Origin of the sequence: Algoriphagus pacificus, from assembly GCF_017254845.1 — a bacterium.
Lineage (GTDB): Bacteria > Bacteroidota > Bacteroidia > Cytophagales > Cyclobacteriaceae > Algoriphagus > Algoriphagus pacificus.
The window spans coordinates 743102-858444 of the sequence record NZ_JAFKCU010000001.1; the positions used below are offsets into that span (position 1 = coordinate 743102).

Here is a 115343-nt window from a genome sequence, read left to right on the forward strand (position 1 = left end):
GGCTTTGATTGTCTTGATGGCTCAAATGGGAAGCTTTGTGCCGGCTTCATTCGCAAGAGTTGGTATTATTGATAAGGTATTTACCCGAGTTGGAGCTTCTGATAACCTTTCAAAAGGGGAATCCACTTTCATGGTTGAAATGACTGAGACGGCAAGTATATTAAATAATCTCTCGGATCGAAGTCTCGTTTTGATGGATGAAATTGGTAGAGGGACTTCTACTTATGATGGGATTTCTATTGCATGGTCCATTGTGGAATATTTACATAATCATGCTCAGTATAAAGCCAAAACATTGTTTGCCACCCATTATCATGAATTGAATCAATTGACTGAGGATTTTCCTAAAATCAAAAATTTCAACGTCTCAGTAAAAGAAGTTGGGAATAAAGTGATTTTTATGAGGAAATTAAAAGCTGGAGGAAGTGAGCATAGTTTTGGGATCCATGTGGCTCAAATGGCCGGTATGCCAAACCCGGTTGTTTTGAGGGCTGCTGAAATCATGGGGCATCTTGAAAAGGACAAGGCCCTGAAAGAAAAGAAGGAAAATTTAAAATCTATTCCTAAAAACAATTATCAACTAAGTTTATTTGAACTGGATCCTAAGTTTCAAGAAGCCAAGGAATTGATTAATCAAATAGATATCAATGCAATTTCTCCAATTGAAGCATTACTCAAGCTTCATGAGATAAAGAAAAAATTAGAAGACTAGTTGAAAAGTTATTTTGTATATTGGAATTACTTTTTGAATGTAAAAAAACAGGATTTTATGAATAAGGTGCTCTTGAAGGACCTGAAAAAACAGGATAAGTATTCAAAATTTTTTCATGCTTGGAAGGATCAGGAATTTAAAGATCATCCTGATGAAAAAAAGATGTTATCAGACCTGGAAGTCTTAAGCCAAAATATTGGAATGAGAGAAGGTTTGATCATTGCATGTTTTGATTATAGAAACCTCAGTTTGGGCTTTTTTACCGGAAATGTTGAGGAAATCTCTGGATATCCTGAATCTATTTTCAGGTCAAAAGGGATGGAAGCCTCCTTTACAATGATTCATCCAGATGACAGAGAGGAGCTTTTTAAGTTTCAGAAAATCGTCTTTGAAACATTTCATCAACTCTCTCTTTCTGAAAAACATAGGTTTGAGTTTTCTTACACTACTCGTTGGGTACATTACAAAACGCAGGAAGTTTTTTGGATGATGGGGAGAGTAAAACCGTATCTGATTGACTCTGCTGGTAATTTTGCGATGGATTTACACATCATCGTCAAACTACAAACTCCACCAAAGACGAAGGGTTATGATTGGAATTATTCCTATGTAAAAGATGATGGAACAAGAATCTTTGTAAGCAAAAACTCTCCGGAAAACCGAACAATTTCCCTTACCAAAAAGGAGAAGGAAATTGTCAAATTGATTTTGGAAGGTCTCGAATCCAAGGAAATCAGTGCCAAACTGAATATATCTTTCAATACTGTTTCGACCCATAGAAAGAACATTCTAAGGAAACTTGGAGCTAGAAATGTAGGGGAAATGATTAAAATTCTTGCTTCCTACGACTTTGATACGAGTCTGTAAATCAGCAGAATCTAAATTTTAGAAAAGAAAAAGGTAAAAATTCAGAGAATATTCCTTGTAAATTTATTTTCCGATCTTACCTTTGCATCCACAAATCACTCAGAGAAAGTTTGAGTCGATAAAAAAAGCGAGAGTAGCTCAGTTGGTAGAGCACGACCTTGCCAAGGTCGGGGTCGCGAGTTCGAATCTCGTCTCTCGCTCAAAAAGCCCTTGATTCAAGGGCTTTCTTGTTTAAAGAAATAGTAGCTCCGAATTATTGGAGTGAAGCCGGGATGGTGGAATAGGTAGACACGCAAGACTTAAAATCTTGTGACCTCACGGTCGTGCGGGTTCGATTCCCGCTCCTGGTACAGAAGCCTCGTAGCAATACGGGGCTTTTTGTTTTTTACAGGTTTTGAATTTTTAGTCCTTTGATTTTACCCATATTAATATCACAGTTTTCGTAATTTGACCGAATGGAAGACTTTGAAATACTTTCGATGGACTGGTCTACAATCCAGCATTGGTTAATTATTGGCGGTTTGGCTCTGGGCACTTTTCTGATTTTTCTCTATCTGGCAAGAAAATCAAGGACACTTTTGAGCAGAAGGTTGATCAAGCGAATGGATGATGATTTGCTCGCTAACTTCCTTGCTGGGGTGTTTGGGTCAATCGTAATTCTGATAGGATTGTTAGTTGTCTTTAGAATTATTGGTTTGACAGGGGTGATTTCCGGAATGCTGGCAGGGGCTGGAATCTCCGCCTTTATAATTGGTTTTGCTTTGAAAGACATCGGAGAAAACTTTCTCGCAGGAATCATTTTGGCTTTCAAAAGACCTTTCCGCGTGGGTGATATTGTAGATATCAACGGAATGAGAGGTCAGGTTCTGACTTTGAATCTTCGGGATACTCAAATAAAAACAGGTGATGGAAAAGATGTTTTTATTCCAAATGGAATGATTTTGAAAAACCCATTGATCAATTATACCATTGATGGCTTTTTAAGATATGATTTTATCATAGGGCTAGACTATGGTTCTGATTACGATAGCGCCGTTGATTTGATAAAATCGTCTATCATCCGTGTTGAGGGGGTGTTGTCTGGAATTAAGGAGCCCGAAGTTTGGGTGGTGGATTTGGCAGAAAGCACTTTGAACATCCAAGTTACTTTTTGGGTGGATACATTTGAAAGATCCATTTCTGATGCCGTTGTCAAAAGTAAAGCAATTTTAGAAGTGCTGACGGCATTAGAAAAGGCCGGCTTTATTATGCCGGCCCGAATTGTTGAGCTCAAAAACCATCAAGGCAAAGCCCTGAAAACTAGTTGAGTTTATTTTTTTAGAATCCCTGCTAGATCAGCTGGAGAATAATTCACGGATTTTAGGGTTTTATGATCCCCTTCTCTGAAAACCAAGTATAGATCACCTTCCTTTTCATAAAAGCTAGGCGTTCCTTTTGATTCGTAATGAGCCACCGTTGCTTTTGCTTCTTCTTCTGTAAGACAAGCCTTGCTCATATTCGAGCGTTGTACTTCGTCAAAAAGCTCTTTGAATTTTTCACCTAATCCAAATTCAAGAATAGCTCCTGACAATACGTATTGTAAATCGCAAAGTGCATCAGCTATCTCAACAAGGTCTTTATTTTCAATTGCTTCTTCCAACTCTTTTAATTCTTCTGCTAGCAAAGAAACACGAAGGTTGCAGCGGGTTTCCGAAGGAATCGCGGGCTCTGCAATTACAGGGTGCTTAAATGTCTCGTGAAATAGGGCTACTGAGGTAAGTGACTTAGGATCTTGCATGGTGTATTTAAATGATTCCTCGAAATAAATGAAAAATGGCCGAAATTCTCGGACTTTTTGCAAATGGATCCTATAGAAATGATCTTATCATTTTCTGTAAACCAAACTTTTTAAAAACTGAAGCATCAAATTCTGTCTTTATTTGATTTGAGAATCAGACAATAAGTCTGAATTTCTGACAAGTTGTTTAAGTTTGCAGGTCCTATGTCAGTTGGTTGAGTTTTTGAACTTCAAAATGCTAATCGGAAAACCCATGGAAATTACCTTTTATAAATATCAAGGGACAGGAAATGATTTCGTCATGATCGACGATCGGCAGCAATTATTTGATGTAACCGATCTTGGTCTAGTCTCTAAGCTTTGTGACCGAAAGTTCGGTATCGGAGCGGATGGTTTGATCCTGATTCGGAATCATGCTGATTATGATTTTGAAATGATCTATTTCAATGCAGATGGTTCGCAAAGTATGTGTGGAAATGGAGCTAGATGTGCTGTTGCATTTTCTGCATTTTTGGGAATTGTGGAAGAGAAGACTGATTTTCTGGCAATTGACGGAGCACATCAGGCAACCCTGAAAGACGGTCTTGTTCAGCTATTGATGGGAGAAGTGGCCGGAATAGAAGAGAAAGCTGAAGACTTCTTTGTAAATACTGGTTCTCCTCATCATATCCGATTAGTAGATCGAGTAAAGGATTATCCTGTTTTTGCAGAAGGAAAAAGTATCCGCTACGATGATATGTATGCTCCAAGTGGAACAAATGTAAATTTTGTAGAGGCAATTTCTCCTGATGAAATATTTGTCAGAACCTACGAAAGAGGAGTAGAGGATGAAACTCTTTCCTGTGGAACAGGGGTAACTGCAGCAGCTTTGGTTTATGGAAAAGATCAACCAGCTACAGAAATAAAAATCAATACCCTAGGAGGCAAATTATCCGTAAAATTTACTTCCAAGCCTTCCGGTGGCTTTAGCGACATTTGGTTGATCGGCCCGGCAGAGCAGGTTTATAGTGGAAAAATTAAAGTTTAGAAAATAAATAGCATCCTCTGGTTCATATCGAGGATCATTATCAATTGTAATAAAAAGGGTTTAATTTTAGAACCCGTTTTGAGAATCACATTCATTCGACATGTTAGAATTAATTGCCAAAGGACTCGCGAAAGTATTCGGTACTAAGTCCGATAGAGATATAAAAGAATTGTCACCTAAAGTAGAAGAGATCAATAAGATCTTTGCAAGCTTTGCTTCGCTCAGTGATGATGAATTAAGAGGTAAAACCGAAGAAATCAAGGGTAAAATCAATGATAGATTAAAAACTATCGATGATAATATCGGTGAGATTCGAGTAAAAATCAATGAGCTTCCGGCTAATGCAATTCATCAGAAGGATCAACTTTTCAATGAAATTGACAAGTTGGAGAAGCAGCGTGATGAATCTTTGGAGGAAGTTTTGGCAGAAGTCCTTCCAACAGCTTTCGCAGTAGTAAAAGAAACTGCAAGAAGATTTAAGGAAAACAAGCAGCTGAAAGTCACTGCTACACTTTTTGACAGAGAGCTTTCAGCTAAGAAGCAAAACGTACAAATCGACGGAGATCATGCAATCTGGCACAATAGCTGGCTTGCAGCAGGAACTGAAGTAGTTTGGGACATGGTCCACTACGATGTTCAGTTGATCGGTGGTATGGTTTTACATAATGGTAAAATCGCTGAGATGGCCACAGGTGAAGGTAAAACCTTGGTTTCTACTTTGCCAGCCTATCTAAATGCCCTTGCCGGCAGAGGAGTACACATTGTTACGGTCAATGATTACTTGGCAAAACGTGACTCCGAATGGAATGCGCCACTTTTTGAATTCCATGGATTGACAGTCGATTGTATCGATAAATATCAGCCGAATTCTGCAGGAAGAAAGAAAGCTTACGCAAGCGATATCGTCTACGGAACCAATAACGAATTTGGTTTTGATTATCTCCGTGACAACATGGCTCGCGATGGTGGGGATTTGGTGCAAGGGAAGCATCACTTTGCCATGGTCGATGAGGTCGATTCTGTATTGATTGATGATGCTCGTACGCCATTGATTATTTCTGGACCTGTACCAAAAGGAGATGTTCACGAGTTTGATGATATGAAACCTCGTGTTTCTACATTGGTGGATGAGCAGCGTAAGTTGGTTCAAGGATTTTTGACAACTGCTAAAAAACTTATAGCAGACGGAAATGAAAAAGATGGTGGTTTGGCACTTTTCAGAGCATTCCGAGGAATGCCTAAATACAAGCCTTTGATCAAGTACCTTTCTGAGCCAGGAATCAGAGTAATTCTTCAAAAGACTGAAAATTATTATCTACAGGACAACAAGCGAAATATGCCTGAGGCGGATGAACCGCTTTTGTTTACAATTGATGAGAAAACAAACGTTGTCGATTTGACGGATCGTGGCATCGAAACCATGACCACTAAAAACGAGAACACTGAGTTTTTCATTCTTCCTGATATCGGAGTTGTCATCGCAGATCTTGAAAAAGATGAATCACTTGACGACAAAGAAAAATTGATCCGCAAGGAAGAAGTTATCAAGGATTATGGCGTAAAAGCACAACGAATTCATACAGTAAACCAGCTTTTGAAAGCGTATTGTATGTTTGAGCGAGATACGGAGTACATCATTGTCGATGGAAAAGTAAAAATCGTGGATGAGCAGACAGGCCGTGTGATGGAAGGCAGAAGATATTCTGATGGATTGCACCAGGCTATCGAAGCAAAAGAAAATGTTAAAGTGGAGGATGCAACGCAGACTTACGCTACTATCACGCTGCAGAATTATTTCAGAATGTATCATAAGCTTGCCGGTATGACTGGTACAGCTGAGACAGAGGCTGGAGAATTCTGGGAAATTTACAAGCTGGATGTGGTAGTGATCCCTACCAACAGAGTCATTCAGAGATCTGATAAAGAAGATAAAGTTTATAAAACAGTTCGTGAGAAATTCAACGCGGTAGTTGATGAAATCAATGAATTGGTAGCAGCAGGCAGACCTGTTCTAGTGGGTACCACTTCAGTGGAAATCTCTGAAGTACTCAGCAGGATGTTGACTTTGAAGAAAATTCCTCATCAGGTACTTAATGCGAAGCAACACGCCAAAGAGGCTGATGTCGTTGCCCTAGCCGGTCAGGCAGGAACAGTGACAATCGCTACCAACATGGCGGGTCGTGGTACAGATATTAAACTTTCTCCTGAATCTAAAAAAGCTGGAGGTTTGGCGATTATCGGTACAGAAAGACACGAATCAAGACGTGTGGATAGACAGTTGAGAGGTCGTGCAGGTCGTCAAGGTGACGTGGGTTCTTCTCAGTTCTTTGTTTCTCTGGAAGATAGCTTAATGCGTCTTTTCGGTTCAGAAAGGATTGCCAAGCTAATGGACAGAATGGGTCTGGAAGAAGGAGAGGTAATTCAGCATAGCATGATTACCAAGTCTATTGAAAGAGCTCAGAAAAAAGTAGAGGAAAACAACTTTGGTACGAGAAAGAGATTGTTGGAGTATGATGATGTGATGAACTCCCAGCGTGAGGTTGTTTACAAGAGAAGAAGAAATGCGCTGAAAGGTGATCGTTTGGAGCTGGATATTCTTAACATCATGTATGATGTATGCGAAAGCAATATCGAAATGGGTAAATCTACCGGTGAGGCAGAAGATCTTCGAATGAATGTCTTCACTTCTTTGGGAATCGATTACCAAATTTCTGACAATGATCTTAAATCAAAAGATGCAGGAACTCTTACGCAGGAATTGTATGAAGTAGCTTTTGAAAACTACCGTAAGAAAAACGAAATGATCATGAGCACTGCTCTTCCGATCTTCAAAAAGGTGCAGGAAGAAAGAGGTGCAACTGTGAAAGATATCATGGTTCCGATTTCTGATGGAATCAAACAAATCGGCGTTGTAGTGAATCTGGAAGGAATGATCAATTCAGAAGGAAGAGAGTTGATCCGTGCGATAGAGAAAAACGTGACTTTGGCCATCATTGATCAGAACTGGAAAGAGCATCTTCGTGACATGGATGATTTGAAACAGTCTGTTCAGAATGCTGTTTATGAACAAAAAGATCCATTATTGATCTACAAGTTTGAGGCGTTTGAAATGTTCAAACGATTCATTGGCAAATTGAATGAGGATATGATTTCTTTCATTTCTAGAGCCGATTTACCAAAGCAAGATCCTAGTCAAGTTCATGCTGCACAACCTGCAAGAGTAGCTGAACCGCAAGGCCAAGCAACCAAAGCAGAAGTTTCAAGCACCTTAAATCCTGGGGCTAACCGTGCTGCTGCAGCTGCTGCAAGCGCAGGAAGACCAGCGCCACAAGTTGTTGCTCCGAGAAAATCTGAGAAAGTTTACGGAAGAAATGACAAAGTAACGGTACAATACACAAACGGAACTACAAAATCAGACGTTAAGTACAAGAGTGTGGAGCAGGATATTCAGGAAGGTAAATGTGTAGTTATCGACTAAATTGAAATCAATGAAAGGAGTTTGGATAGTAGGAATTGTTTTATTGGCAGCTATGGGATGTAAATCCAGCAAGTCCACCAGTGGTGGGTCTACTGCTTATGCCAATTATCAGGAAGATCTGACAGGTACTCTTCCAATTTATCCTGATTACGAAGCTGAAATGGCCAAGGTATCCAATGTTAGCCAAGAGATTTCTACCCAAACTGTCGACGCTGCTCTGCATCAAAGTATCCAAAGAATGTATGATAAAAACCTAACCGAACCTTATTACAATGGGTATTCGGTTTTGGTTTACTCTGGTATTGATAGAAATAAGGCCTTCGAAACACGGGATGAATTGACAGAAAATTTTCCGGAGATCAAGGCAGAAATGCAGTACCAAGAACCCCGCTATCTAGTCAAGGTGGGAAAATTTAATTTTAAAATAGAGGCGCAAAAGAGCTTTTCACTGATCAAATCTCAATTTCCAACTGCTAGAATTATTCAGGATAGATTTCAGCGAAAAGAATACGAAGCCCCAGAAATAACAAATTCGAATGCTGAAGGACAAAATTAAATCGCTGGCAAAAGCCTACAAAGAAGAGGTCATTGCCAACCGAAGACATTTACATGCCAATCCTGAGCTTTCCTACCAAGAATTTAAAACAGCTGCTTTTGTTGAAGAGCAGCTAAAATCTATTGGGATTACCAAAATCGAAAAAAAGGCAACCACCGGTTGGTCTGCTTTGATTGAAGGTAAAAATCCGCACAAAAAAGTAGTCGCGCTTCGGGCAGACATGGATGCTCTACCGATCCACGAAGCCAATGAAGTTTCCTATAAATCCAAAAACGAAGGAGTCATGCATGCTTGCGGGCATGATGCTCATACAGCTTCGCTTTTGGGTGCGGCAAAAATCCTTCATGGAGTAAAAGACGACTTTGAAGGCACTATTAAGTTGATTTTCCAACCAGGAGAAGAGCTTGTACCAGGTGGTGCTTCTTTGATGATCAAAGACAAAGTTCTTGAGAACCCAAGACCTTCCGGAATTATCGGTCAACATGTGATGCCATTTATTGAAGCGGGCAAAGTAGGTTTCCGTAAAGGAATTTACATGGCTAGTGCAGATGAACTTTACATCACCGTGAAAGGAAAAGGTGGCCATGGTGCTATGCCGGAAACCTTGATCGATCCGGTATTGATTGCTTCTCATATGATTATTGCTTTACAACAGGTAGTAAGTAGAGCGGCAAGTCCAAAAATTCCTTCTGTTTTGTCTTTTGGTAGAGTAGAAGCATTGGGAGCAACGAATGTTATTCCAAATGAAGTTCACATTCAAGGTACTTTCCGCACACTTAACGAAGAGTGGAGAGCCAAAGCCCATAAAAAAATGCTTCAAATTGCCCATGGAATTGTAGAAGGAATGGGTGGAGAGCTGGACTTTGAAATCAGAAAAGGTTATCCATTTTTGAAAAATGATCCCGAATTGACAGACAGATCCCAAAAAGCAGCCATCGATTACTTGGGTGCTGAAAATGTGCTGGATTTGGATATCTGGATGGCAGCAGAAGATTTTGCATATTATTCTCAGGAAATAAACGGTTGTTTCTACAGATTGGGAACCCGCAATGAATCTAGAGGAATTACTTCTGGAGTTCATACACCGACTTTTGATATTGAGGAAGATGCTTTGGAAATCGGAGCTGGTTTAATGGCTTGGCTTGCTGTTTCAGAATTAGAAAACTCTTAACATTTCCTTCACTTAGTTGATGGGATTTTCCCCTAGTTTTAAGTCATTATTGCTGCTATGAAAATCAACAAATCCCTTCTCTTGACATGCGTCATGTCACTCATGATTTCTCAGGCATTTGCTTGGGGACAGATCGGACATTATCTGATAGGTTACATGGCCTCCATGCAAATGAAGAATTCCACTCGGAAAAAAGTGGAGAAAGTTCTTTATCCCATGTCTATCGGAAGATCTGGAATCTGGATGGATGAAGTTAAGTCTGATAGAGCCTATGACTATGTTAATTCCTGGCATTATCTGACTAGTAAAAACGGAGAATATAATCCGGAAATTCAGGAAAAAGGCGGTAATGCTTACGAGGCGATCAACCAAATCAAAGCAGAATTAAAGGCTGGAAATCTTAGTCCAAAAGAGGAGGCTGAGAAACTGAAAATGCTGATCCATATTGTAGAAGATATTCACCAACCACTTCACGTAGGCACAGGCGAAGATCGTGGAGGAAATGATGTCAAACTTGAATTCTTTTATCAAGCATCCAACCTTCATTCGGTTTGGGATTCAGGAATGATTGATCGCTGGGATATGAGCTATACCGAAATCGGAAATGAATTATCCAGAAGAATCACTTCTGAAATGGAAGCCAATTATCGTAATTCCACCTTGGACGATTGGCTGAAAGAAGCCGTTGCTGCTCGTCCGATGGTTTACAAATTGCCGGAAAACAAGAAATTGTCCTATAACTATGGATTTGATAACAGAGCACTGGTTGAGGAACGGCTAATCGCCGCGAGTATCCGATTAGCCCAGATTTTGGAAGATATTTATTGATTTTATTCAAACTTTTTATTGAAATGGCTTTGGCACATTAGTGTACCAAAGCCATTTTTTTATATTAGTCAAAAATCAATTTTCTATTTTACGATGACTTCAAGAGTACTTTTGGCTTTTGTACTTTTCTTAGTTTCAAACGTAGTCTTTTCTCAAGACCTTCGAAAGCGAATGGGAAGATCTGTTTATACTCCTGACTCTGCTGAAATCATTTTTGAAATTGAAAAACAGAATCTGAAAACGGCTACTGACAGCGGAGTCTATTTTTATTTTGTAGCTGAGAAATATAATGTTGATCGAGAAAATGAAATAGCCACAGAATATTTTAAAAAGACCCTGGATTTGGTGGATCCCAAATCCGAAAATCAGGACTTGATTTCCCTTGCCTGTATTCGATTAAATAGACTTAGCTCTGTTTCCGGTCAATTTGAAAAAGCTTTGATGTATTCCCAGAGGGGACTTCAAAATGCAACCGCTGCTTTGGATAGCAATTACATGGGTTATGCCTTATTGGATATTTCTGTAGTCTATCATGACATGGAGGAGTATGAACGTGGCGTAGAATATGGAAAGAAAGCATTTGAGTTGTTGTCTTCTTATTCAAAAGCACGCCCTCCATTTATTGCATTCGCCCTGAATGCCATCGGGATCAATTTCGATGATTGGAATAAACCAGATAGTGCTCTTTTTTATCATTACAAGGTTTTGGAAAACATTGAAAATCTGGACAGTACCAGAATCAGTTTCACTTTCAATAACATCGCAAATACCCTTCTGAAACAAGGGAATTACAAAGAAGCAGAGCCTTGGCTAAGAACGGCTGTTAAAGTAAACAGTAGAACATATGATGATTATAGTCTTGCCGCTAATTACACTAATCTCGCTACTATAGCCTATAAGCGAAAAGATTTTGCTGAAGCAGAAGTAATGATGGATTCGGCCTATAAATATGTCGAACACAGTGAATCAACTGAAAAAAAGAGAGATTATCTCTACGAACAATTTGCTTTTAATAAAGCGAAAGGGGATCTAAATCGAGCAATCGATTACTTGGAGCAATACGTGGCTGTAAAAGATTCAATTTTCAAGGATGAACGAGTAAAAGCGCTTGGTGAAATGGAGGCCAAATACCAAGTGGAAACCAAAGAAAGAGAATTGGCAGAATCCAGAGCTTCTCTGGCAGAAAATGAATTGACCATTGAAAGCCGGAATAACCAATTACTCCTTTTATTGATCCTGATTTTGATTTCTTTAGGAGTAGGTTTTTTCATTTATTATCGACTGAAAATACGGAACAGACATTTGCAGCAAGAAGCAAAGTTGCAGGCGATTTATTCAGAGCAGGAAACCCAAAAAAGGCTACATGAGCAGAGAGACAGGATTTCCTCAGACCTCCATGACAATATCGGTGCGCAGCTAACCTTCATCGTCAGTTCCCTGAACAATCTGAAATACGGAAATCTTCCACAAGAGAAAATGGCTGCCAAAATTGATCAGATTTCTGGTTTTACGGTAGAAACTGTCAGTGAATTAAGGGACACCATCTGGGCTATGAACAAAGATCATATCAGTGTGGAGGATCTTGAATCGAGACTTTTAAACTTGGTGGCAAAAGCCAAAGAGTCTTGTCCTGACATCAATTTTAATTTGGAGGTATCTCCTGATGTAGATCGAAAAATACTTTTGAATTCGCTCGAAGGGGTGAATTACTATCGTGTGGTCCAAGAAGCCATTAATAATGCGCTAAAGCATTCACAGGCAAAAGAGATCAGCATTTTATTTTCGCAGGTAAATGGAAAAATCAAAATCTGTGTGAAAGATGATGGAGTGGGAATTAAAAATCAAAATGCTTTTGGCAATGGCTTAGGAAACATGAAAAACCGGGCAGAAAGAATCGGGAGGGAACTTAGCATTGATTCGCCTTTAGGTACTGGTACCGAAGTATGTATTTTCTAGAAAATTGAAATAGGTTATGATAAAGATTGCAATTGCTGAGGACAATAATTTTTTGATGAAAACGATTCTGGATAAGCTTTCATTTTTTGAAGAGCTGGAGGTGAAAATTACAGCTTTCAACGGCGTGGAGCTTCTGGAAAAGCTGGAAAAGGACTCCAATATTCACATGATTCTTATGGATATAGAAATGCCAAAAATGAATGGCATTGAAACGGTTCAAAAGGTGTCTCAAAAATACCCTCAGATTAAAGTTATCATGCTGACAGTTTTTGATGACGATGAGAGTATTTTTAAAGCAGTCCAATCTGGAGCAAATGGGTATTTTTTGAAGGAAGTGGACCCAAATACGCTTTATCAGGGAATATTGGACACGCTTGACGGAGGCGCAGCGATGACACCCTCAGTGGCATTGAAGGCATTAAAATTACTTCGCAACCCACCCAAATTTGAAGAACCGGTCGAGGAAATTTCTCTGACTAATCGGGAAATTGAAATTTTAGAACAGATTTCTAAAGGACTCAACTACAATCAGATCGGCGATAATCTTTTCATTTCCCCGAAAACTGTCCGAAAGCATATTGAGAACATTTATCAAAAATTGCAGGTACACAGCAAGCTTGAGGCAGTCCAAAAAGCAATAAAAAATAGAATTATAGAAGGCTGATCTTATTTCCTTTTTTCAAACTCTGCTTTGCCACCATCCAAGAATTCAATAAAATTTTGGATATCTGTATCGTAAGCATGCGGATTTGCCAAAAGCTCCTCCTTGTGGTCTAAAATGACATAATACGGTTGGGCATTGTTTTGGAATTTGGTGATCTGAAAATCCGCATTCTGCTTGCCCAATGTCTTTTTCACTTTACCATCATAGGATGAAGTGTACCATTCACTTTCAGGGAGTTCTAGACGCTCATCAATGTAAAGTGCGGCCATGACAAAATCATTTTTCAATCTGCTTAGAACAGCCGGATCAACCCAGACATTTTCTTCCATCTTTCGGCAATTCACACATCCATGACCTGTGAAATCTATTAAAAGAGGTTTTCCCTCTTTTTTGGCTGCTGCCAAAGCCTGTTCATAATCGAAGTAGCCATGAATACCCAAAGGAATATCCAGAATATCATCGTATTTCACGTTTTCTTGGGCACTTTCTTCCTCTGATAAGCTGCTACCAGAAATACTGAAATTCTGTGTGGTCATCGGCGGCAAATACCCGCTGAGCAATTTAAGTGGAGCTCCAAATAAACCAGGGATCATATAGACCACAAACATAAAAGTGAGCAAAGCCAATAAAAGCCGTGGAACTCCAATAGAATCCATCGGTGAATCATGAGGGAGTCGGATTTTACCAAGAAGATAAAGCCCCATTGCTGCAAAAATCACAATCCAAATGACTAGGAAAATATCCCTGTCTAGAATTCCCCAATGGTAAACCAAGTCTGCCATGGAAAGGAATTTAAATGCCAATGCAAGCTCTAGAAAGCCTAAAACGACCTTTACAGAATTCAACCAGCCCCCGGATTTTGGGAGAGACTTCATCCATTCTGGAAAAATGGCAAATAGTGTAAATGGGATTGCAAAGGCTAGAGAAAAAGCAAACATGCCCAAAATTGGCTTGAGTAATTCGCCTCCAGCTGAAGAAATCAAAATAGAACCTACAATTGGTCCGGTGCAAGAGAATGATACCAACACTAAGGTAAAAGCCATAAAGAATACTCCTGCCAGGCCTCCTTTTTCAGCTTTAGCGTCCACTTTATTTACCAAGCTTGATGGAAGGTTTATTTCAAATAACCCTAAGAAAGCCAAGGCAAAGAAGATGAAAACCCCAAAGAAAAAGAGATTGGGTAACCAATGCGTAGCTAGCCAATTTGCAAATTCTGGTCCTTGAATAGCAGCCACGGCCGTTCCTGCAATCGTATAAATTCCAATTATAGAAATCCCATAAACAAAAGCCTGTTGGATTCCTTTTGCTCGTGACTTAGCCCTTCCAGTAAAGAAAGTAACAGTCATTGGGATCATTGGGAAAACACAAGGCGTCAAAAGAGCTGCTAATCCAGCCAGAAACGCCAAAAGCATAAACCCAATTAAAGATTCTGAATCCGCCGCTGTAGTGGTAGTAAATTCTTTGGGAGATTCTACTTGGGAGCCAAACTCTTCTGCAGGGCTTTCAGTCATTGTAAAAGGGCTGTCTGCTGAATCTGTTTCGCTTTGATCCGTTGAAGAAAGACTTGTCTCTCCAGTAACGGTATTAAATGCTAACTCAAATTCCTCCTCGTAATTAATGCATTGACCAGTCACATCAGTACACATTTGATAGATCAATTGACCTATAATAGTGCCTGACTCTGCATTCAAAATGACAGCTTGTTCGAACCTCCCTTTACCCATGAAGTAGGTGACGTCTCCTTTCCAGGTCTCATCATATTTTTTCTTGGGATCGATGGCTTTCAAAGTTCCTTCTGGAGAATAATCCGTTGATTCTTCCAGATTTAATTCCGTCAAGTTTGGTCCTAAATCAGGATCAAAATCATTGGAATAAATATACCAGCCAATGGGAATTTCGGCTTCAAAGACGAGGACGGCTTCTTTTCCAAGTTCCGGGTTTTCCGGAGTTATCGAAATCTTCCATTTTGGTGGAGAAATGATTTGAGCTTCCGTTCTATTGGAAAAAACGAGAAGAATCAAAATCGAAAGGAAAACTTGAAGAAACCGGGTGATTTTCATGAATGCTTGACTAATTGTAACTCAAAGGAATGTTTGGATGAATAAGTTCCTGAATTACTGAGCGCTTAGTGTTCTGAAATGTTTGAAGAAAGCTGCAATAGTTTCGATACCGATGAAATAGTTAGCCACTCCGTAGTGTTCATTAGGAGAATGGAGCGCATCGGTGTCCAATCCAAAACCAAATAAGATTGGATCTGTTCCCAATTCTTTTTGAAATAAAGCTACAATCGGGATCGAACCTCCTTCACGCGTTGGAATAGGTCTCTTTCCAAAGGTTTCTTCCATCGCTTTTTCTGCTGCTTGATATCCTAAGGAAGAATCTGAAACTACTGCCGCAGCACCACCATGATGGGTTTTCACTTTGACTGTAACAGAATCTGGAGCAATAGATTTGAAATGATTTTCAAACAATTTGGAGATTTCATGCCATTCCTGATCAGGGACTAGACGCATAGAGATTTTTGCAGAAGCTTTGGAGGGCAAAACAGTTTTGGCACCCTCACCAATATATCCTCCCCAAATGCCATTCACATCCAAAGTTGGTCGGATTCCAACTCTTTCGATCGTCGTATAGCCCTTTTCTCCATGGACATCGGCAATGTTTAACTTTTCCTTGTATTCATTTAGATCAAAAGGAGCTTCATTTAATCTGCCTCTCTGTTCGGCGCTTAACTCGGCCACTTTATCATAAAACCCAGGAATAGTGATGTGCTCGTTTTCGTCCTTTAGGGAAGCAATCATTTTGCAAAGCACATTGATAGGATTGGCAACAGCTCCTCCATATGTACCAGAATGTAAATCTCTATTGGCACCAGTCACTTCTACTTCCATGTATGACATACCCCTCAAACCAACGGTTATTGAAGGATCCTGCATGCTTATCATGTGGGTATCAGAAATCAAGATGACATCTGCAGCTAGCTTTTCTTTATTTTCAATAACGAATTTGTCCAGATTATCAGAGCCAACTTCTTCCTCACCTTCGATCATGAATTTAACATTGCAGGCCAGTTCCCCTGAAGCCATCATCGCCTCAAAAGCCTTTACATGCATGTAAAACTGGCCTTTGTCATCGGCAGAACCTCTAGCGAAAATTGCGCCTCCCGGATGTTCTTTGGTCTTCTTAATAACTGGCTCAAATGGAGGGGAATCCCAAAGCTCAAAAGGATCAGCTGGCTGAACATCATAATGCCCATAAACCAAAACTGTAGGCAAAGACGGATCAATTATTTTTTCACCATAAACAATCGGGTAACCTGCAGTTTGGCAAATTTCAGCTACATCAGCTCCTGCTTTAACAAGGCTTTCTTTGACAAAATCCGCCGCTCTGAAAACGTCATCCTTAAATTTAGGATCCGCGCTGACGGATGGGATTTTGAGCAAATCAATTAATTCATTTAAAAATCTGTCCTTGTTTGTAGTGATAAAATCTGAAACTGCCATAGAAGTTTATAATTGGGTTATACAAGGCCCAAAATTATCCTTTTAAAGAGGAATTGCCTACTTTAAACCCGACTTTTCTTCCTAATTAAACACCTTAAAATTCTATGAAAGCCATTCTTTGTGAGCAATTTGGACTTCCAGAATCATTGGTTTATCTGGATGTTGATGCCCCGCTTCCAAAAGATAATCAAGTTCTGATTGCGGTGGAAGCATGCGGAGTGAATTTCCCAGACTTACTTATCCTTCAGAATAAATATCAATTAAAACCTGAATTGCCATTTTCCCCAGGAGGAGAAGTCGTGGGCAAAGTGCTTCAGGTTGGGAAATCAGTTGAGAAATTTACTGTTGGAGATCGGGTTTTGGCATTATGTAGTTGGGGAGGATTAGCTGAACTGGTCGCTGTAGATGAGGATCGCGTTTTTAAACTGAAAGTTGGAATTGACCCTGTGAATGCCGCATCGATTTTATACAATTATGGCACTTCATTTCACGCCTTGAAAGACCGAGCAAAATTGAAAGGGGGTGAAACGTTACTGGTTCTGGGTGCAGCAGGTGGTGTAGGTTTAGCAGCAGTAGAATTGGGAAAGATCATGGGTGCTAAAGTAATTGCAGCCGCCTCTTCTGAAGAAAAATTAGAACTTTGCTTGGAGCGTGGGGCGGATGAAATCATTGATTACCAGCAAGAAGATTTAAAACAACGAGTAAAAGATCTTACTTCTAACAAGGGAGTGGATGTAATCTTTGACCCAGTGGGAGGATCGTTTACTGAGCAGGTATTTCGAGGTATATCTTGGGGAGGCAGGCATCTCATTGTAGGATTTGCCAATGGAGAAATCCCAAAAATGCCGATGAATTTACCTCTTCTTAAAGGCGCATCGATTGTAGGGGTTTTTTGGGGACAATTTTCAAGAGTCCAAGTGGATCAAAACCTATCAAATCTGGAACAACTTCAAGATTGGATGTTGGAGGGAAAAATAAAAGGACCCCTTGTTCAGAAATATCCCTTATCCGACTCAGTAGCTGCATTGCATGCTTTAAAGGATCGAACTAAATCTAATAAAGGGGTGGTCGTTTTATAAAGAAAGAGCTTAATACCGCTGTTTTATCTGGTTTCATATGATTTGTGGTGGTTTCAAGACACTTTCTTGTCCAGAACAAAGGTAGCTTAAAAGCTTAAATCTTGTAGGCAGCCGTTCATCGCCAAAAAGTATATACAGTGTTGTGCTTAGTGTTTTTTTATCATTTCTTCCATTTTATCTTGAAAATAAAACTCTTCAGTTTCATTAAAAATGGTGTCAATTACATTTTGAAAGTCTGGTTTAAAGGAAATTAAATAATATCCATTCAGTCTTTTATTGTCGAGAGTTGAGTCGGCTATAAAGAGAAAACTTCTCCCAGATAAAGAATCAACAAAAAAGTGTTTTGCCCAATCCTTATTGTGAAATGTGTGATAACCTAAAATTGAGTCATTCTTCTTGAACTTAACTTCATAAAATTCGCCTGCAAAGTCTGAATTATATGTCTCGTCATATTCAAGTTTAATCTTTTCCGTAATCTGTATTTCACCTGACGAATTAATTGGCCCAAATGCTAACCTTAAAGTAATAGGAATTAGCACGATTATAAATCCAAAAATTCCAAGAACTATTAGAAGGAGTTTTTTTAGCCTCTTATTTATCATTTTACATTAAGCAGACCTATTTAACTGCCTTTATATTCACTTCAATATTATTTCTTGTCGCCTTAGAGATCAGACAGATTTCATGGGCAGCATCTGCTAGTTTTTGAGCAGCTACTAGCGATTCTGCTTGAGGGATTTTCACAAAAATATCCACTGCAATACCATAGTCCTCAGGACCAAAGCTTCCCAAATGAACCTTGGCAGTTATTTCAGAATCCCGTAAACTTACTTTACCAGCTACTGATGCTAAGGCACCTCCAAAACAGGTTGAATAGGCTGCTGCAAGTAATTGCTCTGGATTTGTTTTACCTCCTTTTCCCCCTATTTCTTTGGGCATGGCTACATCAAAATCCAACAAGCCATCATCACTTTTGACATGACCTTTTCGGCCTCCGGTATTTATTGCTACAGCAGTGTAGTCTACATTTAATTTTTTCATCCCTGCTTAGAGTTTTTTAATGATTGTATGCTTTCTAACAAGTTTTGTAATGAATTGTTTAGATCCGCGAGGTTTAAATGATCCAATTCATTCAGTTGATTTTCTAACGGAATTAAGGCCTGGGTGATTTTTGTCTGTAAGGATTTCCCTGGGTAAGTCAGTTCTACATGGACTGTCCTCTCGTCCGCTTCCCCACGCTGTCGCTTGACGTAATTCATTCCTTCAAGTTTCTTGATCAAAGGAGTTAAGGTGCCGGAATCTAAATGCATTTTTTCTCCAATCTGTTTTACCAAAATACCGTCTTCCTTCCAAAGAATACTTAACACCAGATATTGTGGATAGGTGAGGCCGAATTCATTCAAATAGTTTTGAATGAACTGAATAAAAAGCCGTGAATTGGTATAAAGGGAAAGAGATAGGTCTTGATATAGCATGATTTTAAGTTTTATACAATTTAAAATGATAAAACTTAAAAAGGAACTAAAATTAGAAGTATCTACCAATCATAGGATGATCTACAATCTCTTTTTTCAATGCTAATGCATCAATAGTACCCGGAACAAAATAGGCAACATTGCCTCCTGGTTCTATCAATAAAGTAATGGGCAAGCTCCCATCCCATTCTTTACCTACCACTTTGATTACTTCGTATTTATCATCCGTATCCATGATGTAATTTGGGAGTGCGGATGCTTTTCCTTTCAGATATTTTAAAGCTTTGGCCTCCTGTTCAATATTATCCATACTGACCGAAACAAATTGAAAATCCCGCTCCCCATACATTCTTTGCATGGTGACAAATTCAGGATATTCAATGATACAAGGCCCACACCAGGTTGCCCAAAAATTTACCAGCAATAGCTCGTCAGTTTCATTTTTTAATAATTCAGCAAGTCCTGATGGGCTTAGCTTTTCCAAAGTAACTTCCTTTTCCTGCCAAGCTTTGTTGGTTTTGATGGTGTATTCGTTTTTCCAAGCCCATTTCATCGAGCAGCCAAAAGAAGGTGTTATTGCTTCATCAACTGGCAATGCTTTTCCCTCTAAAGTCATATCAATAGCTTTTCTTAAATCCTCAGCATTGGCTGTTCCAGGTTTCTCAGAAGAATCAATTCTTCCGGAATAAGTTAGTTTTCTTTCTTTGTCAAAAACAAAAACATGGGGTGTTGCTACCGGACCATATGCTAAAGAAAATTCGTGTCTGTCTCCATCATAGAGGTAGGGAAAATTATAGGATTTGTCTTTAGCTCTGATTTTCATTTCCTCGTAGGTATCGCTCAAATCAGTATAGCCCAACTCTTCTGGTAAAATTCCTATGGGGCTATTGCTTGAAATGGCCACGAAAGCCACATTCTTGTTTTTATAATCCTTAACAGTTTGAATAAATCGATCCTCATAGGCCTGAGCTGTAGGGCAATGATTACAGGTAAAATTCACTACCAAAACATCCGCGTCCTCATAATCTGAAAGCTTGTGGAACTCTCCATCAATTCCCGGCAGGTTAAAATCCGGTGCAGCATCACCAATTGCAAGCTTTGCTATTGGCTGCTCCGGAACTAATTCTGGATTAGCCACAAAGCTTGCATTGGACATCTCTGAAGTTTCAGCGAGTACAGTTTCCTCCTTTGGTTTAGGATCACAGCTTGCAATCAAAAACACGATCAAAAGCAGAAGCTCTGCCACTAGGATAATTTTCAATTTGGATTTCATAGTGCTGGGTTTAGAAAAGAGGAAACTGCGGAGCTTTTTAGGTCAATTTATATCCGTTTTGATAGACATAGTGCAAATGGGTATTTGCTTCAAAATCATCCTGGAACTCCTGTTTGATTGGATCCCATTTTAGTGGACGACCTAGTTTATGCGCAATGTTTCCGATGGTACATGCCGTACAGGAGCTATGCCCAACTTCCACAGGAACCACTGGATCTTTTCGCATCAATACTGAATCGATAAAGTCTACATGATGGGCTCCAAATCCTGTTTCTTCGTTTGAAAATTTTCTCTCACAAGCTGAAACATTGGTATCATATTGACCTCTTGATACTTTTATCCAGCCTTTTTCTCCAATAAATTTCACCCCTTGTCTTCCTTCATCAAAAGGAGTTATGTGCATTTTAATTCCATTGCCATAATAGTAGGTAAGAGGGCTGGAATCAGTTCCGGGCACTACTTCAACCGGACCATTTCGGTCCATTCCGATTCCCCACTGAGCAATGTCAATCATATGTGCGCCCCAATCTGTCATTAATCCACCACCTGTTTCCTCATACCATCTCCAAGCTCCCCAGACTTTTTCATTTTGCTCAGGATTGAGACTGATTGGAGGATTGAGTTCTTCATTGTAATGAATATCAGGAAGTGGACCCACCCAAGTTTCCCAGTCCAGTCCTGCAGGAATTTCTTGCTTTGGCAAATCATAAGGTTTTGGATGTGGAGGGGTTCCTACATTGACCAAAACTTCTGAGATCTTTCCGAGATTTCCTTTTTGAACCATTCTGACAGCATGTTGGAAATTGGCTCCGGATCGCTGCATGCTTCCAACGGCAAGTACAGTCCCATTTGAGCGGACTGCTTTAACCAGCTCTTGACCTTCTTTGATTGTGAATGTCAGTGGTTTTTCAAGATAGATGTCTTTTCCAGAATGACAGGCATCAATAGCCATCATGGCATGCCAGTGATCGGGAGAAGCTATGACCACCGCATCTACTTCGGGATTCTCCAGAAGTTTTTTATAATCTGAATAAACCGTTAAAGGCGGAGCTGTTCTTTTTTGGTCCGTATAGTTTTTGGCAACTCGCTGTTTGAATCGCTCCAACTTGATCTCGTACACATCAGCTCCCGCAATGACATCAACAGCTGGATTTCTCATCATATTATTCAGCAAACCCATGGCTTGCCTACCCACCCCTATAAATCCAAGTCTTACTTTTCCAGCTTCTGGAGAGAGTGCATTAGAAGAGTTTGCAAATGAAAAGGCGGGAATACTGCTAAGGCCGACGGTCGTTAAAAGGGAAGTGCCGAGGAACTTCCTTCTTGAAAAAGATGATTTACTCATTAGGATGATTTTTGGGTTATTGTTTCGGATTTGATATTTATCGGAAATAAATTACTGTTTTTCTGGGGTATAGCGAAATTTTCCAAAGTGAAATTGATCAATGGTTTCTACTGGATTTTGGGAAAGAGAAACTATTTTTTGAAATAGTTACTTTTAAAAGATCAATACGACTCTTATGACCATCCAACAATTAGAATATTTGATCGCTGTGGATAAGCATAGACATTTTGGAAATGCTGCCGAAAGTTGCTTTGTCACTCAACCCACTTTAAGTGCTCAGTTGAGTAAACTGGAGCGGGATCTTGGGGTCATCTTATTTGATAGAAGCAAAATGCCCGTCATTCCTACAGAGATTGGTGTTCAGATTATTGCCCAGGCAAAGAAAGTCGTTTCAGAAAGTAAAGGAATATTAGAGTTGGTGGCACATCTCAAAGGTGACATTTCGGGAGTGATCAAACTCGGCATTATTCCCACTTTGGCACCTTACTTATTGCATCTTTTTATCCGGAGTTTTTTGGAGAAATATCCAAAGGTTAAAATGGAAGTGCAGGAGATGGTGACCGAGGAAATCGTCAAAAAGCTAAAAAATGACGAGTTGGATCTTGGGGTCATTGTCACACCTGTGGAAGAAAATGGGATCGTGGAAAAGCCCATGTTTTATGAAAAATTCTATGCTTACCTGTCCAAAGATCACCCGCTCTTATTGGAAAAAGAATTCAAACCAGAAATGGTCAAAAAGGAAGACCTTTGGATCCTTCAGCAAGGCCATTGTTTCCGAGACCAAGTGATTAACCTCTGTGATCAAAACCTGAGTGGACCGAGTAATTTTCATTATGAAAGCGGATCCCTGGAAGGCTTAAAAAATATGGTCAATCGCTACAAAGGAGTAACCCTACTTCCCGAACTAGCCACATTTGATCTTTCGGATGAGGAAAAAAGCAGGCTAAGACCTTTTGCAGGAGTCGCTCCTACCCGTGAAGTAAGCATTATTTTGAACAGGAGCTATTTAAAACAAAAATTGGTGGAGCTTCTATACAATGAAATCACCGAAGCTATTCCTAAAGAGATGACTTCCAAAGCTCATGGAAAAATCGTCAGGTTTAAATAATCAGGGCTTTTTGGTCAGAATGTAATGGTCGGCAAGCTCTCCTGTTATCATTTCGCCGTTTTTATCCAATTGCCAAACTCTATTTTCTCCGACCTTAAATTGCTTTGGAGCAAACTTTACTCCCTCTAAAATCACTTTTGATCCGGTTTCATCCCATCGGAAATTACCGTTGAAGGTTTCTTCCAAGGCATCATTTCTACCCAAGTAATTGGTGATTATGGTGAAAGTACGGTCAATATTAAGCGTGAGAGTTGTTTCAATTCCCTCACAATCTGCACAGGGGACTATTCCAGAATAGGTGCCGTTCCAATCCAAAGACATCATTGAATTGTCGCCCATAGGAATGGCGCTCTTATTTTCAGATACAGTTTGTTCTATTTTTTCAGATTCCTGACTTACTGTTTCCTCTTTTTGTTGAGTACAAGCAAGAGTCAGAATTAAGAGAGGAAGTAAAAATAGATTTTGAGACTTCATTATAATCAGGTTTTCCACAAAGTTAGGCTTAGCACTAACACAGCAAAAATTAAGCGAAGCAAATAAAAAAGGAGAGCCAAATCAGGCTCTCCTTTTAAAATAGGATTGGGAACTTTATAAGGAAGTAGGTTTTCCGGAAGACCCATATCCTACAATGACCACATTTGTGATTTCATTTTTTTTCAAAAATTCGCTTTGATTAGCGTCTAATTTTGATAGCCAATTTTCACCAATCATCGAATAATACTCACTTCTCTTTTTGTAAAGTTTAGAAGAATAAGGGTTTTCTTCAATTGCTTTATTTAGGGCTTTTAAAGGATCAACAACTTCTTCCTTCTTGTATTTTGTCATAGGGTTGCTGATAAATTCAGTTCCTTTTTGCAAAATAAATTCAAAAGTCATCAAGTAATCTTCACCTGTTTTTTTGCCATCTAGGTAAGAGGGATCCCAGGATTCTTTAACCTTTTCATAGGTTCGTAATACTTCTTCCGCTAGTAGAGTTTCTCCAGAATAGACCTTTGGATCTCCTACAGGATATCCAGCATCGTCTATGGCTACAGAAAGAGTTACTATTCCCGTTTGATCATTCTGTCTCGCCTCAGTTGAATATTTGAGGTTTTTGGAAAATAATTTGTTCATCTCGCTTGGGCCTGGTGAGTTTTGTGCAAAAACTCCGAATCCAGCAAAAAATAGGAGTAGGAATAAAGAGGTTATTTTTCTCATCTTTTTTTGGTTTAGTGTAGACCCTTCTAAAATATTGATTTTGAGATAAATAAAAAAGTAAAATTTAGTTAAATTAAAATAATTTCTTCATTTAAACACCCCAAAATGCCATAAAACCCCAGCTGGATCATGGAGGAAAAATTCCCTTCCCCAATCTTCGTTTTTGATTTCGCTGAGCTTTACTCCTTTGAATTTATCCGGAAGCCCTAAAACTTTCATGGCTTCCCAGTAGGAATCCAAATTTTCGACTTCCAAGAAAAGCATGCTGTTTTCGCACCATACTTTGGAATAATAATCCTGAAGGTAGAAACAGATATTTTCTTTTACCGTGACTAGAGAAAATCCTTTACTGAGTGGCTTCACCACAAAGCCTAGGGTCTCATAGAATTTAGTACTTTCATGAAAGTTTTTGGATCCGATAAAGGTCCGGATTGATTTTGCAGGATGTATCATACGCCGAATTGAGTTAAGTGATGATCCAAATGTTTATAAAACTGATTATTCCATTCTTGGATGGTCATTGGACCAAAAGAAATGGATTCCTTTCCATCAAAATAGGCAGGCCCTAGTTCACAGGTTTTCTTGACATAGTTTATGAGAATGCTTTTTTCTTTTTCAAAATCCCGCTGGTCAGCGATGATAAAAGCTGGGGCAGTTCTTGAATTTTTTGGATAGGGCTTTTCATTGACAACGCCCTTTTTCACGAAAGATTTTAACAAAAATCTGAGAATTGGATTTGGCTTAGGGTATTTGTCAGTAAGTGCCATCTCATAGGCTACTGTACAATGAGCAAGCATTTGATCCACCCTCATTTTCCCCCAGTTTGGTTTTGTTTCTGGTGTCAGTTTGTTGATTCTATCAATTAGCTCATCTGTAACCTTCGGATCAAAAATATTTTTCATAAGGAAATAGTTTCTTGTTGTTCAAATTAGAGAGTTTTCAGTAGATCAAATAGTTAAGAATAAAATATTTTGATTATAAATAGGTTTATAATGTAAACCTATTTATGTTTGCCTCGTTAGAATTGAAAAAACGCATATCAAATGGAAAAAGAATTAAGTAGTAAGGAGTCTCTTGCTATCATCACAGAGATGATAGGAAAAGCAAAGCGGGAAGCGGCCGGTGACGGTAGCTTTCAGATTTTATTGTGGGGTTGGACTATTTCACTTTGTAATCTTGGGCATTTTGCTCTGGAGAAAATGGATTATTCCCAACCTTATCTAGTATGGTTATTGGTAATTCCAGCAACTATCACAAGCATTATTTATGGTGTGAAAAAAGGGCAAAAAGCCAGGGTAAAGACACATCTGGATATTGTTTTGAATCAACTATGGATTGCTGTGTTTGTGGGAATTGTGATTGTATTGGCATTTATGAATATTCTCAAATTCAATCAAAGTCCGGTAATTTTGATTTTGGCTGCTTTGGGAATGTTTGTTACCGGAACTTTGATTCGAGTCAATCAGGTTAAAATCGGTGGAGTAATTTTGGCCATAGGTGCAATCATAGCTTTTACATTACCGGTCATTGATCAGTATTTAGTTTCAGGAATTGCTATTGTTTTGGGATATCTTGTGCCCGGTTATTATTTGAAAAAAAGTTATCGTGAGCGAGTTTAAACCACTGGATCCACTGCTTCATTCCCAACTTAGGTTGGCAGTCATGTCTCTTTTATTGAGTGTGGAGGAGGCGGAGTTTACTTTCCTGAAAGAAAAAACTGAGTCTACAGCCGGTAATCTGAGTGTACAGTTGGACAAGTTGGAAAAGTCGGGCTATATCCAAATCGAAAAATCCTTTAAAGGCAAACGACCTTTGACTACCTGTAAAATTTTGCCTGCTGGCGTGAAAGCTTTTGAAGAATATGTCGAAAATCTAAAGAACTACATTAACTAAAAAAAATTTCTCTATTTAGTTTATAATATAAACCAGTTTACATATGAAAAATCTATTAAAATCGGTCTTCCTTATCTGGATTCTTACAAGTTTCCAGCAATCTGCTTTCGGTCAAAATGTTGAGACAGACCCGCAATCCAAATCGGCTATAAAAGAGCTAGGCTTTATGGTGGGAAATTGGGAAGGAAAGGGTTGGATGATCGGAGCTGACCGAAACAGGCATGAATTCAATCAAACCGAGCAAATTCAATTTAAAATTGACTCAACAGCACTATTGATTGAGGGGCAGGGAATAGCCAATAATATCGTGGTTCATAATGCTCTGGCAATTGTAACTTTTGCCGGTGAAGAAAACCACTACGATTTCAACTCTTTCCTGCAAAACGGGAGAAAAGGAGCTTTCAAAGGAGAAATAAAAGACCAGGTATTTTACTGGTATCCCTCAGAATCAATGAGATACATAATCCAAATCAACGAAACAGGACAATGGTATGAAATCGGTGAAATCAATACTGGAGACAGTTGGTTCAAGTTTTTTGAAATGACACTTGATAAAAAATAGAAAAGAAAGAATGAATCTTTTCAAATTACTTAAACAGGGAAATTCCCTGTTTTTTTGTTTCCTGATTCATCTTAAATTGTAAACTAAATATCGTTTTTAGCTATGAAAAAACTTTCCATTTTTAGTTTTTTGCTCGTTTTTCTTTTGACTTTTTCTTCTGCTTTTTGTCAAGAATTGGAAGAACCTGAAACGGAAGAAACAGAAGGAAAAAACAGTTTAGCATTTGTTTTAGGACATGCCAGAATAGGACAAGGCAGAAATGAGGCCGGAGAAAAACAGTTTACCACGGTTCCATCATTTGCATTGGATTATAATTATTGGTTCAGTGAAAAATTTGCATTGGGATTACATACTGACTTTTTGAACGAGAACTTTTTTATAGAAAGCGAATCTGAAGGAACATTGATAGAAAGAGAAAGGCCGATTGCCCCAGCTCTGACCGGAACAGTTAAGCCAGGTGAACACTGGTCTTTTGGTTTGGGATTCGGAGGAGAATTTGCAAAAGGCGCTGAGTCTTATTTTGTGACAAGATTTGCGATAGAATACGGCGTAGAAATCAGAGATGGATGGGAGGTCTTGGGTTCCCTCACACAGGATTTTCGGGCAAATGCTTACAATGTGACTTCATTGGGAATTGGAATTGAAAAGAGATTTTAAAGGGTTTACCTTTTTCATTTCCTAAGCCTTATTACTTTAGACTATGATTTATGAGATAATCGGTTGGATAGGAGCTTTTTTGTTCATTCTTTCTTATTTCTTGTTGGCCAAGGGAATTTGGAAACAAGAACAAGCCAGGTATCATTTTTTTAATCTGGGAGGAGCAATTTGTTTGGTGATCAATGCGATTCATTTTTCCGACCCAGCCAATATGGTGGTGAATGGAGTTTGGGGGGCGATAGCAATTATGGCATTATATAAGTATTGGAAATTTTACTTTCGTAATAAGTCATAAACCTGATTCTTAAAAACCTCAAGTTTCTGCTGGTAAGTTTCCTCGTCGTCGATCATGGACAGATAGTAATAAGCTCCTTCGATTACTACAAAAATTTGTTCTGCCAGCAAGCTCGTATCCTTGCCGTTTAGTTTTCCATCCCGATCTAGAATCCCTTTTAAGTATTCCCGCAATTTTTCATGCAGCTTTCGGTATTCATTTCTGATTACTTTATTTCTGAATATCAAACTATAGCAACTGTAAAACACCCCATCATCAAAGAGAAGATTCCAATCCCTCGAAAATAAGCGATCAATAAACGTCTTCGGATCGGTGTAGTTTTTTTCTTCCAATTCTTGAATGATTGGCTCATAAATCATCAGGTATTGCTGAAGAATATAAGAAATCAGATTAGAGATAAGTATCTCTTTTGTAGGAAAATAATGCATGATCAAACTAGGCGGCATACCAAGGTGCTTTCCGATTTTTGCGATGGAAGTATTTTCCAGCCCATGCTCTTTAGAGAGCTCGTAAAATCCTTGGATGATCTCTTTTTTTCTATCTGTGGAGATCCGGTGATTCATGTTATTTTAATGTTATTCTTCAGTAAAATCGAGTTTGAAAGTAATCAAATTCTTTTGAATTCAAAAAATCAATAGATAATATTGAACGCCTATTCAAATGAAATTGAAACTAAGACAATTCTAAATTTCAATTTTTGTTTGGTTTAGGATTGTGTCAAATGACTAAATTACAAGTAAATCTGTGATGAAGAGAAGGATGTTTCTAACAAGTGCAGCCCTTTTATCTGCTGGTGTGACAATTCCCGGGACAGCTAAAACCCGCCCCGAAGAACCAAAAGACAAACCGGAATTGGTAATAGCACATATTACTGATATCCATATCCGTCCAGAAGAAGAGATACCTCAAAGAGCCATAGCCTGGCTTAATGAAGTAAAAAAACAGGAGCCGGACTTCTACTTAAATGGCGGAGACAGTATTCATGATGCTTCCTATGATGATGTTCCAAAAGATCGGGTTTTGGAGCAATGGGAGGCTTGGGATTTAATAAAAGAACAACTTGAGGATAAGAAAATATACAGTTGCATCGGTAATCATGATCCTTGGTGGGATGTAAAAGACAAAACAGATCCCATGTATGGAAAACCTTATGTTGTCAAAAGGCTTTCTATTCCTGCAAACTATTACAGTTTTGATGAAAAAAACTGGCATTTTATCATTTTGGATGGCAATCACGAGGGGATTAGCCTAGGTGAGGAGCAAATGAACTGGTTGAAAAATGATTTGGAGAACCTACCTCCAAATACCCCAACACTGATTATGTCTCATTTTCCGATTACATCGATTACGAATGCCTTGGTTGGGGGACAGCACAGTGACCATAAGGAATTGAAAAAGTTGTTTTATCAACATAAGGATAAAGTCAGGGTATGTCTGAGTGGACATCAGCATCTTTTGGACAGAACCTGGTACAATGGGGTAGATTATTTTTGCAATGGATCACTCAGTGGATTTTGGTGGGGAGAGGGTGACTCAGAATCCGCTGGAAAACAGTATTATCTAGAGACACCTCCGGGGTATGCAATCCTGAAATTATACAAAGATGGAAGGGTGGAGAATGAATATTTTCCCTTAGCCTAAAAATATTTTTGCTATTAAATCCGTCTCGAAGCTACTCCAAAAGGGGTAGCTTTTTACTTTTTAGGTAGTTCTTCAAACAGTCGAATTCTGCAAAAATTTTCAAGAAACAAGCTTCTTTTAACAAAATTTTATAAGAAAAATCCAATAAATAAATCTGTGTTATTACATCATTTCTATAGTGTGAAATTTTGTATTCCAGTATTAAATTTTCATTACCATCCGTATAAATGAATTTTAATTGTTTTGATTAATTAAAAACAGTATTTAATATTGAATGAATATTCAATAAATATTTTGCTTTAGCGAGACCCTTTCAGTCCGTTTTGGTAAAGGATTAATTGAATGGCTAAAAATTAAATCAAAGCTATATGGAACAATTTTTACACAGAATCATGGAAAGGATTTCCTCTATGAGGAATCTTGGTGTTCTGGTTTTAGTAATCCTTTCAGTCTCATTTGAGACGCTTGCTCAAACCCAGATCAGAGGTAAAGTAACGGACAAGGAGGGGCTTGGTATTCCTGGTGTTTCTATTTTAGAAAAAGGAACCCAAAATGGCACCATCACAGATTTGGATGGTTCTTATGCGATCATTGCTTCCAATGAAGATGCTGTATTGGTGTATTCGTTTATTGGATACAAAACGATCGAACAAACTGTAAAGGGAAAATCAGTCATCGATTTGACTTTTGAGGAGGAAGACACCTTACTGGAGCAAGTGGTTGTGGTGGGCTATGGAACCCAGAAAAAAGTCAATGTGACTGGAGCTGTGGATCAGTTGGCTGGAGAAGAAATTGCGGATAGACCTATAGCGAATGTTATGCAAGGTCTTCAAGGAATGAGCCCGGGATTGAACATTACCTATCAAGGAGGAAAACCTGGATCTGTTCCTGATATCAATATCAGAGGTTTCACTTCCATCAATGGTGGCGGACCATTGATCATCATTGATGGAATCGCTGGAAATAACAGTGATTTGTTGAGATTGAATCCTTCAGATATCGAATCTTATTCTGTTTTGAGAGATGCTGCTTCTGCTGCTATTTATGGTGCCAGAGCTGCTTTTGGGGTGATTTTGATTACCACCAAAAAGGGAGCAGAGGGAAATCAAAGGATTTCTTATAACAATTACTTTGCATGGGGAAGACCCTCAGTTCTCCCTAAACCAGTGACTGACCCTTACATCCATTCCAGAGTTTTGGAGATTTCTACCAACAATACACCTTGGGATTATGTCAATTACTCTGATGCACATTATCAATGGGCCAAAGAAAGATCAAATGACCCAAGTATTGAAGACACTAGATTGGACCCAAATAATCCGAATCGTTGGGCTTACATGGGTAATTATGATTGGTACGATTACTTTTTCAATAAATCCAGTTTTTCAACAAACCACAGATTATCTATCAGTGGGAATAGCGGTGGCAAAATGCCGATGGGATACTATGTGTCCGGCGACTATACTAATGAAAACGGCTTAAATAAGCTTGCTGACGATTATTGGAACCGATATTCCTTAAGAACTCGTGTGACTGCCAAGCCTTTGAAATGGTTGAATATTGATAACAACTTGAATATTTACCAGACTAGAAGAGAAGACCCAACAAACGATATTACAAGTGTTTATAACCTAAGACCAATTGACGTTGCAGTCAATCCTGATGGAACTTGGGCAAATACTGAAACAGGTAGATTGGCTGCTCGATTGGTAGATGGTGGAGAAAATCAGGAGAACATGTTTGGTTTCCAGAATATCTTAGGAGCATCTGCCAGTTTATTAAATGGTGATTTGACTTTCAATGCTACGGCTAGTTTCAAAAGAGAGCAATGGAAATACCACTGGGATAGAAAAAAATATAATATCGGTTTTGGTCCGGAAGATATCAGAACTGAAGGTGGTGATGGTTCGGTAATAGAAAGAAATGGCTCTCTGAATACTACTATTCTTGATTTCTATGGCAAGTATTCCAAAACTTTTGGCAAGCATAATTTCAATATCCTAGCAGGATATAATCAGGAGGATTACGATTATTCGACCATTCAGGCAGAAAGAAGAGTCTTGATTTCTTCTTCGCTTCCATACATTGGTTTGACTACCGGAGATTCTTTTATCACGCCTTCCTACAGTGCATATGCCTTGAGAAGTTTGTTTGGAAGAATCAACTACACCTTCAATGAAAAATACATTCTTGAAGTAAATGGGCGATATGATGGATCTTCAAGATTCCCGAAAGATAATCGTTGGGGCTTTTTCCCATCGGTGTCTGCTTCTTGGTTGATGATGGATGAAGGATTCTTCCAGCCTTTGACGAGTGCGATTTCCACTTTTAAAGTTAGGGCATCCTATGGAAGTTTAGGAAATCAGAACGTTTCCAACTTCGGTTACATCCAGTCTTTGCCAACAAATCTTTCCAGCTATTTAATCGGTGGTAGCAAGAAAACCATCATCAGTTCAGCGCCTTCTCTTGCAGTGGATCCAAACTTCTACACTTGGGAAGAGGTAATTTCAACCAATATAGGATTGGATTTCGGGTTTTTGGGAGACAGAATCAGCGGAACTTTCGATTATTTCATTAGAGATACCAAGGGAATGTTGACAGATCCTGTCGAGCTTCCCGGCGTATTGGGTACTGCACCTCCAAAGCAAAATGCTGCTGATTTAAGAACTAAAGGATTTGACTTTTCTATCGGCTATCGTGATCAAGTAGGTAGTACTTCAAACCCAGTACAATTCGGTGTGAAAATGATTGTTTCCGATTCTAGATCCACGATCACCAAGTTTCAAAATGAGCAAAACTTGTTCTCCAACTGGAGAGTAGGACAAGAAATAGGTGAAATGTGGGGTCTGCAGAGCGATGGATTTTTTGCCAACGAAGATGAAATTACCAAGTTGGATCAGTCAAGCATTGTTCCTTGGGGAGCATTGGATATTGTTCCAGGTTGGCCAAAATATGTGGACTTGAATAATGACGGTAAAATCGAAATAGGTCAGACTCAAGACGATCCGAAGGATTTAAAACTTATTGGTAATACAACAGCCAGATACAGATATGGGGCAAACATTGACCTGAGCTGGAGCGGATTTGACTTATCTATCTTCATGCAAGGAGTTGCCAAGAAAGATTATTACCCAAGCTATTATTTATTCTGGGGTCCATATCAACAACCATATGGAAACGTCTACCCATGGAATCTGGACTTTTATAGAGGACAGGCGGATGGAGCAGATTTAATGGCTCAACATTCTCAAGCCTACATCGATGCAGGTTTGGCAGACCAAAATCTGGATTCAAAATATCCTGTATTGCAATCTTGGTTAGCTGATGCCAATTATGGTTCTGGCTTGGATATTCCTCAAACCAAGTATTTACTAAGTGGAGCATACCTACGACTGAAAAACGTCACGCTGGGTTATAGCTTTCCACAGGTGTTGACCGAAAAACTAAAAGTAACCAAAGTCAGAGTGTATGTCACAGGTGAAAACTTGTATGAGTTTTCCGCTATCAAAAGGTATGTGGATCCAGAGGCAATCAATTCTGGAAGTGCTTGGGCTTATCCTTTCCAGAGAAAATTTGCATTCGGAGTTAACATAGACCTGTAATTAAGAAAAGAAACGATCATGAAAAAATATATCTTATATATCAGCGCTGCTTTCGTTTTAGCTTCCTGCAACGATGATTTTCTGGATAAATATCCACAAACTTCGGTAGCTCCAGAGGAGTTTTTCAAAACCGAGGAAGACTTGGAATTGTATGTCAATGGCCTATTAACCATGGCCGGACCAGGTAACTACCTTGCTGACCAAAGCAGTGATAACCTTGCAACTACCGGGGCTATTGAAATCAAAAATATAATGACAGGTACTCCAAGTTCCCAGACTGTAACGGGTGGCTGGAGTTGGGGAACTCTAAGAAACATTAATTATTTCCTAGACAACTATACAAAAGCAACTGGTTCTGATGAAGGAATTGCACATTATGTTGGGCTGGCTAGGTATTACAGAGCGATGTTTTACTTTGACAAAGTCAAAAGATATTCTGATGTGCCTTGGTATGAAAAGACTCTTAATCCAGGTGATGAAGATTTGTACAAAGCCAGAGATCCAAGAGAAATGGTCATGTCAAAAGTGATGGAAGATCTTGAATTTGCCATGGAAAATGTCAGAACATCCGTCCCAACAGGCACTCCAAATGTCTGGGCTGTGAAAGCTTTTGCAGCAAGAGTTGCCTTGTATGAAGGAACTTACAGAAAATACCATTCCGAGTTAGGACTAGAAAGTAGTGCGAATCAATTTCTGGAACAGGCAAAAAGTATCGCCCTTGAAATCATGAATTCCGGATTGTATTCAATCTATAATTCTGGGAATCCAGAAAAGGATTATGCATCACTTTTTGGTGCCCAAAATTTGTTGGGAAATCCAGAAGTTATCCTTGCAAATATTTATGATTCTAGCAAGGATAGAGGTTCAAATAACAATACTGGCATTTTTGGAGACTACGAGCAATCGCCCTCAAAAGACCTGGTTTTAAGTTATTTGATGCGTGATGGCTCGCGTTTTACTGAATTAGAAGGTTATGATAAAATGGGTTTTATAGATGAATTCCAAAACAGAGACCCAAGACTAAGCCAAACTGTGGTTTATCCGGGTTGGGTGAGACAGCCAGACACTAATCCTTACATTCAGACATTGAGCAAGAACTTTACAGGCTATCATCAATTAAAAGGTTATGTCAATAGCACCAATAATGTGGAGGTTTCCAGTGATGATTTCCCGGTTTATAGATTTGCAGAAGTTTTGTTGACTTATGCGGAAGCCAAAGCGGAATTGAATGAAATTACCCAAGGAGATCTGGATATGTCTGTGAACCTACTCAGAGAAAGAGCTGGAATGCCGATTTTGGAACTTGCCGCTGCGAATGGAAATCCAGATCCATTTTTAGCTTCAAAATACCCAATGATTTCTGGAGCCAACCAAGGCGTGCTTTTGGAGATTCGAAGAGAAAGAAGAGTAGAAATGGCATTAGAGGGGTATCGTTACGATGACTTAATGCGATGGAATGCAGGAAAATTATTAGAGATTATCCCACAGGGTATGTATTTTTCAGGTCTTGGGAAATATGATATGACAGGCGATGGTATCGAGGATATTATTCTTGTAAATAAGGATAGCTCTATTCCTGTTGGAGACGAGAAAGAGAAAAACAGCCTTGGTGTAGCTTTGATTTACTACAAAGCTGGAACCATCGACGAAAATGTGGATGTCTTTTTATCCAATGGTGAAAACGGTGGCAATATGGTGACTGAGACCAAAGCAAGAAACTTTGTCGAGCCAAAATACTATTACAGACCTGTTCCTATCCAGCAGGTAACCCTCAATCCAAACCTGAAACAAATATTCGGTTGGGAATAAAAAAATAAATCTTGAATTTCAGAGCCCGGCTAAAATCGGGCTCTCTTGTTTATTCTTAGCAAATGAAAAAATTTCTTCTAGCAGCAAGTATTCTACTTGTCGCACTCCAATCTTGTACTTCTGAAAAACAGCAAGAGAAGGAGCTAAAGTCAAAAAAAGTACTTTTTGTAATTGTAGATGGGATACCCTACGATGTGATTGATTCCGTAGAAACTCCAAATCTGGACAAAATCATTTCCGAAGGTGGAATCATGAAGGCAACGATGGGAGGAGAAAAGGATGGATATAGTCAAACTCCTACCATTTCCGCAGTTGGATATAATTCCGTTCTCACAGGAGTCTGGGCAAATAAGCACAATGTATGGGGGAACGGAATCAAAGATCCGAATTACAATTATTCAACAGTTTTTCGATTATTTAAAGACCAATTTCCGGATGGTAAGACAGCTATTTTTTCAACTTGGTTGGACAATCGAACCAAACTTGTTGGGGATGGGCTTCCACAGACAGGCAACCTGAAAATCGATACACATTTTGATGGCTTGGAACTGGATACGGTGAACTATCCTCATGATGATGAGAGAACCTATATTCATTTGATTGATGAGGAAGTGTCTAAAACAGCGGCAAAAACAATTTCTGAAAACGCTCCTGATTTGTCCTGGATGTACCTGGAGTTTACAGATGACATGTCACACAGATATGGTAATAGTCCGCAATTCGTAGATGCTGTGAAAAAGGCGGATATTCAGATTGGAAGAGTTTGGGATGCAATAAAAGAAAGAGAAGCCAATTTTCAGGAAGACTGGCTGCTTGTAATAACCACTGACCACGGTAGAGAGGATGATGGCCATGGACATGGTGGTCAAAGCGACCGCGAACGTAGTATTTGGATTGCGACAAATGCAAAAAACAAAAACTCCCATTTTCAGGAATTAGGTCAGACAGTAGATATCCTTCCATCTATTGCCAATTTTATGGGCTTGGATATTTCAAGAGATCAGGCTATGGAATTGGATGGAACTCCTTTCATTGGAGATGTTTCTGCCAGTAATTTCAAAGCAACATTGGAGGACAACACCTTAAGTTTAAGCTGGAATTCATTGTCGAACGGAGAAAAGGGGAAAGTTTGGTTCAGTTATACGAATGACTTCAAAACCGGGGGAAAAGATCAATACGAAGAATTGGGCGAAGTAGAGCTAGACAGAGGATCAGCGACGTTTGATTTGGCATCTCAAGATTCCAGTTTCTTGAAAGTTATTTTAGAAACACCATCAGGATTTTTGAATTACTGGATTCTTGCAAAAGAATAATTAAAAAGGGGCTCAGATTAAATTCTGAGCCCCTTTTTTTAGTCTAGGATCACTTTCTCTCTTTTCGGGTATTTCACTTCATACTGTAATTTCAATTCTTTTTGGGAGCCCGCTGGCACATCAATGATCCAACTTACTTTTCCTGTTTGAGGATCGATTTTTCCACCAGACAGTTCCAAAGCTTCCACAGTGATTTCAGAGTTGACGGAAACAGGAATCTGATCTTCCACTTGGATGGCTACAGCCTGTGATTTGTTATTGCGAACAGTGATTTTATACTCTCTGGTTTCTGTGATATTGGAGCCAATGCTCCTTTTCTTTGAGAATTCCTCATTCTTTTCTCGTTGCACCACGATGCTTCTGTCTCTGCCCATTGAGATTTGTAAAGTGTCCTGAAGGCTGGAAGCATTTAAAACTGATCTACCTACAAAGCCATCCTCAAAATACAAATTGCTCTCCCCTTCCAGTAAACTGTATTGGTTCCAGTCATTGATTTCAGCTACTAAAAATACATCGTTGTCAATTTTAGGAATCGCAGAATAGAGGTAATTGGCAGGGATATCGTATGCTTTTAAATCAACCATAGTTTTTTCACCATTAGATTTAATGGTATAGGGCTCGGCTACTTCTATTTCCACAGTGGTCTGATTCTCTTGAACAATTGTTTGAATGGATGGAGCCATTGCGATTTCATCTACAGTTTCATTTAAGGTAGAACTGCCACGTATCCTTATTGAATTATTTAATGCTCTTTTATTGGAACTACTATACCCAGTAACAGTTACTTCATTTAGCATTTGGGAGTTTGGAAATAAAGTCACGTTGATAGAAGAAGATGTAATGGGTACTTCTCTAGATGAATATCCAATAAATGAAAAGACCAAAGACGAAGCCGACTGAGGTAAGCTTAATGAATAAAAACCCTCCACATCGGTAGCGGTTCCGATTGTTGTGCCTTTTACCAAGACAGTTGTACCAGGTAGAGGCTCTCCATCTTCTCCAAATACTCTTCCAGAAACGCTGGTAAAAGTCGTTCGCTTTTGAGAATAAGTAGTGAGTCTGGCAAAATTCAATTCCCATTTGTCCAAAGTAGGCACTTGTCCACTTTCATTGGGATTTCCATTTGAAAAACGAAGTTTGACATTATTCCAATCAACACCTGTATTTTGGTTGACTTCGGCTTTGTAGTTTAGTTGAAGTGGAGAATTGATATCACTCACTCTCACATCGTATTTAGGATACCAGCCGGCATTTGCGACCAAGTAGTTCAATTCAAAACTTGCCGGACCTGCCACATCTGCTTTCACTCGGATTCTAATTTCAGAAGTGGATTTATTTCCAGATTCCTGAAGAATACGGATCTGATTGATCAGTTTATTCTTTTCAAGATTCCCTTCATTTAGCTTGGTCTGAAGTTTTTTTAACTCAGATTTGATTTTGGTGAGTTCGCTTTCGTAAAAATCCATCGCCTGCTTCAGCTGGGTCATGTTCAACCCATTCTGACTTCCCCCGATGGATTTATTTGCCGAAAGTAAGTTTTCCTGTTGCGCGAGCACATCTAGACGAATAGTTGTCTCCTCCTGATTTTGATCGATTTTCTTGATTTGATCTTCCAAGGACTTTATTTCCTCGTTGACTTTTTGACCAGATAAGTAATCTATCCGCTTATTGACAGCTTGGATCACAAAATTGCCTTTCCCTTTGACTTGGATGCTTTTTTCATCGACATAGGGTGACAGCCCTTTGATGACAATAAAGGATTCTCCGGCTGGAATCTGTCCGGCAGAAGTTTCAAAAATTTGGGCTCCCTTTAGGAAAACTGTGACTTCTTCAATTTTCGAAGTGAACTTTGTTTCCTTGAGTTCCTGAGCCGAAATCTTGAAAATAAACAGAATCAATAACGATGAAAGTAGAAACATTTGCTTCATAAATCCGGAGGTTAGATTAAAAGAATATTTTAGTAATCAACGGAAAAATCTAGGATTTGGCAACAATTAAAACAAAAAACCCTCTCCAAAAATTAATTCGAAGAGGGTTTAGTAAAGGAAAGTTTTCCTATTCGGTTTCCTTCTTAATCTCGTTTTTGTTCTTCACGTATTTCTCCAACCAAGTATCCATTTCCCAAAGGGTGTGCAAAATAGATTCCTCAGCGGCATATCCATGACTTTCGTTTGGTAGGAAAACCAATCTCGCAGTAGCTCCATGACCTTTCAGTGCATTATAATAACGCTCAGATTGGATTGGGAATGTTCCGGAGTTATTATCTGCCTGTCCATGGATCAGCAAAATCGGAGTCTCTACTTTATGTGCAAAAGAGAATGGAGACATGTTGAAATATACGTCTGGAGCTTCCCAATAAGTTCTTTGCTCATATTGGAAACCGAAAGGAGTTAGCGTTCTATTGTAAGCACCACTTCTTGCAATTCCTGCTGCAAACAAGTTGGTATGCGAAAGTAAATTAGCAGTCATAAAAGCTCCATAAGAGTGACCCCCAACGGCAATTCGATCTCGATCCCCGATTCCCAATTCCACAATATGATCGATGGCTGCTTCGGCATTGGCAACCAATTGCTCAATGAAATAATCGTTTGGCTCTTTGTCACCTTCGCCGACAATTGGCATTTCCGTTTGGTCCATGATCGCATATCCGCGGGTTACCCAATAGATCGGAGAACCCCAGCTCAATCTTGTAAAGGCATATTTTGAACCTCTTACCTGAGCAGCAACTTCCTTAGACTTGTATTCTCTTGGATAGGCCCACATCAAAACCGGAAGAGGACCATCTTTAGCAGCATCATATCCAGCCGGAGTATAGATCACAGCTGAAAGATTCAATCCGTCATTTCTTTTATAGGTCACCAATTGTTTTTGGATTCCTTTAATTGACTCATAAGGATGCGCAAAATTGGTTACTTGTAGAGGAGCAATTCTCTTTTTGGTATTTACTAACCAATAATTTGGTTGGATATCGGTACTTTCTTTCAAAGTGATGAATTCTGTACCGTTTTCATCTAGAACTTTTACAACCCGCTCGTAGTAAGGAGCCTGTGATCTCCAAAGGATTTCCTGCTCCTTTGTTTTGGTATTGAAAGTTGAAAGGAAAGGCATATTACCTTCTGGAGAACCGCCTTGACTGGTCATAAATACCAAATCACCTTTTCTCATCAATACATTTCTTCCAAATTCATTTTCTGTGTAAAGTGGATCTCCTGGATCATTGTATAAATCATCCGATGATCTTTCGATGATTACTTTTTTTGGTTGAGAAGGATCAGATGGATTGATCACAGATCGTACTTCTTTTCTGGATTGAGACCAGCGTTCATTTAGGATAGCGAACGAATCATCTGACCAGGCAATTCCTCCATATCTATAAGGAGTGGAGGTTAACTTTTTCTTTTGTGCTGTAAAAGGAGCATCTAGCGTAAATACTACATCCCTTTCTTTGATTTCTACTCGGGCATCTCCGCCATCCTGCGCCTCTACCCAATACAAAGTTGCTGGTTTATCTGCTCTCCAGCTGATACTTCTGGGACCAGTTACAGTAGCATCAAACCCGGTAGGACGATTTTCATCCAATGGAATTTCTGCCAAAGTCTTTACTTTTTTGCCATCCTTAGACCAGATTTCCACATCATAAGGAAATCTAGAAGCTGGAACTAAATAAGAAAATGGTTTTTTGATCAAATCTACCATGATATATGAACCATCGGGAGAAAGATCCATTCCTTTAATCATTCCACTTGGACCGATTGGTTTCTTGCTTCCGTCCAAGTTTATGAGCATAAGCTGAGAATCCATGAAGTAAGCAAAAAGTGCCTCATCATAAGGATCTGCCAATAAATCCTGATATGTTCTGCTAGGAGCTGCATCTCCGGAAGTTTCCTGAATAATCGGACCTGCTGGAGCACTTGGCCTTTGAGGGATGCTACCTCTAGAAGGATTTGCAGCTTTTACCAATAATTGATTTTCGGGAGTCCAAAGAATGGAATTTCCATAGACATCGTTGATGATGGCATCTGTCAGTTTTTTAGCTTCGAGTGTAGTCAAATCTACTACCCAAAGGCTGATACCATTTGCTTCTGTCTGTGTAAATGAAAGGTATTTTTCATCATGGGACATAGAAAAATCCCCCATGTTTGGTTTTGACGGCAAACCGGTGATTTGCTTTTCCTCTCCGCTTTGGGTCATTTTCACTTTGATGTTTTCCACACCTCGACCGCGACTTGGGCCAGATGTAGCAGGATTAATCCGCAAACCTGCAATTCTTAATTCAGGTTGGGATAGATCCTCTATGCTTGGATTATCTGCTCTTTCCAAAAGCAACATCCAGTCGCCATTTTTACTGAAGTTTACCGAAGGAGTACTTGGTGCATTTACCAAATCCAAAATGGACTTAGCTGGCTTTTGATAGCCTGTTTGTGCCTGAGAGTCAATGACTCCTAAGCAAACTAGCAGGGCTAGAATCAAATGGGGTGTAAATTTTTTGATCATGACGGTAGGGTTTAATTTTCTGTAAACAAATTAACCCCTTTCTCTCAATTTTGGCTTTAAAAATGAGATCAATGGTATGTAACTGGGTTTAATAGCTGATTTTGGAAGGATTAAATTGAATTAAGGTCTTATCTAGAGCAGAAATATAGAGAAATGGAATAACCTACTATTTCATTAATTAAAAAACCCTAGCCAATATTTTTTGAATTATAAACTGGATTAACTTCTTGTTAAATTTCTATACTTTTTGATCATTAGATATCCCAATTCATCAAAGTAGAATTATTATAAGAATAGATTGTCAAAATTTATTTTAATTTTAAAAAAGAGTTTAAGAAAAAATTAGTCTTAAAATCCACTTAACTAATTTAATAAATGAAGAAGTTAGAATCTATTTTTAAATGGACCCTGTGTCTTTTCTTGCTGAGTGCTGGTGCGTCTTGGGCTCAAGAAAAGCCCAATATTTTAGTCATCATGGGAGATGATATTGGATATTGGAATTTGAGCTATAATAACAGAGGTATGATGGGATATAAAACTCCCAACATTGACCGTATAGCTGCCGAAGGAGCTATTTTTACGGATTATTATGCAGAACAATCTTGTACCGCCGGAAGGGCAGCCTTTATTACAGGACAAATGCCTGTCAGAACTGGCCTGACGAAAGTAGGTATTCCAGGAGCTGCAGTAGGAATCCAAAAAGAAGATCCAACACTTGCGGAGCTTTTGAAACCAATGGGATATGCCACAGGACAATTTGGTAAAAACCATTTGGGAGACAAGGATGAGTTTTTGCCAACCAACCATGGTTTTGATGAGTTCTTTGGAAACCTATATCATCTAAATGCTGAAGAAACTCCAGAGAATCCTTATTATCCAAAAAATCCGGCTTTTAAAGAAAAGTATGGGCCAAGGGGAGTAATTAGAAGTACGGCCGATGGAAAAATTGAAGATACGGGACCATTGACTAAAAAACGTATGGAAACGATCGATCAAGAAGTTTTGAATGCTACGGAAGACTTTATTGAAAGACAAGTGAAAGATGATAAACCATTCTTTGTTTGGTTTAATACCACCAGAATGCACTATGTGACACACGTTCCAGAAAGTTATTCAGGAAGAACCGGACTTGGAGAATATGCAGATGGTATGGTCCAACACGATGATCAAATTGGCCAATTATTGAATAAACTGGAAGCTTTGGGGGTTGATGACAATACTATTATCCTTTACACAACTGATAATGGACCGCATTTTAATATGTGGCCTGATGGCGGAATCACTCCATTTAGAGGGGAAAAAAATACCAACTGGGAAGGTGGATATCGCGTGCCTATGATTATCAAATGGCCAGGTAAAATTAAGCCAGGTACAGTAATTAATGAGGTGGTAGCAGGTAATGACTGGCTTCCAACTTTGATGGCAGCAGTTGGTGAACCAAACATCAAAGAGAAATTATTAAATGGACATAAAGTCGGAGACATGACTTATAAAGTTCATTTAGATGGATATAATATTCTCCCTTTTCTTACTGGTGAAAAAACTGTGACGAAGGATCAATATGGAGCTACTAATTTTCCAAGAAGAGAATTCTATTATTGGAATGATGATGGTCAATTGGTTGCCATGAGGTATGATCGTTGGAAATTGGTATTCATGGAACAGCAGGCAGATAAATTCGGTGTTTGGATGTATCCATTTGTTCAATTGAGGATCCCATTAATATTTGATCTTAAAATGGATCCATTTGAGCGAGCACAACACAATTCCAATAGCTACTATGAATGGATGGAAGGGATAATTCAGTTTGCTGGAGGTGCATCTCAAGGTATTGCCGGAGAGATGGTAAAGACTTTTGTAGAGTTTCCTCCAAGGCAAAAACCTGATTCCTTTAATCTAGATGCAGTTTTACAATCCTTGACTGCTGGGCAGGAAGGAAATTAATAATTCTTGAAATTTTGAAGATGGGGACCTTTTGTCCCCATCTTTATTTTTAAGGTTCTACAACAATACTTCAATCAAAATGTATTTTTTGATCTGATAAAACAGAAAACTTATTCTGATTTTAATTTCTTATTGATTTCAATTTCCTTGGAATAATCTATCTTTAATAGGAATAAAACATCATAAAATGAAAAAGATTTTTACTTTAAGCAGCCTGTTGTTTTTTGCTTTTATCATTAATTCAAAGGCACAAGATGATGCTGCCGAGCTAGCAAAGAAACTGGCCAATCCTATCGCATCTTTGATTTCTGTGCCTTTCCAGAACAACACGGATTACGGTATCGGGGAATTCAATGGATCTAGAAACACCATGAATATTCAGCCAGTAGTACCTGTTTCAATTTCAAAGGATTGGAATATGATTACTAGGATTGTTTTGCCAGTAATAACACAGTATAATATTACAGCTCCTGGTGAGAAGCAAGCTGGTTTGGGAGACGCAGTCATGTCAGCATTTTTTTCGCCCGCTAATTCCGAGAAATTAACCTGGGGTGTCGGTCCGGCTTTGCTGTTACCGGTGGGTACCAATGATTTTTTAACAACCAAGAAATTTGGAATGGGTCCTACAGCCGTAGCTCTGAAGCAGATGAATGGATGGACTGTTGGAGGTTTGGTCAATCAGATCTGGTCTGTGGCTGGTGCAGAAGAGAGAGCGGATGTCAGTCAGTTATTTGTTCAACCTTTCGTCACATACAACTGGAAATCCGGAGCAGGTTTAGGAGCTAATATGGAATGGACTCAAAATTGGAAAGCTTCCACCACGACCATTTGGTTGAATCCTACACTATCTGCGGTGACAAGCATCGGTAACCAAAAAACTCAATTTGCGATAGGTCCAAGATTGAATTTAGCTGCTCCCACAGGAGGGAAAGGAGACTGGGGCTGGAGAGCAGTCGTAGTATTCTTATTTCCAAAGTAATACACTAACCCTTTTCAAAAATTTCTTTTATTTACTCACATTAAGTATTCCCCCCTAAAAAGAAAATTATCATAGCGCAGAAATGAAGCTAGATCTTAATTTTTACAATTTTGTATATGTCTTTTCCTGCTCTTTAGGATATCTTTTGGGCTTGGTTTTACTCACTTACGGGATCAAAAACAAAACGACCAATATTTTAATGGGTTTGAGTTTTTTGTTTTTGTCCCATGGGATTCTTTTAGCAGGCCTTATCGATACTGGCTTGATTGTTCATTTTCCCATCATTTACAGAACAGGTAATTTAGCAGGTTTGATTTATGCTTTTTTACCCTTTTTATATATCCAATATACCTTATTTGAAACACGGTTTAAGTATTGGCACTTGATTCATTTGCTACCTGCTCTACTCTACACAGTGGATTATTGGCCGGTCTTAATGATGAATTCAGCGGAAAAATTGGATTTGATACTTACAGAAGTAAATGATCCCTATTTAGTAGTGAGTTTCACTCAAAGCAGGTTTTTTCCAGCTGGATTTTATACTCCTTTCCGAACTATTCTAGTCAATTTTTATTGGGTTTTGGGTTTGATCTTGGTTTGGAAATTCAAAAAATCAAATCCCAGTTTGGGCAATAAAAAAGAGGTTTATCATTGGATACAGACTTATTTATTTTTCCAATTAACCATGTTTTTGCCTTTTTATCTCACTTTAGAGAGTTTAGATAGAGACGTGTTGTTTAAAGCTGTACATTTTGGTGCAGCCCTTCAGGATTTATCTACTGGATTGTTTTTGCTTTACTTCCCAAATATTTTGTATGGATATGATTTTTCTGGTAAAAAATTGACTTCAGGAAAACCAGAATTAGAAGAATCTAAAGCTCAACCAAAGGTTTCAATTATTGATGAAGAAAAAGCTATAGAGCTGGATCAAGTATTGCAGCAAAAGCTTAAGGAACAAGTTTTTTTGAAAAAGGGATACTCTATATATGACCTCGCGAAGGATTCAGGTATCCCACATTATCTTTTAAGTCAATACATCAATCAAAATCTTGGTGTTTCATTTCCTGATTTTATTAATAAGGAAAGGATTCTTTACTGCTGTCAATTATTGGATTCAGATCAGGCAGAAAGCTATACATTGGAAGCAATTGGGGAACTATCTGGATTCAGTAATCGAAACTCTTTTTCTGCAGCATTCAAAAAAGTAATGGGGAAATCTCCCTCCAAGTATCTAAAAGATAAATCTGAATAGAAATAGGAATTCTCCTATTGATTTTTTGCACAGATTCATTAGAAATTAGCAAAGGGATTGGATCATAGGCTCTAATGTGAGTAAATTTTTATTTCTTGTTAACGATTTGTTCACATTCAAATAAGAATATCTATTGATTATTTTGTAAATTTTAAATATTGAAGTTTTTAAAATTTGCAAATTCTATTGCCATCTTTTTTACTATCACTTAATCTCAATTAAGATTTTGTCTATGAAAAATTTATCCAGACCAATTTTTTTCTTAGCTCTTCCTTTTGTCTTACTGACTTTTTGTACTCCTAAAGAAGAGACAGCTGATGTCCTATCTGAAAAATCAATCCAACCTGAACTCCTCTCCTGGAATGAAGGTAAGTCAAAGTCTGCCATCATGGATTTTGTAGAGAAAGCGGTGGACGCTAATAGTCCCGATTTTGTGCCTGTGGCTGATAGAATTGCTGTTTTTGATAACGATGGTACTTTGTGGAGCGAGCAACCCATGTATTTTCAGTTGGCCTTTGCTTTGGATGAAATAAAGCGGATGGCGCCTGAGCATCCTGAGTGGAAAACCACTCCTCCTTTCAGCGACCTTTTAAATGGTGATGTTCAAAAGTTCATGTCAGAAGAGAAAAATCTGTTTATGCTTATGGCGAATACCCATGCCAATATGGGAACTGATGAATTTGACATGCGAGTAAAAGAATGGATGAAAACGGCAGTTCATCCAAAGACTGGAAAACATTACAACGAGATGATCTTCCAGCCTATGCTGGAACTTTTGGAATATCTCCGAGCTCATGAATTCAAAACATTCATTGTTTCAGGGGGTGGGATAGATTTTATGAGAGCTTGGACAGAAGAAGCTTATGGAATTCCACCCTACCAAGTAGTGGGTTCCCTCTTTGGCTTGGCATATATTGACTCCACTGCTACTCCAGAATTGATAAAAATTCCTGAACTCTTCTTCAATGATGATAAAGGCGGAAAACCTGTAGGCATTCATAGAAACATAGGCAAAAGACCAGTTTTCGCAGGCGGAAACAGTGATGGAGATTACCAGATGCTTCAATATACTTCTACAGGATCAGGGCCGAGATTTGGTATGTATGTCCATCATACAGATTCTGTGAGAGAATATGCTTATGACAGAAATTCATCAATAGGAAGATTAAATAAAGGACTGGATGATGCTTCAAAATACGGCTGGCTCATTGTGGATATGGCCAAAGACTGGAAAGTGATTTATCCTTTTGACAAACAATAATTACACTAAAACAAATCAATTAACATTTTTAAAAATGAAAAAATTACTACTCACTTTAACCCTTGTAATAGGCTTGGGATTAATAGGATTCAGCCAAAACAAGAAGCCCAACATTTTAGTGATTTGGGGAGATGACATAGGTTATTGGAATGTGGGAGCCTATACACACGGAATGATGGGTCGAACCCCAAACATAGATGGCATCGCCCGTGACGGGATGTTGTTTACCGATCACTATGGACAACCTAGCTGTACAGCTGGTAGAGCTGCTTTTATTATGGGACAGCTGCCTGTGAGAACCGGTATGACTACGATTGGTATTCCTGGTTCTACGCAAGGTATCCAGGCAGTAGATCCTACTTTGGCACAAGTGCTAAAGACGCAAGGATATGCAACAGCACAATTTGGAAAAAATCACTTGGGAGATAGAAATGAGTTCTTACCAACTATGCACGGGTTTGATGAATGGTTTGGAAACCTTTATCACCTAAATGCAGAGGAAGAACCAGAAGAATTGGATTATCCAGGTCAGAAAAACCCTGCTTATAAGGAAAAATTTGGTCCAAGAGGAGTTTTGCATGCTTATGCGACGGACACAGATGATCCTACCGTGGATCCAAAATTTGGTAAAGTAGGGAAGCAGCGAATTATCGATACAGGACCATTGACAAGAAAGAGAATGGAAACCATCGATTCGGAGGTAACAGATGAGACTTTGAAATACTTGGATAAAGTAGGCAAAGAGGATAAGCCATTTTTTGTCTGGTACAACACAACTGCTACTCATATTTGGTCTCATAGCACAAATAAATACATTCAAGCTGCTGTAGATGAAGGACGTGCTGAAGAGGATGTGGTTAGAGCTAAGATGATAGAGCATGATGAATTGATTGGCAAGATTCTTCAGAAGATCAAAGACATGGGTGAAGAAGACAATACAATTGTAATCTACAGCACAGATAATGGAAATGAATTGATGTACTGGCCTGATGGTGGTTATGCTCCATTTAGAGGCGAAAAAGGAACTACTTGGGAAGGCGGTCTAAGAGTACCTATGCTTGTAAAATGGCCAGGTAAAATTCCTGCAGGTACCTATTCCAATGGAATCCAAAGTCATGAAGATTTATATGTGACACTGGCAGCTGCTGCAGGCCTTCCAAATTTGAAAGAGGAGTTACTTTCAGGAAAGAAAATGGGTGACAGAACCTTCAAAACACATTTGGATGGATATAATAACTTGGATCTTTGGACTGGAAAAACAGATAAATCTGCCCGAAGAGAAATGTTTTATTACGATGAATCAGATTTGATGGCTATTAGAGTAGATGCCTGGAAAATGCATATTGGAGTTAAACATGGTGGAAGTTGGTTTGATGAGAAATCCTATCCAAGTGTACCATATATCGTCAATCTCTTAATGGATCCTATGGAGAAAATGACTCCAGATTCTGAAGAGTGGGGATATGCAGGTAGAAAATTCGTAGCTCAGAAGCTTTGGGCTCCTACGGCAGCAGTTCCTTTCCTTCAGGCTCATTTGAAATCATTGGTTGATTATCCACCAAGTCAAGGTGGAGAATCACTGAACATGAAAGCAACAATTGAAAAAGCGATGAAAATGATGGAACAACCTACTGGAGGTAGTAATTAAAAGCTAAATACTTAAAGTTTAAAAAGGGTAAGACTCAACTTTCGAGTCTTACCTTTTTTTATTCCTTGAAGATTAAAGGTCATCGCCACTGTTCACCATATCAAAGGTCTCCCTTAGTTTAGCTTTGAAATTCCACTTGAGTGCTACTGTCGGTCCATAATAGACATCAAATTGATTCCCATTTGTCCTTAATTGGATTTGTGCGATAATTCCCGTGAGTACCGTCAGGTTTTCAGTGAGACTTGCTGAATAGTAAACCGATTGTCTCAAGATATCAAATCTGCTTTTTGCGTAATCTTTCGAAGGAAATTTAAACATGATCTCCGCGTAATATGAGATGTTTTGGGATTTGAAAATAGGATCCTCCTTTTGAGGTAAATAATGGTTCACTCCAAACCTTCCCCTTAATCTTGGGATTGTTCTTGGTATTCCATTTTTATCATCAAAAAACTTTGTTTCAAAACGCACTTGTTCCTACAAACTACCTCTGGGCATCATTTGCATGTAGGTTCCCATCAGAATTAGTCTTCTTTCCAAAATCTCTGGATTGCCGGCCTCCTCAATCTCATATTTCTTATTTCTGGCATAACCCACATAGAATTTCATATGCTTGAAACCTGAATAAATAAGCCATGGTCTGACTACAAATCGTTGAACATAGGCATAGGGATTTGAATTGGTGTAAGCACCCTGTGTGACAAGTTGAACATCTACTTGGCCAGATATTTTCCATTTTTCCAAGAGGGGAAATGCGACGTCAACTTCACCAATGGAGGCAGGGATAAAGCCAATTTGCTTAGTTGTTTCGGATTGGGCCCAAAGTGCTTGATGTAAAAATATTGATGAGACTATTAAAATTAGCGTTGTGATCTTCTTTGGGAAAAGAGATTCTTTTTCGGGATTCAACATAAAGCATGCAGATGAAAGCTAGTTCTTCGATGTGTGTGAAACTAGGCAGGTTAAAACGATGTAAAGAAGATGCTATTTCAAAGTAAAATTCCACCCAATTTCGGAAATACTATCCAGAAAAATTGATAAAAATTATCGAGTTCGATTCGGATTTTTTGTTGGGATTGTGCTGGATAAAATATGACCTATCTTTTTATAAGACTGTAAATTTTTTGGAACTCATAATTCCTCAAAAGTTTTGATTTTCATCATTTTAAGAGTGAATTAATATTCTCTAAATCTTGAATTTACCTGATACTAAAGCTATTTTTAGTGAGTGGTGTTTTTTATTTAAATACTTTATTCAAAGAGTTTTCAAAATAAGAAAATATGAAAAATGGATTTTTTGATTTGCCAGTAAGGATGAACCAACGCTCACAAAGACTGATTTTATTTCTTGTTTTGATTTGCTCATCTTCAAGCCTTTTTGGTCAGGGAGCACAGAAAATATTCAATCCAGTACATGATGCCTATTTCGATAGCATCAAACAAATGGATTACCCTTACATCTTCCCAATTTTAGGTAAGGGGGCTGCAAAAAGAGGCTATGATCTTCCATACGCCTATGGCGTCAGCGGGATTTATTTTACCCAAAGACAGGAAATATTAATCACCCGTACCTTAATTGGGTTCAATGGAAGTGAAAAAGTAGATGTAAGCAGTTTGATTAAGTTCGGACCTACCATTGCCACAACCAATGCCTATACTGTTCGACCTGATATTTGGGTTTTGCCTTTTTTAAATCTCTATGGGATTTTCGGTGGAGGCACTACTCAGACGGATGTGACTTTGCTTTCACCTGTGGGGTTTGAGACAAACCAACAGTTCTCGGTAAATAGTTTTGGATTAGGAGCTACCCTTACCGGCGCATTTGGACCCATTTGGGTAGCTTGGGACAACAATTACAATTTTGCGGATGTGGAGGTAGTGGTAGAACCGGTTCCGGCTTTCAACAGTAGTTTGAGGATTGGTCATGCGATTTATGATGCTGCACATCCCCAAAGATCCCTCTCTGTTTGGACAGGAGTATTCTACCAAATTATCCAAAATGATACCCAGGGATCGATTTCAGTTGCAAGTATTTTCCCTGGATTTGGAGAAGGAAATGTTATCCAGATTCTTAACGATTGGGCGGACGGACTTCCACCCGCTCAAAAATTGATAGCCAAACAAATAATTCAAAAATTGGAAGACGCTTCTTCAGGCATAGAAACTTCAGATAGTTACATAGATTACCTGTTAGATAAAGAGGTTGCAGCTCCTTTCAATATTATCTTGGGAGCTCAATATCAATTCAATAAAAATTGGATGCTCCGATCTGAAGTGGGTGTATTTGGGAAGAGAAGCCAGTTTTTACTAAATCTTAATTGGAGATTCCCAGGATTCAAAAAATTGAAATGATGCCAAATAAAAAATATTTCTACCTTTTCTTGTTCTTCTTTTTCGTGAATCAATGCCTTCAAGCGCAAGTGATCATGAGCCTTTTATTTGGTGATAAGCTGAATAATGAATCCAATTTATTTGGGCTTCATCTCGATTACAGTTCCAATTCATTTTCCAATTTTAAACCTTCAAATGCTTTAAACTCCTTCAATCTGGGTTTGAATTTCACACACCGATTCGAAGGGAAAATAGAAATGAATGTTGGAATGTTAGCGAAATACCGCAGAGGAGCTACAGGTTTGCCTGCTTATGAATTGGAGGAAAGCTCATTGAATTCCATATATGCTGATACAGAAGTAGAAAGGAGAATCAACTATTTAAGTATGCCTGTTACGTTTAGATATCGAACTGAAAAAGGCTTATTTGCAGAATTGGGACCTCAGGTTTCCTACCATCTCAAAGCTATTGACCGTTTTGAAGCTGATACTTCCGATGGTCTTTTAGAATTGGATGTAGATGTTAGAGACCAAATAAGAAAAGTGGATTTGAGTGCTGTTTTTGGTATTGGATCATACTTCGGAAAGGATAAAGTGAATGCCATAGGCATCCGACATCATGCTGGACTTACTGATATCTTAAAAGAAGTATCAGGAAAGCAACATTACAGTCAGTGGGCACTTTATGCCAATCTACCCATTGGAAGAGGAAAGGCCGGGCTGAAATAAATTTGAATTAAAATGTTACAAAGTGCAACTTTAGAGCGTATTGAAATAAATTTCTCTGTTTAATTCATTTGAAATCAGAATTTTATGAAAGCCATAAACACCATACTTTTAGCTCTTTTGATCCTTAGTCTAGGTTCTTGTAAAGAAGATAAAGACATGCTTCCCCTCACTCCCCTTGAAGGGACTTGGCAATATGCTTTCTATAATAAAGACCAGCAGTTCTATTTTATATACCAATATGAATTTAATCCAGATGGAACTATGGAAAAAAGCATTTTGGTCAGGGAAAGCGAAACTCCGAAAGTTCTGGGATATTATAGTTATGCAACTGGTACTTATGAATTGCGTGGTGAATCCTATTCAGAAGTTTTGCAAAAGCAATATGGATTGGCTTTGGATGCCTATCTTTTTTATGTGCCGAAGGATAAACTAATAGAGATTCCTGGTAACCCTTCTTCAAGTCAAAAGGGCTCACTCATTTTTTCAGACAATAGCAGATCCTTTGAGCTCGGATTTCCTTGCAATGATACTCCGGGTGCTAGCAGCAGTTGTCTAGGCGCACTAACCTATAAAAGAGTGGATTGATCAATTACCCATAAGGATGTTTTTTCATCCAATTGTCAACAGAGAATTTACCTGAACCCCAGATAAAGAAGACGAGAAGCAGAATTAACACTGCCAAAGAAATTCCGAATTCCAGGTTATTTGAAACTGATAGAAAACCTTGGCTACTATTTACAAACAAAACTGCACCTAGTAATATTGGAATTTGGAAAGCGATCGCGATTCGGGTGACAAGTCCCATGGCGATCAATATTCCACCCACCAAATGCGCAAAAGCAACAAAATGGGCCAATCCTAAATTGACAAATTGTAAGTCTGCAGATTTCATGATTGCCAATAACGCATCCGTATCAGAGATGAAGAGAATCCCTTTATACAGGATAAATAAGCCTAAAATCACTCGGATGAAATCAATCCATTGTGGATGATGGGCATCTGCCCAGTGTTCAATTTTTGATATCGTATTCATGGCATTTTGGGTTTTGGTTCTACCCCTTATACGATGAAATTTAATTAATGGTCTGAAATTCAATGTTTTGTGATTAGTCAGAATTTTATCATCCTACTCTTCCTTTCCTACACATTTCATGTCACTCCAAGAATTTTGCCTTGCAGCATTTGTTAAATGAAGTATCTTTCCTTCTTAAATACTGATTTATGCGTACAGTTTTCGGAATTATACTCGCTGTTTTTTTATTAGTCCACAGCCAATTAAGCTTCGCCCAAAAAGCTCCAAAAGGATATAAACTTATTTGGGAAGAAACCTTCAACGGAGAAGGTCCAGTGGACTCTAATTTTTGGAATTTTGAATCCGGTTTTGTGCGTAACCAAGAACAGCAATGGTATCAAGCAGAAAATGCGATTCAGATGGATGGCGTTTTACAGATTTTAGGCAAGAGGGAAAAAGTGAAAAATCCAAGATTTGAGGCAGGAAGTGAAAACTGGAAAAAGTCTCGAGAATTTGCTGAGTATACTTCCTCAAGTATTAATACCCGAGGAAAGTTTGAATTTCAATATGGCATCTTGGAGGTCAAAGCAAAGATTGATACTTCCGCAGGGATGTGGCCAGCCATTTGGACCTTGGGGATTACTAAACCATGGCCTGCCAATGGAGAAATTGATGTCATGGAGTTTTATCAGGTAAAAGGAGAAAAAACTATTTTGGCAAATGCTGCTTGGGCTGATGAAACTAAAAGGGCAAACTGGGATGAAGCCAAAATTCCTTTTTCAGAATTCTTAAAAAAGGATCCTACATGGTCTGAGAAGTTTCATATCTGGAAGATGGAATGGACAGAAGACTACATCAAACTTTTCCTTGATGGTGAACTCTTAAATGAAATAGAGTTGAGTAAAACGCTGAACCCAGATGGATTTAACCCCTTTCATCAACCACATTACATCTTATTGAATTTGGCATTGGGCTCTAATGGTGGGGATCCATCACAGACGGAATTCCCGAAAGCATACTTGGTAGACTATGTGAGAGTATATCAGCAGAAATAGTTTAATCGAAGGTTTTTGAGCTATCAGAAACGAGATAGTTTAATTCCTTCAATTCTTTTTCGGTCAGATCTCTCCATTTCCCGACAGGGATATCCAGATGAACATTCATAATTCGGATCCGCTTCAATTGCTTTACCTCATACCCTAAATATTCACACATCCTTCGGATTTGTCTGTTGAGTCCTTGGGTCAATATAATCCGAAACTTGAATCTTGATATTTTCTCAACTTTGCAGGGGTCTGTCACTGTTCCCAAAATTGGTATTCCAGCTTCCATTCGTTCTACAAATCGGTCATGAATGGGTTTGTCAACCGTGACTATGTATTCCTTTTCATGATTGTTTTTAGAGCGTAGGATTTTATTGACGATATCTCCTTCACTTGTCAAAAAAATAAGTCCCTCACTGTCTTTATCCAGTCTTCCGATTGGAAAAATCCGTTGAGGATGGCCAATAAAATCTATCATATTGTCTTTTTCGCCTTTTGTGTCGGTTGTAGAAACAATTCCTACGGGCTTGTTGAAAGCGATATAAACATGCTTTTGAAGTGGTTTTCCAATTGGTTTACCGTCTACCCTGACGATGTCATTTGGCATGACCTTGGTTCCAACCTCGGGGATTTTTCCATTAAGAGTGATTCTTCCTGCTTCCAGTAGTTTATCTCCTTCTCTCCGTGAGCAAAAGCCTACTTCACTTAGGTATTTGTTGATCCGGATGCCCTGATTCTCTTCCATGCTTCAAAATTCCTTGATTCTTTGGAAATAAAAAAGCCCCGAAACGTCAAATGCTTCGGGGCTCATTATTTATTACTGAGGATTATTTTCCTTTTTCACCGATTGAAATCATCGCACATCTGAAACCAATTGAGTTGGTAGCAGAATCCTGATGCATAAATCTTCTTGTGCCTGGAGCTAGCCAATAAGCGACATCTTTCCAAGATCCACCTTTGTATACTCTAAACTCATCACTAAGCATAGAAGTCTCGTAGTTTTCGATCTCATCATAAACACCATCTTTTCTCAATGGGTTAAGATCATCAAAATCCTGATAAGAAAGTGGACGATACACATCATAAACCCACTCGTTCATGTTACCTGCCATGTGATAAAGCCCAAAATCGTTTGGAGCCATATCGTAAACATTGGTAGGAAGGATTTCACCGTCATTTCTCTGGTTACCTGCAATACCTGCGTAGTCACCACGACCTCTTTTAAAGTTGGCCAAGAAATCACCTTGCTTTCCTTTTCTCTTCACGTTGTATGGGTTTCTCACACCACGACCATCCCAAGGGTAGATTCTACCATATTCTTGGTTTTCGTCAAGATACTGAGTTCCGATCATTGCTTTAGCTGCATATTCCCACTCACCTTCGTTAGGCAAACGGAAATCCGCCATAGCAACACCTCTTTCAATTAATTGGTTTTTAGTGAACGTAGAGTCAATTTCTCTCTCTTTTCTTATCAATTCCTGAACGTATTCAGTTCTCCACTTACCGTAAACACTTGCTTGTGTCCAAGAAACACCAGCAACTGGGTAGAAGTTAAATCCTGGGAATCTGAAATAGTAAGATTGGTACAAGTCATTGAAGGACATTGCGCCTGACCACACATTTTCAGAAGGCTCCAATTTTAACAAAGAATCTGCACTTACATTTTTCTTCATATCGAAAAGGAATTCACGATAATCATTGTTCGTGATTTCTGTTTCATCCATATAGAAATTAGAAATAGTAACGGTTCTTTCCTGATTATCTCTGAAAGCCATTACATCTTCTTCCTGTGAACCCAGAACTGCTCTACCACCTTGGATAAATTTCAAGTTTGGACCAGGAATTTGCTCAGCGTTTTTGGCTACAAAAAAGTTTGTGGAGTCGTTTTCGTCAAAACTAAACTCTGCACCAGTAGTCGCGCTTTTTTTGCCTGGGTTATTGGCAGTTCTTCTTCCATAACCCGGAGTTTTGTTACAAGAGGTAAGAATAGAACCTGCAACTATAGCTAAAGCTGCTGTCCACATTCCCCAAGATTTGTTACTCAGACGCATATATTTTTGATTTTAAGGCCTTGATCAATTCGTAAATATAGAAGCATTACAAGCTACTTCCAATCGTTTTAAGAGTCAGCAAGTTTAAGAAAAGCTCTCAAACATGCAAATTCCCAATTATTCTGCAAAATTGGTATCGAAAACTGCAATATTTATGCCAGTTAAATATTAATTTTTTTATGCACTAGCCATCTCTTTCAGAGCCGCTTGTGCTTTATTGATGCTTGAGATTTCTGTTACTGTAAGAATCAAACGATTTTTATGTTCTTTTATTTTACTACGCTTGGCATGAACTTGGGCAAATTTCATGATTTTGCCGAAGATCGGAGAAGAATAAAAATCATCTCTCGAAGAAGGAAGAAGATAACATTTCATCTGGTTTCCTTTCAGACTTAGTTTCTCAATACCAAGCAGTTCTGCCATCCATCTCAACCTGACAGTTTCCATTAAGTCTTCTACCGATGCTGGCAAAGGACCAAAACGGTCGATCAGCATTTTTGAAAACTTCTCGAACTCTTCCTCATTTTTGATGGCATCCAGTTTGGAATAGAGGCCAAGTCTTTCAGAAATATTGCTTACATATTCTTCGGGAATCAGTAGTTCCAAATCAGTCTCAATGGTACAATCCTGAACTAAAACTTTTACTTTTTCTTTGAGATCCACTTCGAAAAGCGCCGCAAACTCATTCTCCTTCAGTTCCTGAACGGCTTCATCCAATATTTTATGGTACATCTCAAAGCCCAAATCAGTAATAAATCCACTTTGCTCGGCTCCCAGAAGGTTTCCTGCACCACGAATGTCCAAGTCTTTCATCGCCACTTTAAACCCATCACCTAGATCCGAAAATTCCTCCAGCGTTTGCAGTCTCTTTCTAGCTTCTGGTGTCAATCCAGACATAGGCTGAGTAAGAAGGTAGCAAAAAGCCTTTTTGTTACTTCTACCCACTCGACCACGCATCTGATGCAAATCACTCAAACCAAACATATGAGCCCGGTTGATGATGATGGTATTTGCATTCGGTATATCCAGACCAGACTCAATAATGTTGGTGGAAACCAAAACGTCATATTCATGGTGGATAAAGTCAACCATGATTTTTTCCAGCTTTTTGCCATCCATTTGGCCATGAGCTCCCACCACTCTTGCGTCAGGAACTAGCTTCATGATCAAATTAGCGATGCTGTCTATTTCACCAACTCTATTGTGAACAAAGAAAACCTGTCCTCCTCTTCTCAACTCATAGGCCACTGCATCTCGGATCGTTTCCTCTTGAAAAGTTGCCACTTCTGTGGTTACAGGCTGTCTGTTTGGCGGAGGAGTCGCAATGACCGAGAGATCTCTCGCTCCCATTAAAGAGAAATGTAAGGTTCTAGGAATTGGGGTGGCAGTCAAGGTCAATACATCCACATTCACACGTAGATTTTTCAATTGATCTTTGACTTTTACTCCAAACTTCTGCTCCTCATCGATGATCAACAGGCCAAGATCTTTGAAAACGATGTCCTTGTTGACGATTTTATGTGTACCAACCAAAATGTCGATTTCTCCAGTTTTCACCTGGGAGACAATTTCTTTGATTTCCTTGGCAGTCCTGAATCGGTTGATGTATTCTACTTTTACAGGAAGGTTTTCTAATCTTTCTGAGAAAGTCTGGTAATGCTGCATTGCCAAAATGGTGGTAGGCACCAGAACAGCCACCTGCTTTCGGTCATTTACAGCCTTGAAAGCCGCTCTGATTGCGACTTCAGTTTTTCCAAAACCAACATCCCCACAAACCAAGCGATCCATTGGATAGGATTTTTCCATATCGGTTTTGACATCGGCAGTTGCCATCGCCTGGTCCGGAGTATCTTCATAGATAAAGGAGGATTCCAATTCTACCTGCAATACCGAATCTTTGTTGAAAGCAAAGCCAGGGGCAGAGCGACGCTTTGCATAGAGGGCAATCAGGTCCTTAGCAATGTCCTTAACCTGTCTTTTGACCTTGTTTTTTTTGTTGTCCCACTCCGGAGATCCAAGCTTCGACATGGAAGGCATGGTTCCTTCCTGGCCGGAATATTTAGAGATTTTATGGAGGGAGTGAATATTCACATACAACAAATCGTCGTCTCGAAAAACTAAGCGAACAGCCTCCTGAAGCTTGCCATTGACATCGACTTTTTCAAGTCCGGCAAATCTTCCTACACCATAATCCACATGGACAATGTAATCACCGGGATGTAAGGCCTTGAGCTCCTTGATCGTCAGAGCCTTTGATTTACTGGCTTTATTTTTTGTTTTGTACCGATGGAATCGTTCAAAAAGTTGATGGTCTGTGTAGCAAACCAATTTTAGCAGACGATCTTCAAAGCCTTCTCGAAGCCCCAAAAGCATGCTCTGAACCTGAAGAGTCGGGTCTAACTCTCGGAAAATTCCTAAAAGCCTTTCGATTTGCTTTTCGTTTTCCGCTGTCAGAATATTGGTAAAGCCCTTTTTTTCATTCTCGGCAAAATTGGTCACCAACAAATCAAAATTCTTATTGAAGGAAGGTTGAGGCTGGCTTTCCCATTTGATTTCCTTCCCACCCTTGAGGTAATATTGTTTTCCAAATTCAATTTGGGAATGTTCACTCGCCAGCGTTTTGAAATCTTTTCCTTTGTCAAAAAGATCCGCTGGTTTCAGCATCAGCTTATCTGTCTGGGTTTGTTTCGCAATCACATCAAAAGCCATTTCAGCTTTGTGGAAGCATTCGTCCATAACATCAGCTGTCAACTGATAGTCTTTATGCCAGATTTTACAGTTTTCCGGGAGGAAGCTCAAAAATGACTGCCTTACTTCTTGAAGTAGTTTGGTCTGGACATTTGGAATCAATGAAATTTGCTCAACTGAGGCGATGGAAAGTTGACTTTCTGGATCAAAAGTCCGGATACTTTCGATTTCTTTCCCGAAAAGTTCCAGTCGATAGGGGTTTTCATTAGAAAAAGAAAACACATCCAATATCCCACCTCGGATGGCAAATTGACCGGGCTCGTATACAAAATCTGTTTTTTCGAAGTCATAGCTTGTCAAAACCTCTGCAACAAACTCCATATCTACAGACTCCCCAACTTTCGCAGTAAAAGTGTTTTCTTTTAGCGAACGCTTGTTAATCACGCGTTCATAAAGGGCTTCTGGGTAGGTAATTATAATTCTGGAACTGCCTTTGCCCTCCAAGACTCCATTCAATATTTCAGATCGGAGCAGGACATTGGCATTATCCACCTCCTCGTATTGATAAGCTCGCTTAAAACTTGAAGGGAAAATCATGTGCTCCTCCGTGTTCAAGAGGTTTTGAAGATCGGAATTCAAGTAGGCTGCTTCCTCTTTATCCTGCCCAATGATCAGGTGAAACCCACCAAATTGTTGGAAATAGCTTGCAAAGAGCACCATATCCAAACTGCCGGACACACCTTTGAGTTGCAAGGTGAATTTATCCTGCTGATTTAATTGGTGTGCGAGAGTCTGAAAAATCGGGTCGGACTGATAGATTGATAGAAATGCCTTACGATCCAAAATATTTCGTTTTGTAGGGTAAAATTTAGGAGCCCAAATTTAGGGCATTCTCTGGTCATTCACGCTAAATTGAATTGATTAAGAGAATTCTGAACCTATGGACTCTTAAAATGTTTAGCAAACATGGGGAATATAAAAGATTCGCAGACCTGGTTCCAAAAGCTGGAAAATCTGCATCCTTACGAGACTTTACTATACTTGGGCATGTTTGGGAGTGGCTTGCTCTTCCTCTTTTTGGTGGTGGCTTTTCTGTTTTCAGGCTTGAACCAACTGGAAGGTTTCAACCACAAAGTTCCCCTTGCATTTTTGGCCTCGACTTTTCTCATTATTCTCAGTGGATACACGGCGACTAAAATGCGTCTGCATTTTCAGGAAGAAAATATTTCGAAACTATTGAATGCGCTTCGCAATACCCTTTTTCTAGGTCTGGCTTTTACTGGTTTGCAACTGGTTGGCTGGCTGGAACTGACAAATATGGGTATCAATTTTACAGGGATTCCTAGCGGAAGTTTTCTTTATGTACTATCCGGAATCCATATTTTCCACTTAATCGGAGCGATGATATTTGCGGTGATTTTATGGTTTCAGCTGAAGAAAGTCCAGCAAGATCAAATCAAGAACCTGATATTAGTAACCAATCCTTTTGAAAAAATGCGAATTCGGCTTTTTACAGTTTATTGGCATTTTATGGATGCTGTTTGGTTGATTCTGTTTTTCCTATTTGTCTTAAGTTTTTAAAATCCACAAATGAAACTCACCATAAAAACACAGGTTGAACAGGATTACCTTACCGTCAAAAACGGTTTTGATGCCTCTCTTTTCAAGAAATTAAGCCCACCTTTTCCACCCGTGAAATTGCTTCGCTTTGATGGGTCAAAGAAAGGAGATTTGGTCTCTTTGGAATTGAATTTTCTGGCTTTCAAGCAAACCTGGACCAGCGAAATCACAGAAGATCAAACTAATGAAAAGGAATTTTACTTCGTGGATGAAGGGGTCAAACTCCCGTTTTTTCTAAAAAGCTGGAGGCATAAGCACCGCATTATTCAATCAGGAGATCAGAGTATTATCCGAGATGAAATTCAATATCAAGCACCTTTTGGCTTACTGACTTTGCTGTTATATCCTGCATTGCTACTTCAGTTTGCTTACAGAATTCCGGTTTATAAAAAGATATTTAAGAGAAAAGCTTAGATAAAGGCTGTTTTATTCTCACAATTCTCGATCAAGCAATCACCATAAAGCACCAAAGAATGGCTTTGAATTGCTGATTGGAATTCTTTTCCCATTGCTTCCTTGATCTGGTTGATTTTCGGGTCGGAAAATTCACGGATTTTTCGACACTGATTGCAAACATGGTGATCGTGATGCTTGTAGGTCAAAGCCTGTTCGTATAGTGCTACTTTATCCTTAAACTGGTGCTTCACCGCCAAACCACTTTCTACAAGCAGGTCTAAAGTATTGTAAATAGTGGCTCTGCTGATTGTATAGCCCTTATTTCTCATGCTTAAAAAAAGTCCCTCCACATCCATGTGCTCATCTTCGGGTAGCGAATAAAGCTCATCGATCACTGAGAATCTTTCAGGAGTCTTTCTGCTTCCTTGCTTAGTCAGGAAGTTTTCAAAAATCTTTTTTGCCTTTTCTATAAGCGCCTTGTCAGCCATAGTTCCAAATGCTAATAAATAAAGATGGAATATTCAGGTATTTTTGACAAGCCATGCCAACCAAATTGTCCTTATTTGGTTTTATTCTAAATTCAACCAAGGCTTCTGTACTGCGTACACTTATATGTTTGGAATGGTTTCTAAATACTGCTGTGCTTTTTTTTTAAAAAAGGTTTATCTTTTATCAGTCACCCCGACTTATTGGTCAAAATGAAAATGAAGATAGTATCACTACTATTTTTTTGTCTTATTCTTTTTGGATCTGTAGAAGCACAGATTCCGGGATACTTTATGAAAGAAGAGCAGCGAAAAGTCGACATTCCTTTTTATGCCTCAAATAATCTGATTATCGTTCCAGTTTCCATCAATGGAGCCTATCCTATCAATTTTCTCATTGATACCGGAGTAAGGGCAAACATTCTTTTCAGTAAAAAACTGGGGGATGCCATGGAGTTGAATTATACCCGTGAACTGAATCTAGTCGGAGCGGATGGAGCCGCTAGTTTGGTTGCCTTTGTGTCTCCAACGAATACTCTTGATTTAGGAGAAGTCGAAGGTAGATTGCAGAATTTGTTGGTGCTGGAAGAAGATTTTTTCGAATTGGAAGCAGTAATTGGAGTCCCTGTGTATGGCATAATTGGCTATGAGTTTTTTAAGTACAATCCGATCAAAATTGATTACGATAAAGGCATGATCAGCTTTTATAAAACGGATGCTTTTAAGTGGCGACCTCCTTTTTACAAGGAAATCCCTCTCACCATTGAAGACAATAAGCCTTATATCGATGCAAAGGTCAAACAAATCGGTGGAAGTACTTTGGCTACCAAACTATTGGTGGATACAGGTGCTAATCATGGGCTTTTACTCAACAAAGAGACAAGTCCAGACATTGTTTTGCCTGAGTTATTTATTGAAACAGAGCTTGGGCAGAGTTTGGGAGGGGCTTTATATGGATTTATTGGAAGAGTATCCTTGTTGAATATTTCCGGATACCGCATGGAAAACGTCATTACTTCCTACCCTGAGGAGACACCTTTTAGTTTTGTCATCAAAGAATCTGGGAGACAAGGAAGTTTGGGATCAGAAGTGTTGGGGAGGATGAAAGTCATTTTTGATTACCCAAGAGAAAGAATGCTGATTCATAGGGGAGAAAAATATTTTGCGCCATTCGAATATGACATGAGCGGGATGGTCGTGAAAAAAGTACCCAATGATGAAAATAGACTTTTTGTAGGCCAGGTGAGGGTAAATTCACCTGCTGAGGATGTTGGGATTCAGGCTTTCGATGAAATTCTCTCCATCAATAAAATTCCGGTTTTCATTTGGGAATTATCTGATGTGATCAAATTATTCCGCTCAGAAGAAGGCAAGGAGATCGAATTGGAGATCCGAAGGTATGAGGGCCTGGATCTGGACAAGTTTGAAGATATGACTTTTAGGATCACCTTGAGGAAACAGATTTAATCCTGATTTTCGGCCTTATCGAATAAAAAAGGATAATTTTGAGCTAAGAAGAGTGAAAGATTTACAACCTCTTTCTGTGATTTCCGTGATTATTTCAGTTTTCTAAACCAAAAAACAGACTATGAAAAAGCTATTGATTCCTATTTTAATTTTAGCAGTGGTGGGGATTTTTGTGTACACCAAGGCAGTAGGAACTTATAACCAATTTGTTCAGACAGAAGAACAAATCAATGGGCAATGGGCGGAAGTTCAGACCCAATACCAGCGAAGAGCAGACTTAATTCCAAACTTGGTAAATACCGTCAAAGGATATGCAGAATTTGAGCAAGAAACGCTGACTGGCGTAGTAGAAGCCAGAGCCAAGGCAACTTCTGTCAATGTGGATGCTGGTAATCTGACACCAGAAAAACTCGCAGAATTCCAGCAGGCACAAGATCAACTATCAGGTGCTTTAAGCAGATTATTGGTTACAGTAGAGCGCTACCCTGACCTAAAAGCAAACCAGAATTTCTTGGAACTTCAAGCTCAATTAGAAGGTACCGAGAACAGAATTGCTGTGGCTAGAAGGAACTTTAACGAGTCAGTTCAGGCTTATAATGCAAACCTCAGAACATTCCCGAACAATATCTTCGCGGGATGGTATGGCTTCGAAGCCAAAGGCTATTTCGAAGCATCTGCTGGAGCTGAAAATGCTCCGACAGTACAGTTTTAATCAATAACTCATGGCTGAAAAATTATTTTCTTCTGCAGATCGGGAGGCTATTATTAATGCCATCAAATCTGCAGAAGTAGCTACGTCCGGTGAAATACAGGTTCATATCGAAAGCAAATGCAAAGGAGATGTGCTTGAAAGAGCGGTGGTGGTTTTTGAGAAATTGAAAATGCATCAGACCAAAGACAGAAACGGCGTGCTGTTTTACTTGGCAGTGGCAGATAAAAAGTTTGCGATTTTGGGAGATTCAGGAATCAATCAAGTGGTACCTGAAAACTTTTGGGAAAGCATTAAAGAACACATGGCCGGGAAATTCAAAGCTGGTCAATTTACGCAAGGCCTGATAGAAGGAATTCAACAAGCCGGGGATCAACTCGGAAAGCATTTTCCATATCAAGGTGACGACGATATAAACGAACTTCCTGATGAGATTTCTTTTGGATCCTAAGATCCGAACACTCCTACTGATTTTAATTTTTGTTACTGGAGGCTTAGCAGCTCAGGATTTTCCTCCTGTGCCTAATCCTCCCAGATTGGTAAATGATTTTACCAATACCCTTTCCAACTCGGAGGTACAGCAATTAGAAAATAAGCTGGTGGCTTATAATGACAGTACTTCTACCCAGATTTCCATCGTGATGATCCGATCTGTTGGTCAGTATGATATTTCAGATTATGCTTTTCGATTGGGAGATGCCTGGGGAATCGGTGGATCCAAAAATGACAATGGTATCCTGATTCTTGCTGCGATGAATGATAGAAAAGTATTCATTGCGACAGGGTATGGACTAGAAGGAGCTGTTCCTGATGCTTTGGCAAAAAGGATCGTTGAGCAACTGATCATTCCCAATTTCAAAATGGAGGAATATTATCAGGGATTGGACAAAGCAACTGATATGATTATCAAATTGGCTTCTGGGGAGTATAAAGCCGAAGATGTGGAGTCTACTGGTAAAGGTGGAGGTGCATTCTTCCTCTTATTGGCTTTCATATTTTTCTTTGTGATTCTTCCTTTGATCAGAAATAAGAATGACAACAATAACCACATGGGTGGTAGAGGAGGCGGTGTGGATCTATGGACCACAATTATGCTCGCTAACATGCTAGGCGGTGGTGGCCGTAGAGGCGGTGGTTTCGGCGGCGGCGGCGGCTTCGGTGGTGGCGGCGGCGGATTTGGCGGCTTCGGCGGCGGATCTTTCGGCGGCGGTGGAGCCGGTGGGAGTTGGTAAGATTTAAAATCAAAAGTATGAAATCAGAAAGCTGAATTAATTTTGGCCTGGAATCAAATTGGTTTCAGGCTTTTTTTATGTCTTGCAGGAAGGATTGCTTAGATTTCTTTTTTCTTGGTTAAATCTAAAGGAGAGAATTCTCAATAAATGAAAATAAATACGTAGAAAAATACGTAATAATACTTAATTTACTTACCTTAGTACTCTGTTCAACATTAATTATGGTTTCAGTATTTCAAGCGCTTTCCATTATCGATCAAAACACAGATGCTTTGGCTTCTATACTTTTACCTCTTTCTGAGGTAAATGGATGTGTTTTAGCAGAGGATGTCAAAGCTCCTATCAACCTTCCTCCATTTCGCCAATCGGCGATGGATGGTTATGCTTTCCAACATGGAGCGCAGGGAGAATTGAAGCTGATTGGTGAAAGCAAAGCGGGAGATTTCAAGGAATTTGAGGTGTCCATTTCTGATTGCCTTAGAATTTTCACTGGTGCTAGAGTTCCAGATCAGGTGGATACAGTCGTGATGCAAGAGCATGTGGAGAAAACTGCCGACGGTATTCGAATTCTAAAAATGCCTGAGAAAGGAACCAATGTGAGACCAATTGGAGAACAGATAAAACAAAATGAGATTGTCCTTAAAAAAGGAACCAAAATCAATGCGGCGATTGTCGGATTTTTGGCTGGTTTAGGGATCTCCAAGGTTTTAGTCATTCGAAAACCCAAAGTAGCACTGATCGTCACGGGAAATGAACTTCAGGAGCCAGGAACGCAACTGAAGCCCGGGTCAGTGTATGAAAGTAACCGAGTAATGCTGGAAACAGCAATTGCTTTAGAAAAAGTGGAATTGATTCATTCTGATCATGTTTTGGACGACAAAGAGTCCACTTACAACGCTATTCAGAAAGCCCTGGAAGCTGATTTGGTTTTAATCTCAGGGGGCATTTCAGTGGGTGATTATGATTTCGTCAAGGGGGCTTTGGAAAAAAACGGAGTGGAGGAAAAATTCTATAAAGTAAATCAGAAGCCAGGGAAACCGCTTTGGTATGGGAAAAAAGGTGAAAAGCAGGTATTTGCTTTACCTGGGAATCCAGCCTCTTCTCTTACTTGTTTCTTGATTTATGTGACTGCGGCTATTCGCAAAATGAATGGAACTGCCCCAATAGACATCAATTTGAAAAAAGGTAGAATGAAGGGAAGGTATACCAATGTTTTTAATAAAGCCTTATTTCTTCAGGTAAGAGAACATGCGGGTGAATTGGAAGTCTATCCAAAGCAAGCTTCGAGCATGTTGGTTTCTTTTACACAAAGCAATGCGTTTTTATTCGTACCCGATGATGTCAAAGAAATCTGCGATGGGGATGAAGTCATGTACATTCCATTTAAACTTTAATTGATCTGATGCTTCGAATCAAGGAAGATATAGCGGTTTATATACTCTGTGGCGGGAAAAGCTCCAGAATGAAAACAGAGAAAGGTCTGGTGGAATTTCATGGGAGGCCTTTTTTACAGTGGATTTTAGATGCGGTTACTCCTCTGACAAGTAAGATCACTTTGGTCACGAAGAACCCAGCTTACGCTAGCTACGGATTGCCTATGATTCCAGATTTGGTGGAGGATCAGGGTCCTGTCGGTGGAATATTTACTGCTTTGGCTGATTCTAGCTCCAAATACAACTTGATTTTAAGCTGTGATATTCCCAAGATCTCGACAGAAGTGTTGGACTCTTTGATTCAATCTGCAATAGATTCTGACAAAGATGTTTGCATCCTCTCTGATGGAAAGCATGATTATCCTTTGATTGGATGCTATCAAAAATACTTGCTACCCGCGTTCCAACAAGCTATTGAACAAAATCATTTGAAGCTATGCTCTTTAGTGGATAGCCTTAGGAATAATAAATTGGTCATTTCCCAAAAAGATCAAGCTGCTTTAAGAAATATCAATACCCCAGCAGAATTACTTAGCCTCACCTAACAAACCTAGCCATGAATACAATCACAGGAAAATCCCCGCGCCTGACCTTGGTTGGGGCCGGACCCGGAGATCCAGAACTTCTGACACTTAAAGCTATCAAAGCCCTGCAAGATGCCGATGTGGTACTATACGATGCTTTGGCAAATGAAGAAATTCTTGATTATGCCAATAAAGCACTGAAAGTCCCAGTAGGTAAAAGAAAAGGGATGCATTCCTATTCTCAGGATGAAATCAATGAGTTGATTGTCAACTATGCTTTTGAATTTGGGCATGTGGTTCGATTAAAAGGGGGAGATCCTTTTGTTTTTGGACGAGGAAAAGAGGAGCAGGAATTTGTAGAGAATTTCGGGATCGAGACAAATATAATTCCTGGGATATCCTCTTCAGTGGCGGTTCCTGCCTCCATTGGGATTCCAGTTACCTCCCGAGGAGTTTCAGAGAGCTTTTGGGTGATTACCGGGACTACCAGTGAGCGGAAATTATCCAATGACATAACCTTGGCCGCACAGTCCACAGCCACCGTTGTGATATTGATGGGTTTGGGAAAAATAGCTGAAATCACCTCGATTTATAAAGCTTTGGGAAAACAGGAATTACCTGTAGCGGTCATTCAAAACGGAACCAAAGCCGAACAAAAAGAAGTCATTGGAACAATTGAGACAATCCATCAGTTGATTGAAAAAGAACAAATTTCAGCTCCAGCTGTCATTGTCATTGGAGAAGTGGTGCACTTGGCATCCAAAAAAATCAAAGAAGAATTGGACTATGTATTAGAAGATGAGTTTATTTTTCAGAATCTTAATACCATTCCATTCGTAAATTAGGCGTAATTTAAATCCTATGATTCAGGTAAAGTATTTCGGTGTAATAGCAGAAGCCGCTCAAAGAGACTCGGAAAGTATTCCTGCGGAAAAAGTGACTTTATCCAAAATCCTTTCCGATTTATCATCACGTCATAATTTGGGTGAGTATAATTTTCAAGTTGCTTTAAACAGAAAAATAGTCTCCAACTTTACTGAGCAGGAGCTTTCAGATGGGGATGAAATTGCTTTTTTACCACCCTTTTCCGGAGGCTAAAATGAACCGATACATCCGTCAGATTACCTTGCCTCAAGTAGGACTTTCCGGTCAGCAAAAACTGATGGAAAGCAGCGTCCTTGTTATTGGAGCAGGAGGTCTGGGATGTGCAGTTTTACCTTATCTAGCTGCAGCTGGGATCGGAAGAATCGGAATCATTGATGGGGATAGAATAGAGGAATCCAACCTGCATCGGCAAGTCCTTTATGGAGCGGAGCAAATTGGCCTATTCAAAGCCAAAGAAGCTGCAGACTCCATCCTCAAAAATAATTCAGATGTAGAAATCCTCGTATTTGAGGAGTTTTTGACCCAAAAAAATGCTAAGCAAATCTTCTCGGATTTTGATTTGATTCTGGATGCGACGGATAACCTGTTTATCCGATATGTCATCAATGATACTTGTGTAAGCCTAAACAAGCCTTTTGTCTATGGTTCGATCCATCAGTTTCAAGGGCAGGTTTCTGTGTTTAACTACCAAGATGGACCGAGTTATCGTGACATTTTCCCCGAGGAAAATCAATCTGCTCCCAACTGTGCCGAGGCAGGAGTTTTGGGCACAACGGTTGGATTAATAGGTATGCTTCAGGCTAATGAAGCCTTGAAAATTATTCTGGAAATCGGAGAAGTGATTTCTGGAAAACTATTGATTTATGATCTCTTGAGTAATTCCCAGCAAGTGTTTGAATTTGGTAAGGTGCCTGGAAGCAAAAAGCCCGAGATTCAAAATCCTTTTGAAATGATTTCTGCAGAAGAGGCAATCCAAAGTGGGAGTTTGCTCCTGGACGTGAGAGAACTGGGTGAAATGCCTTCCGTCCATCTGGAAAATGTAAAACAGGTTCCTCTTTCGATATTGGAAGTGGAGTCAGTGAACTTAGATAAAGAACAAGAAATAAAGATCTTTTGCCAGTCGGGAGTACGAAGTCGGAAAGCCGCACAATTGCTTTCTGAGAAAGGATTTCAGAACTTGAAGCTGATTCGAGGAGGCGCAAAGGATTTATTGCAGTTTGTGGAAACTGAAATCGAGCGTAATTCGAAGAGATCTATTGTGAAATAATTATTGCTAGGGGAGATTTCACGTAGCCTATAATTTTGAATAAAATTTACATGAAAAAGGTATTTCTTGAGGGAGCAATTTCCCCTGAATTCATAGCAGATTCGATTGCCAAGCATCAAGGCAAACATAGTATTGGGGCTCATAATATCTTCTTGGGACAAGTGAGAGGAGATGAAGTAGAGGGTAAAAAAGTGGAATCCATTGACTTTACTTGCTATGAGGAAATGGCCAATGAAAAGCTTCATGAAATCCGGGAAGCGGCTTTTGAGAAATTCGACTTGACCTGTATGCATATCTACCATAGTTTGGGAAATGTGAAAGTTGGAGGAATCTGCATCTTCGTTTTTGTGTCTGCTCCTAGAAGGAAGCAAGTATACGAAGCCACTGAATGGCTGGTAAATCAGGTGAAGTCAGAAGTTCCTATTTTCGGAAAGGAGATTTTTGAAAATGAGGAGAGTCAGTGGAAAGTGAACAGTTAAGAAAGTCAGAAAGCTGAAGTCAGAAGTCTAAAAATTTGCCAGTCTGAGCGTCCACGATAATTATCGGGATCGAAGACATTTGAGACAGTATTCATTAAGAAGTTGCAGTTAGCGGAGAGAAAAGCCGGAATAAAATTTAGAAATGGTAGACATTACACATAAAATAACCACACTACGAGTTGCGAAGGCAAAGGCCATTGTTCAGGTAAGCATGCCCGAAACCATCGCAGCAGTGGTCGAAAATAAAGTTCCCAAAGGCAATGTCTTTGAAATGGCGAAAGTGGCGGGGTTGTTTGCCGTGAAAAATACCCACATCACCATTCCAGATTGCCATCCGCTTCCTATAGAATACACTGCGGTGGAATACGATATCCAAGGCTTGGAAATCCATATTTTCATCACTGTGAAGACGGTTTATAAAACAGGAGTAGAAGTGGAAGCAATGCACGGGGCATCTGTGATTGCTTTGACCATGTATGATATGCTCAAGCCGATTGATAAGGGTATCGTCATCCGGGAAGTAGGATTGGTGGAGAAAAAAGGAGGCAAAAGCAGCTTTAAGCAACAGCACCCGAAAACCATCAATGCAGCCGTGGTCGTTTGTTCGGATTCTATTTCCAAAGGAATCAAGGAAGATGCGGCAGGAAAGGCTATTGTAGAGAAACTCAAGTCCATGGAAGTGGAGGTGTCTTCTTATGAAGTGATTCCCGATGAGCTTGAGCAAATCCGTCAAAAGGCATTAGAATATGCGGATACCAATAAACTGATCATTTTCACCGGAGGAACAGGCCTCTCTAAAAGAGATGTGACGCCGGAAGCCCTAGAACCGATTTTGGAGAGAAGAATTCCTGGAATTGAGGAGGCCATCCGAAGCTATGGGCAAAAAATTATGCCTTATGCCATGCTTTCCAGATCAGTGGCTGGAACGATTGGAGATGCCTTGATTTTGGCGCTGCCAGGAAGTACCAATGGAGCAAAGGAATCCATGGATGCTGTTTTCCCGCATTTGTTGCATGTTTTTAAAATCTTGAAAGGAGCTCAGCATGAAACAGCAGACTGAACAACTTCAGGTACTCAAAGATCAATTTGGTAGGAAACACGACTATCTCCGAATTTCTCTGATCGAGAAATGCAATCTGCGTTGCAAGTATTGCATGCCGGAGGAGGGAATTCCACTGACGCCTTCCAAATTCATAATGAATGCTGAAGAGATTGAAAGTCTGGCTAGAACTTTTGTGGGATTAGGAGTAAAAAAGATCCGCTTGACGGGCGGTGAACCGCTGCTTCGAAAGGATTTTGAAGATATTTTAAGCCGATTGTCTCAATTTGATGTGGATCTTTCCATCACTACCAACGGGATTTTAGCTGATCGATTTGTATCGATTTTTAAAAAGCACGGGCTTAAAAAAATCAATTTCAGTCTGGATACTCTGAAAGAAGAGCGTTTCAAGGAAATCACCCGGAGATCAGGATATCAGAAGACACTTGATAACCTGGATTTATTTATCCGGGAAGGTTTTGAAGTGAAATTGAATATCGTTTTGATGAGAGGCCTCAATGATGACGAGGTGGTGGACTTTGTACGATTTACCAAAGACTTGCCGATTTCGGCTAGATTTATTGAGTTTATGCCTTTTGATGGAAATAAATGGGATCGATCGAAAATGGTTTCCGAACAGGAGGTACTCGCAGAGGTAGGTGCTGCCTTTGGGTCTGAAAACCTGGTTTCGTTACCTGATGAACAAAACCTAACTGCCCGTAAATTTCAGATTAAAGGTTTTCAGGGAGATTTTGGGGTGATTTCATCTGTGACCAATCCTTTTTGCGGAACCTGCAATCGAATCCGTCTTACTGCCAACGGAAAGATAAAAAACTGTCTTTTTTCCAATCTAGAGACCGATTTGCTGACTGCTTTACGGGCTGGCGAAGATGTGGAAAAACTGATTTTGGAATCCATTTTTCATAAAAAGGCCGTTCGTGCCGGTATGGATAACCTAGAAAAACTGTCTGATCCAGACTTGCATTCTGATAATCGTAGTATGATTGCTATTGGGGGGTAGTAGAGGGAGAATCGGTTAGAGAATGCATAGCCGATTAACCGTAATTACAATTACCACATATCATCTCCTTTATTAACATTTTCGAAATAATCTTCAAAACTTTTTACAGTTCCCACCTGAGTTTTAAAATCTACAAACTTTTCAACATTTACTTGAATCAGATGTGTATCTATTTGCAATTTTAATACTCCATTTTTCTTACAATTATTTGAAATGAATTTCCAAATTAAATCGATGTTTGCTCCTTCTAAATTTGGCTTAAAGCATATTTTACTGGTTATATATTCTTCTTCTAAAGCAAGAACGTTTCTATGTGGTGTTATATAAAGATCACCTTGTTCCTCATTAATTTTAATATCAGTTTCTGTCTTTTGAGAAATAAAAATGTTGTCAATATTGTCATCACCGAATTCCACAAAATCACCTTTTGGATAAATTATAAGTTTAGGGTTATCAATTGGCGAGCTTCCAATGTTCTTTATCTTTAATCTGAATTTAAAATAACTTTTATTTTCACCTCTAGTTAATGGACTATCAGAGTCAAGTAATGGGGAATAAGGTGTAAAATCAAAAATGCTGGTAGAACTAGATGCTCTTAAGGTATAGTGTGTGAATTTTTCGCAAAATGGAACAGAACCTGTAAGCGTATCTTCATTATTTTGGAATGAAATCAAAACATCAGATTTGGTTTTAAATCTCTGTAAATTAATGTACCAATCATGGGTTTCTTTATTTTCATCAATTAAGTCAACGATGTCTTCCCATGAGAATAAATGGACCTCAAATAATTTTTGCTCTCTATTTTCTATGTCTTTAATTCGAATGTATTCTTCGATTATTGAATCTTTATTAGCAGTTGTGGCAAAGTAGAATTTTTTCAAAGGAGGTTTAAATGCCTTTGCTAATTCTATTTCATTATTAATTTCTTTTTCTGATAGCTGCTTGTCGGAATATTCATCCTTTCCTTTGCATTGTATTCCAAAATAGTAGTTTTCACCATTTGGTATCCCATAAATGTCTACTCCATTTTGTGATTGCCCTTTTCTTCCATTCTTTTTTATTTCTTTACAATCCCAAATCTCACCCCAAAGCTTTTTACAAAGGCTTTCGAAATCTTCCCAATTTTCGGGTTTTCTTAATTGTTTTCTTGCTTCCATTTTTCTTTTGGCAAAGGTTTAACAAAGTGCCTTTAACTTAATAAGTGTATATCTGAAATATCACAGGATCAGATTTTTTTAAGGTAGCCTTGACTTTAAGAACTTAATTTGGCCGTTGTGATTGGACATGTGTTCGCAGGCATGAAACCAGCGCCAAAATTTGTTTAAAGGTGCTTCTGGCGTAGAAAGGTTTCCGTCTAGTGATAGCAACCAGGCATCATCTTTTTCTTTGAGACCAGTTAATGAATCTTTCCTGACATCATCCATAATCTTTAGATAATAATCAATCTCATTTCCTCTTATGGATTTGCTCGATGGATCGCTCAGGTTTCTAGCAGGAAACCAAAATTTAAGCTCTTCCTCATTCAATGGTCGATTTTCGAATGTTCCGATTTGATGATATTTTTCACTGGAAGTGATGTGTAAGATCAGGGCACCAATTGTATTTGCATTATCATCAAACTGATAATCTAGCTCATCGATAGTCAAATCCTTAATTGTGTTTTTTACTTGACTTGTCATGTTTTCCAGCATCGAAACTAATGTCCCAATTAAAGGCGTATATCCGTTTCTTGGTCCAATTACCGTTATGCCTTCTTCAATTTTATAGTCTTGTTCTTTTGGTTTAAACGCCATACCGGTTATGGCAAAAGTAGAGCTCAATGCAATTGTTTTGCCTATAAAAGACCGTCTTGATGGATTTTCTGTTGCTTTCATGTGGGTTGATAATTTTTGTTCCTTGCTAAAAAAATGTTTAGGCCCATATCCCATTTTCCGATTTAGAATTAACTCCGCAAATCCTTTGGAAATAAAGGGCTTATGATAAACAAATTAAGAATTTCGACGGATTTGTTTCGAAAATGCAACCTAAATAATCACTGATGCGGAGTGCTGCTATTTGTTGACAGGGAGAGCTAAAAAATTCTAATTGATCGGATAGATGATAAAGCTATCATGAATTTCTTTGGTAGGTTCATCACCTAGTTTTTTGAGGGCTTCTCCTAATTCCTTCAATTGCATCACATTAAGAGGAAGCGGATGCTCGTCCGGTTGGTAAATCGTTTCGATCGGGTAATCAACTCCCGGTGTTTGGGTCATCTCAATATGGTTTCCTAGGATCATGGAAATCTCGTTCGAATTGCAAAACTTTTCCAATCGATCCACACTCATCTTGAAGGCATTCCAATCTTTCACATACAATCTCCCAGGATAAAAAGTATCTCCGGTTAAAAGGATTTTGGTGGAGGGATCATACACTGCTATGGAAGAGGCTTGATGCCCAGGAATAGGGATGATTTTCAGCTTTCTATTTCCAAGATCAAAATCGACTATTTCCTCTGGCCAGTTCGAGATCTTGAAAAAACGCTGGATATCCGCTACTTCCAAACCAATTACAGTTGTGTTCGGTTTGTCAATAAATTGCCCATCTCCAGCATAATGATCTCCATGCTTATGGGTATGAGCCACTACTAATTCCACTGGTCCATGCTCTTCAGACCAATTTTTTATTAGTTCATTTACAGTATCATAGAGAGGAAAAAGATCAGCGCTTTCTGTAGCTCCAGTATCCATTAAAAGTGCTTTTTCTTCCCCAAAAAACAGGAACATAAAAGGCGCTTCGTAATTGGTACACTTGTTCTGACGTAGGATCCAGGTATTTGAATCGTACTGAACTACTTGAATAAGTGGATCAGTGTTTTCCTCACAGTTTTCCGAACCATGGATCCAATTCTGAGTTGTTAAATCAAGGGATTTTTCATTCGAAGTATTGCACGCCATTACTGATGCAATTGATACTATAAAAAGCAAGATTTTCGATTTCAATTAGTCTGGGTTTAACAAATAAAAATCAAATTATGCTGATTTTCGAGTTCATATAAATAGCTGAGATAAAATCTAAATTTGTGATCCAGCTATTGACAATTTATCCTTTTTAATTGGATTTTCTCTTACGTTTCAACTCTTGCTATTACCTTAGTTAATCTTCTTTAATTGAATAACTCAATAGTCTTGGGTTTACGATCAATTGCACCCAGCCCCAGTTATTGGTGTTGTCGGAGCTAATTCCACCTTTGATGGCACTCATACTTTCTGAAGCAAAGAGTTGGGAATAGCCTATGGCCATTTTAATGTTTTTAGAAATGGTTTTGTTGTAGACAAGGTCTAATTCAGTCCCTAAATAACTTTCTTGATTATCTGCGAGTTGGGCTTGTGATGAAAAGAAATGAACATCCAATCCCAAGCCTGAGGTTTCTCCTGTTGGCATAGCAATTTTCCCATACAGGTTATTCAAGCCCACGTTGTTAGCATGGTTTCCTACATAGAAATAATCCATGTATCCGTTGAATTTATGGTTAGTTCCATAAAGGGGAAAAAAGGAATTATTCTTTTCTTCGCCTCCTTGATCCGTACCACTCAGGGACTCAAACCCAAGAGTCAAATTTACTTTTCCAGGTTTGAATTTTGCCTCTAACATGTATTGATAAGCAGATAAATCCGTGGAGGCAGTTGCTTTTCCGGTTTGAAGATATGCAGAGCCAGTAAGGGTAAAGAAACTAACAGGAAGGTTGAAATAGGTTCCTGTAGTTTGTCTATAGTAAACGCCGTCTGGAAGTGGATTGGCTTCTTCTGTATATTTCTGAAACCCGTTATTCATAAAAAGAAAGCTGATATTTCCTTTGTCCCATGCCTTCTGAAAATGGGCCATTTGCATCAATTTGTAGGAATAAAATCCATTGATGTTATATTCTGAACCTATGATCTTTTGATCTTGCTGGTTATAAGCAAAGGCTAAATCCACATCGAATTTATTTTTGGAGAATTTCAACATGGCAGCATCATGAAACCTTCCCTGCATGGCCCAGTCAACTCCTCCAAGAATCCGTTGATCATCGTATGAAATTACCTGCCTGCCTAATTTTAAAGCCCAGGTTTCGGTAAAAGAATAGCTTAACCAAGCCTGAAAAAGCGAGAAGGATTCATTTCCATCGTTGATGGCCAATTGGCGTGTATCACCCCAGGTACTGACATCCTGCACGCTGAAATAAACTTGAAGTTTTTCATCACCATATCCAAAATTCAATCGGGATCTTTGAGTCACAAAAGCGGCGGCTTTTGCATCATCCGGAAAAAGGTTACCAAATCCGTGTCTGAATTCAAATCTTGGGCGGATATCCGCATCCAGGGTGAAAGTCTGTGCTTGGCTAAGCTGAATACAACTTAACAAGAGGAATGAGAAGAGAATACGTTTCATAGGTTGAGAAATTTATACGTATAAAAATACGTATAAATACTTAATATTAAAAAATATAAATACGTATTTATTTACGTATTTTTTGGGGTGAGCAATAAAAAAATCAGCCTGCTGGGGAAGCTGTTTTTTTCTGATCTCAAAATGGACTTTAATCTAGCTGTCTGGTAAATTTTTTCTTAATAAAATCAGCCTTTGGAGCATCGCAAACAGGACAGACATATTCAATTGGAAGATTTTCAAAAGGTGTTTCTGCAGGAATATGCTGAGTTTGGTCACCGTACTTAGGATCGTAAATAGTTAAGCAATTTTTGCATTGGTAGGCCTCTGTAATACGTATTTCCTTTGCCGGCGCTGGTTTTTCTGATTTGTTCTGTTCATTCCCCAGTTGGTCAAAATACATCTTACTCAGTTCGATCAGTAAATTGGGCAGTTCTTCCTTGTCCACCTCCTGTACATGGACTATGAATTCCTGAGTATTGGGGTCAAAATTTTTGGCATAGAGGAGATTGTAAGTGCTTCGGATATTTAGAGTTTCCAGACCAAAGGGAGGTGCGTTTTTTTCAATAACGATCGAAGTGAAGTAATAGGCTTTTTTGGTATAATCCGTGATACCAAAGGTCAATCCATAGGTACTGATGTCGTTTTTGTTGAAATTGTTAACTAGGTATTCTTTCAGATCTAAAGCCGATTTATTGTTTACAGGCAAGTGCCAATTGAGTTCTAGCATGGAATGGCGAACGTTGATCCCGTGCTTTCCGAGCAGTTTTTCCCATTCCAACTTTTGCTTTTCTGGAATCCCTTTGATGATAATGGATTTCCAAGGTGTGATGGAGATTTTTCCTATTTTACAATCTGCACAGAGGTCACATAGTACTTTCAAAAAATCTATATAATATTTATTATTTCTCCAGTACAAACCAAGCCAATAGGAATCCGCTCCTACTCGATTGATTCCCTCATAGTATGGAAACGGATAAAAAGGTACTTCTAAAGATTGGTCAACAGTTCGGTTGTTTGTGTCCACAGCATCATTGACCAGCTCAAATAACATATCTGTAGAATCCGGTTCTTCCAATAACAATTCTTCAATGGTAGTCGCAACTTTGGCCAGGTCCCAGCTGTAAATCAATGCCGGATACATTTCAGTTTTTTCCCATTCAGGGAGTCGGACATAAAGGTACCAATAATCCTCGTGCTCAGAAGCGATGAAATTTAGATGACCAGTAAACAATGGAACCAATCGTTGCCTCGGATCGGTGATATTGATTTTCAGTCCTGATTTTTGTCTAAACTGCTCCAAGATATATAAGTAGCGATCACCCGTGAGCCAGGGAGTATTCGGGAAAATATCTGCTGAAACATAGGAGGAAACTATATTTTCGGCCCCTTCTTGGTCTGGAGAAATGATCTGGAATTTTTCTTTTTCCAAAACATCTACTTCTTCTCCTTCCCCGATAAAGAGAATATCCTGCCTGGATCCCAAAGAAATCGTATTGAGACCTGCGCTTTCAGCTAATTCCAGAATCTGTTTTAACTCGGCTGGAGATAATACCCCACCTCTCACTATTACTCTCGAAAACGTCTGTTTCATCTCTTCAGGGTGAATTTATGCCATGATTTTGGATTGGTTCAATAACTCACGAACCTCACTTTTGCAACTGCCACAACCTAATCCAGCGCCAGTTTGAGTACAGAGCTCTGAAAAATCTTTACAGCCTCCAGCGATAGCTTCTTTGATATTTCCATCGCCAACCCTACTACAGCTACAGACCAATTTTCCAATTACGGGCCTCGTTTCAGAAGATCCCATCAGCAAGGATTTTCTTTTTTCGGAAAGTTCAATTTTGTTTTCAATGAGAGTTTTAAATTCCGCAAACTCATTTTTATCTCCCATGAGTACGGCACCGATAAGCAAATCGTCCTTTACAATACATTTCTTGTAATACCTTCTGCTGATATCGGTAAAGACGATTTCTTCGTAACTATCATCGTTTTCTGGGATAAGGATATCTCCGATGCTACAAAGCTCTAGATCTTTGAATTTCAGAATATTCATCAACACTGAACCGTCATAGGAGCTGCTGACGTCGCCAGCGATGTAATTGGCCAAAATCGAGGCTTGCTCCTCAGCCGCTGAGGTAATGCCAAACAATTGATTGTTGTATTCGGCTATTTCTCCGATGGCAAAAATATTGGAGAAGTTGGATTGCAAATGCTGGTTGACTTTGACTCCCCTTCCGCAAATGATGCCATTTTCTCTTGCAATTTTAATGTTTGGTTGGGTACCAATGGCATATACAATCGCATTTGCCTCTAGAATTTTCCCACTTTTTAAAGTGATGTTCAGTGTTTTGTTGTCTTGCTCATCGAAAACAGTACTGACCTCATTGTCAAAATAAATATGGATTCCCCGCTCCTGTACATCCAGTGCCAGAAGTTTGCTGGAAACCGGATCGAGTTGCCTTTCCATTAATCGGGAGGCTCTCTGGACAATTGTTACTTTGACTTGGGTATGTTGTAGTGCAGCAGCCAATTCCAAGCCTAACAATCCGCCTCCAACTATGACCACATGTTGGTTTTCGGGAGGGAGATTGGTTGCGTTTAGGTATTCTTTAAAACGGTCCGCATCTGTTTTATTCCTCATTGTAAATCTTCCTGGCAAATCCAGCTGGGCATCTTTTGGCACAAAAGCCCTGCTTCCAGTAGCCAAAATCAATTTGTCAAAGGCATGTTCGGAGCCGTTTTCATCCAACACCACTTGGTTAATTGGATCAATTCTCTCAATGGACAGCCCTGTATGAAGGCTGATTTTTAACTTTTTCAGTTCATTTTCCTTGATCTTTTGCAATTGTTCCCAAGTCAATTCTTCCGTTACATATTCTGGAAGTAAAACCCGATTATAAAATGGATTGGGTTCTTTTGAAAAGACATGGATCTGATCCGTTTCATTGTGTTCCCGGTAGTTTTGAATAAATCTAAAAGCGGCTGCTCCTGCTCCGATCACAATGATTTTTTCTACAGGCTTTTTATATTTTTTGACTGAGACGGTCGTAAACTTAAAATCAGGCTCCTTTGATTGTGGGTCTACCCGAGTGAAAGTCAGATTATTGGCCCGGTTTAGATCATTTTGCAATTGTTTTCCCCAGTGCATAGGAAGAAAGACTACTCCTTCGCGGATGTTTTTGGATAGTTTGGCTCGTACACGAACTATTCCATTGCTGCTTTTAATCTCCACCACATCTCCTTCTTTGACTTTGTTGATGTAGGCATCGATGGAATTCATCTCTAATACGGGATGGGAATAGTGTGTTCTCAGTCTGGAAACTTTACCTGTTTTGGTCATCGTATGCCATTGATCCCGAACTCTTCCAGTTGTTAGAATAAATGGAAATTCCTGACTTGGCTTTTCCGAGGTGTTTTCTATTTGGGCGGGTAAGTTAAATATTGCTTTCCCAGATGGCGTATGGAATTTTTTATCTGTAAAAAGCCTCGGAGTTCCTTCATGACGGTATTCCGGTACAGGCCATTGGAAACTTCCCTCATTTTTTAAACGATCGTAATTCAAAAATGAAATGTCAATGGAAGTACCTTTGGTCATAGCGGCATATTCCTCATAGATTTCCTCTGAATTGGAAAAATTAAATCCTCGGAAGCCCATTCTCTTGGCAAAATCACATAGAATTTCCACATCAGGTCGAGCCTCTCCCGGCGGATCAATTCCCTTGTTCAGATAAGAAATTCTGCGCTCAGAATTAGTCATGGTTCCTTCCTTTTCGAGCCATCCAGCAGCCGGAAGTACCAGATCTGCATATGCAACTGTGTCTGAGCGGTGGGATATATCCTGGACGACAACAAATTTGGCATTGGCCATCGCCTTTTCCATTCTTTTCAGGTTGGGAAGACTTACCAACGGATTGGTACAAATGATCCAAATGGCTTTCATTTTCCCTGATTCCAATGCATCAAACATTTCTGTCGCTGATAGACCGGGGTTGGGTGAAATCTGATCTACTCCCCAAAAATCTGCAACTTCCTGTCTATGTTGTGGATTGGAAAGTTCTTTATGAACAGCTAATAAACTAGCCATCCCTCCGACTTCCCTGCCTCCCATGGCATTGGGTTGGCCAGTAAGCGAAAATGGACCGTTTCCTGGTTTCCCTATCCTTCCTGTAACCAGTGAAAGGTTCAAAAGGGCGAAGTTTTTATCTGTTCCGATTGCACTTTGGTTTAGACCCATAGCCCACATGCTGATAAAACCATTTGAAGTGCCGATCAGATCAGCGGCAGTACGGATATCGTCAATCGGTACTCCACATAACTTGGATGCGGTACTCAAAGAAACCGACATCACTTGTTTCCGGTATTTGAGATAGTTTTCAGTGTGGTTATCGATGAAATTTTGATCTACAAAACCAGTTTCGATTAACCTTCTACCTATCGCATTGTATAAAATTATGTCTGTGCCGGGGATTAGTTGCAGGTGCAAATCGGCAAAATTGGCTGAATCCGTTTTTCGTGGATCCACGACTATGACTTTTACATTTGGATTTTGCTCTTTGTGCTTTTCCAGTCTTCTGAAAAGGATGGGATGGCACCAGGCAGGATTTGCTCCTGCAATCAAAAAAACATCAGCCAACTCAATGTCTTCATATGAAATCGGAACCGAATCCTCTCCGAATGTTTTCTTTTGAGCAACCACCGCCGAGCTCATACATAATCGGGAATTGGTATCAATATTATTGGTTCCTAAAAAACCCTTTACCAGTTTATTGACGATGTAGTATTCCTCTGTGAGGCATTGACCGGAAACATAGAAACCGACACTATCCGGACCATGTTTATGGATGATGGATTTAAAGACGCCAGCCGCCCGATCCAAGGCATCGTCCCATGAAACCCGCTCTCTAGGATGCGATCTGCTCCACCGCATTTCAGGAAATAGAATCCTATCAGAGGTATCATTGACCACATAGTGAAGATTCATTCCCTTGCTGCAAAGCATACCCTTGTTTACAGGATGGGAAGGATCACCTTCGACCATAACTTTTTCCTGTGTGTTGACACTGGCGAGAATACCACAGCCGACACCGCAATAAGAACAAGTGGTTTTTATTTTTTTACTGGAAATCACGAATTGATTTAGATAGGTTTAGGAGCAATTAAATTCAAAATAGCTCCTCGAAAGCTAGAAATCCAGTTTCAAGGAGCTTATTTAGCCAAAAGGGATTATTAATTTTCTATGGGAATGTATTCGGGCTTCAATTTTTCCAATTCGATTTGAGCTTCTTTTTCATCCTCTGTGCTGAATCGAATAACCAGAGTGAAAATTCCAGCCAATACAATCATGACTCCAATTGTTAAAAAACCACTGGAAACTGCAGATGCAGCGGCGGCAGATTGAGCTGCGGCAGCAGCTTCAGCTCCCAAAGATTCGCTGGCGATGATTGCAGCTTTTTCTGCTACTGAGGACTTTGAACTTAAAAACAAGGCGGCCAAAAAGGCTCCAAAATTACCCCCAGCACCGACAATACCTGAAATTGAGCCGATGGCTTTTCTGTTTATAAATGGGACGACCGAAAATGTTGCTCCTTCTGCCATTTGGACAGTTAAGCTAAATGCCACTAACAGGATTATTCCTAAAATCAGACTAGTTGCGAGTGAAAAAACACTAAGCATTACTCCCTCAGCCACTAAAATCACAGCAAGGAACCAAACTCTTCCCTTTAGACCTCCGATTTTACCGAATTTATCCCCAAAAAATCCACCCAGTGTCCTAGCAAATATGTTCATCAAAGCAAAAGACAAAACGATGTTTCCAGCGGTGATCCGCTCCAGTTGAAATGTATTCTGTAAATAGTCATCCATGGTTCCATAGACCGTCAATTCAATTCCGAAACAAGCTGCATAAACGATAAAAAGTACCCAGACTCTATAATCCTTTAAGGTCTCCATAAAGCCCACTTTATCTTTTTTCAGTTTTGGAAGATCAATTCCTTTTGCTTCCAGTTCGTCAAAATTGCCCTCCGGTGTATCCTTGGTAAAAAAGTAGTATAGCAAGCCTGTCAAAAAACAAACAATCCCTGCGATCACCATCGAATACCTCCAGGCATCTCCTTCGGCAATACCAAAACTGATCACCAGAGCGGCGATAATCGGCATTCCAAGTCTATTGGCTCCTCCTCCTAAATTTCCCCATCCAGCGGAAGTGGCATTCGCTGTTCCGACGACATTGGATGCAAACATCAGAGAGGTGTGTACTTGTGTGATGACAAAGGATGCTCCGATAAAACCCGTAAATAATCTACAGAGGTAAAATTGCATGGGAGTCTGGACCAGACCGCTTAGAATCACTGGGATAGATCCTAAAATCAAAAGCCAAGTGTAGCAAAGACGGGGACCGTACTTATCGCAAAGTTTGCCGATAAGTAATCTGGCGAAAACTGTTCCCGCTACCGCCAGTACGGTGGCATTCCATTTTTGTGCCGGAGTCAAGCCTAAGTCTTTCACCACATCCGGCATAAATGGGACAATGCCAAACCAAGCAAAAAAACAAATGAAAAACGCCAACGAGGTAATCCAGAAAGTACGGATTGGAACACTTCTAAAATCTCCTAGATTCAGACGTGTTGCTTTGTGTGAGATGTGATGTTTCATTTTTACTTACTTTTATTTCAATAAAAGTAAGTAAAAATACTTATTAAATAAATATAATACGTAATAAATTTAGCAAATAAATTAAAAAAACCTCCCAAATGGCTAAATGGGAGGTTTTTGTATACGTATTAAATACGTAGATTAAATTAAGTGAAGCTCTCTCGATTTATTGGTGAGCTCAATCAGGTTTTTGACATTGAGTTTTTTCATCAGATTAAAGCGGTGAACTTCAGCAGTTCTTTTGCTGATTTCTAATTCTTCTGAAATCTCATTATTCCCTTTTCCTTGCAGAATTAACTCCAGAATCTGTTTTTCTCGATTAGTTAGGGCCGCTAACTCCTCTGGAATCGGCTCAGCCTTTGGGGTAGGTTTTGCTTTTCCACCTACAAAATTATTGATGATAATAGCAGAAACATCACCTGTGAAATACTTGCCTCCATCGGCAATGGTATTCAAAGCTTTTAAAAATTCTGATTTGGAGGAACCTTTGAGTAAGTATCCATCTGCGCCTGCCTGGATAGATTCTACTACGTATTCTTCTGAATCATGCATGGAAAGCACCAGCTTCTTCACATCCGGGTATTTTTCAGTCAATTGCCTTACCACCTCGATTCCATTCATATTTGGCATCCGGATGTCTACAATTAATAAATCAGGCTGTTTTTTGGCAATTACCTGTAAGGCTTCCACTCCGTCTGAAGCTTCGTCGATTACTTCAAATCGGGTTTCATTTTCCAATAAGGATTTGATTCCATCTCTGACCAATTCATGATCGTCAGCAAGGATTATTTGGGTAGGAGTCATGGGCTCTAAAGTCAATACGTAGTAAAATAAGCAAATTTACGTATGAAAGACTAGTAAATTATTGCAAAGGAACATTCAAAGTGACCCGAGTGCCTTCATTCGGTGATGAATTGATAAATAGCCTTCCATTGATGTAGTTAATTCTCTCCTGCATAAACGTCAGCCCCATTCCTCCATCTTTGTCCGGTTTAGGCTTTAGTTTCGATTTATCAAATCCTTTTCCATTATCATCTACAATGATGCTGAGGATTTTTTCACTATGGGAGATAGTCACAATGATATGTGTGGAATCCGCATATTTGATGGCGTTGTTTATGGCTTCTTGGGTGATTCGATACAAATTGATTTCGACTAATGAATCCAACCGCTGGTTGAAGTCGGTCTTATTGAACAAGACAATGTGCTTGTCTGTCAGTTTTTCCAATTCCTGGGTTAGTTCAGTCAAAGCCGGCACGATCCCATAATCTTTCAGTTCGGGAGGAGTTAAATTAAACGTCGCAGTTCTTACGCCTTTGATGATATTACCAGTTAGGAGCTTCAGTTTTTCTATCTTTTCTTTGGCTTTTTCCGGGTCATCCAATTCTACACTTTCCAAAAGATATTTCAGTCCTGTCAACATCTGACCGATTCCGTCGTGGATATCTTTGGCTATCCTGTTTTGCTCGTTCTCCTGATTTTCGATGATTTGGCGGCTCAGAACTTTTTGCTGTAGCATCTTTTCCTCAAAGCTTTCCTTGGTCAAACGCTCCACCTCATGCATGGCTTCTTTGCGCTTCGTGATATCCAGGCAGACAATAATCAGTTCGGATTTGTCATCGGCCGAACTAAATGGAAGCATGGAAAAATCCAGCCAGATTTCCTTTCCTTCTTTATTGGAGGCTTTGATTTCACCTTGCCAACCTGATTTTTTGTTTTCAGATATAATCCGATCCATCAAAAGCTGTTCTTTTTCATGGATGGAAATCATCTCAGAGAATTTGGAGTTCAGGTTGTACTTTTTTATTTGCAGTAGCCTAGAAAACTGGTTTCCTATATGAGTGATATAGCCTTCTGGTGTTATCCTGGCGAAAAGTAAAATCTGATCCATGGCTTGGCTCAATGCTCTTAATTCTCGAACAGACTTTTCTTTGGATTGAGAAAGACTATCTGCATCTTTTGCCATTTTGATGGCTTTTTTCTCTGCTTCCATCAGCTCACGGATACTGCTTTTCATTGCTTTGGCTGAAGGCCAAAAGATGATCAAAAATTCACCTAGTAAAACAAGAAGTGTAAATACTGTTATTCCGATCTCCAGCTTTCTGAGTTTGGCCACTTTTGCTTTGGCCTCGTCATCGTATTGATTGACGATTTTTTCCATTTGTACCAAAAACTGGGAGGCTGCACCCTGAAGAGTCACCAGTTCATTGGTAACCATCAAAGAATCATTAATCTCAGATTGGGAAAGTGTGATCAATCTCTGGGTGGACTGTCTCACCTGATCATATGCAGGTTGGATGGCATCAAACATTTCGGTGATTTCCGGACTATTTCCTGCCTCGAGCCCCAGAGTCTCATCTCCAAACTGTAAAGCCTGATGGGCTTTTTCCCATTCTGATTTAGTGGTGTTGATGCTGTCGATCAATGATGGCCGGGTTGGGTTCAAGCCATTGATAGAAAGAAGTAGCACTTCTTTGGTGAGTTTTTGGCTCAACATCCTTTGCCTTCCTGCCACATTGACCAGTTTGCTGTCATCCTCCTGATCATTGAGATAGGATCGGATTAGAAACTGGCTGGTCAGCAGGGAAATGGCAATTGCTCCCAAAGCGATGATATAAAGCCGCCGAAGCCGATTGAAAGTGTCTTGATCTAAGGATTTGGTAGAATGAGCCATTGTTAATCTAAAACTGCCTCTTTGATTAGGAGCAAGCTTTCTGGGGAATAGGAAAGTTGTAATGCGGCTTGATGGCCTTTTTCGGACATTTTGGTCCAAGTTTTTTTCACAATATCGATGACTTTGTCTTTTTCATGTTTCGCTGCAAATTCCTCAAAGTAATTTTCCAGAAAGACCAAACAGATGACATCCTCCAGCAATTGCGTTTCTGCATCTGTTTTTAATTGTTTTTTTCTGATCAGATGGGTCACCTTTTCAATGAATTTGGTATCGTAACCTACTTCTTCTAAAATCGCTGCAGTCAATTCTGCATGCATTTTTTTTAATTCTTCTCTCCATCGCAAATAGCCAACACGATCCATGGGATAACTGGATCTGGCAATTTTCCATCTACCAATGTGTTGTGCTCTCGCGGCAATTTTTAAATATTCAGGAGCATTTGGTTCAAAGGAATCCAGCTTATCGCTCATTCTTTTTGAATAAAGTAATTCTTTGGCTATCGGCTGCCCATCCAACTCTTCTTGGGTTGGATCTTCAGAGTTTATTGCATCGATTTTGGCAAGAGCCTGTCGAAAGAGATTCATGGTAAAATGGTTTAATCAGCAAAACCAATATATACAATTCCATCTTCTATTTTGACTGGGTAAGTGGCAATCCGGTATTCCTCTCCATTTAAATTACCGCCATCTTCCAGTGAAAAGGTCTTTTTATGCAAGGGACATGCGACTTTGGGAATGCCTGATGCATCGCCGATCATTCCTCGGGAAAGAACCATTTCCATTTTATGTGGACAAAGGTTTTGGCAGGCATACCAGCTGTCAGTTCTTTTGAAATAATAGACTGCTACCTGTTTTGATTTATACTTGATGCAGCCACCACCGTTTTCCGGGAAATCAACCGTATTTCCTACAGAGACCCAATTCAATACCTCTTGAACCTGGACAGTCTGATAATTTTTAAGTAGTTCTTCCATAGCAATTACCAAGGTTTTGGCATTTTTTGATCTCTCATCGGTACAAATACTAATTGATCATCGCTTTCGTCGCTGTTTACGAAGTGCTTGAATCTTTTCATCATTTCAGGATTATCGATGGCTTCTTTCCACTCGCAAGTGTATTTGCTGACCAAATCTTCCATTTCCCTTTCCAGTTCTTCCCCCATTCCTAGTGAATCGTCTACCACCACTTGTTTCAAATAGGCAATACCACCATCCAGCTTTTCCAACCAAGGTGCAGTTCGCATCAGTGGAGCGGCAGTTCGGATATAGTACATCAGGAAGCGGTCTAGGTATTTGATGCAGGTTTCGTCATCAAGCTGGGATGCGAGCAGAACCGCATGCTTCGGTGTTGCACCCCCGTTTCCACATACATATAAGTTCCAACCGCCCTCCACAGCTATGATTCCAAAATCTTTTCCTCTAGCTTCTGCACATTCCCGGATACATCCCGAAACGCCACCTTTTAATTTATGAGGCGACCTTAAGCCTTTATATCGCTCTTCGATCCGGATTGCAAAGCTCACCGAATCATGCATCCCATATCTGCACCAAGTAGAGCCCACACAGCTTTTGACTGTTCTAAGCGATTTGCCGTAGGCATGTCCACTTTCAAAGCCAGCTTCGATCAACTCATTCCAGATCAATGGCAACTCATGGAGTTGGGCACCGAAAAGATCTATCCTTTGTCCTCCGGTGATTTTGGTATAGAGGTCATATTTTTTGGCGACTTTACCGAGGACGACTAGTTTCTCTGGAGTAATCTCTCCCCCCGGTACCCGAGGGACGACTGAGTAGGTGCCATTTCTCTGAATATTTGCCAAAAAACGGTCGTTTGAATCCTGGATAGGAACTTGACGATTGGCCGTTTCCATAAAGATGCTGGCAAAAATGGATGCCATGACGGGTTTACAGATTTCGCAGCCATGACCATTGCCGTGTTTATCCAGAACTTCGTCAAAACCAGCGATTTTGTTCATTTTGATCAGGTCATAAAGCTCTTGTCGACTGTAATGGAAGTGCTCACAAACTGTTTCTTTCACTTCCTGTCCCATGGATTTCAGGGTTTCATTGACCAGGTCCACCACCATAGGTTTGCATCCGCCACAACAGCTGGATGCTTTGGTAGTTTTTATAACCTCTTTCAAATTGGTGCAAGCCCCACTTTTCAAAGCATCGCAAATTGTACCTTTGCTCACAGACTCACAGGAGCAGATCTGAGCCGAATCAGGCAGGTCTAGTGCAGAACCGAAAGAGCCACTTTCTCCCCCTCTTGCGCCTAAGATTAAATCCTCGACATTTTCCGGAAGCTTGATGGCATTGAGGTATAACTGGAAAAGGGAGTTGTAATCAGAGGCATCACCAACTAATATTCCTCCAAGCAGTCTGCTGCCGTCTTTGGTGATATTGATTCTTTTGTAAATTCCTTTTTGTTTGTTTTCATAGCGAATTGCTGTGACTTCTTCGCCTTCGATGAAAGGATCCCCAAAAGTTGCCACTTCAGTTCCGACTAGTTTCAGTTTGGTCGACATGTCGATGCTTGGACTCATCAATTTATTTCCACCGGTAATCTGGTCCAATGCTACCGTGGCCATTTCGTAGCCCGGAGCGACTAAGCCATAAATTCCATTATTATAGAGTGCAACTTCCCCGATTGCGTAGATAGCAGGATCAGAAGTTTGCATTTTATTATTTACTTCTACACCGCCACGGCTACCTGTCACCAAGCCTGCCTTCACAGCCAATTCATCCCTAGGTCTGATACCTGCAGAAATGACCAACATATCATAAGTATGGCATTCTCCATTGAAAAATTCAATTCCTGTCATGGAAGTTTTCCCGGTAATCAGTTTGGAATTTTTGCCCAGATGAACTTTGATTCCTAGTTCTTCAATTTTTGACTTGAGCAGATCGCTAGCCGATTGATCCAGTTGTCTTGGCATCAATCGTGGTGCAAATTCAATCACATGAGTCTCCATTCCCAATTCTTTGGTGGCGTTTGCGGCTTCAAGACCGAGAAGGCCGCCACCTAAAACGGCCGCTTTAAATTTCCCTTCTGCCTTCATTTTGAGGGCATAATTTTCAATTGCCTCTAAATCTTCGATGGTTCTATAGATAAAAACACCTGGTTTAGAAACGCCTTCCATAGGCGGAATAAAAGGAGAAGAGCCTGTTGCCAACACTAAATAATCATAATGAAAAGCCTCTCCTTTATGAGTTAGGACCAGTTTTGAAGTAGAATTGATTTCAGAAATCATTTCTGAGGTCCGAAGCTGGATGTTGTTTTCTTCATACCAAGCTCTCGGAGCCAATAGAAGTGGTTGGTCGGATTTTAAAGAAAAATAGTCACTTAGGTGAACTCTGTCATAGGCTGGTCTTGCCTCTTCTCCAAAAACTAGAATTTCAAATTGATCACGGGAGGGGTGAGCTGCAAGTTTTTCGCAAAACTTATATCCTACCATGCCATTGCCTACGATGATTATCTTTTGCATATCTACGTAATTTAAACTCAAATATAAGTATAAATACGTAATTACAAATGAAAAATGAAAAATTTACGTAATCAATATACGTATTGATATCTAAATTAATTCACTCTAGTTGCTATTGTAAGTGGTTTGGGGTATTTATGAATACCTAGGTCCTTTTTCAAAAAGCCGAGTCTACATTAAGTAATTGGGTAAAATGATCCTTGATTACACTTGAAAAAATTGGAAGTAGATAAATCCGGCTTGACTAAAATCAAAAAAAGCACCCCGAAAGAGGTGCTTTTAGCAATGATTGGGTAATGAAATATTATCCGATTCTCTCGAATTGAGAGAAGAAGAAAGATCCTTCGATCTCTGCATTTTCGTCAGAGTCAGATCCGTGTACTGCATTGGCTTCGATAGACTTAGCAAAGATCTTTCTGATAGTACCTTCAGCAGCATTTGCTGGGTTAGTAGCACCGATTAGATTTCTGTAATCTTCCACTGCGTTGTCTTTTTCTAGGATCGCTGCGATGATCGGTCCAGAAGACATATAAGTACAAAGATCCGCGTAGAAAGGTCTTTCCTTGTGTACTTCGTAGAATTTTCCAGCGATAGCTGGTGTCAATTGGGTAGCTTTCATTGCCACGATTTTGAAACCTGCCTCTTCGATCATTTTAAGGATTGCTCCTGTGTTGCCGGCTTCGAAAGCATCTGGCTTAATCATGGTAAATGTTCTGTTTGCTGCCATGTGTTATCTTTTTTACATTGGTTCAATTCGGCCGCAAAAATAGGTGATTTAAATCCATCTTCCGAGTATTCTAAACTATTTATCCCATATGATGTTAATTTTCAGGTAAATGCACAAGTTGGGATTTGTCAAAAAATTATTGACCTTTGCGACCTACTTAGAGCCAATAGTGCCGCTAATTTTATAAAATGGAAGCATTAGCCTCATTTAAGAAAGAAATTTCATCCCCCAAAAAAATATTCATTACCACTCATGTGAAGCCCGATGCGGACGCATTAGGTTCCTCTTTGGGTCTTGCTAACTACTTGATCAAAAAGGGACATGAGGTAAGCGTGGTGACTCCTTCTGACTATCCTTCTTTCCTGAATTGGATGAAAGGAAACGATGATGTACTGGATTTTAGCAAACCTGATCACCAGGAAATTGCCACAAAAAAACTGGAAGAAGCAGATATTATCTTTTGCCTGGACTTCTCTGTACTCAACAGAGTCAATGAGCTGGGAGAGATGATCCGTGGATCCAAAGCCTTTGTGGTCAACATTGATCATCATCAGGATCCGGAAGATTTTGCAGATTTTGAATACTCCAGTACCAAAGCGGCAGCGACATGCGAGTTGGTTTATGAGTTGATTGATGAACTGGGAGATAAAGAACTGATCGATAAAGATATCGCGGAGTGCCTCTATGCAGGTATCATGACAGATACTGGGGGATTTAGACATCCTAATACCACTAAAAACGTGCATTTGGTGGTGGCTGAACTGATTGACCTTGGGGCTAATAGTTCACAAATCGCTAACTGGATTTATGATTCCAATTCAGTAAACCGGTTGAAGTTTATCGGCTTTGCGATCAGCAGAAGATTAATCGTCAGAGAAGATCTACACACTGCGTATTTTGCCATCAGCAAAAAAGATCTTAAAAAATATCAAAGCCAGACGGGAGATACAGAAGGTTTGGTCAATTATGCTTTATCTTTGGATGGCATAAAATTGGCTGCTTTGTTTTCTGAGCGTGAAGATGGCATCAAGATCTCTTTCAGGTCATCCAGTGAAGTGGCTGTAAATAAGTTTGCTGCCAAGTACTTCAATGGAGGAGGTCATAAGAATGCTTCAGGAGGTAAGTCTACGCTGGGGTTAAAAGAAACTGTTGAGCATTTCGAGGCATTAGTCGAAGCAAATCAGGAGGAACTTTTCCCTGTTGAGACAATTGGAGCTGATTAAGCCCTAAAAACCACCCCTACAATACCTTGAAAATTCACTTAAACTTTATGAAAAACAACAAAGGCCTTTTGGCTATTCTCGTACTTGTACTTGGCGCGTCAATCATTTCTTCATGCCAGAAGAAAAAAGTAACTGAAAAAGACGGAATCGAGTATGCATTTATTAAAGAAGGAAAAGAGAAAGCACCGAATGGTGAGTATCTTCTTTACAACTTGGTGATTACAACAGGAAGTGATTCTGTGATTTATTCTACAGTTGATCAACCTTTTCCAGGGTATTTGATGGCGAATGATACCATCACTCCTACCAATGGTATGGATGAGATTTTCCTGAACCTTAGACAAGGTGACAGCATTGCTTTTGAATCTACTGCGAAAATTATTTTCGGAGATAATTTCCCTCCATTCCTTCAGCCGGAAGACGTGGTAAAAGTTCGTTTGGGAGCATTTGAAATCATGGATCAGACTGAAATCGAAGCATTCTTTAACCAGACAATGGAAGCCGAAGAGGTAAAAAGAGCTGAGAGAGCCAAAGAATTGGTGGTCGAGGAAGCAAAAACTATTGAAGCTTATGTTGCGGAAAAGGGTTTAACTGCGAATAAGACTGAAAGCGGTCTTTATTATGTAATCGAAGAAGAAGGAACAGGCGATGCCATCACTCCAGGAACTACCATGTATGTAGACTATGCTGGATACCTATTGGACGGAACTTTGTTTGATACTTCTATCGAGAGTCTAGCAAAAGAAAACAATGTTTACAATGCACAAAGAGAATATACTCCTCTTCCTGTAAATGTTGGAATGGGCCAGGTAATTCCAGGATGGGATGAAGGTTTGTTGCTATTGAAAAATGGTTCTAAAGCTAAGTTCTTGATTCCTTCTCCACTTGCGTATGGCGAAAATGGTGCTGGAGGCTTGATCGGTCCCAACGCTATTCTTGTTTTTGACGTAGAGGTGAAAGATGTTCAGAAATAATTCCGCTGAGAATTAGAACACATATTTAAACTTTACCAACACAATGAAAATTAATCTTTATTCAGTTTTTACCCTCCTTCTTGGATCTGTGGTTTTGTTTTCCTGTATAGATGAACAGGAGACTTCAGAGGCTATTTTTCAGGAAGACAAAGCGGCAATCGAGAATTATCTTGATACGGCATCTATTGTAAATGTCAAAGAATATTCCGAAGAAGCAGCTGCCTATTATGTGATATGGCAAGAACTTTCGAATAGTAAGGATTCAGTTTTTGTTGGAGATACTGTTCAAGTCCATTACACAGGAAAATTCTTGAGTGGAAAAGTATTTGATACCAGCATTGAGTCTGTGGCGAAAGCAAACGGTCTGTATAATGCCAATTACAATTACTTGCCACTTTCCTTTAAGACGGGATCAGGATACGTACTTCCTGCTTTCGAATTTGGAATCAACTTGATGGAAGTTGGTGATAAAGCCACGATTATTTTGCCTTCAGAACTTGGGTATGGAAGAACCGGTCAAGGACCTGTCCCTGCAAATACTCCTTTGGTATTTGAAGTTGAGCTAATGGGTATTAAACCTGGACCTAGAGATAATAATTAATGAAATACTTATTTAATTTCCTTTTAATTGGAGTGTTTGCGGCGATGATCGCCTGTGAACCAAATAACCCTTTCGATACAGGACCTGTTTACGATGTAGATGGAAATCTGGCAATTGATTCAGTAAAGATCGCGGCTTATTTAGATACTGCTCAAATAGATAGTATTTATAGAATCCATGATCCAAGTGGTGTTGTTATCATCGTACAAGAAGAGGGAGAAGGGTCCAGACCAACTGGAGGAAATATAGTAAGAACAGACTATACAGGTTTGTTGATGTCTGATGGGTCTATTTTCGATACCAATAATGAGATTATCGCAAGACAAAACGACCTGTATGTTGAAGGAAGGACTTACAACTTATTCAGTTTCGTAGTAGGAGCTGGAAATGTAATTACTGGCTGGGATATAGCATACCGTAGAATGAGACCAGGTACAAAAGCCAGGTTGATTATTCCATCGCCTTATGGGTATCGTGATTCGGAATCGAATAGTAGGATACCTGCAAACTCAGTTTTAATGTTTGATGTAAACTTCAGAGGAATAGATTAAAAGAGGGCTTAGGCCCTCTTTTTTTTGAATAAAGCCGGAAAGAGCATGGGGACTTTTGACTGGTATTTTTCATAGTTAGCCCCAAATAGTTCCCTGAGATTTTGTTCCTCAAAATAGATCCCAAAAGGAAGGTAAACGACCAAGCAAGCAAAATGAATCAAGGCTGTGAGCTGGGCAGAAACCATGAAATACCCCAAAAAGATCATCAGTAATCCTAGATACAAGGGATGTCTGCAATAGGAATAAAGTCCATCCGTCACCAAGCTTGTCTCTTCAGGTTCTGGGTTGATACCGATAAATTCTTTTAACCGAATCTGCTTGCTGGATTTCACACTGATGATCGTTCCAAATGCAGCTAACACATAGCCTAGATAGGTAAGGATTGGTACAGGGTTTAGTATTTTTTGACTGGGAATAAGAATGGAATGAAGCATGATCCCAAGAAAAAAAATTGTTGAGAAAAAAGAATAGGCGAGTCTATACCATTTAAATCGATCTCCCAATTTTGCTTTTAGAATTCTTTTTAACTTGGTAGAAGCAAAAAGACTGTGGAGGATGTAAAAGACAGTCCAATAGCCGACCAGAAGCAAATAATCCATTTGTAAGTTTGAATACCCAATAACCTAATTTTTATGAAACCAAGCATTGCCAAAAAGCAACACTCTGACATGATTATCAATATTGCGAGATTCTCCCGAAACAATATCGGGACAAGCTTTTTGACCATTGAAAAACAATATTAATCTCATGAAAATCGGAATAATCCGCGAAGGAAAAAACCCACCCGATCGTCGGACCCCTTTTACACCAAGGCAATTGAAGCAAATCCAAAGTGAATTTGCCGACAAAATTTCCTTTCAGGTTCAATCGAGCCCACACCGGTGCTTTACTGATCAGGAGTATTCGGATGAGGGAATTGAGATAGTAGAAGAACTTTCAGCTTGTGATATAATTTTTGGGGTAAAAGAAATTCCTATAAACCAGCTCCTTGAAGGCAAAACCTATTTCTTTTTCTCACATACGATGAAGAAGCAGCCTTATAATAGAGCTTTACTTCAGGCCATTTTGGCTAAAAATATCAGACTGCTAGATTACGAAGTACTGAAGGATTCCAATGGAAAAAGAGTAGTAGCTTTTGGCAGATGGGCAGGGATCGTTGGGGCATACAATGGTTTTTGGACTTATGGGCAGAAGACTGATTTATTTGATATCAAAAGAGCTTATCAATGTTTTGATAGAAAAGAGTTGGAATCGGAATTGAAAAAGGTGCAGCTTCCCCCGATCAAAATCGTTCTCACTGGATCCGGGAGAGTCGGAAAAGGAGCTATGGAAATCATGCATGCGCTTGGAATCAAGCAAGTCAGTACTCAGGAATTTTTACATCAATATTTTGATGATCCGGTTTATGTGATGTTGAGTTCTTCCGATTTCAATCGAAGAAAATCAGATGGAGGATTCGACAAGCAGGAATTTTATACTAATCCTGAATTGTATGAAAGCCATTTTCTCAAATTTGCGGAAGAAGGAGAAATTTTGATTTCTACGCATTATTGGGATCCGGATGCTCCAAAGTTGTTCAAGTTGGAAGAAATCAATAATCCTGACTTTATGATTTCTGTCATCGCGGATGTATCCTGTGATGTACACGGCTCAGTGCCTACCACTTTGAAGACGACCAATATTCTGGAACCTGTTTTTGATGTGGAGCGGGAAACAGGGGAGATCATTCCGGCATTTGGAAGTCAGAATAGTATTTCTGTAATGGCAATTGATAATCTTCCCTGCGAGCTTCCTCGAGAGGCAAGCACTGATTTCGGGAATCAACTTATAGAATGGGTCATCCCTGAATTGCTCAAAGATTACTCTCCTATTTTGGAAGGGGCAACCATTGCAAGAGAAGGAGATTTGACTGTAGAATTTATTTATTTGACTGATTTCGTCAACGGCGACTAATTCACTGTAATGAAAAACTTTTCCAGATTTTTAGAATCAACGCTACTGAAAGCAACTATGACTGATCAGGAGGTGAATCAACTGATCAAAGATGCTATTGAGGAGCAGTTTGTGGGAATATGCATTCCTCCTTTTTGGGTAAAAAAGGTAAAGCGCGAGCTAAAAGAAGAAGATATTCAGGTAGTCACTGTAATTGGCTTTCCTTTTGGCTATACAGATACTGCCAGTAAAGTTTTTGAAACCCGGGAAGCAATCAAGCAAGGTGCTGATGAATTGGATTTAGTTTGGTCACAGACGGCCTTTCATTCAGGGATGAACTGGCCAAAAACCGAAATAGCTCAGATTTCCAAAATCTGCCATGAGGAAGAAAGGATTTTGAAGGTAATTATCGAAACTGCCAATCTCAATCCAAGTCAAATCAAAGAGGCTTGTCTGATCTGCCAAGATGCCGGAGCTGATTATGTGAAAACATCAACTGGCTTTGCATCAAGAGGAGCGAGTGTGGAGGATATTCAGCTGATGAGAGAATCCTTGGCATCCCATGTAGGCATCAAGGCCTCTGGCGGGATAAAAACCCTGGATTTTGCGCTAGACTTAATCAAAGCAGGAGCAGACCGGATCGGAACCAGTTCTGCTAAAGGCTTGATGGATGAATGGAGAGCAAGATTTGCTTAACTGTTGCTGAAATAGATCAACAGGAAAGGAATAATAAAGAAGGTCAACAAAATGTAAGCAAAACCGATGAATCGGGTTTGCACTGATTTTTGACCCATGAAAGTGGCCATTCTCACAGGAATATTCCGGATAACCGGGAATGGAATAAAGATCATGGCCCCAAAAAAGTTGAAAAGAAAGTGCACGATTGCTAAAGCTATGGCAGCTTCGGTTTTATAAAATGCTGCAATGGCAGCGGTAATGGTGGTACCTATATTGGCACCGATAATAAATGGAAAAGATTTTTTCAGGGATACTTTTCTGTTTGCCACCAAAGGAACAACAAGAGAAGTTGTCACCGTACTAGACTGCACAGCTGCTGTGAAAAACATCCCATAAATCAAAGCCATGTAAGTATTCTTGAATATCAGATTGTTAATATCCTTGAAACTCTCCAGAATGAAAGCTTTATACACAGATGAGGAAAGCATCTTAATCGCTCCGAAAACCATGAAAATAGCCAAAACCAGCGTAAGAAATGGAATTTGTATGGTATCAGAAATCCATTCCGTCAGAGGCCTGGTGAAAACCTTATTGTAATCGAAGGAGCCAGAATAGCTTTCATCGGTTACAAATAAAGAAGCCAGCAGATGTGCTGTTTTTGACAGAAACTGGAAATAGACTTCAAGTGGCAATAGGATGAATACCGTTATGATATTGAATAAATCGTGTAGAATCCCCGCTGAAATCGCCCTTTTGAATTCTTTCTTTTTCATGATATAAGAAAAAGATACCAAGGTTGATGTCAGCGTTGTTCCGATATTGGCTCCCATGACCATAGGGACAGCCTGTTCCAAACTCATATTACCAGCGGCTACAATTGCCACAATGCTCGAGGTCACCGTCGAACTGCTCTGGATCAAAGCAGTCATCAACAAACCGATAAAAAGACTTACAAAGGGATTTCTCGTGGCCTTAAGAATATCAGAGGCAACAGTATTGTTCAATTGACCCATTGCCACGGTGAGCAAGTCAATCGAAAAAATGAATAAAATGATGGCCAAAAGCATCATTAGATAGCTTCTGGTTTTATTTGCTACAGGTTTTTCCTGATCATATAATTCCATCCCGGGCAATTAATTATACTTGTGCCTGCTTTAATATCTTCTTTCACTAACTTGGTGAAAGTTGGTGAGAATCCAAATTTTCATTAAAATAATTGGCAAAAGTTGAAATTTTTTTGCGAATTGCAAGAGAATTTAGGTTCAATAGAAAAGAAATCGCCCTTACTTAACAATTTCTTAACACACTCGGAAAATTATCTTCCTTAATTTTGTGCCGAATTAGAAAAACAAGACATGGCCAAGGCTAAAAAGAATCTCGACCAGAATATTAACCAAGAGAAATTAAGTAAGAGTGCCTACTCGATATTTGATTTCGCAAAAAAAGAGAAACAATTTCTACTTGGAATCTGTATTCTGATTTCCATTGCAGGACTAATTCTTCCATATACTTATGCAGCCATGTGGTTTGGTTTTGCTTTGGCAGCCTACTCCGCTATTGCAAACGACAGTATTCAGACAATCGGTACATTCATCGCATCCAATCAATCCAAAAAATGGTATTGGCTTTGGTTGTTTATGGGTTTGATTTTCGTAGGCACAGTTACGTATAGCTGGTTTACATTTGGAGGAGATGTGAGTTATGAGCGTCTGACCACAAAAGGCCTGGATAAAGCTCCGGAAAGCTTTGTATTCTTACAATTAGCTGCACCGATCGTCCTTTTAATCATGACGAGAATGAGAATGCCGGTTTCGACCACCTTTTTGCTTCTTAATGTTTTCACTTATAGCGCCGGAACGATTGTCGATGTAATGAAAAAAAGTTTTGTAGGATACCTACTTGCTTTTGGTATTGCGATCGTAGTCTGGTTTTTACTGGAAAAATTTGTTCAGAATTATCTTAAAGGAAAGCCAAAACCATATTGGATGGTTCTTCAGTGGATTACCTCTGGTACACTTTGGGCGGTTTGGATTATGCAGGATGCTGCAAACATCGCAGTATTTTTACCGAGACAGCTGAACGTTTATGAATTCGTTGCCTATGCAGGTTTTGTGTTTTTAGGACTTGGGTTTTTGTTTTATCTCAAAGGAGACAAAATCCAGTCTATTGTGAATGAGAAATCAAATGTAACAGACGTTAGAGCTGCTACCATTGTGGATTTCGTCTACGCAATCATCTTATTCTACTTCAAGATTCATAGTAAAGTACCAATGAGTACGACTTGGGTTTTCATCGGATTACTGGGAGGTCGTGAATTGGCGATTGCCTTAGGGAAAGCAGGAAAGCCTGAAAAGAGAAGAGAATGGGTTGCCAGAGCTTATCATTTGGCAAAAAATGATGTGGTAAAGGCATTTATCGGATTGCTGGTTTCATTGCTCCTTGCCGTAATCATCAATGAAGGAATCCGCAATGAAATAATGGCCTACTTCTAAGAATTAGAATTGGAATTATACATACACGAATATTTTATGAACGAGGCCTTCAAACAGGCCAAGACAGCTTTCGATACCGGTGAAATTCCGGTAGGCGCTGTCATCGTTTCTAAAAATACAATTATAGCCAAAGCCTATAACCAGACTGAAATGCTGAATGATGTGACTGCCCATGCAGAAATGCTGGCAATCACATCTGCTGCAAATTATCTTGGTGCCAAATACCTCAACGATTGTCGGCTTTATGTGACTTTAGAGCCATGCACCATGTGTGGAGGTGCACTTTTTTGGTCCCAAATCGGAGAAGTGCATTATGCTGCCAAGGATCCTAAAAGAGGCTATAATCAATGCAATCCTTCCATTTTACATCCCAAAACAAAGGTTTTTCAGGGGCCAATGGCTCAAGAAGCTGAGCAACTTCTACTTGAGTTCTTCAAAAAATTAAGAAATTGAAATTCATTTCGCTTTCAGGGAATTTTTTTTCTTTTCTACCAGTTCCTTAGACAGATTATTTCAAAGAATTAATTTTAATCGTTTAACCTTAAATTTTAACAATATGGCTTTTGAACTTCCTTCATTACCTTATGCATACGATGCATTAGAACCCAACATTGATGCTAGAACAATGGAAATCCATTACTCTAAGCACCACAATGGATATGTAACCAACTTAAACAATGCAATTGCAGGTACAGACCTAGAAGGTAAATCTCTGGAAGAACTTCTAAAAATTGCAGGTTCCAATACAGCTGTTAGAAATAACGGAGGTGGACATTTCAACCACTCACTTTTCTGGTCTATACTTTCTCCAAATGGTGGAGGTGCTCCTACAGGAGATTTGGCTGCTGCAATTGATGCCAAATTCGGATCATTTGATGCTTTCAAAGAGACTTTCAACAAAGCTGCTGCTACTAGATTTGGTTCTGGATGGGCTTGGCTTTGCGTAGATACTAAAAAAGAACTTTGCGTTTGCTCTTCTCCAAATCAGGACAATCCAATGATGGATGTTGCTGAGTGCCCAGGTACTCCAATCCTAGGTTTGGACGTGTGGGAACACGCTTATTACCTAAACTACCAAAACAGAAGACCTGATTATATTTCAGCGTTCTGGAATGTGGTAAACTGGGAAGAAGTAAGTAAGCGTTACGCTGCTGCGAAATAAGAAATAGCACTCCCTATCTAAATCCCTGTCAGCAACGACAGGGATTTTTTTTGTATAAAAGTGATCGATTAAGTGTTCACTTTTGAAACAGTGAGATTGGAATGATTTTTAAAAAGCTTCCTCAGAAGCGTATTTAAGCACTTTTTAGCTTGTTGGCATTTTGTTTTCATAAGGTGGCATAATTCAACACACATATTTCTATTGAAATGAAAACTACCAACTTACTTTTTCTATCACTCTTCGTTTATCTGCTGGGGCTAAGTAATCTAGCCGCAAAAGATTTCAGCAAGATCTCAGGTAAGATCCTGGATCAAAACGGTGAATCTGTTCCTTATGCAAACGTGGCATTGATTGCCGTCCAAGATGGACATCTTGTGGATGGAGCCGTTTCGGATGAGAACGGGTTCTTTCTAGTGGAAACTACCAAAACCGGCGAGGTGAAAGTAGTGGTCACTTCCATTGGTTTTAAATCTTTTGAATCTGAAGCCTTTTCCCTAAAAGCGGGATTGGTGAAAGAATTGGGAGAAGTCCAGCTTCTGGATGAAGCCACTGGACTAGATGAGGTCACTGTCCGATCCACCCGACCTGAAATCATCATTGAGCCTGATAAGACAGTGGTCAATGTGGAAGGTACTGTGATGGCAGAAGGTTCTACCGCTTTAGATGTCATTGGAAGATCTCCAGGCATCTATGTAGACCAAGATGGGATCATCAACCTGAATGGTCGTACCGGAGCTGTAGTCATGATCAATGATCGTCAGACGTACATGAGCGCTACCGACCTAGCCAACTTCCTCAGAGCCATGCCAGCAGATAACATCAAAAGCATTGAGGTGATCAACAATCCATCAGCAAGATTTGATGCCGAAGGTTCTGCCGGTGTGATCAATATCAAATTGAAAAAGAATACCGTTGATGGAATGTTTGGAAATGTGCAAGCGGGAGGACAGTACAATGGCTATTGGGCACCGATTGCGGGAGTTTCTTTGAATGTGAAGAAAGGCAAATGGTCTACCAATGCTGATTTGAATTACAATCACAACGCCAACTTGAATGAATTGGATATCGAGAGAAATTTCGATGTCACTGAAGGAGTTTCCAACTTTATGCAGGAGACTAGAATCAGACAGAGAAACAAAAACCTATTCTTCAATGGTGCTGCGAATTACGAGATCAATCAGAATCATAATATTGGATTGAATATCCAAGCTTCTGATTTCAACAACACGACTACAAACCCATCTTTGACTGAGATTTCTACACCAGGGATTGCAGAAAAGACCTTCTTGGATTCTTACAATGATTCCCAGGGTGATGGAAACCGATTCTTTGGTAACCTTCACTACGGAGGAAACCTAGATACGCTAGGTACCAAACTGACTTCAGATATTGATTTTACCCGAATGAATTCCGGAAGCGAATCTTTGCTGACAACTGAAAGCTGGACTGGCATGAATCAGGCAAACGGAACCATGAGCAGACTGAATACAGTGAATGATATGTACTATAATATTTTCACTGCGAAAGTTGATTTGGTGAAGCCATTATGGAAAGGAACCTTGGAAACTGGATTGAAAGGGTCTTGGGTAAAATCTGATAATAATCTTGATTTAACCAGATCTGAGGAAGACGGTCCGTTTGAGCCGGATCCGAATAGCAACCATTTCATTTACCATGAAAATGTATTGGCAGGATATGTTTCTTACAAAGGGAAAATATCTGAGAAATTAAGCTACCAAGCTGGTTTGAGAGGTGAGCATTCTGATATCGAAGGTAATTCAGTGACCTTGGATCAGATCAATAAGCAAAACTATTTCAACTTGTTTCCAAGTGCATTCTTACAGCATAAAGTAAGTGATAACTATCAGATCGTTTACAATGCTAATAGAAGAATCACCAGACCGAATTACAGATTGTTGAATCCATTTGTGTATTACATCGATAGATTGACGACTGAGCGTGGAAATCCTAATTTGAAACCTCAGTACTCCAATAACTTTGAAATGAACCATGTGATCAAAGGCATGTACCAGTTCACTTTGGGATATAGCGAAACGACTGATGCTTTTATGCAGGTTTTCATCCAGGATGATGAGGAGAGAACAACGACTACCTACACTGATAACTTTGACAAAACAAGAAATGCAAACTTCAGAGCTATGGTGCCGGTGCAGATCAGAGAATGGTGGGGAACTTCCAATATGCTTCAGGTAAACTATAACAGATTCAGATCACAGATTGGAGATGATTTATTGGATGTAGGACAAACTTCCTTCATGGTGCGTTCTCAGCATAATGTCAATCTTCCAAAAGGATTCAAACTGGAAGTTGTAGGAATGTATTTGGGACCACAGATTTGGGGTCAAGGAGTTATCGAAGGATTCGGATGGGTTGACGCGGGTGTGACCAAAACCATCATGAAAGATAAGCTGACTATTGCGGTAAACGGAACGGATTTGTTCAGAACTCAGGTGATCAATGCAGCAGTGGATTTTGCTGATATCGATACTTCTTTCAGACAATACAGAAGCAATCAGGGCGTGAGGTTTACCCTACGCTACAGATTCGCTAAAGGTGAAAGCTTCAGAGTAAACAAGAGCTCTGGAAGTTCCGAAGAACGAGATAGATTGAATTAAATATAAAATCCTCCCAGATTCTGGGAGGATTTATTTTTTAAATTATTGGATTCCAACTTGATAAATTTTGGCAAAGTCCTCTTCAACCTCCGGGTTAGGCTTTGCAAAAAACCATAGACTCCCATCCCTGCTTACAAAGACATTGTCAAATTCCTCAGGGGACTCCAGATCAGCTAATTGCTTTCCATCCAAATCTAAAATGAGGTAATGGGTTTTGTATTTTTTGTTAACCCGTTCATTAAAAGCTTGCCATTCGTCCTCTGACTTTTGCTCTTTTGCCAATGCAGCATCCATCTCATCGTATCCAGTCAGGTATGACACAACTAGGTAATTCTGGACTTTCGCCATTTTTAAAATGTTTCCAAAGCTGGGATCGTACGAAATAGCTCGGGGATCCGCTAATTTGGGGTCTTCCCCAGGATTTAACTTGTAATCGTTGACAATCAAAGGAACTCTGGCAATTCGTGTGTAGGGAGAATCAACCTGATAGATATTCAAAAATGGATCCGTTCCGCTGATCACATATAATTTTTCATCGATGACCTCAAACTTTGGAGAAAGGGTAGTCGGTTCATGCGACATGTTATTTTGAAAAATACTTTCTGCCTCCAGATTTAAAAACTGCTCAAAATTCCCTGTAGCTGTGTCAGCCCAAACCAGTTGGAGAAAGTTGTCATAAAACTCCGGTTGTGTTTTGTTATACTCTGATCTAGCGATTACACCAGCTAACAGCATTTGATCGTCAACGAATTGGATTTCTTGAAGCGCATCCATTCTTCCAGAAAATGGAAGGACCTTATCATTTGGAATTCGTTTACTTGAGATAAGAGTTCCCTCTTGATCGTATTCAAAAACCCCTCTCGATGAGACAATCTGGATATTTCCATTTTCTTTGAATTTACCAGCTGCCATAGGGAAAGAGCCAAAACCATCGGGAGCATCTCTGTCTTTGCTGAATTCGCTGATCACCTTCCCTTCAAAATCCGAAATAACAAATTTCATTGCCTGCGAATCAAAAAGTAAAACCTTCTGAAGTGTCGGATTTACATCCATCAGCTTTGGTAAACCGATATAATCCACTTGGATGGAGTCTTTTTTTACAAATGCGAACGATTCATTTTCTTTGAGATCTTCCTGTTCAGTAGATTTACTGCAGGAGAAAAATATTGCGGCTAAAGCAAAAAGTAGAGTTAACTTTTTCATGTTGTCTAAATTTTAAATCATAATATAGATTATTTAGTTAAAGTTAAAAACCCAATGAACCTATTTGATATTCATACCCATTCCACTTCGAATAAATTTGCAATTTTTAACTTAGAAATAGATTTCCCAGTTGAGTCTATCAGCTATTTTTCAACCGGTCTTCATCCTTGGAATTTGGAAGTAAATTGGCAGGAACACTTACCCAAATTGCAGGCACTTGCCAAAGATGAGAGATGCATGGCAATTGGGGAGGCAGGTTTTGATAGAATTTGGGGGCCTGATAATTATGTGCAAAAGGAAGCATTTTCGGCGCAAGCGAAATTGGCCTTGGAGACTGGAATTCCTTTGATTTTACACTTGGTAAAAGCCCATGACATGTTGCTGGAATATTTCAAAAATGAAGAAAAAACTCCAACCATTATCTGCCATGGATTTAACCTAAAACCTCATCTTGCAGAGCAGTTATTACAATTTCCAGTTTGCTTTTCTTTTGGCAAAGCTCTGAAACAGGAGGGTTCAAATGCAGCTGCTTGGCTTAAAAAATGCCCTGCTGATCGATATTTTTTTGAAACTGACGATTCTGACCTTTCAATTGATTCCATTTTTAATGCTGCTTCCGTAATTTTGGACCGACCTGTAGAAGAGCTTTCTAATCAGGTTATATCAAACTGGAATAGGATTTCAAAAAGGAAGATTTATGAGTGAGTTTGCCTGGCTAAGCCGGACCGAACTGATAACAGGCCGTGAGGGACTGGAAAAGTTAGCGAAAAAACATGTACTGGTAGTGGGTCTTGGCGGTGTAGGATCTTTTGCTGCCGAATTTATCTGCAGAGCCGGAATCGGTGAAATGACGATTATAGATGGGGATATTGTAGACATCACTAATTGCAATAGACAATTGCCCGCGACGCAGAAAAATGTGGGTGAATCCAAAGCAGCTTGGATGGAAGAGAGACTTACTTCCATCAATCCCAACCTGAAAGTAAATACCATAAAACAGTTTTTGGATCCGGGCGATATGACCCAGCTTTTGGAGTCAAACCATTTTGATTATGTGGTGGATTGCATTGACAGTTTTACTCCAAAATTGCATTTGATCGATGGAGCTTACAAAAGAGGATTCCCGCTGGTCAGCTCCATGGGTGCAGGAGGTAAAGTCGATCCAACTCAAGTCAAAGTAGTGGATATAGCGGATACCTATGCCTGTAAACTTGCCAAAATGGTCAGAAAAAGATTGAAGAAGAAAAACATCAAAACCGGGTTTAAAGCGGTCTTTTCCTCTGAGTTGATGATCAAAGAAAGCATGATGATGACCGATGGAAGCAACTTCAAAAAATCTGCTTACGGGACAATGTCATTTCTTCCAGCAGCATTTGGCTGTGCCTGTGCCGCAACCGTGGTCAACGACCTGCTGGCATCCTGATTAATTAAAGTGATAAAGGAATACTAATACACCGGTGAAAGCCGGTTTTTTTTGATCCTTGATTTCCAGTTTCACTGAAACCTCAGCTTTTACGGTTCCTCTGAGATTGACTACCGACTTGAGACTGGCCACCAATCTCACCTGATCAGTTACCAACACTGGATGAGCGAATCTGAAATTTTCAATTCCATAATTAATCATCATTTTCAGATTGTTCACTTTTAGGATTTGCTCCCAAAGGTGAGGGACTATACTGAGTGTCAAATAACCATGTGCAATGGTATTTCCAAAGGAACCTTGAGTTTTTGCTTTTTCTGGTTCTGTGTGGATCCATTGATGATCATAGGTCGCATCTGCGAATAAATTGATCTGTTTTTGAGTGATTTGGAAATATTCTGAGGCTCCAAGCTCCTGACCATTATACTTTTCAAAATCTTCGAAACTACCAATTTCTATTGCGCTCATTTAATTTATTATTTCGTAAAAAACCAAAATAGGGAAGTTTTATTGGGAATTACAAGGAGAAATACCTTAAACGCATGACAACAATTTGAACAATAACTTCAAAAGTTTTAATGTGATTTCTCCTAAAAAATTATTTTTTCAAAATCTTTAGGTTTTATCAAACTAATATCTACTTTCGGCCAAAATATCGACCCTTTATATGGTAAATTCTCTTATCGTTGTGTTACTTTTTTTTGGGATTATTTCCCATCATGACACAATTGATAAAAAGCTAGAAATACCCCACTATTCCATTTTAAAGGAAAAGACAATCTATTCGCTTAATGAGGATTATGGATATTCTATAATAATTGAAAAACAAATTAAAGTCCTAAGTAAGGAGGGTTTGGACCATGCCTTCACCTCTTTACCCTATGATAAATTTGTAGAGATTAAGGATTTTTATTTACAGGTTATAGACCCGAAAACAGGGAAGACTTTAGAAAAAGCCAGGATGCGGGATATGTCAGATGTTGCTATAGTTTCGAATACCTCCATTTTTGAAGATAATCGACGTAAATACTACCGGGTAAAAACTGAACAATTCCCAGTTGAGGTTATTATTCGTTCAGAGTCTTATCATAAGACCAATTATTTTTTTCCAGAATGGATTCCTGTTAATTATTTATATCAAAAAGTAGAAGAGTCCAAGCTTGAATTGATATATCCTGAATCTGGAGGTATCCGATACAAGGAGCTAAACCTACTGGGGAAAAAAGAAAAGGAAGAGCTTTCCGATGGATTTACTAAAATCTCATGGACAGAAAGAGATCTTCCCATTTTGGGCAGTGGGTTTGAAATCAAAAATGTTCATCGTGTATTAATCGCGCCGAGGGAGTTTTCTATGGAGGGGCATCTGGGAATTATGAATGATTGGGCTGGATTTGCAGCATGGCAATTTGATATCAATAAAGGAAGGGGAGAATTGCCTGAATCCTATAAAAAACAAATTTTACAATTAGTCGATGGAGTGGATGATTTGTACAAAAAAGTTTCAATCCTGTATTCGCATCTCCAGCAAAATTACCGCTATGTGAGTATTCAGCTAGGAATTGGTGGCTGGCAAACAATGACGGCAGAAGATGTTATCAAGTATTCTTATGGAGATTGTAAGGGCTTAACCAATTTGATGAAAAGTATGCTAGAGGTAGTTGGAATACCATCCTATTATACCCTTGTATTGGCTGGTGAAGGAAAAAGTGAGATGCAAGTGGACTTTCCCAGTAATCAATTTAATCATGTTATTCTTCAAGTCCCAACTGAGGCAAGTCCTATTTGGTTAGAATGTACTTCTAACTTGTTGCCAGCAGGATATTTGGGAGAATTCACAAAAGGTAGAGATGTATTAGTGACTCAAGATGGAGGAGGTTACATCACTCAAACTCCAGCATACAACTCTAATGAATGGAATAAAATAACAAGTAAGAATAGAATTGAGATTGATCATCAAGGCAATGCTACCCTCTATTCATTGAGAGAGATGAAAGGGAATTTGGTTGAAGAAATTCTTTATTTGCAAACCTATAAGGATATCCGTGAGCAGAAAGACTTTTTTAATGAAAATTTGCCGATCAAAGGTCTAATTGTAGAAGATTATCTATTGAATGTTGAAAATAGAGACTCTATTCCAGTTTCAAGACTGGAACTAAAAGGTCATATTTCCAGATTTGCTCAGTCTACTGCCAAAAGGCTGCTTCTAAAGCCATTCTTTGAGAAAATTACAGAGCATATGGTAGATAATTTGCGTTTGGATATGGAAGAGATCTATGAGATCTCATTGCCATCTGGAGTAGTTCCTGAGTTAGAAAACATGGATTTTCATATAACTGAGCCTGATTTTGATATTCAGATTTCCCACAAGCTCAATGAAGGGAAATTAGAAGTAAATCGATCAATAAAATTTTTCATGAAGGAGGAGTTGAATGAGGACGCCAAGCAGGATTTTTTAAAAAGAATCAATGAAACAACCCAGAAAAGCTATTTTTTCAATAAGAGCAATTCTTTAACCAATTAGGACTATGAAATTACGCTTTTTACCAGTCCTTTTTTTAATCAACCTTGGAACTGTGTTTGGACACATGGTGAAAAAGATGGTTTTCATACTCGTATTTGTAGCAATTGGGATTCAAAAGCTTTCAGCTCAAATTCAATTTGGTCAATATTCTGAGGAAGAATTGTCATTGACACAGGTCTCTTTTGAGCCGGATGCACGGATAGTGACTTTATGGGAAGAAGCCAATAGCTACTTTATGGTTACTGGCCTTCATACGAATTATCACTTTAGATATAAAGTATTAGATGATAATGTAGATAATTTTGGAGATATTATCATTCCATTTTATCGTGGAAAATCCCTAGTAGAGGATATAGGCAAGGTAGAAGCACAGGTGTCTTATATTGAAAATGGCCAACGTACCTCTAGGCTATTGACCAAAGAAAATATTAAAGAAGTAAACATTGGGAATGGTCAATTTGAAATTCGATTGATCTTTCCCAATGTAAAAAAAGGGAGTATAATTGAGTATAAGTACAGAAAAATTGATCACCAATATGGGATTTTGGAAGGATGGAGTTTCCAAGGTACCTACCCCGCTTTGGTGAGTAAGTATACTTTTAAGGCTCCTGACTTTTTCCAATATCAAATGATCCAGCAGGGCAAAAAGGTAGCAGAAGTTGCCTTAATTTCTCCTAAAAAGAATCTTTTTTCTTGGGAAAGGAGGAATGTACCTTCGTTGCCTAATGAACCATATGTCGGAAATTATATAAACTTTGAAGAGCGGGTAGATGGGTACCTTTATTCTAGTGAATATGTGAATCCTGACAAACTGGAAGAGTCTGACATGGTCTATGCCACTTGGAATCAATTGGCAAATCGCTGGTTAGAAATTGATGAAGTAGATAGCTATACTCACGCTGACCCAGAAACCATCCCCGGATTTCCAAGCCTGAAATTGGATTCCCTTTCCAAATTGGATCAGGCAAAAACTATTTTCGAATACGTATCCAACAATATCGAATTAATAAGGTCCTCTTGGCTAGAACCATTTTATTCTATTAATGGGCTTCTTCAGAAGAAAGAAGGGAATTCTATTGACAAAAACTTAATGCTGACCTATTTGCTCCGAAGGCAAGGAATAGCTGCGGACATGGTCTTGATCAATGATAGATTCAGAGGGAGAAGTCAATTAATTGAGGTGCCATTTATCAATCAGTTTCTATCAGCCATTGTAAAAGCTAAAATTGAGGACAAAGATTATTTGTTGGATGCTAGTGATTCGATCACTCCATTTGGGCTTTTGTCACACAATAAACTTGTCGAAAGGGGATTTATTCTGGAAAAAGATCATGGTCGATTAGAAGCGCTCCAGCATCAATTCCGATCAGGAAGTATCCAAAATATCAATTTGGAATGGAATGACTCAACTGGATTTGTATACAAAAATCAAATTAAACTTTTTGATCATGAGGCATTAAAATTTGGGAAGTTATTAGAAGGCCTGAAAGCTGATGAGGAGGTTTGGAAAAAGGATACGCGAATCGAATATGGGGAAATTGAAAATTTCTCGGTGGTTGATGAACTTTCTACTAAAAGGAGTATTTCGATAAGCTTTAATTCTAAATTACCTTCTGAAGAATCCAACATGATTGTTGTTATGCCTTTTCAGTATTCTGAATATTTAACAAATCCATTTATTCAGCAATCTAGGGTTCTGCCTGTAGAATATGAATTCCCAGCTTTTGAAAATATCAATGCGACAATTCCCATTCCAGAGGGTTATGTTGTGGATGATTATCCCGAACCCATGACTTTGACCATCCCATCTAAGAAAGTTAAGTTTACTTATCAGTCGATTTTGGGAGAAAAGGAGCTTAAATTTTCTTCGAGGATAGAGCTGTCTGCATTTACTTTTTCTGCTTCTGAGTATCAAGACTTGAAGTTTATCATGGAATCTATTTCGGTCCAGCTTAATTCACCGATTACTTTGCGGAAAGTTATTAATCCTTGAAATGCCTCACATTTTAAGACGTCGACATTTTTGTCCCTTTTTTTGTGATAATTTTGAAAGAAAAAATGACATCATACATCCATGGTTATGTACCAGAAGAGCAGGAAAGGCTTTTGGATCAAGCAGGAGTTTTGGCTCCCTTGATTTATCCAGCTATTGATTTTCATGGTTGTAAGCATATTCTGGAAATTGGAAGTGGTGTAGGAGCACAGACACAGGTGCTTTTATCCCTTTTTCGGGATATGAAGATTACTTGTGTTGATGCTGTAGAAAGCCAAATAGAAAAAGCCAAAAGTAATCTTTCAGGAAATGATTCCAGGCTTTCCTTTTTAGTGCAGGATGCGAGGAATTTGGATTTGCCAAGGAAATTCGATGGAGCATTCCTATGCTGGGTTTTAGAACATATTCCAAACCCTCAGCTCGTATTGGAAAGCCTAATTAAGAGCCTACAACCAGGGGCAAAAATTTGGATAACGGAGGTTTTCAATAGCTCATTTTATTTTCAGCCCGCACTGAGTGGATTGACTAATTATTATGAAAAGTATAACAGCTTTCATAAGTCTTTAGACGGAGATCCAGATATCGGCGCAAAGCTAGGGAATATGTTGTCTAAAGCCGGTTTTAAGGAAATTACATTGAGTCACGGTGGATTTCATCTATCGCAACATGATCCTGAATCTCTCAATAAGATCATAAAGTACTGGAAAGGTCTAATGAAGAGTGGAGCAGCAGCCATGATTTCATCAAATTGGATCACCGAAGAAGAAGTGAATGCCATGGAAAAAGATTTGGATCAAATAGCTTCCGATGAAAATGCGGTTTTTTATTATCAATTTGTACAGGCAAACGCAACAGTATTTTAAATGAAATTACTCAAGAGGATTTGGAGGTTTATTTGGAAAACCGCGATGTGGTTTTTAATCCTTTCAGTAGGCCTGACATTGGTTTATAGATTTGTTCCTGTGCCCGTTACACCTTTGATGGTTATTCGTCTTGTGGAGCAAATGATTGATTCAGAAAAGAAAGTCAGGTTATCCAAAGACTGGGTTCCGATGTCTGAAATATCCAAAAATGCCCCTCAGGCAGTATATGCTTCTGAAGATCAAAAATTCTTGGATCACAATGGATTTGATTTTGAAGCGATGCAGAAGGCATGGGAAGGGAATAAAAAAGGTAAAAGAATCAAAGGTGCGAGTACTATTACCCAACAGACTGTAAAAAATGTATTCCTTTGGCCTGATAGAAGTTATATTCGAAAAGGTCTGGAGGCCTACTTCACTGTTTTGGTAGAAGTATTATGGCCAAAAGAAAGAATCATGGAAGTTTATCTAAACGTGATAGAGATGGGGCCTGGGATTTATGGAATTGAAGCGGCTGCACAGAATTATTACAATAAACCAGCTGTCAAATTGAACCGTAGTGAGGCGGCTATGATTGCAGCGGTGCTACCTAATCCGAATCGTTGGAACCCTAAAAAACCTACTCCCTACATCTTGGGTCGCCAAGCATGGATTCTTAGACAAATGAACAACTTGGCTCCTTTGGGCTACGGAAATTGAGTTTCCGATTTTTGTACTAGTGCTGTTAAAATTATATTTTTTTGAGGTAATATTTTCTTTAGCTAAGAACAGGAATTTCCTTGCAATAATTTTAAACTTCTAGAAGGAATTCGATTTTTAAAAGCACAAAATTTTATTCTATTTTTTGTCATTCCCGACGGAAATAAAAGTGGATTTTTGAGAAATGTCCGAAGATGAGAATTGACGAAAAATAGGCGTTGAGAGGCTGTATTTGAGGATTATTAATTGCAAGAAAAATTTATCCACATTTTCAATTATTTATCCACACTTTTCCACATTGAATATATAATTAACTATAAATCAATTGATTATAGGTTAAAATTACAAGTCAATTTTGTGGATAAAAGAAGCTAACTTTCAAAAAGTGTTTTATTTTGGACGCTGGAAAAGTGGATAAATTGGCAGTCCAAATTTTATTCTAAAATCGATTAATCTTGTTTTTGTCTAATCAATCTTTTCCTGTAAGCGTTGAAAATTCTTGACTTGGAAACGAAGCCCAAATAAACTCCATTTTCGATTACAGGAAGATTCCAGGCGCCAGAGCTTTCAAATTTATCCATCGCTTTTTGCATATTCTCAGTAGCCAATAGGATTTCTGGAGGACTATGCATCAAATCCCGAATAAAAATAGTTTCCTGTCTAGTGGTGTCAAACATGATGTCTCGGATATCGTCCAAAGTGATGATACCTCTCAGTGCTTTTTTATCATCGACCACAGGGAAAATGTTCCTTTTTGAAATTTTTACTAGATCTATCAGGTCTTTTAATTTCGCATCAGGGTGCACAGGCAGTAGATCCCGTTCTATCACATGCGTGATATCTATGAGCTCTAGCAATTCCTGATCTTTGGATTCAGGAATAAACTTTCCTTTATCTTTTAATTGAAGTGAGTATAAGCTGTCCTTTTGATAATAAGTAGTTGTGATGAAGGAAATCGCCGACACAAACATCAGCGGTACAAAAAGCTCATAACCTCCCGTAATTTCTGCAATTAAGAATATCGCAGAAAGTGGAGAATGCTGCACCCCGCTCATAACTCCACACATCGCGACAAGCGTAAAAGAAGCCAATGGCAAAGGAATATGGAATCCAAAAAGATTCTTGGAATAGGCGAAACCAAATCCTACTATTCCCCCTACATAAAGGGAAGGTGCAAAAATACCGCCGCTACCACCACCACCAATTGTCAAGGCCGAGGCTATGGGTTTCACCAAAATGATCAAAACCAGAAAGACAATGATCATGTATGGATTTTCTATCACAGAAAAAAATGGGCTTCTATTTAAGATTTCAGCCGACTTTCCGTCAATCAATTGGTTCAGGGTAGAATAACCTTCACCGTAAATGGGAGGAAAGAAGAAAACCATAAAACCCAACAAGGCACCACCGTAGAGCATGCGTAAAGTTTGGCTTTCCAGACCCTCCATTGCTGTTTCTGTTCTTCTGACAGCTCTGCTAAAATAAAGTGAAACAAGCCCGCAGATTATACCCAATAATAGGTAATAGGGCATGTGTGCAGCTTGGAAAGTTTCAGAGAAGTTGAACTTAAAGATCGAGTCTTTTCCGATGATGATCATGGAAGTTAACGAGCCCATCACTGATGCTATTAGCAGGGGAATGAAACTCGCTGTGCTAATTTCCATCAGGATTACCTCAATGGCAAAAATCACTGCACCAATAGGCGCTCCAAATATGGCTGATATTGCGGCTGCAGCTCCACAACCAATCAATAAGGTTCTTTTCTTTGCATTTAAATGCATCAAAAGCCCTGTATTTGATCCTATAGCAGAACCTGTGACAACCATCGGTGCTTCTAATCCGACCGAACCACCAAATCCAACAGTAAGTGCCGAAGTGAATAGCCGGCTATACATTTTCACCCGAGGGATCAAACTTTGCTTTTTGGAGATATTGAACAAGACATCTGGGATACCATGGCCCCCAACGTCCTTAAAAATGTATTTCCCAACGAAATATGCAGCCGCGATCCCTATCATAGGATAAAGGATGTAAAGAAAATTAGCGTACTCGTTGTAAAAATCCTCAGTTAGAAATTCTTGAATGGCATGTACGCCACTTTTCAACATTACCGCTGCAAGCCCAGAAATGATCCCAATGATTCCACTCAGGATAATAATAAAAGATTGATTACTCAGGTGCCTGAGTCGCCAGATTAAAAGTTTTGTGATGAAATCTGTTTTCGGCAAAATTCTGTTGGAAAATCCTTCAATTAACTTACAAATTAAGCATCCTTTCAGCCAATCCGAAAGAATGGGTCTATTCTTTCAATAAATTCTGATCAAGTGCGATGGCACATTTTAAAATGAGATTGACAGCATCAAAGTAAAAATCAGGCTGAATGTTGCCAAACTCATCACTTGGTTTGTGGTAATCTTTATGATCTTCAACACCAAAATAAATATGTGGAACTCCTTTTTCCAGAAAGGCTCCATGATCAGAGGATTTGCTCCAGTCATCCCTGCCCGTATTAGGTAAGTCATGCCCAAATTTCAAACTTGGTTTTTGACCTCTTGAAGCGGCTTCCAGAATAGGCTTGAAAGTTGGATTTTGGTAGGTACCAGAGGCATATAATTCTCCATTCTCATTTCTGGAAATCATATCCATATTGATGTTCAAAACAATATCTTCCAAAGGAAACGGAAAATCATTTACCAAGGCTCTTGCTCCTTGTAGGCCCATTTCTTCGGCGTCTAATGCAATGAAAATCATGCTGTGCTTCGGCCTGTTCTTTTTGAAATATTCTGCCAAAGCAAGCAAAGCGGCCGTTCCAGAGGCATTATCATCTGCTCCATTATAAATCGAATCGCCCTCAACAGCTCTCCCAATTCCCACATGATCAAAGTGGGCAGTAATCACAATTAATTTTCTGGATTCACTTCCTGCTACAAACCCTTCTACATTCACACCTTCAATAGGTTCAGGGTTTCTTCTGCTTTCGAAGGAAAATACCTGCTCATGATTCTTATAATGAGTAGTTAAACCTATCTCATTGAATTTTTCAATCAGGTACTTTCTAGCTCTTAGATTTTCTTCGGTACCGGTTTTTCTGCCTTTGAAATCATCTGAGGAAAGGTATTCCAGATTGTTTAAAAGAGATTTTTTATCAACTTGCTGTGCCTGTAGCCCAGTGAATGTAGATAAATAGAATAGGAAGAAGGAAAATTTCAAAAAGGACTTCATTAATTGAAATAGTTTGCGTTATGTATATTCGTAAAATTACTAAGCTATTAGACTCCACCTATTTCTTCGCATGAAATATATTTTATCAGTTGTTTTTATTTTGAAATGCTCTTTCCTATGTTTGGCACAAGGGACCTTGCCAGAATCATTTTTTAATGGGAAATCAGTTGTCATGGTTTCAAATGATCCTGGAGCTAGACCAAATATGACCTGGAAAGCTTTAGCAGATAGCGTTCACACTTCATTGGTCGAGGCAGGGGGTGATCCAATAGGGTATTTTGAATTGGAGCAATTGACAATTTCTGAAGCGGTTCAGGCAGATTATGCTAAAGCATTTGCAACTCGCCTAGTCAAAAATATCATTTTTGTAACCCGCCAGAAGAACAATACTACAATTCATGTGGCTCCGTTTACAAATGATGCCCAAATGATACCTTCTACGAGCTTATATGGAGTAAGTGCTGGAGATTTCAAAGCCGCCGCTAGCCAATTCGCCGCTATAGGAGAAAATTCCAAAACCAAGAATTTATTGGTTTTGGATGTGCCGGAGTTTCCTAGCATAAATAGTGAAGAATCTGTTGCAAGTCTTAAGTTTTTACCAAGAAATCCTCTAAATCTTGAAGTTTTTAAACTGGGAATTCCTATTGAGGGCTCTTCAGCAGAGACAGGATTACTGAGTTATTTCAGGTATGATATGTACGGCAAGTCACAAGCTACTATTCTAGCCGAACAAGAAGCTCAAAAGTCTGGATTAGAACAGATTTTAAAAGCAGAGTATCCCTATGAAACCGCTTGGCTTACTGAAGCAAAAACTAATGAAGAATTAATTAAAGAAAAGATTCAATTCATTTTGGTGAAAGTGGAGGGAAGGGAATCCGATATGATGAAAAGTATGGGAGTGGAAATACCCGAGGGAGAAACTTCCAATAGGATTGTCGTAAAATATTACATCGAGCTCATAGTCCGAGATGAACTCTATATAGGTCCTAAATGGGATGCAGACCCAGATTGGAGAGTAGCTTTAAGAAATTTCCTGAGGAATTTAAAAGAATAGACCTCCGAGAAGGAGGCCTACAGTTGAGTCAAATTAGGGGTGATTGAAACAACTTCTTTTATTCTATTTTTTATTACTGAATTAATTAATGTAGTAACATTTAATGTTGCTAAAGAAGCTATTAAAATCGAAATTTCCAACCTTCCCCAAATAATTTTATAAAGTGGCGTGGTTTTGTTATATTTTTTATTAACAAATTCCTTTTAATAGAGATTTTTGTTGAGGAAAGGAATCAAAGCTAAAATGATGGCTTGGGAATAATAGGCTTTCCTATCCACCACTCCATGCGTTAAGATTCCTACCGATCCTCCTTGTTGCTTGGAGTTTTCCTGAGCAAAAACCGTATCATCTGCCTCTCCTAATTCCATTCCTCCCTGAACTAGTTTTTGAACTTGAGCGGGCAAATAAAAAGTACCGGTTTTGGCTTGACTGGATTTGCCATCCCTATCTTCAATATAAATCCAAGCAAAGGCAAACATGCCATGCTCGTCATCGTCTATTCCGCCTTCGATTCCAACCCAGAAGCTGGCTTCAGGAAAGGTTTTTTTGGCATTCTTGGCCCTATTCTTTGCACCTAAATAAGTTTCTGGATCTCCTTTTGGTTGATCAGGAACTCCCGATGCGGCATTTACTCCATTTACTAGGAAAGCTTTTGAAAAAGCCTCTGAAAAGGCATTTTCTGTACAAGAAATTTTTACTGGATTCTTACTTCCAACAATAACTAGCTGCTTTTCAGAATCCTGAAAGTTTACTCTTTTTGGGAAATTCATAGATATAAAAAAACCTAGGCGGTGAGCCTAGGCCATGTTAGTGAATACTTGATTGACATCGTCGTCTTCTTCCATTTTTTCGATCATCTTGTTGATGACTTCTTCTTGCTCTTCGGTCAGTTCAGTCAGCGTAGTCGGGAACCTCTGGAAATCTGCACTGATGACTTCAATTCCTTTTTCTTCCAAAGCTTTTTGCATGGTTCCGAAATCAGAAAACTCAGTGTAGACGAATAATTCTCCTTCGTTTTCATCAATTTCAGAAAGTCCGTAGTCGATTAATTCCAACTCCAATTCCTCCATGTCCCAGTCTCCTTGTGCGAATCTAAAAACTGCTTTGTGATCAAACATAAAGCTTACAGATCCTGAAGTACCCAAAGATCCTCCGGCTTTGGTAAAATAAGATCGGACGTTAGCTACGGTTCTGTTGATATTATCTGTGGAAGTTTCAACGATAACGGCTATTCCAAATGGGCCATAACCTTCGTATACTACTTCCTCGTAATCTTTTTCATCTTTGTTTGAAGCCCTTTTGATAGCAGCTTCAATTCTATCCTTAGGCATTTGGGCGCCTTTGGCATTTTGGATGATTGTTCTTAATCTCGGGTTTGAAGTGGGGTCTGGTCCTCCGGCTTTAACCGCCATGACGATTTCTTTTCCCAGACGAGTAAAAACTTTGGACATTTTGTCCCAACGCTTGAATTTTCTTTCTTTTCTGAATTCAAATGCTCTTCCCATGGTATGCTTTATTTGGGAGGTAAAAATAGTAAATCTTTTGATCTATGGGTTAATCTGACAAAAACCATCCCTATAAATTAGAATTACCTATGGCTTTTTTGTCCTCATCCAAACCAAATCCGTAAGGTATTTTAAACTTCAGCCTATGTTACCCCCAGCTCAACAACCCATTCCAAATATTCCTGATTCCGGTCTCAAAAAAGTCGTCATTGTAGGTGGCGGATTTGCTGGTTTAAAGCTTGCCAGAAAATTAAAATCAGGACCTTATCAAGTCATTTTATTAGACAAAAATAATTACCATCAGTTTCAGCCATTGTTTTATCAGGTTGCTACTGCAGGTCTGGAGCCAAGTGCTATTTCATTCCCTTTAAGGAAAATTTTTCATAATACCCCGAATACGATCTTTAGAATGGCAGAAGTTCATTCTTTTGATTCCCGGATGAAGCGATTGTATACAGAAATCGGTTTCATAGATTATGATTATCTGGTTTTGGCTATGGGTGCAGACACCAATTATTTCGGCAATAAAGCCATTGAATACTTTTCTGTCCCAATGAAGACAGTTTCTGAAGCCCTTTACATCAGAAATAAGATTATTTCCAATTATGAACGGGCAATCAATATTGAGAAAATGGATGACCGGAAATCTCTGATGAATGTCGTCATTGTTGGAGGAGGGCCTACAGGCGTGGAGTTAGCAGGTGCGATGGCAGATCTAAGGAATAATGTCTTTCCAAAAGATTACCCGGAGCTTAATTTCAGTAACATGAAGGTCGTTCTGATAGAGGCTGGTCCCAAGCTTCTTGCAGCAATGTCTGCAGAGTCACAACAACATTCTTTGAAATATCTGAATGATCTAGGTGTTGAGGTGATGCTGGATACAAAAGTTCATG

At 39.3% G+C, this 115343-nt stretch carries 105 protein-coding genes and 2 tRNA genes (2 of these 107 running past the window's edge); 64 read left to right on the top strand and 43 right to left on the bottom strand.

From position 1 onward, the window contains the following. The 5 genes from mutS to J0A69_RS03185 all read left to right on the top strand — a co-directional run. Nucleotides 1–712 carry the 3' portion of a DNA mismatch repair protein MutS gene (gene mutS, locus J0A69_RS03165; protein ID WP_206585058.1) on the top strand. 1895 nt of this gene lie to the left of the window's left edge, so only the last 712 of its 2607 coding nucleotides appear in the window; its start codon lies beyond the left edge, outside the window; the stop codon is at nt 710–712. A gap of 57 nt (nt 713–769) precedes the next feature. After that, entirely contained in the window at nt 770–1579 is an 810-nt protein-coding gene (locus J0A69_RS03170; RefSeq protein ID WP_206585059.1) for a LuxR C-terminal-related transcriptional regulator, read from the top strand. A 127-nt stretch (nt 1580–1706) separates the two neighbouring features. Further along, nucleotides 1707–1779, top strand: a tRNA-Gly gene (locus J0A69_RS03175). 66 nt (nt 1780–1845) lie between these two features. Beyond that, nucleotides 1846–1929, top strand: a tRNA-Leu gene (locus J0A69_RS03180). Nucleotides 1930–2034: 105 nt separating this feature from the next. Next, nucleotides 2035–2886: a mechanosensitive ion channel family protein gene (locus J0A69_RS03185; RefSeq protein WP_206585060.1), complete on the top strand. Its 852-nt coding sequence runs from the start codon at nt 2035–2037 to the stop codon at nt 2884–2886. Between the two features lie 2 nt (nt 2887–2888). Here the strand turns inward: J0A69_RS03185 and J0A69_RS03190 are convergent, their stop codons facing one another. Beyond that, nucleotides 2889–3356, bottom strand: a complete 468-nt coding sequence (locus J0A69_RS03190; RefSeq protein WP_206585061.1) for a pyrophosphohydrolase domain-containing protein — start codon at nt 3354–3356, stop codon at nt 2889–2891. A gap of 253 nt (nt 3357–3609) precedes the next feature. On the opposite strand from J0A69_RS03190, the gene dapF reads away from it, so the two are divergent. The 7 genes from dapF to J0A69_RS03225 all read left to right on the top strand — a co-directional run bounded on the left by dapF (nt 3610) and on the right by J0A69_RS03225 (nt 13036). Continuing rightward, nucleotides 3610–4383 carry a diaminopimelate epimerase gene (gene dapF / locus J0A69_RS03195; protein WP_206585062.1) on the top strand — a complete coding sequence of 258 codons (774 nt, stop codon included), beginning with the start codon at nt 3610–3612 and terminating at the stop codon, nt 4381–4383. A 100-nt stretch (nt 4384–4483) separates the two neighbouring features. After that, a complete protein-coding gene (secA, locus tag J0A69_RS03200) occupies nt 4484–7861 on the top strand; it encodes a preprotein translocase subunit SecA (RefSeq protein WP_206585063.1) in 3378 nt (1125 codons plus the stop codon). A 10-nt stretch (nt 7862–7871) separates the two neighbouring features. After that, on the top strand, nt 7872–8417 hold the full coding sequence (locus tag J0A69_RS03205; protein WP_206585064.1) for a hypothetical protein: 546 nt from the start codon (nt 7872–7874) through the stop codon (nt 8415–8417). Further along, a complete protein-coding gene (locus J0A69_RS03210; RefSeq protein ID WP_206585065.1) occupies nt 8398–9588 on the top strand; it encodes a M20 metallopeptidase family protein in 1191 nt (396 codons plus the stop codon). Before J0A69_RS03205 ends, J0A69_RS03210 begins: the two co-directional genes overlap by 20 nt. A gap of 57 nt (nt 9589–9645) precedes the next feature. Then, on the top strand, nt 9646–10416 hold the full coding sequence (locus J0A69_RS03215; RefSeq protein ID WP_206585066.1) for a S1/P1 nuclease: 771 nt from the start codon (nt 9646–9648) through the stop codon (nt 10414–10416). Between the two features lie 93 nt (nt 10417–10509). Further along, nucleotides 10510–12372, top strand: a complete 1863-nt coding sequence (locus J0A69_RS03220) for a tetratricopeptide repeat-containing sensor histidine kinase (RefSeq protein WP_206585067.1) — start codon at nt 10510–10512, stop codon at nt 12370–12372. A gap of 16 nt (nt 12373–12388) precedes the next feature. Continuing rightward, nucleotides 12389–13036 carry a response regulator gene (locus J0A69_RS03225; RefSeq protein WP_206585068.1) on the top strand — a complete coding sequence of 216 codons (648 nt, stop codon included), beginning with the start codon at nt 12389–12391 and terminating at the stop codon, nt 13034–13036. A gap of 2 nt (nt 13037–13038) precedes the next feature. Here J0A69_RS03225 and J0A69_RS03230 read toward each other — a convergent pair whose 3' ends face one another. Together J0A69_RS03230 and J0A69_RS03235 are read right to left on the bottom strand one after the other, a co-directional pair. Continuing rightward, nucleotides 13039–15096, bottom strand: coding sequence for a protein-disulfide reductase DsbD family protein (locus tag J0A69_RS03230; protein WP_206585069.1), 2058 nt, complete (start codon nt 15094–15096; stop codon nt 13039–13041). A gap of 54 nt (nt 15097–15150) precedes the next feature. Continuing rightward, nucleotides 15151–16539, bottom strand: a complete 1389-nt coding sequence (locus tag J0A69_RS03235; protein WP_206585070.1) for a dipeptidase — start codon at nt 16537–16539, stop codon at nt 15151–15153. A gap of 104 nt (nt 16540–16643) precedes the next feature. Between J0A69_RS03235 and J0A69_RS03240 the strand changes: the two genes are divergently transcribed. Beyond that, nucleotides 16644–17618 carry an NADPH:quinone oxidoreductase family protein gene (locus J0A69_RS03240; RefSeq protein ID WP_206585071.1) on the top strand — a complete coding sequence of 325 codons (975 nt, stop codon included), beginning with the start codon at nt 16644–16646 and terminating at the stop codon, nt 17616–17618. Nucleotides 17619–17764: 146 nt separating this feature from the next. Here J0A69_RS03240 and J0A69_RS03245 read toward each other — a convergent pair whose 3' ends face one another. Genes J0A69_RS03245 through J0A69_RS03265 form a run of 5 tightly spaced genes read right to left on the bottom strand, consistent with a single transcriptional unit; the run spans nt 17765 to nt 21711 of the window. Continuing rightward, nucleotides 17765–18220, bottom strand: coding sequence for a hypothetical protein (locus J0A69_RS03245; protein ID WP_206585072.1), 456 nt, complete (start codon nt 18218–18220; stop codon nt 17765–17767). A gap of 16 nt (nt 18221–18236) precedes the next feature. Next, nucleotides 18237–18659: an Ohr family peroxiredoxin gene (locus J0A69_RS03250; protein WP_206585073.1), complete on the bottom strand. Its 423-nt coding sequence runs from the start codon at nt 18657–18659 to the stop codon at nt 18237–18239. Continuing rightward, complete coding sequence (locus J0A69_RS03255) at nt 18656–19093, bottom strand: MarR family winged helix-turn-helix transcriptional regulator (RefSeq protein ID WP_206585074.1); 438 nt, start codon at nt 19091–19093, stop codon at nt 18656–18658. Before J0A69_RS03255 ends, J0A69_RS03250 begins: the two co-directional genes overlap by 4 nt. A 52-nt stretch (nt 19094–19145) precedes the next feature. Further along, nucleotides 19146–20366, bottom strand: coding sequence for a redoxin domain-containing protein (locus J0A69_RS03260; protein WP_206585075.1), 1221 nt, complete (start codon nt 20364–20366; stop codon nt 19146–19148). Between the two features lie 37 nt (nt 20367–20403). After that, nucleotides 20404–21711 carry a Gfo/Idh/MocA family protein gene (locus J0A69_RS03265; RefSeq protein ID WP_206585076.1) on the bottom strand — a complete coding sequence of 436 codons (1308 nt, stop codon included), beginning with the start codon at nt 21709–21711 and terminating at the stop codon, nt 20404–20406. 175 nt (nt 21712–21886) lie between these two features. Between J0A69_RS03265 and J0A69_RS03270 the strand changes: the two genes are divergently transcribed. Next, complete coding sequence (locus J0A69_RS03270) at nt 21887–22819, top strand: hydrogen peroxide-inducible genes activator (protein WP_206585077.1); 933 nt, start codon at nt 21887–21889, stop codon at nt 22817–22819. Here J0A69_RS03270 and J0A69_RS03275 read toward each other — a convergent pair whose 3' ends face one another. From J0A69_RS03275 to J0A69_RS03290, 4 genes are all read right to left on the bottom strand, one after another. Then, a complete protein-coding gene (locus J0A69_RS03275; RefSeq protein ID WP_206585078.1) occupies nt 22820–23293 on the bottom strand; it encodes a copper resistance protein NlpE in 474 nt (157 codons plus the stop codon). It abuts the gene before it with no gap. Nucleotides 23294–23407: 114 nt separating this feature from the next. Then, nucleotides 23408–24016, bottom strand: a complete 609-nt coding sequence (locus J0A69_RS03280; RefSeq protein ID WP_206585079.1) for an energy transducer TonB — start codon at nt 24014–24016, stop codon at nt 23408–23410. An 87-nt stretch (nt 24017–24103) separates the two neighbouring features. After that, the gene (locus tag J0A69_RS03285; RefSeq protein ID WP_206585080.1) at nt 24104–24469 is read right to left on the bottom strand and encodes a VOC family protein; all 366 of its coding nucleotides are present in this window, start codon (nt 24467–24469) and stop codon (nt 24104–24106) included. Continuing rightward, nucleotides 24466–24918: a DUF1569 domain-containing protein gene (locus J0A69_RS03290; protein ID WP_206585081.1), complete on the bottom strand. Its 453-nt coding sequence runs from the start codon at nt 24916–24918 to the stop codon at nt 24466–24468. The genes J0A69_RS03285 and J0A69_RS03290 overlap by 4 nt, the downstream gene beginning before the upstream one ends. Nucleotides 24919–25059: 141 nt before the next feature. Between J0A69_RS03290 and J0A69_RS03295 the strand changes: the two genes are divergently transcribed. The 5 genes from J0A69_RS03295 (at nt 25060) to J0A69_RS22815 (ending at nt 27423) form a co-directional block, all read left to right on the top strand. After that, the gene (locus J0A69_RS03295; protein WP_206585082.1) at nt 25060–25635 is read left to right on the top strand and encodes a hypothetical protein; all 576 of its coding nucleotides are present in this window, start codon (nt 25060–25062) and stop codon (nt 25633–25635) included. Next, nucleotides 25622–25909 carry a winged helix-turn-helix domain-containing protein gene (locus J0A69_RS03300; RefSeq protein WP_206585083.1) on the top strand — a complete coding sequence of 96 codons (288 nt, stop codon included), beginning with the start codon at nt 25622–25624 and terminating at the stop codon, nt 25907–25909. Before J0A69_RS03295 ends, J0A69_RS03300 begins: the two co-directional genes overlap by 14 nt. A gap of 43 nt (nt 25910–25952) precedes the next feature. Further along, nucleotides 25953–26471, top strand: coding sequence for a hypothetical protein (locus J0A69_RS03305; RefSeq protein ID WP_206585084.1), 519 nt, complete (start codon nt 25953–25955; stop codon nt 26469–26471). Nucleotides 26472–26573: 102 nt separating this feature from the next. Next, nucleotides 26574–27128, top strand: coding sequence for a hypothetical protein (locus J0A69_RS03310; protein WP_206585085.1), 555 nt, complete (start codon nt 26574–26576; stop codon nt 27126–27128). Nucleotides 27129–27171: 43 nt separating this feature from the next. After that, nucleotides 27172–27423, top strand: a complete 252-nt coding sequence (locus J0A69_RS22815) for a CBU_0592 family membrane protein (RefSeq protein WP_449500904.1) — start codon at nt 27172–27174, stop codon at nt 27421–27423. Here the strand turns inward: J0A69_RS22815 and J0A69_RS03315 are convergent. Continuing rightward, the gene (locus tag J0A69_RS03315; protein ID WP_206585086.1) at nt 27402–27986 is read right to left on the bottom strand and encodes a TetR family transcriptional regulator; all 585 of its coding nucleotides are present in this window, start codon (nt 27984–27986) and stop codon (nt 27402–27404) included. The genes J0A69_RS22815 and J0A69_RS03315 overlap by 22 nt on opposite strands. A gap of 184 nt (nt 27987–28170) precedes the next feature. On the opposite strand from J0A69_RS03315, the gene J0A69_RS03320 reads away from it, so the two are divergent. From J0A69_RS03320 to J0A69_RS03335, 4 genes are all read left to right on the top strand, one after another. Further along, on the top strand, nt 28171–29064 hold the full coding sequence (locus tag J0A69_RS03320; protein ID WP_206585087.1) for a metallophosphoesterase family protein: 894 nt from the start codon (nt 28171–28173) through the stop codon (nt 29062–29064). A gap of 368 nt (nt 29065–29432) precedes the next feature. Next, complete coding sequence (locus J0A69_RS03325) at nt 29433–32666, top strand: SusC/RagA family TonB-linked outer membrane protein (protein ID WP_206585088.1); 3234 nt, start codon at nt 29433–29435, stop codon at nt 32664–32666. A gap of 18 nt (nt 32667–32684) precedes the next feature. Further along, the gene (locus J0A69_RS03330; protein WP_206585089.1) at nt 32685–34475 is read left to right on the top strand and encodes a RagB/SusD family nutrient uptake outer membrane protein; all 1791 of its coding nucleotides are present in this window, start codon (nt 32685–32687) and stop codon (nt 34473–34475) included. Nucleotides 34476–34537: 62 nt separating this feature from the next. After that, nucleotides 34538–35788, top strand: coding sequence for an alkaline phosphatase family protein (locus J0A69_RS03335; protein ID WP_206585090.1), 1251 nt, complete (start codon nt 34538–34540; stop codon nt 35786–35788). A gap of 38 nt (nt 35789–35826) precedes the next feature. On the opposite strand, the gene J0A69_RS03340 is transcribed toward J0A69_RS03335, so the two are convergent. Next, on the bottom strand, nt 35827–37716 hold the full coding sequence (locus tag J0A69_RS03340; protein ID WP_206585091.1) for a mucoidy inhibitor MuiA family protein: 1890 nt from the start codon (nt 37714–37716) through the stop codon (nt 35827–35829). Between the two features lie 127 nt (nt 37717–37843). Continuing rightward, complete coding sequence (locus J0A69_RS03345; RefSeq protein WP_206585092.1) at nt 37844–40282, bottom strand: S9 family peptidase; 2439 nt, start codon at nt 40280–40282, stop codon at nt 37844–37846. 375 nt (nt 40283–40657) lie between these two features. On the opposite strand from J0A69_RS03345, the gene J0A69_RS03350 reads away from it, so the two are divergent. The 5 genes from J0A69_RS03350 (at nt 40658) to J0A69_RS03370 (ending at nt 47366) form a co-directional block, all read left to right on the top strand. Continuing rightward, nucleotides 40658–42226, top strand: coding sequence for an arylsulfatase (locus J0A69_RS03350; protein ID WP_262897711.1), 1569 nt, complete (start codon nt 40658–40660; stop codon nt 42224–42226). Between the two features lie 187 nt (nt 42227–42413). Then, nucleotides 42414–43205, top strand: coding sequence for a hypothetical protein (locus tag J0A69_RS03355; protein WP_206585093.1), 792 nt, complete (start codon nt 42414–42416; stop codon nt 43203–43205). 82 nt (nt 43206–43287) lie between these two features. After that, entirely contained in the window at nt 43288–44457 is a 1170-nt protein-coding gene (locus tag J0A69_RS03360; RefSeq protein WP_206585094.1) for a helix-turn-helix domain-containing protein, read from the top strand. A 232-nt stretch (nt 44458–44689) separates the two neighbouring features. Beyond that, nucleotides 44690–45718, top strand: coding sequence for an HAD family hydrolase (locus J0A69_RS03365; RefSeq protein WP_206585095.1), 1029 nt, complete (start codon nt 44690–44692; stop codon nt 45716–45718). A gap of 34 nt (nt 45719–45752) precedes the next feature. Then, the gene (locus tag J0A69_RS03370; RefSeq protein ID WP_206585096.1) at nt 45753–47366 is read left to right on the top strand and encodes an arylsulfatase; all 1614 of its coding nucleotides are present in this window, start codon (nt 45753–45755) and stop codon (nt 47364–47366) included. 72 nt (nt 47367–47438) lie between these two features. Here J0A69_RS03370 and J0A69_RS03375 read toward each other — a convergent pair whose 3' ends face one another. Together J0A69_RS03375 and J0A69_RS03380 are read right to left on the bottom strand one after the other, a co-directional pair. Continuing rightward, nucleotides 47439–47834, bottom strand: coding sequence for a hypothetical protein (locus J0A69_RS03375; protein WP_206585097.1), 396 nt, complete (start codon nt 47832–47834; stop codon nt 47439–47441). 6 nt (nt 47835–47840) lie between these two features. Further along, nucleotides 47841–48275 carry a hypothetical protein gene (locus tag J0A69_RS03380; RefSeq protein WP_206585098.1) on the bottom strand — a complete coding sequence of 145 codons (435 nt, stop codon included), beginning with the start codon at nt 48273–48275 and terminating at the stop codon, nt 47841–47843. A gap of 369 nt (nt 48276–48644) precedes the next feature. Between J0A69_RS03380 and J0A69_RS03385 the strand changes: the two genes are divergently transcribed. The 3 genes from J0A69_RS03385 to J0A69_RS03395 all read left to right on the top strand — a co-directional run bounded on the left by J0A69_RS03385 (nt 48645) and on the right by J0A69_RS03395 (nt 51007). Beyond that, nucleotides 48645–49715 carry a hypothetical protein gene (locus J0A69_RS03385; protein WP_236032603.1) on the top strand — a complete coding sequence of 357 codons (1071 nt, stop codon included), beginning with the start codon at nt 48645–48647 and terminating at the stop codon, nt 49713–49715. A 74-nt stretch (nt 49716–49789) separates the two neighbouring features. Beyond that, entirely contained in the window at nt 49790–50422 is a 633-nt protein-coding gene (locus J0A69_RS03390) for a porin family protein (protein WP_206585099.1), read from the top strand. A gap of 84 nt (nt 50423–50506) precedes the next feature. Further along, nucleotides 50507–51007 carry a hypothetical protein gene (locus J0A69_RS03395; protein ID WP_206585100.1) on the top strand — a complete coding sequence of 167 codons (501 nt, stop codon included), beginning with the start codon at nt 50507–50509 and terminating at the stop codon, nt 51005–51007. 4 nt (nt 51008–51011) lie between these two features. Here the strand turns inward: J0A69_RS03395 and J0A69_RS03400 are convergent, their stop codons facing one another. After that, entirely contained in the window at nt 51012–51455 is a 444-nt protein-coding gene (locus J0A69_RS03400; RefSeq protein WP_206585101.1) for a DoxX family protein, read from the bottom strand. Nucleotides 51456–51643: 188 nt separating this feature from the next. Here J0A69_RS03400 and J0A69_RS03405 point away from each other — a divergent pair, with 188 nt between their 5' ends. Continuing rightward, on the top strand, nt 51644–52489 hold the full coding sequence (locus J0A69_RS03405) for a glycoside hydrolase family 16 protein (RefSeq protein ID WP_206585102.1): 846 nt from the start codon (nt 51644–51646) through the stop codon (nt 52487–52489). A 1-nt stretch (nt 52490) separates the two neighbouring features. Here J0A69_RS03405 and rluF read toward each other — a convergent pair whose 3' ends face one another. From rluF to mfd, 3 genes are all read right to left on the bottom strand, one after another. Further along, on the bottom strand, nt 52491–53222 hold the full coding sequence (rluF, locus tag J0A69_RS03410; protein ID WP_206585103.1) for a 23S rRNA pseudouridine(2604) synthase RluF: 732 nt from the start codon (nt 53220–53222) through the stop codon (nt 52491–52493). Between the two features lie 82 nt (nt 53223–53304). Continuing rightward, nucleotides 53305–54528, bottom strand: coding sequence for a gliding motility lipoprotein GldJ (gene gldJ / locus J0A69_RS03415; protein WP_206585104.1), 1224 nt, complete (start codon nt 54526–54528; stop codon nt 53305–53307). A 177-nt stretch (nt 54529–54705) separates the two neighbouring features. Beyond that, complete coding sequence (gene mfd / locus J0A69_RS03420; protein WP_206585105.1) at nt 54706–58059, bottom strand: transcription-repair coupling factor; 3354 nt, start codon at nt 58057–58059, stop codon at nt 54706–54708. 123 nt (nt 58060–58182) lie between these two features. Here mfd and J0A69_RS03425 point away from each other — a divergent pair, with 123 nt between their 5' ends. Both J0A69_RS03425 and J0A69_RS03430 read left to right on the top strand, forming a co-directional pair. Continuing rightward, on the top strand, nt 58183–58797 hold the full coding sequence (locus tag J0A69_RS03425; RefSeq protein ID WP_206585106.1) for a cytochrome c oxidase subunit 3: 615 nt from the start codon (nt 58183–58185) through the stop codon (nt 58795–58797). Nucleotides 58798–58806: 9 nt separating this feature from the next. Further along, on the top strand, nt 58807–59250 hold the full coding sequence (locus J0A69_RS03430; RefSeq protein WP_206585107.1) for an SRPBCC family protein: 444 nt from the start codon (nt 58807–58809) through the stop codon (nt 59248–59250). Here J0A69_RS03430 and J0A69_RS03435 read toward each other — a convergent pair. Beyond that, entirely contained in the window at nt 59247–59720 is a 474-nt protein-coding gene (locus J0A69_RS03435) for a Fur family transcriptional regulator (protein WP_206585108.1), read from the bottom strand. The two genes, J0A69_RS03430 and J0A69_RS03435, sit on opposite strands and share 4 nt — an antisense overlap. Nucleotides 59721–59936: 216 nt before the next feature. On the opposite strand from J0A69_RS03435, the gene J0A69_RS03440 reads away from it, so the two are divergent. The 12 genes from J0A69_RS03440 (at nt 59937) to moaA (ending at nt 69773) form a co-directional block, all read left to right on the top strand. Continuing rightward, nucleotides 59937–61184 carry a pepsin/retropepsin-like aspartic protease family protein gene (locus tag J0A69_RS03440; RefSeq protein ID WP_317194830.1) on the top strand — a complete coding sequence of 416 codons (1248 nt, stop codon included), beginning with the start codon at nt 59937–59939 and terminating at the stop codon, nt 61182–61184. Nucleotides 61185–61305: 121 nt separating this feature from the next. Continuing rightward, a complete protein-coding gene (locus J0A69_RS03445) occupies nt 61306–61896 on the top strand; it encodes a LemA family protein (RefSeq protein ID WP_206585110.1) in 591 nt (196 codons plus the stop codon). A gap of 10 nt (nt 61897–61906) precedes the next feature. Then, nucleotides 61907–62344, top strand: a complete 438-nt coding sequence (locus J0A69_RS03450; RefSeq protein WP_206585111.1) for a TPM domain-containing protein — start codon at nt 61907–61909, stop codon at nt 62342–62344. Continuing rightward, complete coding sequence (locus J0A69_RS03455) at nt 62322–63125, top strand: TPM domain-containing protein (protein WP_206585112.1); 804 nt, start codon at nt 62322–62324, stop codon at nt 63123–63125. Before J0A69_RS03450 ends, J0A69_RS03455 begins: the two co-directional genes overlap by 23 nt. Nucleotides 63126–63346: 221 nt before the next feature. Beyond that, nucleotides 63347–64519 (top strand): molybdopterin molybdotransferase MoeA, encoded by a 1173-nt coding sequence (locus J0A69_RS03460; protein WP_206585113.1) that lies wholly within the window; start codon nt 63347–63349, stop codon nt 64517–64519. 8 nt (nt 64520–64527) lie between these two features. After that, nucleotides 64528–65103, top strand: coding sequence for a molybdenum cofactor guanylyltransferase (locus J0A69_RS03465; RefSeq protein ID WP_206585114.1), 576 nt, complete (start codon nt 64528–64530; stop codon nt 65101–65103). A gap of 11 nt (nt 65104–65114) precedes the next feature. Then, entirely contained in the window at nt 65115–65927 is an 813-nt protein-coding gene (cobA, locus tag J0A69_RS03470) for a uroporphyrinogen-III C-methyltransferase (protein ID WP_206585115.1), read from the top strand. Nucleotides 65928–65943: 16 nt separating this feature from the next. After that, a complete protein-coding gene (locus J0A69_RS03475) occupies nt 65944–66180 on the top strand; it encodes a MoaD/ThiS family protein (RefSeq protein ID WP_206585116.1) in 237 nt (78 codons plus the stop codon). A gap of 1 nt (nt 66181) precedes the next feature. Next, complete coding sequence (locus tag J0A69_RS03480) at nt 66182–67234, top strand: HesA/MoeB/ThiF family protein (RefSeq protein WP_206585117.1); 1053 nt, start codon at nt 66182–66184, stop codon at nt 67232–67234. Nucleotides 67235–67284: 50 nt separating this feature from the next. After that, a complete protein-coding gene (locus J0A69_RS03485) occupies nt 67285–67713 on the top strand; it encodes a molybdenum cofactor biosynthesis protein MoaE (protein ID WP_074225836.1) in 429 nt (142 codons plus the stop codon). A 142-nt stretch (nt 67714–67855) separates the two neighbouring features. Continuing rightward, complete coding sequence (gene moaCB, locus J0A69_RS03490; RefSeq protein WP_206585118.1) at nt 67856–68773, top strand: bifunctional molybdenum cofactor biosynthesis protein MoaC/MoaB; 918 nt, start codon at nt 67856–67858, stop codon at nt 68771–68773. Further along, the gene (gene moaA / locus J0A69_RS03495) at nt 68757–69773 is read left to right on the top strand and encodes a GTP 3',8-cyclase MoaA (RefSeq protein ID WP_206585119.1); all 1017 of its coding nucleotides are present in this window, start codon (nt 68757–68759) and stop codon (nt 69771–69773) included. The genes moaCB and moaA overlap by 17 nt, the downstream gene beginning before the upstream one ends. A gap of 50 nt (nt 69774–69823) precedes the next feature. On the opposite strand, the gene J0A69_RS03500 is transcribed toward moaA, so the two are convergent. The 13 genes from J0A69_RS03500 to J0A69_RS03560 all read right to left on the bottom strand — a co-directional run bounded on the left by J0A69_RS03500 (nt 69824) and on the right by J0A69_RS03560 (nt 87724). Then, the gene (locus J0A69_RS03500) at nt 69824–70930 is read right to left on the bottom strand and encodes a hypothetical protein (RefSeq protein WP_206585120.1); all 1107 of its coding nucleotides are present in this window, start codon (nt 70928–70930) and stop codon (nt 69824–69826) included. A 78-nt stretch (nt 70931–71008) separates the two neighbouring features. Further along, entirely contained in the window at nt 71009–71647 is a 639-nt protein-coding gene (locus tag J0A69_RS03505) for a mycothiol transferase (protein WP_206585121.1), read from the bottom strand. 207 nt (nt 71648–71854) lie between these two features. Further along, nucleotides 71855–72754 (bottom strand): MBL fold metallo-hydrolase, encoded by a 900-nt coding sequence (locus J0A69_RS03510; RefSeq protein WP_206585122.1) that lies wholly within the window; start codon nt 72752–72754, stop codon nt 71855–71857. A 154-nt stretch (nt 72755–72908) separates the two neighbouring features. Further along, a complete protein-coding gene (locus tag J0A69_RS03515; protein ID WP_206585123.1) occupies nt 72909–74183 on the bottom strand; it encodes an alginate export family protein in 1275 nt (424 codons plus the stop codon). Nucleotides 74184–74331: 148 nt separating this feature from the next. Beyond that, nucleotides 74332–75774, bottom strand: coding sequence for a rubredoxin (locus tag J0A69_RS03520; protein ID WP_206585124.1), 1443 nt, complete (start codon nt 75772–75774; stop codon nt 74332–74334). A 15-nt stretch (nt 75775–75789) separates the two neighbouring features. Then, nucleotides 75790–79314, bottom strand: a complete 3525-nt coding sequence (locus tag J0A69_RS03525) for a molybdopterin-dependent oxidoreductase (RefSeq protein ID WP_206585125.1) — start codon at nt 79312–79314, stop codon at nt 75790–75792. A gap of 98 nt (nt 79315–79412) precedes the next feature. Next, the gene (locus J0A69_RS03530) at nt 79413–80837 is read right to left on the bottom strand and encodes an MFS transporter (protein ID WP_206585126.1); all 1425 of its coding nucleotides are present in this window, start codon (nt 80835–80837) and stop codon (nt 79413–79415) included. Nucleotides 80838–80978: 141 nt separating this feature from the next. Beyond that, nucleotides 80979–81641, bottom strand: coding sequence for a response regulator (locus J0A69_RS03535; protein ID WP_206585127.1), 663 nt, complete (start codon nt 81639–81641; stop codon nt 80979–80981). 58 nt (nt 81642–81699) lie between these two features. Then, nucleotides 81700–83511, bottom strand: coding sequence for a sensor histidine kinase (locus J0A69_RS03540; protein WP_206585128.1), 1812 nt, complete (start codon nt 83509–83511; stop codon nt 81700–81702). A gap of 2 nt (nt 83512–83513) precedes the next feature. Further along, the gene (locus J0A69_RS03545; RefSeq protein WP_206585129.1) at nt 83514–84095 is read right to left on the bottom strand and encodes a DUF4202 domain-containing protein; all 582 of its coding nucleotides are present in this window, start codon (nt 84093–84095) and stop codon (nt 83514–83516) included. An 11-nt stretch (nt 84096–84106) separates the two neighbouring features. Next, complete coding sequence (nirD, locus tag J0A69_RS03550) at nt 84107–84484, bottom strand: nitrite reductase small subunit NirD (protein WP_206585130.1); 378 nt, start codon at nt 84482–84484, stop codon at nt 84107–84109. 5 nt (nt 84485–84489) lie between these two features. Further along, nucleotides 84490–86997: a nitrite reductase large subunit NirB gene (nirB, locus tag J0A69_RS03555; protein WP_206585131.1), complete on the bottom strand. Its 2508-nt coding sequence runs from the start codon at nt 86995–86997 to the stop codon at nt 84490–84492. Between the two features lie 304 nt (nt 86998–87301). Next, entirely contained in the window at nt 87302–87724 is a 423-nt protein-coding gene (locus J0A69_RS03560; protein ID WP_206585132.1) for a nucleoside-diphosphate kinase, read from the bottom strand. Between the two features lie 188 nt (nt 87725–87912). On the opposite strand from J0A69_RS03560, the gene J0A69_RS03565 reads away from it, so the two are divergent. From J0A69_RS03565 to J0A69_RS03580, 4 genes are read left to right on the top strand one after another with little or no spacing between them, the layout of a single operon-like run. Continuing rightward, entirely contained in the window at nt 87913–88947 is a 1035-nt protein-coding gene (locus tag J0A69_RS03565; protein ID WP_206585133.1) for a DHH family phosphoesterase, read from the top strand. Nucleotides 88948–88994: 47 nt separating this feature from the next. Continuing rightward, nucleotides 88995–89921: an FKBP-type peptidyl-prolyl cis-trans isomerase gene (locus tag J0A69_RS03570; protein WP_206585134.1), complete on the top strand. Its 927-nt coding sequence runs from the start codon at nt 88995–88997 to the stop codon at nt 89919–89921. A gap of 43 nt (nt 89922–89964) precedes the next feature. Further along, on the top strand, nt 89965–90522 hold the full coding sequence (locus J0A69_RS03575; RefSeq protein ID WP_206585135.1) for an FKBP-type peptidyl-prolyl cis-trans isomerase: 558 nt from the start codon (nt 89965–89967) through the stop codon (nt 90520–90522). Then, nucleotides 90522–91073: an FKBP-type peptidyl-prolyl cis-trans isomerase gene (locus J0A69_RS03580; protein ID WP_206585136.1), complete on the top strand. Its 552-nt coding sequence runs from the start codon at nt 90522–90524 to the stop codon at nt 91071–91073. Before J0A69_RS03575 ends, J0A69_RS03580 begins: the two co-directional genes overlap by 1 nt. Nucleotides 91074–91081: 8 nt before the next feature. On the opposite strand, the gene J0A69_RS03585 is transcribed toward J0A69_RS03580, so the two are convergent. Next, entirely contained in the window at nt 91082–91672 is a 591-nt protein-coding gene (locus J0A69_RS03585) for a methyltransferase family protein (protein WP_206585137.1), read from the bottom strand. 148 nt (nt 91673–91820) lie between these two features. On the opposite strand from J0A69_RS03585, the gene J0A69_RS03590 reads away from it, so the two are divergent. Then, nucleotides 91821–93026 carry an NAD(P)-dependent oxidoreductase gene (locus tag J0A69_RS03590; RefSeq protein ID WP_206585138.1) on the top strand — a complete coding sequence of 402 codons (1206 nt, stop codon included), beginning with the start codon at nt 91821–91823 and terminating at the stop codon, nt 93024–93026. 9 nt (nt 93027–93035) lie between these two features. Then, nucleotides 93036–93701, top strand: a complete 666-nt coding sequence (gene deoC / locus J0A69_RS03595; protein WP_206585139.1) for a deoxyribose-phosphate aldolase — start codon at nt 93036–93038, stop codon at nt 93699–93701. On the opposite strand, the gene J0A69_RS03600 is transcribed toward deoC, so the two are convergent. Continuing rightward, nucleotides 93698–94807, bottom strand: a complete 1110-nt coding sequence (locus tag J0A69_RS03600; RefSeq protein WP_206585140.1) for a Na/Pi symporter — start codon at nt 94805–94807, stop codon at nt 93698–93700. The two genes, deoC and J0A69_RS03600, sit on opposite strands and share 4 nt — an antisense overlap. A gap of 231 nt (nt 94808–95038) precedes the next feature. Between J0A69_RS03600 and J0A69_RS03605 the strand changes: the two genes are divergently transcribed. The 4 genes from J0A69_RS03605 (at nt 95039) to J0A69_RS03620 (ending at nt 99973) form a co-directional block, all read left to right on the top strand. Beyond that, the gene (locus J0A69_RS03605) at nt 95039–96175 is read left to right on the top strand and encodes a hypothetical protein (protein ID WP_206585141.1); all 1137 of its coding nucleotides are present in this window, start codon (nt 95039–95041) and stop codon (nt 96173–96175) included. 36 nt (nt 96176–96211) lie between these two features. Next, entirely contained in the window at nt 96212–96628 is a 417-nt protein-coding gene (locus J0A69_RS03610; RefSeq protein WP_236032605.1) for a nucleoside deaminase, read from the top strand. 103 nt (nt 96629–96731) lie between these two features. Beyond that, on the top strand, nt 96732–97337 hold the full coding sequence (locus J0A69_RS03615; protein WP_206585143.1) for a superoxide dismutase: 606 nt from the start codon (nt 96732–96734) through the stop codon (nt 97335–97337). 206 nt (nt 97338–97543) lie between these two features. Next, complete coding sequence (locus tag J0A69_RS03620; protein WP_206585144.1) at nt 97544–99973, top strand: outer membrane beta-barrel family protein; 2430 nt, start codon at nt 97544–97546, stop codon at nt 99971–99973. Nucleotides 99974–100015: 42 nt separating this feature from the next. On the opposite strand, the gene J0A69_RS03625 is transcribed toward J0A69_RS03620, so the two are convergent. After that, entirely contained in the window at nt 100016–101176 is a 1161-nt protein-coding gene (locus J0A69_RS03625; RefSeq protein WP_206585145.1) for a hypothetical protein, read from the bottom strand. Nucleotides 101177–101230: 54 nt separating this feature from the next. Between J0A69_RS03625 and J0A69_RS03630 the strand changes: the two genes are divergently transcribed. Then, complete coding sequence (locus J0A69_RS03630) at nt 101231–101881, top strand: TatD family hydrolase (protein WP_206585146.1); 651 nt, start codon at nt 101231–101233, stop codon at nt 101879–101881. Then, a complete protein-coding gene (locus J0A69_RS03635; protein ID WP_206585147.1) occupies nt 101874–102599 on the top strand; it encodes a tRNA threonylcarbamoyladenosine dehydratase in 726 nt (241 codons plus the stop codon). The genes J0A69_RS03630 and J0A69_RS03635 overlap by 8 nt, the downstream gene beginning before the upstream one ends. Here the strand turns inward: J0A69_RS03635 and J0A69_RS03640 are convergent, their stop codons facing one another. After that, entirely contained in the window at nt 102600–103064 is a 465-nt protein-coding gene (locus J0A69_RS03640) for a MaoC family dehydratase (RefSeq protein WP_206585148.1), read from the bottom strand. Nucleotides 103065–103263: 199 nt separating this feature from the next. Between J0A69_RS03640 and J0A69_RS03645 the strand changes: the two genes are divergently transcribed. From J0A69_RS03645 to mtgA, 4 genes are all read left to right on the top strand, one after another. Then, nucleotides 103264–105117, top strand: a complete 1854-nt coding sequence (locus J0A69_RS03645; protein ID WP_206585149.1) for a transglutaminase-like domain-containing protein — start codon at nt 103264–103266, stop codon at nt 105115–105117. A gap of 4 nt (nt 105118–105121) precedes the next feature. Continuing rightward, a complete protein-coding gene (locus tag J0A69_RS03650) occupies nt 105122–107110 on the top strand; it encodes a DUF3857 domain-containing protein (protein ID WP_206585150.1) in 1989 nt (662 codons plus the stop codon). A gap of 65 nt (nt 107111–107175) precedes the next feature. Next, nucleotides 107176–107973: a class I SAM-dependent methyltransferase gene (locus J0A69_RS03655; RefSeq protein ID WP_206585151.1), complete on the top strand. Its 798-nt coding sequence runs from the start codon at nt 107176–107178 to the stop codon at nt 107971–107973. After that, on the top strand, nt 107974–108669 hold the full coding sequence (gene mtgA / locus J0A69_RS03660; protein ID WP_206585152.1) for a monofunctional biosynthetic peptidoglycan transglycosylase: 696 nt from the start codon (nt 107974–107976) through the stop codon (nt 108667–108669). It begins immediately after the preceding gene. 449 nt (nt 108670–109118) lie between these two features. Here mtgA and J0A69_RS03665 read toward each other — a convergent pair whose 3' ends face one another. Together J0A69_RS03665 and J0A69_RS03670 are read right to left on the bottom strand one after the other, a co-directional pair. Next, a complete protein-coding gene (locus J0A69_RS03665; protein WP_206585153.1) occupies nt 109119–110897 on the bottom strand; it encodes a chloride channel protein in 1779 nt (592 codons plus the stop codon). 70 nt (nt 110898–110967) lie between these two features. Further along, complete coding sequence (locus tag J0A69_RS03670; protein ID WP_206585154.1) at nt 110968–111891, bottom strand: M28 family peptidase; 924 nt, start codon at nt 111889–111891, stop codon at nt 110968–110970. A 70-nt stretch (nt 111892–111961) separates the two neighbouring features. Here J0A69_RS03670 and J0A69_RS03675 point away from each other — a divergent pair, with 70 nt between their 5' ends. After that, nucleotides 111962–112945 (top strand): NTPase, encoded by a 984-nt coding sequence (locus J0A69_RS03675; RefSeq protein ID WP_206585155.1) that lies wholly within the window; start codon nt 111962–111964, stop codon nt 112943–112945. Between the two features lie 203 nt (nt 112946–113148). On the opposite strand, the gene yjjX is transcribed toward J0A69_RS03675, so the two are convergent. Together yjjX and J0A69_RS03685 are read right to left on the bottom strand one after the other, a co-directional pair. Beyond that, a complete protein-coding gene (gene yjjX / locus J0A69_RS03680) occupies nt 113149–113715 on the bottom strand; it encodes an inosine/xanthosine triphosphatase (protein WP_206585156.1) in 567 nt (188 codons plus the stop codon). Between the two features lie 27 nt (nt 113716–113742). Continuing rightward, a complete protein-coding gene (locus J0A69_RS03685; protein WP_206585157.1) occupies nt 113743–114450 on the bottom strand; it encodes a YebC/PmpR family DNA-binding transcriptional regulator in 708 nt (235 codons plus the stop codon). A 145-nt stretch (nt 114451–114595) separates the two neighbouring features. Here J0A69_RS03685 and J0A69_RS03690 point away from each other — a divergent pair, with 145 nt between their 5' ends. Continuing rightward, nucleotides 114596–115343, top strand: partial view of an NAD(P)/FAD-dependent oxidoreductase gene (locus tag J0A69_RS03690; protein ID WP_206585158.1) — the 5' portion only. Its footprint extends 584 nt past the window's final position; 748 of the gene's 1332 nt are visible here — the first part of the coding sequence; the start codon lies at nt 114596–114598; the stop codon falls past the right edge of the window.

Bases quoted from the DNA above. Each gene is read 5' to 3' on its own strand.
- J0A69_RS03295 (WP_206585082.1), top strand. From the start codon at position 25,060: ATGGAAAAAGAATTAAGTAGTAAGGAGTCTCTTGCTATCATCACAGAG.
- J0A69_RS03460 (WP_206585113.1), top strand. From the start codon at position 63,347: ATGGTTTCAGTATTTCAAGCGCTTTCCATTATCGATCAAAACACAGAT.
- J0A69_RS03475 (WP_206585116.1), top strand. From the start codon at position 65,944: ATGATTCAGGTAAAGTATTTCGGTGTAATAGCAGAAGCCGCTCAAAGA.
- J0A69_RS03505 (WP_206585121.1), bottom strand. From the start codon at position 71,647: ATGAAAGCAACAGAAAATCCATCAAGACGGTCTTTTATAGGCAAAACA.
- J0A69_RS03545 (WP_206585129.1), bottom strand. From the start codon at position 84,095: ATGAATCTCTTTCGACAGGCTCTTGCCAAAATCGATGCAATAAACTCT.
- J0A69_RS03485 (WP_074225836.1), top strand. From the start codon at position 67,285: ATGAAAAAGGTATTTCTTGAGGGAGCAATTTCCCCTGAATTCATAGCA.
- nirD (WP_206585130.1), bottom strand. From the start codon at position 84,484: ATGGAAGAACTACTTAAAAATTATCAGACTGTCCAGGTTCAAGAGGTA.
- J0A69_RS03540 (WP_206585128.1), bottom strand. From the start codon at position 83,511: ATGGCTCATTCTACCAAATCCTTAGATCAAGACACTTTCAATCGGCTT.
- J0A69_RS03440 (WP_317194830.1), top strand. From the start codon at position 59,937: ATGAAGATAGTATCACTACTATTTTTTTGTCTTATTCTTTTTGGATCT.
- J0A69_RS03240 (WP_206585071.1), top strand. From the start codon at position 16,644: ATGAAAGCCATTCTTTGTGAGCAATTTGGACTTCCAGAATCATTGGTT.
- secA (WP_206585063.1), top strand. From the start codon at position 4,484: ATGTTAGAATTAATTGCCAAAGGACTCGCGAAAGTATTCGGTACTAAG.
- J0A69_RS03325 (WP_206585088.1), top strand. From the start codon at position 29,433: ATGGAACAATTTTTACACAGAATCATGGAAAGGATTTCCTCTATGAGG.
- moaA (WP_206585119.1), top strand. From the start codon at position 68,757: ATGAAACAGCAGACTGAACAACTTCAGGTACTCAAAGATCAATTTGGT.
- J0A69_RS03675 (WP_206585155.1), top strand. From the start codon at position 111,962: ATGAAATATATTTTATCAGTTGTTTTTATTTTGAAATGCTCTTTCCTA.
- J0A69_RS03255 (WP_206585074.1), bottom strand. From the start codon at position 19,093: ATGCTATATCAAGACCTATCTCTTTCCCTTTATACCAATTCACGGCTT.
- J0A69_RS03620 (WP_206585144.1), top strand. From the start codon at position 97,544: ATGAAAACTACCAACTTACTTTTTCTATCACTCTTCGTTTATCTGCTG.
- J0A69_RS03360 (WP_206585094.1), top strand. From the start codon at position 43,288: ATGAAGCTAGATCTTAATTTTTACAATTTTGTATATGTCTTTTCCTGC.
- J0A69_RS03480 (WP_206585117.1), top strand. From the start codon at position 66,182: ATGAACCGATACATCCGTCAGATTACCTTGCCTCAAGTAGGACTTTCC.
- J0A69_RS03535 (WP_206585127.1), bottom strand. From the start codon at position 81,641: ATGACTCCTACCCAAATAATCCTTGCTGACGATCATGAATTGGTCAGA.
- J0A69_RS03685 (WP_206585157.1), bottom strand. From the start codon at position 114,450: ATGGGAAGAGCATTTGAATTCAGAAAAGAAAGAAAATTCAAGCGTTGG.
- J0A69_RS03600 (WP_206585140.1), bottom strand. From the start codon at position 94,807: ATGGAATTATATGATCAGGAAAAACCTGTAGCAAATAAAACCAGAAGC.
- J0A69_RS03580 (WP_206585136.1), top strand. From the start codon at position 90,522: ATGAAATACTTATTTAATTTCCTTTTAATTGGAGTGTTTGCGGCGATG.
- J0A69_RS03585 (WP_206585137.1), bottom strand. From the start codon at position 91,672: ATGGATTATTTGCTTCTGGTCGGCTATTGGACTGTCTTTTACATCCTC.
- J0A69_RS03320 (WP_206585087.1), top strand. From the start codon at position 28,171: ATGAAGAGAAGGATGTTTCTAACAAGTGCAGCCCTTTTATCTGCTGGT.
- J0A69_RS03405 (WP_206585102.1), top strand. From the start codon at position 51,644: ATGCGTACAGTTTTCGGAATTATACTCGCTGTTTTTTTATTAGTCCAC.
- J0A69_RS03520 (WP_206585124.1), bottom strand. From the start codon at position 75,774: ATGAAACAGACGTTTTCGAGAGTAATAGTGAGAGGTGGGGTATTATCT.
- J0A69_RS03560 (WP_206585132.1), bottom strand. From the start codon at position 87,724: ATGGCAGCAAACAGAACATTTACCATGATTAAGCCAGATGCTTTCGAA.
- J0A69_RS03390 (WP_206585099.1), top strand. From the start codon at position 49,790: ATGAGCCTTTTATTTGGTGATAAGCTGAATAATGAATCCAATTTATTT.
- J0A69_RS03625 (WP_206585145.1), bottom strand. From the start codon at position 101,176: ATGAAAAAGTTAACTCTACTTTTTGCTTTAGCCGCAATATTTTTCTCC.
- J0A69_RS03290 (WP_206585081.1), bottom strand. From the start codon at position 24,918: ATGAAAAATATTTTTGATCCGAAGGTTACAGATGAGCTAATTGATAGA.
- J0A69_RS03570 (WP_206585134.1), top strand. From the start codon at position 88,995: ATGAAAAACAACAAAGGCCTTTTGGCTATTCTCGTACTTGTACTTGGC.
- J0A69_RS03450 (WP_206585111.1), top strand. From the start codon at position 61,907: ATGGCTGAAAAATTATTTTCTTCTGCAGATCGGGAGGCTATTATTAAT.
- J0A69_RS03250 (WP_206585073.1), bottom strand. From the start codon at position 18,659: ATGAAAAAATTAAATGTAGACTACACTGCTGTAGCAATAAATACCGGA.
- J0A69_RS03355 (WP_206585093.1), top strand. From the start codon at position 42,414: ATGAAAAAGATTTTTACTTTAAGCAGCCTGTTGTTTTTTGCTTTTATC.
- J0A69_RS03445 (WP_206585110.1), top strand. From the start codon at position 61,306: ATGAAAAAGCTATTGATTCCTATTTTAATTTTAGCAGTGGTGGGGATT.
- J0A69_RS03590 (WP_206585138.1), top strand. From the start codon at position 91,821: ATGAAAATCGGAATAATCCGCGAAGGAAAAAACCCACCCGATCGTCGG.
- J0A69_RS03465 (WP_206585114.1), top strand. From the start codon at position 64,528: ATGCTTCGAATCAAGGAAGATATAGCGGTTTATATACTCTGTGGCGGG.
- J0A69_RS03455 (WP_206585112.1), top strand. From the start codon at position 62,322: ATGAGATTTCTTTTGGATCCTAAGATCCGAACACTCCTACTGATTTTA.
- mtgA (WP_206585152.1), top strand. From the start codon at position 107,974: ATGAAATTACTCAAGAGGATTTGGAGGTTTATTTGGAAAACCGCGATG.
- J0A69_RS03210 (WP_206585065.1), top strand. From the start codon at position 8,398: ATGCTGAAGGACAAAATTAAATCGCTGGCAAAAGCCTACAAAGAAGAG.
- J0A69_RS03335 (WP_206585090.1), top strand. From the start codon at position 34,538: ATGAAAAAATTTCTTCTAGCAGCAAGTATTCTACTTGTCGCACTCCAA.
- J0A69_RS03285 (WP_206585080.1), bottom strand. From the start codon at position 24,469: ATGATACATCCTGCAAAATCAATCCGGACCTTTATCGGATCCAAAAAC.
- J0A69_RS03565 (WP_206585133.1), top strand. From the start codon at position 87,913: ATGGAAGCATTAGCCTCATTTAAGAAAGAAATTTCATCCCCCAAAAAA.
- J0A69_RS03310 (WP_206585085.1), top strand. From the start codon at position 26,574: ATGAAAAAACTTTCCATTTTTAGTTTTTTGCTCGTTTTTCTTTTGACT.
- J0A69_RS03265 (WP_206585076.1), bottom strand. From the start codon at position 21,711: ATGAGTAAATCATCTTTTTCAAGAAGGAAGTTCCTCGGCACTTCCCTT.
- J0A69_RS03170 (WP_206585059.1), top strand. From the start codon at position 770: ATGAATAAGGTGCTCTTGAAGGACCTGAAAAAACAGGATAAGTATTCA.
- J0A69_RS03305 (WP_206585084.1), top strand. From the start codon at position 25,953: ATGAAAAATCTATTAAAATCGGTCTTCCTTATCTGGATTCTTACAAGT.
- J0A69_RS03400 (WP_206585101.1), bottom strand. From the start codon at position 51,455: ATGAATACGATATCAAAAATTGAACACTGGGCAGATGCCCATCATCCA.
- J0A69_RS03330 (WP_206585089.1), top strand. From the start codon at position 32,685: ATGAAAAAATATATCTTATATATCAGCGCTGCTTTCGTTTTAGCTTCC.
- yjjX (WP_206585156.1), bottom strand. From the start codon at position 113,715: ATGAATTTCCCAAAAAGAGTAAACTTTCAGGATTCTGAAAAGCAGCTA.
- J0A69_RS03230 (WP_206585069.1), bottom strand. From the start codon at position 15,096: ATGAAAATCACCCGGTTTCTTCAAGTTTTCCTTTCGATTTTGATTCTT.
- gldJ (WP_206585104.1), bottom strand. From the start codon at position 54,528: ATGCGTCTGAGTAACAAATCTTGGGGAATGTGGACAGCAGCTTTAGCT.
- J0A69_RS03515 (WP_206585123.1), bottom strand. From the start codon at position 74,183: ATGAAACGTATTCTCTTCTCATTCCTCTTGTTAAGTTGTATTCAGCTT.
- J0A69_RS03225 (WP_206585068.1), top strand. From the start codon at position 12,389: ATGATAAAGATTGCAATTGCTGAGGACAATAATTTTTTGATGAAAACG.
- J0A69_RS03615 (WP_206585143.1), top strand. From the start codon at position 96,732: ATGGCTTTTGAACTTCCTTCATTACCTTATGCATACGATGCATTAGAA.
- J0A69_RS03380 (WP_206585098.1), bottom strand. From the start codon at position 48,275: ATGTTGAATCCCGAAAAAGAATCTCTTTTCCCAAAGAAGATCACAACG.
- J0A69_RS03630 (WP_206585146.1), top strand. From the start codon at position 101,231: ATGAACCTATTTGATATTCATACCCATTCCACTTCGAATAAATTTGCA.
- nirB (WP_206585131.1), bottom strand. From the start codon at position 86,997: ATGCAAAAGATAATCATCGTAGGCAATGGCATGGTAGGATATAAGTTT.
- J0A69_RS03370 (WP_206585096.1), top strand. From the start codon at position 45,753: ATGAAAAAATTACTACTCACTTTAACCCTTGTAATAGGCTTGGGATTA.
- rluF (WP_206585103.1), bottom strand. From the start codon at position 53,222: ATGGAAGAGAATCAGGGCATCCGGATCAACAAATACCTAAGTGAAGTA.
- cobA (WP_206585115.1), top strand. From the start codon at position 65,115: ATGAATACAATCACAGGAAAATCCCCGCGCCTGACCTTGGTTGGGGCC.
- J0A69_RS03315 (WP_206585086.1), bottom strand. From the start codon at position 27,986: ATGAATCACCGGATCTCCACAGATAGAAAAAAAGAGATCATCCAAGGA.
- dapF (WP_206585062.1), top strand. From the start codon at position 3,610: ATGGAAATTACCTTTTATAAATATCAAGGGACAGGAAATGATTTCGTC.
- J0A69_RS03575 (WP_206585135.1), top strand. From the start codon at position 89,965: ATGAAAATTAATCTTTATTCAGTTTTTACCCTCCTTCTTGGATCTGTG.
- J0A69_RS03670 (WP_206585154.1), bottom strand. From the start codon at position 111,891: ATGAAGTCCTTTTTGAAATTTTCCTTCTTCCTATTCTATTTATCTACA.
- J0A69_RS03220 (WP_206585067.1), top strand. From the start codon at position 10,510: ATGACTTCAAGAGTACTTTTGGCTTTTGTACTTTTCTTAGTTTCAAAC.
- J0A69_RS03215 (WP_206585066.1), top strand. From the start codon at position 9,646: ATGAAAATCAACAAATCCCTTCTCTTGACATGCGTCATGTCACTCATG.
- J0A69_RS03385 (WP_236032603.1), top strand. From the start codon at position 48,645: ATGAAAAATGGATTTTTTGATTTGCCAGTAAGGATGAACCAACGCTCA.
- J0A69_RS03245 (WP_206585072.1), bottom strand. From the start codon at position 18,220: ATGATAAATAAGAGGCTAAAAAAACTCCTTCTAATAGTTCTTGGAATT.
- J0A69_RS03425 (WP_206585106.1), top strand. From the start codon at position 58,183: ATGGGGAATATAAAAGATTCGCAGACCTGGTTCCAAAAGCTGGAAAAT.
- J0A69_RS03500 (WP_206585120.1), bottom strand. From the start codon at position 70,930: ATGGAAGCAAGAAAACAATTAAGAAAACCCGAAAATTGGGAAGATTTC.
- J0A69_RS03365 (WP_206585095.1), top strand. From the start codon at position 44,690: ATGAAAAATTTATCCAGACCAATTTTTTTCTTAGCTCTTCCTTTTGTC.
- J0A69_RS03260 (WP_206585075.1), bottom strand. From the start codon at position 20,366: ATGAAATCCAAATTGAAAATTATCCTAGTGGCAGAGCTTCTGCTTTTG.
- J0A69_RS03395 (WP_206585100.1), top strand. From the start codon at position 50,507: ATGAAAGCCATAAACACCATACTTTTAGCTCTTTTGATCCTTAGTCTA.
- J0A69_RS03650 (WP_206585150.1), top strand. From the start codon at position 105,122: ATGAAATTACGCTTTTTACCAGTCCTTTTTTTAATCAACCTTGGAACT.
- J0A69_RS03190 (WP_206585061.1), bottom strand. From the start codon at position 3,356: ATGCAAGATCCTAAGTCACTTACCTCAGTAGCCCTATTTCACGAGACA.
- J0A69_RS03645 (WP_206585149.1), top strand. From the start codon at position 103,264: ATGGTAAATTCTCTTATCGTTGTGTTACTTTTTTTTGGGATTATTTCC.
- J0A69_RS03530 (WP_206585126.1), bottom strand. From the start codon at position 80,837: ATGAAACATCACATCTCACACAAAGCAACACGTCTGAATCTAGGAGAT.
- deoC (WP_206585139.1), top strand. From the start codon at position 93,036: ATGAAAAACTTTTCCAGATTTTTAGAATCAACGCTACTGAAAGCAACT.
- J0A69_RS03280 (WP_206585079.1), bottom strand. From the start codon at position 24,016: ATGAGAAAAATAACCTCTTTATTCCTACTCCTATTTTTTGCTGGATTC.
- J0A69_RS03435 (WP_206585108.1), bottom strand. From the start codon at position 59,720: ATGGCTGACAAGGCGCTTATAGAAAAGGCAAAAAAGATTTTTGAAAAC.
- J0A69_RS03185 (WP_206585060.1), top strand. From the start codon at position 2,035: ATGGAAGACTTTGAAATACTTTCGATGGACTGGTCTACAATCCAGCAT.
- J0A69_RS22815 (WP_449500904.1), top strand. From the start codon at position 27,172: ATGATTTATGAGATAATCGGTTGGATAGGAGCTTTTTTGTTCATTCTT.
- J0A69_RS03345 (WP_206585092.1), bottom strand. From the start codon at position 40,282: ATGATCAAAAAATTTACACCCCATTTGATTCTAGCCCTGCTAGTTTGC.
- moaCB (WP_206585118.1), top strand. From the start codon at position 67,856: ATGGTAGACATTACACATAAAATAACCACACTACGAGTTGCGAAGGCA.
- J0A69_RS03610 (WP_236032605.1), top strand. From the start codon at position 96,212: ATGAACGAGGCCTTCAAACAGGCCAAGACAGCTTTCGATACCGGTGAA.
- J0A69_RS03640 (WP_206585148.1), bottom strand. From the start codon at position 103,064: ATGAGCGCAATAGAAATTGGTAGTTTCGAAGATTTTGAAAAGTATAAT.
- J0A69_RS03340 (WP_206585091.1), bottom strand. From the start codon at position 37,716: ATGAAGCAAATGTTTCTACTTTCATCGTTATTGATTCTGTTTATTTTC.
- J0A69_RS03235 (WP_206585070.1), bottom strand. From the start codon at position 16,539: ATGGCAGTTTCAGATTTTATCACTACAAACAAGGACAGATTTTTAAAT.
- J0A69_RS03275 (WP_206585078.1), bottom strand. From the start codon at position 23,293: ATGAAGTCTCAAAATCTATTTTTACTTCCTCTCTTAATTCTGACTCTT.
- J0A69_RS03350 (WP_262897711.1), top strand. From the start codon at position 40,658: ATGAAGAAGTTAGAATCTATTTTTAAATGGACCCTGTGTCTTTTCTTG.
- J0A69_RS03205 (WP_206585064.1), top strand. From the start codon at position 7,872: ATGAAAGGAGTTTGGATAGTAGGAATTGTTTTATTGGCAGCTATGGGA.
- J0A69_RS03635 (WP_206585147.1), top strand. From the start codon at position 101,874: ATGAGTGAGTTTGCCTGGCTAAGCCGGACCGAACTGATAACAGGCCGT.
- J0A69_RS03655 (WP_206585151.1), top strand. From the start codon at position 107,176: ATGACATCATACATCCATGGTTATGTACCAGAAGAGCAGGAAAGGCTT.
- J0A69_RS03270 (WP_206585077.1), top strand. From the start codon at position 21,887: ATGACCATCCAACAATTAGAATATTTGATCGCTGTGGATAAGCATAGA.
- J0A69_RS03430 (WP_206585107.1), top strand. From the start codon at position 58,807: ATGAAACTCACCATAAAAACACAGGTTGAACAGGATTACCTTACCGTC.
- J0A69_RS03605 (WP_206585141.1), top strand. From the start codon at position 95,039: ATGGCCAAGGCTAAAAAGAATCTCGACCAGAATATTAACCAAGAGAAA.